This is a genomic window from Micromonospora sp. DT62, from assembly GCF_049847285.1.
Taxonomy (GTDB): domain Bacteria; phylum Actinomycetota; class Actinomycetes; order Mycobacteriales; family Micromonosporaceae; genus Micromonospora; species Micromonospora reichwaldensis.
The window spans coordinates 1-114,718 of record NZ_JBNCOB010000020.1 but is presented as its reverse complement, the minus strand read 5'-3'; the positions used below and the strand labels follow the sequence as shown (position 1 = coordinate 114,718).

The 114,718-nt window shown below is 74.0% G+C and carries 105 protein-coding genes and 1 riboswitch (1 of these 106 cut by a window edge); of the genes, 12 read left to right on the top strand and 93 right to left on the bottom strand.

Going from position 1 to position 114,718, the window contains the following annotated elements:
* Window positions 1–179: the 3' portion of an MmcQ/YjbR family DNA-binding protein gene (locus ACPXCB_RS23735; protein ID WP_425877726.1), read on the top strand. 178 nt of this gene lie to the left of the window's left edge; only the last 179 of its 357 coding nucleotides appear in the window; its start codon lies off the left edge, out of view; the stop codon is at window positions 177–179.
* Window positions 180–219: 40 nt separating this feature from the next.
* Here ACPXCB_RS23735 and argH read toward each other — a convergent pair whose 3' ends face one another.
* From argH to rpe, 25 genes are all read right to left on the bottom strand, one after another.
* Window positions 220–1,683: an argininosuccinate lyase gene (argH, locus tag ACPXCB_RS23730; RefSeq protein WP_425877745.1), complete on the bottom strand. Its 1,464-nt coding sequence runs from the start codon at window positions 1,681–1,683 to the stop codon at window positions 220–222.
* A 14-nt stretch (window positions 1,684–1,697) separates the two neighbouring features.
* Window positions 1,698–2,903 (bottom strand): argininosuccinate synthase, encoded by a 1,206-nt coding sequence (locus ACPXCB_RS23725; RefSeq protein ID WP_425877725.1) that lies wholly within the window; start codon window positions 2,901–2,903, stop codon window positions 1,698–1,700.
* Complete coding sequence (locus ACPXCB_RS23720; protein ID WP_425877724.1) at window positions 2,900–3,415, bottom strand: arginine repressor; 516 nt, start codon at window positions 3,413–3,415, stop codon at window positions 2,900–2,902. Before ACPXCB_RS23720 ends, ACPXCB_RS23725 begins: the two co-directional genes overlap by 4 nt.
* Window positions 3,412–4,389, bottom strand: coding sequence for an ornithine carbamoyltransferase (argF, locus tag ACPXCB_RS23715; protein ID WP_425877723.1), 978 nt, complete (start codon window positions 4,387–4,389; stop codon window positions 3,412–3,414). Before argF ends, ACPXCB_RS23720 begins: the two co-directional genes overlap by 4 nt.
* Window positions 4,386–5,870, bottom strand: a complete 1,485-nt coding sequence (locus tag ACPXCB_RS23710) for an acetylornithine transaminase (protein WP_425877722.1) — start codon at window positions 5,868–5,870, stop codon at window positions 4,386–4,388. Before ACPXCB_RS23710 ends, argF begins: the two co-directional genes overlap by 4 nt.
* A complete protein-coding gene (gene argB, locus ACPXCB_RS23705; RefSeq protein ID WP_425877721.1) occupies window positions 5,867–6,871 on the bottom strand; it encodes an acetylglutamate kinase in 1,005 nt (334 codons plus the stop codon). The genes ACPXCB_RS23710 and argB overlap by 4 nt, the downstream gene beginning before the upstream one ends.
* Complete coding sequence (gene argJ / locus ACPXCB_RS23700) at window positions 6,868–8,040, bottom strand: bifunctional glutamate N-acetyltransferase/amino-acid acetyltransferase ArgJ (protein WP_425877720.1); 1,173 nt, start codon at window positions 8,038–8,040, stop codon at window positions 6,868–6,870. The genes argB and argJ overlap by 4 nt, the downstream gene beginning before the upstream one ends.
* Window positions 8,041–8,095: 55 nt before the next feature.
* Complete coding sequence (argC, locus tag ACPXCB_RS23695) at window positions 8,096–9,097, bottom strand: N-acetyl-gamma-glutamyl-phosphate reductase (RefSeq protein ID WP_425877719.1); 1,002 nt, start codon at window positions 9,095–9,097, stop codon at window positions 8,096–8,098.
* A gap of 175 nt (window positions 9,098–9,272) precedes the next feature.
* Window positions 9,273–11,819 carry a phenylalanine--tRNA ligase subunit beta gene (gene pheT, locus ACPXCB_RS23690; RefSeq protein WP_425877718.1) on the bottom strand — a complete coding sequence of 849 codons (2,547 nt, stop codon included), beginning with the start codon at window positions 11,817–11,819 and terminating at the stop codon, window positions 9,273–9,275.
* Window positions 11,820–11,858: 39 nt separating this feature from the next.
* Entirely contained in the window at window positions 11,859–12,938 is a 1,080-nt protein-coding gene (gene pheS / locus ACPXCB_RS23685; protein ID WP_425877717.1) for a phenylalanine--tRNA ligase subunit alpha, read from the bottom strand.
* Window positions 12,939–13,148: 210 nt separating this feature from the next.
* Window positions 13,149–13,994 (bottom strand): TrmH family RNA methyltransferase, encoded by an 846-nt coding sequence (locus ACPXCB_RS23680; RefSeq protein WP_425877716.1) that lies wholly within the window; start codon window positions 13,992–13,994, stop codon window positions 13,149–13,151.
* A 34-nt stretch (window positions 13,995–14,028) separates the two neighbouring features.
* Window positions 14,029–14,421 carry a 50S ribosomal protein L20 gene (gene rplT / locus ACPXCB_RS23675; RefSeq protein ID WP_355431326.1) on the bottom strand — a complete coding sequence of 131 codons (393 nt, stop codon included), beginning with the start codon at window positions 14,419–14,421 and terminating at the stop codon, window positions 14,029–14,031.
* A 31-nt stretch (window positions 14,422–14,452) separates the two neighbouring features.
* Window positions 14,453–14,647, bottom strand: a complete 195-nt coding sequence (gene rpmI, locus ACPXCB_RS23670) for a 50S ribosomal protein L35 (RefSeq protein WP_007458415.1) — start codon at window positions 14,645–14,647, stop codon at window positions 14,453–14,455.
* Between the two features lie 19 nt (window positions 14,648–14,666).
* Window positions 14,667–15,290, bottom strand: coding sequence for a translation initiation factor IF-3 (gene infC, locus ACPXCB_RS23665; RefSeq protein ID WP_425877715.1), 624 nt, complete (start codon window positions 15,288–15,290; stop codon window positions 14,667–14,669).
* A 334-nt stretch (window positions 15,291–15,624) separates the two neighbouring features.
* Window positions 15,625–16,098: a PH domain-containing protein gene (locus tag ACPXCB_RS23660; protein WP_425877714.1), complete on the bottom strand. Its 474-nt coding sequence runs from the start codon at window positions 16,096–16,098 to the stop codon at window positions 15,625–15,627.
* The gene (locus tag ACPXCB_RS23655) at window positions 16,095–17,144 is read right to left on the bottom strand and encodes a DMT family transporter (RefSeq protein ID WP_425877744.1); all 1,050 of its coding nucleotides are present in this window, start codon (window positions 17,142–17,144) and stop codon (window positions 16,095–16,097) included. Before ACPXCB_RS23655 ends, ACPXCB_RS23660 begins: the two co-directional genes overlap by 4 nt.
* 5 nt (window positions 17,145–17,149) lie before the next feature.
* Window positions 17,150–17,995, bottom strand: a complete 846-nt coding sequence (gene hisG, locus ACPXCB_RS23650) for an ATP phosphoribosyltransferase (protein WP_425877713.1) — start codon at window positions 17,993–17,995, stop codon at window positions 17,150–17,152.
* A 45-nt stretch (window positions 17,996–18,040) separates the two neighbouring features.
* Window positions 18,041–18,304, bottom strand: coding sequence for a phosphoribosyl-ATP diphosphatase (locus tag ACPXCB_RS23645; RefSeq protein WP_088947482.1), 264 nt, complete (start codon window positions 18,302–18,304; stop codon window positions 18,041–18,043).
* 105 nt (window positions 18,305–18,409) lie between these two features.
* Entirely contained in the window at window positions 18,410–18,907 is a 498-nt protein-coding gene (ribH, locus tag ACPXCB_RS23640) for a 6,7-dimethyl-8-ribityllumazine synthase (RefSeq protein ID WP_425877712.1), read from the bottom strand.
* Between the two features lie 2 nt (window positions 18,908–18,909).
* Window positions 18,910–20,175, bottom strand: a complete 1,266-nt coding sequence (locus tag ACPXCB_RS23635; protein ID WP_425877711.1) for a bifunctional 3,4-dihydroxy-2-butanone-4-phosphate synthase/GTP cyclohydrolase II — start codon at window positions 20,173–20,175, stop codon at window positions 18,910–18,912.
* 67 nt (window positions 20,176–20,242) lie between these two features.
* A complete protein-coding gene (pnuC, locus tag ACPXCB_RS23630; RefSeq protein WP_425877710.1) occupies window positions 20,243–20,938 on the bottom strand; it encodes a nicotinamide riboside transporter PnuC in 696 nt (231 codons plus the stop codon).
* Window positions 20,938–21,624: a riboflavin synthase gene (locus ACPXCB_RS23625; RefSeq protein WP_425877709.1), complete on the bottom strand. Its 687-nt coding sequence runs from the start codon at window positions 21,622–21,624 to the stop codon at window positions 20,938–20,940. Before ACPXCB_RS23625 ends, pnuC begins: the two co-directional genes overlap by 1 nt.
* A 1-nt stretch (window position 21,625) precedes the next feature.
* Window positions 21,626–22,687, bottom strand: a complete 1,062-nt coding sequence (gene ribD / locus ACPXCB_RS23620; RefSeq protein WP_425877708.1) for a bifunctional diaminohydroxyphosphoribosylaminopyrimidine deaminase/5-amino-6-(5-phosphoribosylamino)uracil reductase RibD — start codon at window positions 22,685–22,687, stop codon at window positions 21,626–21,628.
* A 160-nt stretch (window positions 22,688–22,847) separates the two neighbouring features.
* A riboswitch (FMN riboswitch) is annotated at window positions 22,848–23,021 on the bottom strand.
* Window positions 23,022–23,102: 81 nt separating this feature from the next.
* Window positions 23,103–24,059: a GGDEF domain-containing response regulator gene (locus ACPXCB_RS23615; protein ID WP_121395205.1), complete on the bottom strand. Its 957-nt coding sequence runs from the start codon at window positions 24,057–24,059 to the stop codon at window positions 23,103–23,105.
* A 1-nt stretch (window position 24,060) separates the two neighbouring features.
* Entirely contained in the window at window positions 24,061–24,741 is a 681-nt protein-coding gene (rpe, locus tag ACPXCB_RS23610) for a ribulose-phosphate 3-epimerase (protein WP_393172188.1), read from the bottom strand.
* A gap of 250 nt (window positions 24,742–24,991) precedes the next feature.
* Between rpe and ACPXCB_RS23605 the strand changes: the two genes are divergently transcribed.
* Both ACPXCB_RS23605 and ACPXCB_RS23600 read left to right on the top strand, forming a co-directional pair.
* The gene (locus ACPXCB_RS23605) at window positions 24,992–25,879 is read left to right on the top strand and encodes a septum formation family protein (protein WP_425877707.1); all 888 of its coding nucleotides are present in this window, start codon (window positions 24,992–24,994) and stop codon (window positions 25,877–25,879) included.
* A gap of 110 nt (window positions 25,880–25,989) precedes the next feature.
* Window positions 25,990–26,880 (top strand): septum formation family protein, encoded by an 891-nt coding sequence (locus ACPXCB_RS23600; protein ID WP_425877706.1) that lies wholly within the window; start codon window positions 25,990–25,992, stop codon window positions 26,878–26,880.
* Between the two features lie 43 nt (window positions 26,881–26,923).
* Here ACPXCB_RS23600 and ACPXCB_RS23595 read toward each other — a convergent pair whose 3' ends face one another.
* The 19 genes from ACPXCB_RS23595 to pyrR form a co-directional block, all read right to left on the bottom strand.
* Window positions 26,924–28,666 carry a M28 family peptidase gene (locus tag ACPXCB_RS23595; RefSeq protein ID WP_425877705.1) on the bottom strand — a complete coding sequence of 581 codons (1,743 nt, stop codon included), beginning with the start codon at window positions 28,664–28,666 and terminating at the stop codon, window positions 26,924–26,926.
* Window positions 28,667–28,829: 163 nt separating this feature from the next.
* Window positions 28,830–30,464 (bottom strand): transcription antitermination factor NusB, encoded by a 1,635-nt coding sequence (locus ACPXCB_RS23590; RefSeq protein WP_425877704.1) that lies wholly within the window; start codon window positions 30,462–30,464, stop codon window positions 28,830–28,832.
* The gene (gene fmt / locus ACPXCB_RS23585; RefSeq protein ID WP_151454093.1) at window positions 30,461–31,387 is read right to left on the bottom strand and encodes a methionyl-tRNA formyltransferase; all 927 of its coding nucleotides are present in this window, start codon (window positions 31,385–31,387) and stop codon (window positions 30,461–30,463) included. Before fmt ends, ACPXCB_RS23590 begins: the two co-directional genes overlap by 4 nt.
* A gap of 4 nt (window positions 31,388–31,391) precedes the next feature.
* Window positions 31,392–31,952, bottom strand: a complete 561-nt coding sequence (gene def, locus ACPXCB_RS23580) for a peptide deformylase (RefSeq protein ID WP_121395221.1) — start codon at window positions 31,950–31,952, stop codon at window positions 31,392–31,394.
* Between the two features lie 146 nt (window positions 31,953–32,098).
* The gene (locus ACPXCB_RS23575; protein ID WP_425877703.1) at window positions 32,099–33,082 is read right to left on the bottom strand and encodes an AAA family ATPase; all 984 of its coding nucleotides are present in this window, start codon (window positions 33,080–33,082) and stop codon (window positions 32,099–32,101) included.
* 256 nt (window positions 33,083–33,338) lie between these two features.
* The gene (locus ACPXCB_RS23570) at window positions 33,339–35,387 is read right to left on the bottom strand and encodes a primosomal protein N' (protein WP_425877743.1); all 2,049 of its coding nucleotides are present in this window, start codon (window positions 35,385–35,387) and stop codon (window positions 33,339–33,341) included.
* The gene (metK, locus tag ACPXCB_RS23565) at window positions 35,384–36,577 is read right to left on the bottom strand and encodes a methionine adenosyltransferase (protein ID WP_425877702.1); all 1,194 of its coding nucleotides are present in this window, start codon (window positions 36,575–36,577) and stop codon (window positions 35,384–35,386) included. The genes ACPXCB_RS23570 and metK overlap by 4 nt, the downstream gene beginning before the upstream one ends.
* Window positions 36,578–36,665: 88 nt before the next feature.
* Window positions 36,666–37,874: a bifunctional phosphopantothenoylcysteine decarboxylase/phosphopantothenate--cysteine ligase CoaBC gene (coaBC, locus tag ACPXCB_RS23560; RefSeq protein ID WP_151457092.1), complete on the bottom strand. Its 1,209-nt coding sequence runs from the start codon at window positions 37,872–37,874 to the stop codon at window positions 36,666–36,668.
* A 14-nt stretch (window positions 37,875–37,888) separates the two neighbouring features.
* On the bottom strand, window positions 37,889–38,152 hold the full coding sequence (gene rpoZ / locus ACPXCB_RS23555) for a DNA-directed RNA polymerase subunit omega (RefSeq protein ID WP_007075826.1): 264 nt from the start codon (window positions 38,150–38,152) through the stop codon (window positions 37,889–37,891).
* Between the two features lie 46 nt (window positions 38,153–38,198).
* Entirely contained in the window at window positions 38,199–38,732 is a 534-nt protein-coding gene (locus tag ACPXCB_RS23550; RefSeq protein ID WP_425877701.1) for a guanylate kinase, read from the bottom strand.
* Between the two features lie 25 nt (window positions 38,733–38,757).
* Entirely contained in the window at window positions 38,758–39,075 is a 318-nt protein-coding gene (gene mihF, locus ACPXCB_RS23545; protein WP_007458370.1) for an integration host factor, actinobacterial type, read from the bottom strand.
* A 175-nt stretch (window positions 39,076–39,250) separates the two neighbouring features.
* On the bottom strand, window positions 39,251–40,090 hold the full coding sequence (gene pyrF / locus ACPXCB_RS23540; RefSeq protein ID WP_425877700.1) for an orotidine-5'-phosphate decarboxylase: 840 nt from the start codon (window positions 40,088–40,090) through the stop codon (window positions 39,251–39,253).
* 103 nt (window positions 40,091–40,193) lie between these two features.
* Complete coding sequence (locus ACPXCB_RS23535; protein ID WP_425877699.1) at window positions 40,194–41,468, bottom strand: adenosylmethionine--8-amino-7-oxononanoate transaminase; 1,275 nt, start codon at window positions 41,466–41,468, stop codon at window positions 40,194–40,196.
* Entirely contained in the window at window positions 41,465–42,484 is a 1,020-nt protein-coding gene (locus ACPXCB_RS23530; RefSeq protein WP_425877698.1) for a quinone-dependent dihydroorotate dehydrogenase, read from the bottom strand. Before ACPXCB_RS23530 ends, ACPXCB_RS23535 begins: the two co-directional genes overlap by 4 nt.
* A gap of 106 nt (window positions 42,485–42,590) precedes the next feature.
* Window positions 42,591–46,031 (bottom strand): carbamoyl-phosphate synthase large subunit, encoded by a 3,441-nt coding sequence (gene carB / locus ACPXCB_RS23525; protein ID WP_425877697.1) that lies wholly within the window; start codon window positions 46,029–46,031, stop codon window positions 42,591–42,593.
* Entirely contained in the window at window positions 46,024–47,187 is a 1,164-nt protein-coding gene (gene carA, locus ACPXCB_RS23520; protein ID WP_425877696.1) for a glutamine-hydrolyzing carbamoyl-phosphate synthase small subunit, read from the bottom strand. The genes carB and carA overlap by 8 nt, the downstream gene beginning before the upstream one ends.
* A complete protein-coding gene (locus tag ACPXCB_RS23515; RefSeq protein ID WP_425877695.1) occupies window positions 47,184–48,461 on the bottom strand; it encodes a dihydroorotase in 1,278 nt (425 codons plus the stop codon). Before ACPXCB_RS23515 ends, carA begins: the two co-directional genes overlap by 4 nt.
* Complete coding sequence (locus ACPXCB_RS23510) at window positions 48,458–49,384, bottom strand: aspartate carbamoyltransferase catalytic subunit (protein WP_425877694.1); 927 nt, start codon at window positions 49,382–49,384, stop codon at window positions 48,458–48,460. Before ACPXCB_RS23510 ends, ACPXCB_RS23515 begins: the two co-directional genes overlap by 4 nt.
* On the bottom strand, window positions 49,381–49,965 hold the full coding sequence (pyrR, locus tag ACPXCB_RS23505) for a bifunctional pyr operon transcriptional regulator/uracil phosphoribosyltransferase PyrR (protein ID WP_327027750.1): 585 nt from the start codon (window positions 49,963–49,965) through the stop codon (window positions 49,381–49,383). Before pyrR ends, ACPXCB_RS23510 begins: the two co-directional genes overlap by 4 nt.
* Window positions 49,966–50,248: 283 nt before the next feature.
* Here pyrR and ACPXCB_RS23500 point away from each other — a divergent pair, with 283 nt between their 5' ends.
* Window positions 50,249–50,737, top strand: coding sequence for a transcriptional regulator BldD (locus tag ACPXCB_RS23500; protein ID WP_013285505.1), 489 nt, complete (start codon window positions 50,249–50,251; stop codon window positions 50,735–50,737).
* A 121-nt stretch (window positions 50,738–50,858) separates the two neighbouring features.
* On the opposite strand, the gene nusB is transcribed toward ACPXCB_RS23500, so the two are convergent.
* The 7 genes from nusB to ACPXCB_RS23465 all read right to left on the bottom strand — a co-directional run bounded on the left by nusB (window position 50,859) and on the right by ACPXCB_RS23465 (window position 57,034).
* Window positions 50,859–51,269: a transcription antitermination factor NusB gene (gene nusB / locus ACPXCB_RS23495; protein WP_172896683.1), complete on the bottom strand. Its 411-nt coding sequence runs from the start codon at window positions 51,267–51,269 to the stop codon at window positions 50,859–50,861.
* Between the two features lie 23 nt (window positions 51,270–51,292).
* Window positions 51,293–51,850 carry an elongation factor P gene (efp, locus tag ACPXCB_RS23490; RefSeq protein WP_132240163.1) on the bottom strand — a complete coding sequence of 186 codons (558 nt, stop codon included), beginning with the start codon at window positions 51,848–51,850 and terminating at the stop codon, window positions 51,293–51,295.
* Window positions 51,851–52,648: 798 nt separating this feature from the next.
* Window positions 52,649–53,080, bottom strand: a complete 432-nt coding sequence (gene aroQ, locus ACPXCB_RS23485; protein ID WP_425877693.1) for a type II 3-dehydroquinate dehydratase — start codon at window positions 53,078–53,080, stop codon at window positions 52,649–52,651.
* Window positions 53,077–54,153: a 3-dehydroquinate synthase gene (gene aroB, locus ACPXCB_RS23480; protein WP_425877692.1), complete on the bottom strand. Its 1,077-nt coding sequence runs from the start codon at window positions 54,151–54,153 to the stop codon at window positions 53,077–53,079. The genes aroQ and aroB overlap by 4 nt, the downstream gene beginning before the upstream one ends.
* 115 nt (window positions 54,154–54,268) lie before the next feature.
* Window positions 54,269–54,772 carry a shikimate kinase gene (locus tag ACPXCB_RS23475; protein ID WP_425877742.1) on the bottom strand — a complete coding sequence of 168 codons (504 nt, stop codon included), beginning with the start codon at window positions 54,770–54,772 and terminating at the stop codon, window positions 54,269–54,271.
* 46 nt (window positions 54,773–54,818) lie between these two features.
* Entirely contained in the window at window positions 54,819–55,997 is a 1,179-nt protein-coding gene (aroC, locus tag ACPXCB_RS23470) for a chorismate synthase (protein ID WP_421458266.1), read from the bottom strand.
* A 137-nt stretch (window positions 55,998–56,134) separates the two neighbouring features.
* Entirely contained in the window at window positions 56,135–57,034 is a 900-nt protein-coding gene (locus tag ACPXCB_RS23465) for a hypothetical protein (protein ID WP_425877691.1), read from the bottom strand.
* 34 nt (window positions 57,035–57,068) lie between these two features.
* Here ACPXCB_RS23465 and ACPXCB_RS23460 point away from each other — a divergent pair, with 34 nt between their 5' ends.
* Complete coding sequence (locus ACPXCB_RS23460) at window positions 57,069–57,539, top strand: TetR family transcriptional regulator (protein ID WP_425877741.1); 471 nt, start codon at window positions 57,069–57,071, stop codon at window positions 57,537–57,539.
* Between the two features lie 8 nt (window positions 57,540–57,547).
* Here ACPXCB_RS23460 and ACPXCB_RS23455 read toward each other — a convergent pair whose 3' ends face one another.
* From ACPXCB_RS23455 to ACPXCB_RS23355, 21 genes are all read right to left on the bottom strand, one after another.
* A complete protein-coding gene (locus tag ACPXCB_RS23455; RefSeq protein ID WP_425877690.1) occupies window positions 57,548–58,468 on the bottom strand; it encodes a glycosyltransferase family 2 protein in 921 nt (306 codons plus the stop codon).
* Complete coding sequence (locus ACPXCB_RS23450; protein ID WP_425877740.1) at window positions 58,465–59,079, bottom strand: glycosyltransferase; 615 nt, start codon at window positions 59,077–59,079, stop codon at window positions 58,465–58,467. Before ACPXCB_RS23450 ends, ACPXCB_RS23455 begins: the two co-directional genes overlap by 4 nt.
* A 74-nt stretch (window positions 59,080–59,153) precedes the next feature.
* The gene (locus ACPXCB_RS23445; RefSeq protein WP_425877689.1) at window positions 59,154–59,636 is read right to left on the bottom strand and encodes a UDP-N-acetylglucosamine--LPS N-acetylglucosamine transferase; all 483 of its coding nucleotides are present in this window, start codon (window positions 59,634–59,636) and stop codon (window positions 59,154–59,156) included.
* A gap of 53 nt (window positions 59,637–59,689) precedes the next feature.
* Complete coding sequence (locus ACPXCB_RS23440) at window positions 59,690–59,815, bottom strand: hypothetical protein (RefSeq protein ID WP_425877688.1); 126 nt, start codon at window positions 59,813–59,815, stop codon at window positions 59,690–59,692.
* Window positions 59,816–59,861: 46 nt separating this feature from the next.
* A complete protein-coding gene (locus ACPXCB_RS23435; protein WP_425877687.1) occupies window positions 59,862–61,121 on the bottom strand; it encodes a hypothetical protein in 1,260 nt (419 codons plus the stop codon).
* Entirely contained in the window at window positions 61,118–62,020 is a 903-nt protein-coding gene (locus ACPXCB_RS23430) for a sulfotransferase domain-containing protein (RefSeq protein ID WP_358120811.1), read from the bottom strand. Before ACPXCB_RS23430 ends, ACPXCB_RS23435 begins: the two co-directional genes overlap by 4 nt.
* Window positions 62,021–62,027: 7 nt before the next feature.
* Window positions 62,028–63,653, bottom strand: a complete 1,626-nt coding sequence (locus tag ACPXCB_RS23425; protein ID WP_425877686.1) for a lipopolysaccharide biosynthesis protein — start codon at window positions 63,651–63,653, stop codon at window positions 62,028–62,030.
* Window positions 63,650–64,888: an O-antigen ligase family protein gene (locus ACPXCB_RS23420; RefSeq protein ID WP_425877739.1), complete on the bottom strand. Its 1,239-nt coding sequence runs from the start codon at window positions 64,886–64,888 to the stop codon at window positions 63,650–63,652. Before ACPXCB_RS23420 ends, ACPXCB_RS23425 begins: the two co-directional genes overlap by 4 nt.
* A gap of 117 nt (window positions 64,889–65,005) precedes the next feature.
* Window positions 65,006–66,628, bottom strand: a complete 1,623-nt coding sequence (locus tag ACPXCB_RS23415) for a lipopolysaccharide biosynthesis protein (RefSeq protein WP_425877685.1) — start codon at window positions 66,626–66,628, stop codon at window positions 65,006–65,008.
* Window positions 66,621–67,172: an acyltransferase gene (locus tag ACPXCB_RS23410; RefSeq protein ID WP_425877684.1), complete on the bottom strand. Its 552-nt coding sequence runs from the start codon at window positions 67,170–67,172 to the stop codon at window positions 66,621–66,623. The genes ACPXCB_RS23415 and ACPXCB_RS23410 overlap by 8 nt, the downstream gene beginning before the upstream one ends.
* A gap of 94 nt (window positions 67,173–67,266) precedes the next feature.
* Window positions 67,267–69,195: a hypothetical protein gene (locus ACPXCB_RS23405; protein WP_425877683.1), complete on the bottom strand. Its 1,929-nt coding sequence runs from the start codon at window positions 69,193–69,195 to the stop codon at window positions 67,267–67,269.
* Window positions 69,196–69,416: 221 nt separating this feature from the next.
* Window positions 69,417–71,117, bottom strand: coding sequence for a DUF7594 domain-containing protein (locus ACPXCB_RS23400; RefSeq protein ID WP_425877682.1), 1,701 nt, complete (start codon window positions 71,115–71,117; stop codon window positions 69,417–69,419).
* A 154-nt stretch (window positions 71,118–71,271) separates the two neighbouring features.
* Entirely contained in the window at window positions 71,272–72,099 is an 828-nt protein-coding gene (locus ACPXCB_RS23395) for a shikimate dehydrogenase (RefSeq protein WP_425877681.1), read from the bottom strand.
* Window positions 72,099–73,301, bottom strand: coding sequence for an endolytic transglycosylase MltG (gene mltG, locus ACPXCB_RS23390; RefSeq protein WP_425877680.1), 1,203 nt, complete (start codon window positions 73,299–73,301; stop codon window positions 72,099–72,101). Before mltG ends, ACPXCB_RS23395 begins: the two co-directional genes overlap by 1 nt.
* Window positions 73,298–73,759 carry a Holliday junction resolvase RuvX gene (gene ruvX, locus ACPXCB_RS23385; protein WP_425877679.1) on the bottom strand — a complete coding sequence of 154 codons (462 nt, stop codon included), beginning with the start codon at window positions 73,757–73,759 and terminating at the stop codon, window positions 73,298–73,300. The genes mltG and ruvX overlap by 4 nt, the downstream gene beginning before the upstream one ends.
* A 73-nt stretch (window positions 73,760–73,832) precedes the next feature.
* Window positions 73,833–76,511, bottom strand: a complete 2,679-nt coding sequence (alaS, locus tag ACPXCB_RS23380) for an alanine--tRNA ligase (RefSeq protein WP_151456028.1) — start codon at window positions 76,509–76,511, stop codon at window positions 73,833–73,835.
* A complete protein-coding gene (locus tag ACPXCB_RS23375; protein WP_132240143.1) occupies window positions 76,508–76,813 on the bottom strand; it encodes a hypothetical protein in 306 nt (101 codons plus the stop codon). The genes alaS and ACPXCB_RS23375 overlap by 4 nt, the downstream gene beginning before the upstream one ends.
* A gap of 27 nt (window positions 76,814–76,840) precedes the next feature.
* Window positions 76,841–77,302: a DUF948 domain-containing protein gene (locus ACPXCB_RS23370; protein ID WP_089000990.1), complete on the bottom strand. Its 462-nt coding sequence runs from the start codon at window positions 77,300–77,302 to the stop codon at window positions 76,841–76,843.
* Between the two features lie 149 nt (window positions 77,303–77,451).
* Window positions 77,452–78,075, bottom strand: a complete 624-nt coding sequence (locus tag ACPXCB_RS23365) for a hypothetical protein (RefSeq protein ID WP_425877738.1) — start codon at window positions 78,073–78,075, stop codon at window positions 77,452–77,454.
* A gap of 2,837 nt (window positions 78,076–80,912) precedes the next feature.
* Window positions 80,913–82,418 carry a replication-associated recombination protein A gene (locus tag ACPXCB_RS23360; protein ID WP_425877678.1) on the bottom strand — a complete coding sequence of 502 codons (1,506 nt, stop codon included), beginning with the start codon at window positions 82,416–82,418 and terminating at the stop codon, window positions 80,913–80,915.
* 76 nt (window positions 82,419–82,494) lie between these two features.
* A complete protein-coding gene (locus tag ACPXCB_RS23355; protein WP_089000992.1) occupies window positions 82,495–82,716 on the bottom strand; it encodes a hypothetical protein in 222 nt (73 codons plus the stop codon).
* Window positions 82,717–82,881: 165 nt separating this feature from the next.
* On the opposite strand from ACPXCB_RS23355, the gene ACPXCB_RS23350 reads away from it, so the two are divergent.
* Complete coding sequence (locus ACPXCB_RS23350; protein ID WP_425877677.1) at window positions 82,882–83,622, top strand: GNAT family N-acetyltransferase; 741 nt, start codon at window positions 82,882–82,884, stop codon at window positions 83,620–83,622.
* A 37-nt stretch (window positions 83,623–83,659) separates the two neighbouring features.
* On the opposite strand, the gene ACPXCB_RS23345 is transcribed toward ACPXCB_RS23350, so the two are convergent.
* From ACPXCB_RS23345 to ACPXCB_RS23325, 5 genes are all read right to left on the bottom strand, one after another.
* The gene (locus ACPXCB_RS23345) at window positions 83,660–85,015 is read right to left on the bottom strand and encodes an MFS transporter (RefSeq protein ID WP_425877676.1); all 1,356 of its coding nucleotides are present in this window, start codon (window positions 85,013–85,015) and stop codon (window positions 83,660–83,662) included.
* The gene (locus ACPXCB_RS23340; RefSeq protein ID WP_425877675.1) at window positions 85,012–85,590 is read right to left on the bottom strand and encodes an ArsR/SmtB family transcription factor; all 579 of its coding nucleotides are present in this window, start codon (window positions 85,588–85,590) and stop codon (window positions 85,012–85,014) included. Before ACPXCB_RS23340 ends, ACPXCB_RS23345 begins: the two co-directional genes overlap by 4 nt.
* An 84-nt stretch (window positions 85,591–85,674) precedes the next feature.
* Window positions 85,675–86,487: an SDR family oxidoreductase gene (locus ACPXCB_RS23335; RefSeq protein WP_425877674.1), complete on the bottom strand. Its 813-nt coding sequence runs from the start codon at window positions 86,485–86,487 to the stop codon at window positions 85,675–85,677.
* A gap of 104 nt (window positions 86,488–86,591) precedes the next feature.
* On the bottom strand, window positions 86,592–88,397 hold the full coding sequence (gene aspS, locus ACPXCB_RS23330) for an aspartate--tRNA ligase (protein ID WP_425877673.1): 1,806 nt from the start codon (window positions 88,395–88,397) through the stop codon (window positions 86,592–86,594).
* 146 nt (window positions 88,398–88,543) lie between these two features.
* The gene (locus tag ACPXCB_RS23325; protein WP_425877672.1) at window positions 88,544–89,419 is read right to left on the bottom strand and encodes a hypothetical protein; all 876 of its coding nucleotides are present in this window, start codon (window positions 89,417–89,419) and stop codon (window positions 88,544–88,546) included.
* Between the two features lie 139 nt (window positions 89,420–89,558).
* Here ACPXCB_RS23325 and ACPXCB_RS23320 point away from each other — a divergent pair, with 139 nt between their 5' ends.
* Entirely contained in the window at window positions 89,559–90,290 is a 732-nt protein-coding gene (locus ACPXCB_RS23320; RefSeq protein ID WP_425877671.1) for a hypothetical protein, read from the top strand.
* 7 nt (window positions 90,291–90,297) lie between these two features.
* Here ACPXCB_RS23320 and ACPXCB_RS23315 read toward each other — a convergent pair whose 3' ends face one another.
* From ACPXCB_RS23315 to ACPXCB_RS23305, 3 genes are all read right to left on the bottom strand, one after another.
* Entirely contained in the window at window positions 90,298–91,905 is a 1,608-nt protein-coding gene (locus tag ACPXCB_RS23315) for an MFS transporter (RefSeq protein WP_425877670.1), read from the bottom strand.
* A gap of 103 nt (window positions 91,906–92,008) precedes the next feature.
* Window positions 92,009–93,058 (bottom strand): S1 family peptidase, encoded by a 1,050-nt coding sequence (locus ACPXCB_RS23310; protein ID WP_425877669.1) that lies wholly within the window; start codon window positions 93,056–93,058, stop codon window positions 92,009–92,011.
* A 323-nt stretch (window positions 93,059–93,381) separates the two neighbouring features.
* The gene (locus ACPXCB_RS23305; RefSeq protein WP_425877668.1) at window positions 93,382–93,858 is read right to left on the bottom strand and encodes a winged helix-turn-helix transcriptional regulator; all 477 of its coding nucleotides are present in this window, start codon (window positions 93,856–93,858) and stop codon (window positions 93,382–93,384) included.
* A 56-nt stretch (window positions 93,859–93,914) separates the two neighbouring features.
* Here ACPXCB_RS23305 and ACPXCB_RS23300 point away from each other — a divergent pair, with 56 nt between their 5' ends.
* A complete protein-coding gene (locus ACPXCB_RS23300; RefSeq protein WP_425877667.1) occupies window positions 93,915–94,436 on the top strand; it encodes a PaaI family thioesterase in 522 nt (173 codons plus the stop codon).
* 90 nt (window positions 94,437–94,526) lie between these two features.
* Here ACPXCB_RS23300 and ACPXCB_RS23295 read toward each other — a convergent pair whose 3' ends face one another.
* The 3 genes from ACPXCB_RS23295 to ACPXCB_RS23285 all read right to left on the bottom strand — a co-directional run bounded on the left by ACPXCB_RS23295 (window position 94,527) and on the right by ACPXCB_RS23285 (window position 97,662).
* The gene (locus ACPXCB_RS23295; protein WP_425877666.1) at window positions 94,527–95,459 is read right to left on the bottom strand and encodes an acyl-ACP desaturase; all 933 of its coding nucleotides are present in this window, start codon (window positions 95,457–95,459) and stop codon (window positions 94,527–94,529) included.
* Between the two features lie 69 nt (window positions 95,460–95,528).
* On the bottom strand, window positions 95,529–96,857 hold the full coding sequence (gene hisS, locus ACPXCB_RS23290) for a histidine--tRNA ligase (protein ID WP_425877665.1): 1,329 nt from the start codon (window positions 96,855–96,857) through the stop codon (window positions 95,529–95,531).
* An 88-nt stretch (window positions 96,858–96,945) separates the two neighbouring features.
* Window positions 96,946–97,662 carry an MBL fold metallo-hydrolase gene (locus tag ACPXCB_RS23285; RefSeq protein WP_327027715.1) on the bottom strand — a complete coding sequence of 239 codons (717 nt, stop codon included), beginning with the start codon at window positions 97,660–97,662 and terminating at the stop codon, window positions 96,946–96,948.
* A 324-nt stretch (window positions 97,663–97,986) separates the two neighbouring features.
* On the opposite strand from ACPXCB_RS23285, the gene ACPXCB_RS23280 reads away from it, so the two are divergent.
* Window positions 97,987–98,874, top strand: coding sequence for a peptidylprolyl isomerase (locus ACPXCB_RS23280; protein ID WP_425877664.1), 888 nt, complete (start codon window positions 97,987–97,989; stop codon window positions 98,872–98,874).
* Between the two features lie 65 nt (window positions 98,875–98,939).
* Window positions 98,940–99,779, top strand: a complete 840-nt coding sequence (locus ACPXCB_RS23275) for a peptidylprolyl isomerase (protein ID WP_425877663.1) — start codon at window positions 98,940–98,942, stop codon at window positions 99,777–99,779.
* A gap of 128 nt (window positions 99,780–99,907) precedes the next feature.
* Here the strand turns inward: ACPXCB_RS23275 and ACPXCB_RS23270 are convergent, their stop codons facing one another.
* From ACPXCB_RS23270 to ruvC, 8 genes are all read right to left on the bottom strand, one after another.
* Window positions 99,908–102,421: a RelA/SpoT family protein gene (locus ACPXCB_RS23270; protein WP_425877662.1), complete on the bottom strand. Its 2,514-nt coding sequence runs from the start codon at window positions 102,419–102,421 to the stop codon at window positions 99,908–99,910.
* A gap of 170 nt (window positions 102,422–102,591) precedes the next feature.
* Entirely contained in the window at window positions 102,592–103,158 is a 567-nt protein-coding gene (locus ACPXCB_RS23265) for an adenine phosphoribosyltransferase (protein WP_357580789.1), read from the bottom strand.
* 101 nt (window positions 103,159–103,259) lie between these two features.
* Window positions 103,260–104,453, bottom strand: a complete 1,194-nt coding sequence (secF, locus tag ACPXCB_RS23260; protein WP_425877661.1) for a protein translocase subunit SecF — start codon at window positions 104,451–104,453, stop codon at window positions 103,260–103,262.
* 1 nt (window position 104,454) lies between these two features.
* Window positions 104,455–106,380 (bottom strand): protein translocase subunit SecD, encoded by a 1,926-nt coding sequence (gene secD, locus ACPXCB_RS23255; protein WP_425877660.1) that lies wholly within the window; start codon window positions 106,378–106,380, stop codon window positions 104,455–104,457.
* A gap of 259 nt (window positions 106,381–106,639) precedes the next feature.
* Complete coding sequence (gene yajC, locus ACPXCB_RS23250) at window positions 106,640–106,984, bottom strand: preprotein translocase subunit YajC (protein WP_425877659.1); 345 nt, start codon at window positions 106,982–106,984, stop codon at window positions 106,640–106,642.
* A gap of 138 nt (window positions 106,985–107,122) precedes the next feature.
* Window positions 107,123–108,193 (bottom strand): Holliday junction branch migration DNA helicase RuvB, encoded by a 1,071-nt coding sequence (gene ruvB / locus ACPXCB_RS23245; RefSeq protein WP_425877658.1) that lies wholly within the window; start codon window positions 108,191–108,193, stop codon window positions 107,123–107,125.
* Complete coding sequence (gene ruvA / locus ACPXCB_RS23240; protein ID WP_425877657.1) at window positions 108,190–108,792, bottom strand: Holliday junction branch migration protein RuvA; 603 nt, start codon at window positions 108,790–108,792, stop codon at window positions 108,190–108,192. Before ruvA ends, ruvB begins: the two co-directional genes overlap by 4 nt.
* Complete coding sequence (gene ruvC, locus ACPXCB_RS23235; RefSeq protein WP_425877656.1) at window positions 108,789–109,316, bottom strand: crossover junction endodeoxyribonuclease RuvC; 528 nt, start codon at window positions 109,314–109,316, stop codon at window positions 108,789–108,791. Before ruvC ends, ruvA begins: the two co-directional genes overlap by 4 nt.
* Window positions 109,317–109,527: 211 nt before the next feature.
* Between ruvC and ACPXCB_RS23230 the strand changes: the two genes are divergently transcribed.
* Window positions 109,528–110,310, top strand: coding sequence for a 3-hydroxybutyrate dehydrogenase (locus tag ACPXCB_RS23230; RefSeq protein ID WP_425877655.1), 783 nt, complete (start codon window positions 109,528–109,530; stop codon window positions 110,308–110,310).
* Window positions 110,311–110,324: 14 nt separating this feature from the next.
* Window positions 110,325–112,244, top strand: a complete 1,920-nt coding sequence (locus ACPXCB_RS23225) for a helix-turn-helix domain-containing protein (RefSeq protein WP_425877654.1) — start codon at window positions 110,325–110,327, stop codon at window positions 112,242–112,244.
* 39 nt (window positions 112,245–112,283) lie between these two features.
* On the opposite strand, the gene ACPXCB_RS23220 is transcribed toward ACPXCB_RS23225, so the two are convergent.
* Together ACPXCB_RS23220 and ACPXCB_RS23215 are read right to left on the bottom strand one after the other, a co-directional pair.
* Window positions 112,284–112,892: a TetR/AcrR family transcriptional regulator gene (locus tag ACPXCB_RS23220; RefSeq protein ID WP_425877653.1), complete on the bottom strand. Its 609-nt coding sequence runs from the start codon at window positions 112,890–112,892 to the stop codon at window positions 112,284–112,286.
* 11 nt (window positions 112,893–112,903) lie between these two features.
* Window positions 112,904–114,472, bottom strand: coding sequence for an MFS transporter (locus tag ACPXCB_RS23215; RefSeq protein ID WP_425877652.1), 1,569 nt, complete (start codon window positions 114,470–114,472; stop codon window positions 112,904–112,906).
* Window positions 114,473–114,718: the final 246 nt, after the last annotated feature.

Sequence of the window (114,718 nt, the reverse complement as noted above, 5' to 3'; positions counted from 1 at the left end):
ACGAGTGGCTGCACCGGCACCCGGGCGACGCGCGGCCGTCGCCGTACATCGGCCGCGCCGGCTGGAACACGCTGCGCCTGGCCGGCGGGATCGACGAGGAGGAGCTGATCGAGGCGGTCGACGCCTCGTACGACGCGGTGGTGGCGAAGCTGCCGAAGCGGGAGCGCCCGGCGGGCTGAACCCCGCGCGACGCCGGCGGCGCCGCGCGGGGTCGGCGACTCAGCGGGGTACGACCCGCTCGGCGGCCCACTCCCGCCAGGTGGCGAGCTTGTCGGCGGCGGTGGCGAGCTGGTCGGCGACCGGCCCGGGACCGGTCGAGCCGGGCGTGGTCCGGGCGGCGAGCGCCGAGCGGACCGAGAGCACGTCGCGCACCGACGGGTCGAGGTGCTCGCTGACCGCCGCGAGGTCGTCGTCGCTGACCTCGTCGAGGGCGCAGTCCCGGGCCACGCAGAGCGCCACCAGCCTCCCGGTGATCTCGTGCGCGTCGCGGAACGGCACGTTCCGGCGGACCAGCCAGTCGGCCACCTCGGTGGCGAGGGAGAAGCCCACCGGCGCGGCGGCGACGAGCCGGTCGGCGCGTACGGTCATCGTGGAGATCATCCCGGCGAGCGCCGGCAGCAGCAGCTCCAGGGTGTCGACCGCGTCGAAGGCCGGCTCCTTGTCCTCCTGCATGTCCCGGTCGTAGCTCATCGGCAGGCCCTTGAGCATGGTGAGCACGCTCATCAGCCCGCCGACGAGCCGGCCGGACTTGCCCCGGGCCAGCTCGGCGATGTCCGCGTTCTTCTTCTGCGGCATGATCGACGAACCGGTGGCGAACGCGTCGTCCAGCTCCACCCAGCCGAACTCCTGCGACGTCCAGAGCACCACCTCCTCGCCGAGGCGGGACAGGTGCACCCCGATCATCGCGGTGACGAAGAGGAACTCGGCGACGAAGTCCCGGTCGGCGACCGCGTCCATCGAGTTGGCGAAGGACGTGCGGAAGCCCAGCTCCTTGGAGACGGCCACCGGGTCCAGCGGCAGGCCGGAGCCCGCCAGCGCGCCCGCGCCGAGCGGACTGACCGCCGTGCGGTGGTCCCAGTCGCTCAGCCGCTCCAGGTCGCGCAGCAGCGGCTGCACGTGGGCCAGCAGCCAGTGCCCGAACGTGACCGGCTGGGCGTGCTGCAGGTGCGTCATGCCGGGTGCGGCGGTCTCCACGTGCCGCTCGGCCTGCTCGACCAGGGCCTCGGCCAGCTCGACCAGCCGGCCGGCCACGCCCCGGGCGTGGTCGCGCAGGTAGAGCCGTAGGTCGGTGGCGACCTGGTCGTTGCGGGACCGGCCGGCGCGCAGCTTGCCGCCGAGGCTGCCGAGCCGCTCCAGCAGGCCGCGTTCCAGGGCGGTGTGCACGTCCTCGTCGTCGACCGTAGGACGGAACTGCCCGGAGGCGCAGGCGGCCTCCAGGTCGTCCAGGGCGGCGAGGATGCGGCCCAGTTCCTCCGGGTCGAGCAGGCCGGCGCCCGCGAGCACCCGGGCGTGCGCCCGGGACGCCGCGATGTCGTACGGGGCCAGCCGCCAGTCGAACTGCACGCTCACCGACAGGCGGGCCAGGGCCTCGGCGGGGCCGCCGGCGAATCGGCCGCCCCACAGGCTCGTGCGGTTGGTGGCGGCGCTGTTCTCGGTCAGGCTCTTGTCGTCCACGGCGCCCATTCTGGTGGTCATGGTCAGCAACCGCCCAACCGGGCGTCCCGTGCGGCGGCCATCTCGCTGGGCAGGCCCCAGAGCCGCACGAAGCCCTTCGCCAGGGACTGGTCGAAGGTGTCGCCGGTGTCGTAGGTGGCCATGCCGAAGTCGTAGAGGCTGGCCTCGGAGCGGCGCCCGGTGACGGTGGCCCGGCCGCCGTGCAGGGTCAGCCGCACCTCGCCGGTGACGTGCCGCTGCGCGTCGTCGATGAACGCGTCCAGCGCGCGCTTCAGCGGCGAGAACCAGAGACCGTCGTAGACCAGCTCCCCCCAGCGCTGGTCGACGCCGCGCTTGAACCGGGCCAGGTCCCGCTCCACGGTCACCGCCTCCAGCTCCTGGTGGGCGGTGATCAGCGCTATCGCGCCCGGAGCCTCGTACACCTCGCGGCTCTTGATGCCGACGAGGCGGTCCTCGACCATGTCGAGCCGGCCGACGCCCTGGGCGCCCGCGCGCCGGTTGAGCTCCCGGATCGCCTGGTACGGGGTGACGGTCTCGCCATCGATCGCCACCGGGACGCCGGCGTCGAAGGTGATCACGACCTCGTCGGCGTCGCGCTCCTGCGCCGGGTCGCAGGTGTACGAGTAGAGGTCCTCGACGGGTGCGTTCCAGATGTCCTCCAGGAAGCCCGTCTCGACGGCGCGGCCCCACAGGTTCTGGTCGACGGAGTACGGGGACTTCGCCGACACGTCGATTGGCAGCCCCTTCTCCTCGGCGAAGGCGATCGCCTTGTCCCGCGTCCAGGCGAAGTCCCGGGCCGGTGCCACGATCTTGAGGTCGGGCGCGAGCGCGCCGAGGCCGACCTCGAAGCGGACCTGGTCGTTGCCCTTGCCGGTGCAGCCGTGCGACACGATGGTGCCGCCGTGCCTGCGGGCCGCGGCCACCAGGTGCTTGACGATCAGCGGCCGGGACAGCGCGGAGACCAACGGGTAGCGGTCCATGTAGAGCGCGTTCGCGCGGATGGCCGGCAGGCAGTACCCGGCGGCGAACTCGTCGCGCGCGTCGACCACCTCCGACTCCACGGCGCCGCAGTCCAGGGCGCGCTGCCGGATGGCGTCGAGGTCCTCGCCGCCCTGCCCGACGTCCACCGCCACGGCGATCACCTCGGCGCCGGTCTCCTCGGCCAGGTACGGGATGGCGACGGAGGTGTCGAGCCCTCCGGAGTAGGCGAGCACGACCCGCTCGGTCATGGTGTGGTCTTCCCTTCGACGTTCTCTTCGCGGCGGGCCCAGCCGGCGAGCTTGTCGCCGAGCGCGGCCCCGCCGACGGCCTCGCGGGCCACGACGAGGATGGTGTCGTCGCCGGCGATGGTGCCGACGACCTCGGGCAGGCCCGCCCGGTCCAACGCGCTGGCCAGGTAGTGGGCTGCGCCCGGCGGGGTGCGCAGTACGGCGATGTTGCCGCTGGCGTCGACCCCGTTGAGCAGCTCGCGCAGCAGCCGGACCAGCCGGGCCGGTGCCGCCTCGGCGTCGCGCAGCGGCCGGTGGCCGTCCTCGGGAATGAGGTAGACGGCCCGCCCGTCGCCGCCGCGCGCGGTGACCGTGCCCAACTCCTTGAGGTCCCGGGAGAGCGTGGCCTGGGTGACCTGGATGCCGTCGCCGGAGAGCAGGTCGGCCAGCTCGGTCTGCGAGTGGATCGCCTTGTCGCGGATCAGCTCGACGATGCGGGCGTGCCGGGCGGCACGGGTCAGCGGGGCGGTCATGGTGTCTCCCTGGTCGCGGTGACGCCCGGCGCCGCCGCGTCCGGGGCGGCGGGCGCGGCCCCGAGGAGGAACGTCAGCAGCGCCTTCTGGGCGTGCAGTCGATTCTCCGCCTGGTCGAACACGACGCTCTGCGGGCCGTCGAGCACCTCGTCGGTGATCTCCTCGCCCCGGTGCGCGGGCAGGCAGTGCAGCACGACGGCGTCGGACGCGGCGTGCCCGAGCAGCGCGGCGTTGACCTGGTACGGCAGGAACGGGGTGATCCGGTCCAGCCCGTCGTCCTCCTGCCCCATCGAGGTCCAGGTGTCCGTGGCGACCACGTCGGCGCGGGCCACCGCCGCCACCGCATCGGTCAGCGCCTGCACCGAACCCCCGGTGCCGGCGGCGATCTTCGCGGCCCGGGCGACCACCTCCGGGTCGGGGCCGAAGCCCGCCGGCCCGGCGACCCGGACGTGCATGCCGGCGGTCGCCCCGGCGAGCAGGTACGAGTGGGCGAGGTTGTTCGCCGCGTCGCCGACGTACGCCAGCGTCCGCCCGGCGGTGCCGCCACAGTGCTCGCGGACGGTGAGCAGGTCGGCCAGGAGCTGGCAGGGATGGAAGCCGTCGGTGAGCGCGTTGACCACCGGCACGCTGGCGCCGTCGGCCACCTCGGCGATCCGGTCGTCGCCGTGGGTACGCAGCACGATCGCCGCGACGTAGCGGGACAGCACCCGGCCGGCGTCGGCCAGGGTCTCGCCCCGCCCGAAGTGGGTGACCTGGGTGTCCACCACGAGGGGGTGCCCGCCCAGCTCGGCGATGCCGACGTCGAACGAGAACCGGGTCCGCAGGCTCTGCTTGTCGAACAGCACCGCCACCGACCGGGGCCCGGCCAGCGGCCGGTGACCGAACCGGTCGGCCTTCATCCGCGCCGCCAGATCGAGCACGGCCGACTGCTCGGCGGGGCTCAGGTCGTCGTCCCGCAGGAAGTGCCGGATCACGCCCCCGCCTCCGTCGTGCTCGGCATCGCCCCGGCGCCGCCGGTCGACGGCCTGGGCGGGGTGGGCGGGGTGGGCGCGGTGGGCAGCGTCAACGTGGCCGGCGCGGTGGGCGACGCCGACGCCGTGGACGCGGTGGGCGGCGTCGAGATCTTGGTAGGTTCCGGCCCCTGGAGGGGCTCTATCTCACCAAGATCTGGCGCGGAGCCGGCGACGCGGGCGGCGGCGGCGGCCGAGGATGCGCCGGCAGTCGCCGGGACGGAGGCGGCAACGGTCGCGACAGAGCCGGCGACGGCAGCGGCAGAGCCCGCGGCGGCCGGGGACGCCGCGTCGAGGGCGCCCGGGAGGGCGGCCAGGAAGGCGTCGGCCTGGGCGACGGTGAGGATCAGCGGCGGGGCGAGCCGCACCACACCGGGCTGCACCGGGTTGACCAGGAAGCCGGCCTCCCGCAGCGCCTCGGCGAGCACCTTCGCGACGGGCGCGGCGAGCACCACGCCGAGCAGCAGGCCCGCGCCGCGTACGCCGTCGACCAGCGGGTGGCCGAGCGCCTCGATCCCCCGGCGCAGCCGCTCGCCGACCCGCGTGACGTGGTCGAGCAGCCCCTCGCTGGCGATGGTCGACACCACCGCGAGGGCGGCGGCGCAGCTCACCGGGTTGCCGCCGAAGGTGGTGCCGTGCGAGCCGGGGGCCAGCAGCTCGGCGGCGCGGCCGAAGGCCAGGCAGGCGCCGATGGGCAGCCCGCCGCCGAGCCCCTTGGCCAGGGTCACCACGTCGGGCTCGATCCCCTCGGCCTGGTGCGCGAACCAGTGCCCGGTACGCCCGACACCGGTCTGCACCTCGTCGAGCACCAGCAGCGCGCCGTGCCGGGCGGTGATCCGGCGCGCGGCGGCCAGGTAGCCGGCCGGCGGAACCACCACGCCGTTCTCCCCCTGGATCGGCTCCAGGATCACCATCGCGGTGGCGTCGGTGACCGCCGCCTCCAGGGCCGCCACGTCGCCGTAGTCGACGTGGGTCACCTCGCCGGGCAGCGGGCGGAACGGGTCGGCCTTGGCCGGCTGGCCGGTGAGGGCGAGCGCGCCCATCGTCCGGCCGTGGAAGCCGCCCCGGGTGGCGACCACGTGCGAGCGGCCCGTCAGCCGGGAGAGCTTGAACGCCGCCTCGTTGGCCTCCGCGCCCGAGTTGGCGAAGAAGACCCGTCCCGGCCGCCCGGCCAGGGCCAGCAGCAGCTCGGCGAGGGCCACCGGCGGTTCGGCGACGTAGAGGTTCGAGACGTGCCCCAGGGTGGCGACCTGCTTCGACACGGCGGCCACCACGGCCGGGTGGGCGTGACCGAGGGCGTTGACCGCGATGCCGCCGACGAGGTCGACGTACTCCCGACCGGCGTCGTCGACCACGACGGCGCCGGAGCCGGCAACGAGGGCAAGCGGCGGCGTGCCGTAGTTGTCCATCATGGACTGCGCCCAGCGCTCGACGAGCGTGCTCATCCGGCGATCGTGCCTTCCTGGTTGGCAGCGGCGGGGCTGACAGGCCCGCCCCGCGCGCTGACGGTGTCCTCTTCGGTCGCGACGGCGGGGCTCACTCGCTCCGCTCCCGCACTCCTCGCGCTCACGACCATGGTTCCGAATCCTTCCGAGGTGAAGACCTCCAGCAGCGTGGAGTGGGCGACCCGGCCGTCCACGACGTGCGCGGCCGGCACGCCCTGCCGCACCGCCCGCAGGCACGCCTCCATCTTCGGGACCATGCCGCTGGACAGCGACGGCAGCAGCGCCGCCAGTTCGTCGACGGTGATCTCGCTGATCAGGCTGTCGGTGTCGGGCCAGTCGGCGTACAGGCCCGGCACGTCGGTGAGGACGACCAGCTTGCGGGCGTCGAGAGCGACGGCGAGCGCGGCGGCGGCGGTGTCGGCGTTCAGGTTGTGCAGCACCCCGTCGGCGTCGGGCGCCACGGTGGAGATCACCGGGATGCGGCCGGCCCCGATCAGGTCGGTGACCGCCGAGACGTCGACCGACTCGACGTCGCCGACCTGCCCGACGTCGACCGGTTCCCCGTCCACGTACGCGGGCCGCCGCACGGCGGTGAACAGCCCGGCGTCCTCGCCGGAGAGGCCCACCGCGAACGGGCCGTGGGCGTTGATCAGGCCGACGAGTTCCCGGCCGACCTGGCCGACCAGGACCATCCGGACCACGTCCATCGCCTCCGGGGTGGTGACCCGCAGACCGCCCCGGAACTCGCTGGCGATGCCCAGCCGGCCGAGCATGGCGGAGATCTGCGGACCGCCACCGTGCACCACGACGGGCCGGAGGCCGGCGTAGCGCAGGAAGACCATGTCGGCGGCGAAGGCCCGCTGGAGCTCGGGATCGACCATGGCGTTGCCGCCGTACTTGACCACGACGGTCGAGCCGGAGAAGCGGGCCAGCCAGGGCAGCGCCTCGATCAGCGTGGCCGCCTTGACCTGGGCGCGGGCGAGGTCGGTGGAGAGGCTCATGTCGAGTAGGCCGAGTTCTCGTGCACGTACGCGTGGGACAGGTCGTTGGTCCAGATCGTGGCCTCGGCGGCGCCGGCGTGCAGGTCGATCCGGATGGTGACGTCCCGGCCGGTCAGGTCGACCTTCGACCGGTCCTCGGCGGCGGCGCCGGAGCGGCACACCCAGACGCCGTTGACGGCGACGTCGACGCCGTCGGGCTCGAACGCGGCGGCGGTGGTGCCGACGGCGGCGAGGATCCGGCCCCAGTTCGGGTCGTTGCCGAACAGCGCGGTCTTGACCAGGTTGTTGCGGGCCACCGAGCGCCCCACCTCGACGGCGTCGTCCTCGCTGGCCGCGCCGACCACGTCGATGGCGATCTGCTTGGTGGCGCCCTCGGCGTCGGCAATGAGCTGCTGGGCCAGGTCGTGGGCGGCGGCGGTGACCGCCGCCGCCAGCTCGGCCGGGGTCGGCGCGATGCCGCTCGCGCCGCTGGCCAGCAGCAGCACCGTGTCGTTGGTCGACATGCAGCCGTCGGAGTCGATCCGGTCGAAGGTGACCCGGCACGCCTCCCGCAGAGCGGAGTCGAGGGCATCGGGCCCGGCCACCGCGTCCGTGGTCAGCACGCAGAGCATGGTGGCCATCGCCGGGGCGAGCATGCCGGCGCCCTTGGCCATGCCGCCGACCGTCCAGCCGCTGCCCCGGGCCACCGCGGTCTTGGGCCGGGTGTCCGTGGTCATGATGGCCTCGGCGGCCGCGGGGCCGCCGTCGCGCGCCAGCCGGCGGATCGCCGAACGTACGCCGGGAAGCAGCTTCTGCATCGGCAGCCGCTCGCCGATCAGGCCGGTCGAGCAGACCGCCACGTCGGCGGCGCCCAGCATCAGCCGGGGGCTGGACGCGGTGAGCGCGGCGGCGGTGTGCTCGGCCGTGGCGTGGGTGTCCTGGAAGCCGGCCGGGCCCGTGCAGGCGTTGGCGCCGCCGGAGTTGAGCACCACGGCGCGCGCGACGCCGCCGCGCACCACCTGCTGCGTCCAGAGCACCGGCGCGGCCTTGACCCGGTTGGCGGTGAACACGCCGGCGACACCGGCGTCCGGGCCGTCGTTGACGACCAGCGCGACGTCGCTCGCGCCGCTGGTCTTGAGTCCGGCGGCCACCCCGGCCGCCCGGAAGCCCCGCGGAGTGGTGACACTCACTGCACTGCTCCTTCGTTCGCGACTGCGGGGCTCCGCTGCGCTGCACTCCTCGCACTCACGGCGCGATCCCCCAAGTGGAGAGGCCCGTCGTCTCCGGCAGGCCGCACATCAGGTTGGCGTTCTGCACGGCCTGGCCGGCGGCGCCCTTGCCGAGGTTGTCGAGCGCGCTCAGCACGATCATCCGGCGGGAGTCGACGTCGACCGTGGCCTGCAGGTGGCAGGAGTTGGAGCCGAGGGTGGCGGCGGTGTGCGGCCAGGCCCCCTCCGGCAGGACGTGCACGAAGGGCGCGTCGGCGTACGCCTCGGCGAGCACCGCCCGCGGGTCGACGCCCCGGGCCGGCACCGCCGTCACGGTGGCGAGGATGCCCCGGGGCATCGGCGCGAGCACCGGGGTCAACGACAGGCCGGTCGCGCCGGTGGCCTGCTTGATCTCCGGGACGTGCTGGTGGGTGCCCACGCGGTAGGGCGACAGGTCGCCCATCACCTCGCTGCCGAGCAGGTGCGGCTTGGCCGCCCTGCCGGCGCCGGAGGTGCCGGAGGCGGCGACGACCACCACGTCGGCCGGGGAGGCGGCGCCGGCGGCGACCAGCGGGGCGAGGGCCAGGATGATCGCGGCGGCGTAGCAGCCGGTGTTGGCGACCCGGGTGGCGCCGGCGATCAGCTCCCGCTGGCCGGGCAGCTCGGGCAGGCCGTAGGTCCACGGCCCGGCGTGCGTGCCGCCGTAGTAGTTGGCCCAGGCGTAGGGATCGGCGAGGCGGTGGTCGGCACCCAGGTCGACGACGCGCACCTCGGGCGGCAGCTGGGCCGCCAGGGCCGCCGACTGGCCGTGCGGCAGGGCCAGGAAGACCAGGTCCGCGTCGGCCAGCGTCGCCGCGTCCGTCTCGCCGAGGACCAGGTCCAGGCCGGCGAGCTGCGGGTGTACGACGTCGAGCCGGTGCCCGGCCTGGCTGTGTGCGGTGGCGGCGACCAGATCGAACTCCGGATGCCCGGCGACCAGGCGGATCAGCTCGCCGCCGGCGTAGCCGCTCGCCCCGGCGACCGCGACTCGGATACCCATCCCCACCTCCGCATGACTATGCAGAGGAGGCTAGCAAGCGACGACACCTGTCTGCAAGTTCATGCAGTCGACTGCATGGGAATGAGGCAGGCCCCGATCACGCGCCCACCCACCTGTGGAGCCGGGGAACGACGAGGGCTCCTCCCGCGCCGGCGGAAGGAGCCCTCGTCGTCACTCAGGCGCCGCGCAGGGTGGCGCCGAAACGTTCCGCGGCGCGGGCGACCGCCGCGTCCCGGGCGGCCACCGCCTCCTCCACGGTCAGCGTCCGGTCCGGGGCCCGGAAGGTGAGCTTGTACGCCAGCGACCTGCGCCCCTCGCCGAGCTGCTCCGAGGCGTACACGTCGAACAGGCGCACCTGCTCCAGCAGCCCGCCGGCGCCCTCGACGAGGGCCTGCTGCACCTGCGCCGCGGGCACCGAGGCGTCCACCACCAGCGCCACGTCGATCAGCGCCGGGGGGAAGCCCGAGACGACCGGCCCGGACGCCACCGGGGCGGCCGGCAGCGCGTCCAGGTCCAGTTCCATGGCGCTGGTGCGCCGGGGCAGCTCCAGCGCCGCCACCACCGCCGGGTGCAGCTCGCCGGCGTGCCCGACCACCGTGCCGTCGACCAGCAGCTCGGCGCAGCGGCCGGGGTGCCAGGGGGCGTACTCGGCGGCCCGGACCTCGATCCGGTGCGCGGGGACGTCGGCGGCGGCCAGCACGTCCCGGCCGGCCTCCACGGCGTCCGCCCAGCCGGCCGGGCGGCCCGCGCCCCACCAGCCGGCCGGCTCGACGTCGCCGGTCAGCACGACGGCGACGTGCCGGGGCTGGTCGGGCACCACCGCGTCGGCGGCGGCGAACTCCTCGTCGGTGGGTCGCCGGTCCACGCCCATCGCCGGCGGGCGGCCGGCCTCGGGACGCGGGTGGAACACCGCGCCGATCTCGTAGAGGGCGAGGTCGCGCTGGCCCCGGCCGAGGTTGCGCTTCGCGATCCCGAGCAGCGGGCCGAGCAGCATGGTGCGCAGCAGCGGCTCCTCCTCCGACAGCGGGTTGGCCAGTCGCACCGCGCGCCGGCGCGGGTCGTCGGCCGGCAGGCCGAGCTGGTCGGCCAGCCCGGGGGCCACGAACGGGTGCGCGAGCACCTCCACGTACCCCCTCTCGGCGAGCGACCGGGCCACGGCCCGGCGGCGGCGCTGCTGCCAGGTCAGGCCGCGGCCGGGCGGCGCGGTCGGCAGCACGGACGGCACCTGGTCGTACCCGTCGAGGCGGACCACCTCCTCGACCAGGTCGGCCGGGTCGGTCAGGTCGGGTCGCCAGGTCGGCGGGGTGACGCTGAGCGCGCCCCCGGTGCCGGCGGCCACGCCGACCTCGCCCGGGTCCTCGGCCAGCCGGTCGGCGCCCCGGGCCACCGTGCAGCCGACCTGCTCCAGCAGGGCGGCCACCCGCGCGGGCGGGTAGCTCACGCCGATCCGCCGGCTCGGCAGGTCGGCCGGCAGGACGACCGGGGTACGCGGCCGGACGTGGTCGATGTCGAGGATCTCGTCACCGGCCGCGCCGCCCGCGTGCTCGGTGAGCAGCCGGACCGCCCGCGCGATGGCGACCAGCGGCAGGGCCGGGTCGACGCCCCGCTCCCACCGCTTGGCCGCCTCGCTGAACAGCTTGTGCCGGCGGGCGGTGCGCCCGACCATCACCGGGTCCCAGTGGGCGGCCTCGAAGAGCACGTTCGTCGTCCCGGCGACGACCTCGCTGGTCTCGCCACCCATCACGGCGGCCAGCGAGATCGGGCCAGAGTCGTCGCAGATCACCATGTCCTCGGGCGCGAGGGCGCGGGTGACCCCGTCCAGGGTGGTGAGCTTCTCCCCCGCCTCGGCGCGGCGGACCACCAGCGGCCCGGCGATCCGGTCGGCGTCGAAGGCGTGCATCGGCTGGCCCAGTTCGAGCATCACGTAGTTGGTGATGTCGACCGGCAGCGAGATGCTGCGGATGCCGGCGACGGTGAGCCGCCGCTGCATCCAGCCGGGGGTCGGCGCCGTCGGGTCGACGCCGCGCACGAGGCGGGCGGCGAACCGGTCGCAGCCGACCGTGTCGCGCACCTCGACCGGGTACGCCGGCTCGGCGGTGCCGCCGGGCGCGGGCGTCAGGCCCGGGTCGCGGAACGGCACGCCGAGAGCGTGCGACAGCTCCCGGGCCAGGCCGCGGACGCTCATCGCGTACCCCCGGTCGGGGGTGATCTCCAGGTCGACCACGACGTCGTCGAGGCCGACCACGGGCCGCGCGTCGTCGCCCGGCTTGGCCGGGGTGTCCTGAGGCAGCACGACGATGCCGTCGTGGTCGTCGCCCAGGCCCAGCTCCCGCGCGGAGCAGATCATGCCGTGGGAGTTGCGCCCGTACGTCTTGCGCGCGCCGATGGCGAAGCCGCCGGGCAGCACGCCGCCGGGCAGGATCACCACGACCCGGTCGCCGGGGGCGAAGTTGCGCGCCCCGCAGACGATCTCCTGCGGCTCGCCGGTGCCGTTGGCGTCGCCGACGTCGACCCGGCAGAACCGGATCGGCTTCTTGAAACCGGTCAGCTCCTCGATCTCCCGGACCTCACCCACCACCAGCGCACCGGTGACGGTCTCCCGCAGGTCCACCACGGACTCGACCTCGATGCCGAGGCCGACCAGGGCCTGCTCCAGGTCGCCGGCGGGCAGGTCGGCCGGGAGGTCGACGTACTCCCGCAGCCAACTGACAGAAACTCGCATGACTCAGACCACCGTCTCCATGACTCGTACCCGCATCGCCTACGCCCCGGTCCCGAACGCGCGGGTGAACCGCACGTCGCCCTCGGCCATGTCCCGCATGTCGCTGACCCCGTGCCGGAACATCACCGTCCGGTCGATGCCCATGCCGAACGCGAATCCGGAGTAGACCTCGGGGTCGATGCCGCAGGCGCGCAGCACCCGCGGGTTGACCATGCCGCAACCGCCCCACTCGACCCAGCGCGGGCCGTCGCGGTGCTCCGGGAACCAGACGTCGAACTCGGCCGACGGCTCGGTGAACGGGAAGTAGTGCGGCCGGAAGCGGGTCTTCGCGCCCTCGCCGAACATCGCCCGGGCGAAGTGGTCCAGGGTGCCGCGCAGGTGCGCCATGGTGATGCCCCGGTCCACCACGAGGCCCTCCACCTGGTGGAAGACCGGCGCGTGGGTGGCGTCCAGCTCGTCGGTGCGGTAGACCCGGCCGGGCACGATCACGTAGATCGGCGGCGTGCGGGTCAGCATGGTGCGCGCCTGCACCGGCGAGGTGTGCGTACGCAGGACGAGGCCGGAGCCCTCCGTGCCCTCGGGCGGCGCGACGTGGAAGGTGTCCATCAGGCCACGGGCGGGGTGGTCGGCGGGGATGTTCAGGGCGTCGAAGTTGGTCCACTCCAGCTCGACCTCGGGCCCCTCGGCCACCTCGTAGCCCATGCCGACGAACAGGTCGCTGACCTGCTCCATCAGGGTGCTGATCGGATGCCGGGCGCCCCGGGGCCGCCGGTCGTGGGGCAGCGTCACGTCGACGCGCTCCTCCACCAGCACCCGCTGCGCCTGCTCCCGGTCCAGGACCTCCTGGCGGGCCGCGTACGCGGCGTCGATGGTGCGGCGGGCCTCGTTGACCCGCTTGCCGGCGTCGGACTTGGCAGCCGGCGGCAGCGCGCCGATCTCGCGGCGGGCCAGCGACACCGGGGACCGGTCGCCGAGGTGCGCCGGGCGCAGCGCGGTCAGCGCGTCCGGGTCACCGGCCTCGGCGAACGCCTTCTCGGCGGCGGCGACAGCCTCGGCCAGGGCGGCCGGGTCGAGCAGGGCGACCTGCTTCGGGTCGTACGGATCGTTGCGGTAGCTCATGGCGTACGGGCACTCCCTCACGGCGGCGCCAGCCCTCACGGGCGGCGAAGCGAGTCTACGGACGCGCGGCTGTGCCGCAGCCCGCCGGTGGGAGTTGTGCGGGAAGCAGGTCAGGCCCGCCGCCCGCCGACACCGGCGGGCTGGCTAAACGAACGCCGTGGCGCGTTCATGGGCGGACGGTCTCCCCTGCGATCTGTCTCGACGGCCGGGTCACGACCGCCGCTGTGCTCTCGCCGAAGCGTACAGGCAGACGGCGGCGGCCGCAGCCAGGTTCAGGCTCTCGGCGCCCCCGTGCAGGGGCACCCGGACCCGGGCGTCGGCGGCGGCGGTGAGCGCCTCGGGCAGGCCGTGCGCCTCCGCGCCGAAGAGCCAGGCCGTGGGGGCGGCGAGCCGCCCGTCGTCGGCGAGGTCGTCGAGGTCGTCCTCGCCGTAGCCGGTGGTGGCGAGCACGGTGAGCCCGGCGGCGCGCAGCGCCGCGACGACGTCCACCGGGTCGGCCGCGCGGACCACGTCGACGTGGAAGAGGCTGCCGGCCGAGGCCCGCACGCACTTGCCGTTGTACGGGTCGACGGCCTCGCCGGCGAAGACCACCGCACCGGCGCCCGCGGCGTCGGCGGTGCGCAGCACGGTGCCGGCGTTGCCCGGGTCGCGGATCCCGGCGAGCACGGCCACCAGGCGGGGCCCGTCGGCCAGGGCCTGCTCCAGCGGCACGTCGAGGTGGCGGCAGACGGCGACGAGGCCCTGCGGGGCGACGGTCTCGGCCAGCGCGGCGAGCGCCTCGTCCGTCGCCTCGGAGACGGGCACGTCGGCACGGGCCGCGACGGCGGCCAGGTCGGCGTGCCGGTCCAGGGCGGCGGGCGTACCGAAGAGTTCGGTGACCACCCCGGGGCGGGCCAGGGCCTCGCGGACCGCCTGCGGCCCCTCGGCCAGGAAGCGGCCGGCGGCCTCGCGGTCCCGGCGGCGCTGCAACCGGCGGGCGGCGACGACCCTGGGGGTACGCGGGGTGAAGGGGCCGGAGACAGCGTCGAGGCGTCTCCCGCGCGATGGTGACTGCATGGGAGACGCCTCGATCTGCTGGTGCGGAGGGGGATCAGGCGGCCTGGGCCGCCGCGCCGCCGGTGCCCTCGGCCGCGACCGCGGCCCGGGCCAGCTCGACGATCGCCGCGAAAGAGGCGGCGTCGTTGACGGCCATGTCAGCCAGGATCTTGCGGTCGACCTCGATGCCAGCCAGGCGCAGGCCCTGGATCAGGCGGTTGTAGGTCATCCCGTTGGCACGGGCGCCGGCGTTGATCCGCTGGATCCACAGCTGCCGGAAGTCGCCCTTGCGGTCGCGACGGTCCCGGTAGGCGTACTGCATCGAGTGCAGCACCTGCTCCTTGGCCTTGCGGTACAGGCGCGAGCGCTGACCGCGGTAGCCGCTCGCGGACTCCAGCAGGGTACGACGCTTCTTCTGGGCGTTCACAGCCCGCTTGACGCGTGCCATCTCAACTCCTAATTACGTAAGGTGGCGCGCGTCAGCGGCCGAGCAGCTTCTTGATGCGCTTGACGTCGGCCTTGGCCAGCACCACGGTGCCGGTCAGCCGACGGGTCTGGGTGGAGGGCTTCTTCTCCAGGTTGTGCCGGAGGCCGGCCTGCTGGGCAACGATCTTGCCCTTGCCGGTCACCTTGACCCGCTTGCCCATTCCCGTGTGGCTCTTCATCTTCGGCATGTGGAACGTCTCTCCCCTGTTACTCGCCGCTGTTGTCGGCGACGGTGCCGGTGTCACCGGCCGCTTCGGGCTCGTCGACCGGGGCGCCCTCGGCGTCCCGCTCCCTCGGCCCGCCCCGGGTGGCCGTGGCGGCGACCGCGGCGGCCTTGGTGGCGCGGTGCGGCGCGAGCACCATGATCATGTTTCGACCGTCCTGCTTCGGAGCGGCCTCGACGTATCCCAGCTCCGAGATCTCCGACTCGAGCCGGCGCAGGAGCCGGTAACCCAGCTCCGGGCGGCTCTGCTCGCGACCGCGGAACATGATCGTCACCTTGACCTTGTCGCCCGCCTTGAGGAACCGCACCACGTGACCCTTCTTGGTCTCGTAGTCGTGCGGGTCGATCTTCGGGCGGAGCTTCATCTCCTTGATGACGGTCTGCTGCTGGTTACGCCGCGCTTCGCGCGCCTTCAGTGCGCTCTCGTACTTGAACTTGCCGAAGTCCATGAGCTTGCACACCGGCGGGCGCGCCATCGGCGCAACCTCGACCAGGTCCAGGTCGACGTCCGCGGCCAGCTGAAGGGCGCGCTCCAGCGGGACGATGCCCACCTGCTCACCCTCTGGGCCGACCAGTCGGACCTCACGTGCCCGGATCTGCTCGTTCACGCGTGGTTCGACGCTGATGGGGCCTCCTCGAGTCGGAATCTCTACGTGGCCGACCCTCGCGGCTCCCGGGTGGGAGCCGGCCCAGAAAGCAGAAGGCCCCGGCGCATGCCAGGGCCCGCTCGACCGGTCGGCACGATCACATGATCGCGCATCCGGTGCCGGGACGTGCCCGGAACCGGTGACCGGACCCGGCCACCGTGGTGGCGACTCGGGTGGGAGCAGGCGCTCCTCTTTCAAGGCTGCCCGCGTGGGCGCGATGCGCACACGAAGACAGCCTGGTCGACTTGGTAACACTACACCCTCGCCCGGACACCCACCCAACCGGGCACCCGGGTCAGCGGCCGGCGGCGCCCTCGGTGAGCCGGGCCTGGTGCGCCTGGTGCAGCCGGCGCAGGGCGCGGACCCCCTCGACGGCCCGCTCCTTGTCGGCGGCCTGGAGGGCGACCATCGGCAGCAGGTCGTCGTCGTGCAGTTCCAGGCTGGCCCAGGGCGCGCCCCGGTCGAAGCGGACCCCCCGGACGACCTCCCACGGCAGCTCGTACGAGCCGACGAGGTTGCGCACGCGCACCCCCGACGCGTTCGCGTCGACCCGGGGGCGGGTGAAGATCAGGACGGCGAGCGCACCGAGGACGCCGAGCCCGACCATCGCGATCTGGTCGCCCCGCTGGAAGCTGCCGTAGCCGTTGCCCGTCGCGCCGCTCAGCGAGGTGGCCAGCAGGCTGAACACCACGAACAGCGCGGCCGCGGAGGTCCAGCAGACCACTCGGATGCGGCGCGGGCGGAGGTGGACGGACTCGATTTCGCTCACCCCACCAGTCTGCCACCCGGTCCCGGCCGTTCCCGCGCCGCCACACGTTCCGCCCCCGGACCGGCGGCGGTCGGCGGCACGGCGTCGCGCGGACCCCGCCGGCCGGCCCCTCGGCCGGCGACCAGGGCGGCCGCCAGGGTGAGCAGCGCCCCGGCCAGCACCGGCAGCCGCAGGCCGGGGCCGCCCGGCAGCAGCGCGTCCAGCAGCAGGGCGCCGCCCAACTGGCCGGCGACCAGGGCGAGCCCGGTGCGCAGCACGCCGACCGCCGGGACGCCGGCCAGCAGGGCGGCCACGATGACGACGCCGAGCAGGCCGCCGGTGTAGAGGTACCAGTCGTCCGGCCAGGTCGGGCCCGGCCCGGTGAGGGCGCCGGCCAGCGCCGCGACCAGCAGCACGACGGGCGTGGCCGTGGCGAAGTTGACCACCATTCCGGCGGCGGCCGAGCTGGCGGCGGAGACCCGCGCGTTCAGCGCGGACTGGAGCGCGACACCGAGCCCGCCGGCCACGGCGAGCAGGACCAGGCCGAGGGCGAGGTCGCCGACGGGCTGGCCGAGCTGGGCCAGCGTCACGGCGATCACGCCGAGCAGCGCACCGGCCACCCGGGGCGGGGTGAGCGCCAGCCGCCCCACCGGCGCCAGCCCGGCCCGGTCGACGGCCAGCCCGCCGAGGCTGCCGCCGGCGACCTGGGCGATGGTGAAGAGCGCCACCCCGAGCACCGGCACGATGTACGCGCCGGCCAGCACGATGCCCGCGCCGCCGAGCCCGCCCAGGTACGTCCACCAGGGCAGCCGGGCCCGGCGCAGCGCGGCCAGGCCGGTGCGCGCCGAGGGCAGCGCCAGGACCCCGAGGCCGACCAGCAGCGCCCCGCCGAGGTTGTTGACCACCGCGCCCAGGGTCGCGTTGCCGGCCCGCTCGCCCAGCTCGGCGTTGGCCGCGCCCTGGGCCGCCGAGGCGACGCCGGCGAGGGTGACCAGGGTCAGCGCCACCCACGGCGGCGGGACGCGCGACACCGGGGACGGCGCCGGGGCAGCCGCCGCCGTGGGCATACGGCTCACAGCCGGCAGGCGTGGATGTTGGTGACCAGGATCGCGCGGGCCCCGAGCTCGTACAGCTCGTCCATGATCCGGTGCACGTCGTCGCGCAGCACCATGGCCTGCACCGCCACCCAGCCCTCGCGGTGCAGCGGGGAGACGGTCGGCGACTCGATGCCCGGGGTCAGCGAGCTGGCCCGGTCGAGCAGGCCGGCCGGCACGTCGTAGGCGAGCATCACGTAGCGGCGGGCGACCAGCACCCCGTGCAGCCGGCGCAGCAGCTGCGCGGCCTGCGGGTGGGCCTCGGCGTCGGCGCGGCGGACCAGCACCGCCGACGAGCGCAGCAGCGGCTCGCCGAAGACCACCAGGCCGGCCTGGCGCAGCGTGGCGCCCGTCTCCACCACGTCGGCGACCACGTCGGCGACGCCGAGCCGGACGGCGTTCTCCACCGCGCCGTCGAGACGGATCACCTCGGCCTTGAGCCCGAGCTCCGCGAGGTGCCGCTCCACGAGCCCCGGGTACGCGGTGGCGATCCGGTGCCCGCCCAGCTCCTGCACCGAGGCGATGTCGTCGGGGCGGGCGGCGAAGCGGAAGGTGGCCCGGCCGAAGGCGAGGTCGACGACCTCCTCGGCGGGGGCGCCGGAGTCGATCAGCAGGTCCCGGCCGGTGATGCCCAGGTCCAGGTCACCGGAGCCGACGTAGGTGGCGATGTCCTTCGGGCGCAGGTAGAAGAATTCGACGTCGTTGGCCTCGTCCCGGCAGACCAGGTCCTTCGGGTCGGTGCGCTGGCGGTAGCCCGCCTCGCGCAGCATCTGGGCGGCCGGCTCGGCCAGGGTGCCCTTGTTCGGAATGGCGACACGCAGCATGACGGAGTGCTCCTTCGATCGAAACTGATCAACGACGGGGCGCACTCACAGATGTCGGTAGACGTCCTTCAGGTCGAGGCCGCTGGCCAGCATCAGCACCTGGACCTGGTAGAGCAGCTGGGAGATCTCCTCGGCGGTGCGTTCCGGACCCTCGTGCTCGGCGGCCATCCACGACTCGGCCGCCTCCTCGACGACCTTCTTGCCGATGAAGTGCACGCCCTTCTCGAGCGCGGCGACCGTGCCCGAGCCGGGGGTGCCCGCGGCGGCCTTGGCCTGCAGCTCGGCGAACAACTCCTCGAACGTCTTCACGCCACGATTCTTCCAGCCGCCCCGGCGGCCCCGGTGCGCCGGGTCAGGCCCCGCTCACCGACCGGGAACGCCGCACGGCGGCGGCGCGGTCCCGGTCGGTCGGGGTCAGCCGCCGAAGCCGACCCGCTGGCCGTTGCTGGCGAGGACGCGGATGGCCAGGGCGGCGTCGAGGGCGGCGACGGTGGCCGACCAGCCCTTGTCCTCCGCCGAGCCGGGCAGCCCGGCCCGGTCCCGGGCCTGCGCGAGGGTGTCGACGGTGAGGACGCCGTGCGCGACCGGTTTGCCCTCGTCCAGCGCCACCCGGGTCAGCCCGTCGGTGACCGAGCGGCAGACGTAGTCGAAGTGGGCGGTGGCGCCACGGACCACCACGCCGAGCGCGACCACCACGTCGCAGCGCCGCGCGAGGGCCTGGGCCACCACGGGCAGCTCGACCGAGCCGGCCACCCGGGCGGTGACCGCCCGGGCTCCGCACGCCTCGGCGGCGGCGACCGCCCGGTCGAGCATGTGGTCGGTCAGCTCGCCGTGCCAGCGCGCCGCGACCACGCCGACGGTCATCCCGGCGGCGTCCACCGCCGTCACGCCCGGTTCACCGAAACCCGCCATGCCTACGCTCCGATCTCGTCGCCGAGGACCGGGCGGCCCATCGGGGCCTCGGTCACCTCGTCCAGCTCGTCCAGCAGGTGCCCCATCCGGTCCCGCTTGGTGCGCAGGTAGCGCACGTTCTCCGGGTGCGGGCGCACCGGCAGCCCCTCGCGGCCGGTGACGGTCAGTCCGTAGCCCTCCAGGCCGGCGCGCTTGGCCGGGTTGTTGGTGAGCAGCCGCATCGAGCGCACCCCGATGTCGTAGAGGATCTGCGCGCCGGTGCCGTAGTCGCGGGCGTCGGCCGGCAGGCCCAGGTCGAGGTTGGCGTCGACCGTGTCCCGACCCTGGTCCTGGAGCTGGTACGCCTGGAGCTTGTGCAGCAGCCCGATGCCGCGCCCCTCGTGGCCGCGTACGTAGAGCACCACGCCCCGCCCCTCCCGGGCGACCCGGTCCAGGGCGGCGTCGAGCTGCGGGCCGCAGTCGCAGCGCACCGAGCCGAACACGTCCCCGGTGAGGCACTCGGAGTGCACCCGCACCAGCACGTCGCGCCCGTCGCCGATCTCGCCCGTGACCAGGGCGACGTGCTCGGCCGAGTCGTGCTCGCTGCGGTAGCCCAGGGCCCGGAACACGCCGTGCCGGGTGGGCATCCGGGCGTCGGCGACCCGCTCGACCTGCTTCTCGGTCCGCCGCCGGTACGCGACCAGGTCGGCGATGGTGACCAGGGTCAGGGAGTGCTCGGCGCAGAACTTCTCCAGGTCCGGCACCCGCATCATGGTGCCGTCGTCGTTGACCAGCTCGCAGAGCACGCCGGCGGGGCGCAGCCCGGCCAGCCGGGTCAGGTCGACGGCGGCCTCGGTGTGGCCGGGCCGGCGCAGCACGCCGCCCTCGCGGGCCCGCAGCGGCACCACGTGCCCGGGGCGGGCCAGGTCGGCCGGGCCGGTGCCCGGGTCGGCCAGCAGCCGGATGGTGTGCGCCCGGTCGGCGGCGGAGATGCCGGTGCTGACGCCCTCCCGGGCGTCCACGGTCACCGTGTAGGCGGTGCCGCGCCGGTCCTGGTTGGTGTGGTGCTGCGGCGGCAGGTCCAGCCGGTCGCACTCGCTCTCGGTCAGCGGCGCGCAGATGTAGCCGGACGTGTGGCGCACCATGAAGGCCAGCAGCTCCTGCGTCGCCAGCTCGGCCGCGAAGATCAGGTCGCCCTCGTTCTCCCGGTCGGCGTCGTCGACCACGACGACGGGCCGCCCGGCGGCGATGTCCGCCACCGCCTGCTCGATGCTCGCGAAGGTACTCATGCCGACACCCCGCGCCGCCGCGTGCCACCCTGAGGCGCCACCGCACCAAGCCTGATGATTCGCTCGCTCATGCCACGGCCTCCGAGTAGGTCGACGGGATCGGGGCGGGCGCCGGGCGGGCGGCCCGCGAGGTGCGCCACCAGGCGACCAGGCCCCAGGCGCAGAAGGCGCCGTAGACGAGGTACATGGCGGCCGATGGGTAGAACCCGCCGCGCAGCAGCAGCGGCACGCCGACCGCGTCGACGGCGATCCAGATGAGCCAGAAGTCCACCCAGCCGCGGGCCATGCCGTAGGTGGCGAGCAGGCTGCCGGTGAGGATCCAGGCGTCCGGCAGCGGCCCCCAGGAGCCGAGTGCGGCGAGCAGCGGGTACGCCGCCGCGGTGCCGATCCCGGCCGCGAGCAGCAGGCCGAGCCGTTCCCGGCCGGTGGCCCAGCGGGGCGCCACCGCTGCCCCGTCGCCGACGCCGTGGCGGCGGTTGCGCGACCAGCGCCACCAGCCGTAGACGCTGACCGAGAAGAAGAAGACCTGCCGGCCCGCCTGCCCGTAGAGGTCGTGCGCCTGCGGGGTGGCGAAGACGCCGCCCAGGAAGACGGTGAACAGCAGCGCGTTGCCGATCATGCCGACCGGCCAGGCCCAGACCAGCCGGCGCAGGCCGAACACCGCCGACGCCAGCCCGAACCCGTTGCCGACGATCTCCCGGACCAGCACCGGTGACCCGGCGATGTCGACCTGGGCGTCGAGCAGCCACCCGAGCGGGCCCATCAGGCCGCCCCGCCCGGCGCCGCGGCGGCATCCGGCAGGCCGGTGACCGGCGGCCCGCCGGGCGGGCCGGCGTCCGGCAGCGCGGGACCGGCCAGCCGGGCGCCGAGCAGCCGCTCGACGTACTTGGCGAGCACGTCCACCTCGAGGCTGACCGGGTCGCCGACGCCCCGGGCGCCGAGGGTGGTCAGCTTCAGCGTGGTCGGGATCAGGCCGACCGCGAACCAGTCCGGGCCGACCTCGGCGACGGTCAGCGAGACGCCGTCGACCGTGATCGAGCCCTTCTCCACCACGTACCGGGCGAGGGCGGCGGGCAGCCGGAACCGGACCGTCTCCCACTGCGCGGCCGGCTCGCGGGCGACCACCTCGCCGACGCCGTCGACGTGCCCCTGCACGAGGTGCCCGCCGAGGCGGCTGCCCAGCGCGGCGGCCCGTTCCAGGTTGACCGGGTCGCCGGCCCGCAGCGCGCCCAGCGCGGAGCGGCGCAGCGTCTCCCCCATCACGTCCGCGGTGAAGGTCCCGTCGGAGACGTCGACCACGGTCAGGCAGACGCCGTTGACCGCGATCGAGTCGCCGTGCCGGGCGTCCGAGGTGACCAGTGGGCCGCGGACCGCGACCAGCGCCGAGTCACCCGCCGTCTCCGTGATCCGGACGACCTCACCCAACTCCTCGACGATGCCGGTGAACATGTCAGCCCTCCCTCTTCCGGGGCAGCGCGGTGATCCGCAGGTCGGGTCCGACCTGCGTAACGTCGATGTACTCCAGGTCGATGGCCTCGGCGATGGTGTTCACACCCGCGTCGACCAGGGCGGTCGGGCCGGCGCCGAGCAGCCGGGGCGCGACGTAGCCGACGATCTTGTCGACCAGGCCGGCGGCCAGGAAGGCGCCGGCCAGCTTCGGGCCGCCCTCCAGCAGCGCGGCGCGGATCCCCCGCCCGTGCAGCGCGGCGAGCAGCGCCGGCAGGTCGACCCGGCCGTCGGGCCCGGTGCCGACCTCCGCCGCGGTGGCGATCCACGTGCGCGCCGCGCCGTCGCGGACCCGGGCGTCGGCCGGCGTACGCCCCTCGGTGTCCACCACGACCCGCAGCGGCTGCCGGATGGCGAGCGTGCCGTCGCGCAGGTTGCGGGCCGTGAGCCGGGGGTCGTCGGCGAGGACCGTGCCGACTCCGGCGAGCACCGCGTCGACGGTGCCGCGCAGCGCGTGCACGTCCATCCGGGCGGCCTCGGAGGTGATCCACATGCTGGTGCCGTCGGCCGCCGCCGACCGGCCGTCGACCGTCGCGGCGAACTTCCAGATCACGTACGGCCAGCCCCGGCGCATCGAGGTGAGCCAGGCGACGTTGCCGGCCTCCGCCTCGCACTCGCGTACCCCCGTGTCGACCTGGATCCCGGCGGCGCGCAGCGTGGCGGCGCCCCCGGTGGCGAGCGGGTTGGGGTCGGGCACGGCGATGACGACCCGGGCGACGCCGGCGCGCACCAGCGCGGTGCTGCAGGGGCCGGTGCGGCCGGTGTGGTCGCACGGTTCCAGGGTGACCACGGCGGTGCCGCCACGGGCCCGCTCCCCCGCCTGGGCGAGCGCGACGATCTCGGCGTGCGGCCCGCCGGCGTAGGCGTGGAATCCCTCGCCGACGACCTGCCCGTCGGCGTCGAGCAGCACGCAGCCGACCACCGGGTTGGGGCTGGTCGTGCCGAGACCGCGCGCGGCGAGTTCCACCGCGCGACGCATCGCCTCGTCGACGGAGACGCCGGCCATGCCCTGCCCTCTCACTCGCCAGTCGACGCGCGGGCGGGCACGGGAGGCAACGGCATGGGGCCGCGAGCGTGCGGCGGCGGAGATCCGGGTACGGCAGGGCCGCCCCGGGGGGCGCGCACGGCACGCTGAACTCAGCGGCCGGGCAGGGCCCGTCCGTCCCGCGCGCTGTCTCCCATCCGGACTGTCTGGGGGCGGGGTTTCCCGCTCCCAACCGTCGGCCCCGGATTCTCACCAGGTCCACCGGGCGGCACGAGGCCGACCGGGTCGCGGGCTTACCACGGTCACACCGTGGATCACCGCCGGTTCGGAATTACACCGAGTCCCGCCAGCGCGTGGTGGGTACACGGGAAGTGTTGCACGCCGGACGGGGGGTCGCGCCACCCGGGCGTGGTACTTCACAGCAACAGCGCACGAATCAGGTAACCCCGCGCCGGCGGTCCACCGCCACGTACGAGCCGGGTTGGCTCTTGGCCACCGTCTTCATCTCCGACGCGACCGCGATCGCCTCCAGCGGGTCGGTGAACCGCTTGCCGGAGTCGGAGAGGGACACGCCGATCGACAGGGTGACCAGGGCGGCCCGCCGGATGTTGCCCCGGCGGTCCTTCAGCTCCACGTAGCCGCGCGCGGCGTCGACCGGGTCGTAGAGCGAGTCGGCGGCCTTCTCGAAGTCGGCGGAGACCCGGGAGGTCAGCGGCCGGACCTGCTCCGGGGCGCAGACGATGACGAAGTCGTCCCCGCCGACGTGCCCCAGGAAGGCCGGCGGCAGCCCGACCGAGACCACCGCCCGGTGCAGGCTGCGGGCCAGGGCCGAGATGAAGTCGTCGCCGCGGACGAAGCCGTACCGGTCGTTGACGCTCTTGAACCGGTCGATGTCGATGTAGCCGACGGCGTAGTCGACCCCGCTGCGGACGCGGTCGGAGATCTCCCGGCGGATCCGGCTGTTGCCGGGCAGCCCGGTCAGCGGCGAGACCTCGCGGAACTCCTTGTTGCGGCGCAGCGTGGAGCTGACCCGGGCGACGAGTTCGGCGGTGTCGAAGGGCTTGACCAGGTAGTCGTCGGCGCCAGCGCTGAGCCCGTGCACCTTGTCCACCGTCATGCCCTTGGCGGTCAGCATGATCACCGGCAGGGCGGAGGTCATCGGGTCGGCGCGCAGCCGCCGGGTCAGTTCCAACCCGTCGATGCGCGGCATCATCAGGTCGACCACCGCCAGGTCGGGTCGCTGGCGCTCGATCACCTCGAGCGCCTCCTGCCCGTCGCTGGCGTGGATCACCTCGAAGCCGTGCAGCCGGAGGTTGAACGCGACGAAACGCGCGATGTCCTCGTCGTCGTCGACGACGAGGATGACGTCCGGACGGTCGCCGGCCGGTTCCACGTCAGGCCCCGGGGGCGGCGTGTTCCGCGAGTGCCCGCAGCTTCCGGATGGCCTCGGCGGGGTCGTCGGCGCCGTAGACGGCGGTGCCGGCGACGAACGCGTCGGCCCCCGCCTCGGCCGCCTGGGCGATGGTGTCGGCGGCGATGCCGCCATCGACCTCGATGCGCAGTTCGAGGTGGCCGGCGTCGACGTGCCGGCGGGCCGCACGCACCTTGTCCAGCAGCTGCGGGATGAACCGCTGCCCGCCGAAGCCGGCCTTGATGGTCATGATCAGCAGCGTGTCGAAGCTCGGCAGCAGCTCCAGGTACGGCTCGATCGGGGTGTCCCGGTCGATCGCCAGCCCGGCCTTGGCCCCCGCCGAGCGCAGGTCCTTGGCCAGGGCCACCGGGTCGTCGCACGCCTCGGCGTGGAAGGTGACGTTGTACGCCCCGGCGTCGGCGTAGCCGGGCGCCCAGCGGCGCGGGTCCTCGATCATCAGGTGCACGTCGAAGGGCAGCTCGGTGGCGGCCCGCAGGCTCTGCACCACGGGCAGCCCGATGGTCAGGTTGGGCACGAAGTGGTTGTCCATGACATCCACGTGCAGCCAGTCCGCGGCGTTCTCGACGGCGCGGACCTCCTCGGCGAGGCGGGCGAAATCGGCGGCGAGGATGCTGGGCGCGATGATCGACGGCGGTACGGTCACCGGGCCAGTGTACGAACGTGGCCGACGGCCGCCCGCAGCGCGCCACCAACGGGACACCCGGTGACCCGGCGGTGACCAGTGGTGCAGAATTGGTCCTCCCGGCTCGGCGAAACCGGACGAAGGGCCATCCGTGACTGGCCGGACGACGGAAACGCGGCGAGACTCCATCAGGGACGGTGACGTGAGCCGCCCGCACGCCCGCGCGGTGCCCGGCGGCGGTCGACGCGTCAGCTCCCGGAAAGGGCGGACGATGCGACGGTGGCTCGCGGCGCTGGCGCTGGCCGGCGCGCTGACGGTCCTGCTGTCCGGCTGCGTACGACCGGGCGGCTCCGACGGCGACCTCACCGACGACTGGCCGGCGCTGCGGGCACCGCAGCTGTTCGTGCCGGCCACCGACGCCTGCCTGCCCCGGATCACCGCCGTCGTGCAGGCCCGCACCTACGAGGCGGTGGACTGCTCCCGCAACCACCTGGCCGAGACCGTGCACGTGGGCAGGTTCGCCGGGCCGGCCGCCGACGGCGGCCGGCCCGAACCGGGATCCGCGACCCTGCGGCCCGCCCGCACCGAGTGCGACCAGCGCGCCCGCGAGGTGCTCGGCGGCGACTGGCACGCCGCCCGCGTCACCCTCACCATCGCGCTGCCCTCCGCCCCCGCGTGGCGCGCGGGGGCCCGCTGGTTCCGCTGCGACCTGAGCGAGACCGGCAGCATCGACAACACCCGGCCGGTGAACCGCACGGGCAGCCTGCGGGGCGCGATGATCGGCGACTCCCCGCTGCTGCACCGCTGCTTCGACCCCAAGCTGATCGGCGACAACCTGAACTACATGGCCCCGGTGCTGTGCACCGAGCCGCACCGCGCCGAGTTCGTCGGCGTCTACCTGGAGCGGGACATGACCTGGGCCGAGTTCGGCCGGTCCCACCGGCAGGCGCACACGCGCTGCATGGCGCTCATCGCCGCCTTCGCCGAGGTGCCGGTCAACAGCGACCTGCCGTACCGGGCGGGCTCGATCTTCTATCCCCCGTCGCAGCGGGAGTGGCAGGAGGGCGACCGGGGCGTGCGGTGTTTCCTGTGGAGCGACGACCGGAAGCTGACCCGATCCATGCGGGGCGCCGGCCCGCAAGGGTTGCCCGCGAGCTGAGCGGGGGTGCCGTATGCTGCCGCACCGTGGCGTGTCCGGTCGCCTCCGCGCCGTCGGGACCGCCGCGCTGGCCGCCGCCGCGTGCGGCCCACGAACGGCGGGAGGTCGGGATGCGACGGTGGTGGACGGCGGCCACGGTGGGCGCGGTGGCGGCCCTGGCGCTCGCCGGTTGCGGCACCCCGGCCGGCACCGACCGTGACCTGACCGACGACTGGCCGGCGCCCGCCGCGCCGCAGGCGTTCGTGCCCGCCGCCGGGGTCTGCCACGTCGGCATGCAGGACGTCGGCTACCTCACCGCCTACCACCCCGTCGACTGCGCGGTGTCGCACCGCACGGAGACCGTGCACGTCGGCACGCTGACCGGGGCGGGAGCCGAGCGGGTCACGCCCCCGCCGGCCGGCTCGGCCGGCATGCGCGCCGCCCGCGCCGAGTGCGACGCGAAGGTCAACGAGGTGGTCGGCGGCGACTGGCGCTCGGGCCGGCTCGGGCTGAGCGTGGTGCTGCCGTCGCCGCAGGCGTGGGGCGGCGGCGCCCGCTGGTTCCGCTGCGACCTGAGCGAGCAGACCAGCCTCGACGAGGCCGCCGCGAAGGCCCGCACGGGCAGCCTGAAGGGCGCGCTGACCGGCGCCGCCCCGCTCGCCCACCGCTGCTTCAACCCGAAGACGCGGGCCGACGAGGTGCGGGAGATGGTGCCGGTCGCCTGCACCAGCAAGCATCGCGCCGAGTTCGTCGGGGTGTGGCAGGCCCCCGACACCAGCTACGACGACTTCGGCCGGGACACCCGGAAGGTGCACCGGGCGTGCCGGACGCTGATCGCGAAGTACGCGAGGGTGCCGGACAACGGCGACCTGCAGTACCGGGCCGGCTCGATCTACTACCACCCGTTCGAGCGCGAGTGGCGCAACGGCAACCGGGGCGTGCAGTGCTTCCTGTGGGTCAGCGACCGCAACCTCACCCGGTCGGTGAAGGGCGCCGGCACGAAGGGCCTACCGGTCACCTGAGCGGGACGGTCAGCGTGGCCGACCGCCCCGACCCTGTGGTGTGTCAGCTGGCCTGGAGCGTCACGTCGTCGACGACGAAGCTGGTCTGCAACGAGGCGTCCTCCGTGCCGGTGAACTTCAGCGTCACCGTCTGGCCCGCGTACGCGGCCACGTTGAACGACCGCTGCGTGTAGCCCGCCGCCGCGTTCAGGTTCGAGTACGTCGCCAGCGTCGTCGAGCCCACCTGCACCACCAACCGGTCGTACGCGGTGCTCGTCGTCGTCTCCGCCGTGTCGACGTGCAGCCAGAACGACAGCGTGTAGCTCGCACAGCCCGCCGGGATCGTCACCGACTGCGACAGCGTCTCGGTCCGCGTCGAGCCGTAGCCCAGCAGCCACGCCTTGTACGAGCCCGTCCGCGCCGGCTGACGGGTGTCGTTGGTGATGACGCCGGACGAGGCCGTCCACGGCGACGAGCCGCTCTCGAACCCGCCGTTGCCGATGAGCTGCCCGCCGGAGCACCCGCCGCTGCCGCCGACGGTCAGCGTGTAGCTGGCCGAGCGCGAGACGCCCCCGGAGCCCGCGCCGGTGACCGTGACGGTGTAGGTGCCCAGCGTCGCCGAGGCCGACGCGCTGAGCGTCAGGGTCGCGGAGCCGCCGGAGGTGACCGACGACGGGCTGAACGAGGCGGTGACGCCCGCCGGCAGGCCGGTCGCCGACAGGCTGACCGTCTGCGCCGTGCCGGCGGTGGTGGCCGTGGAGACCGTCGCCGTGGTCGACGCGCCCCGCTGCACCGAGCCCGACGTCGGGCTCACCGCGACGGAGAAGTCGTTGGTCGCCGAGCCCACGGCGAGCTGCCAGATGGCGTACGCGATCCCGTCGGCGCCGCGGTTGAGCACCGTGGCGCTGACGTTCGAGGTGGTGTCGCAGGACCGGTGGTAGCACGGGTCGTACGCCGAGCCGGACGTGCCGCCCCACTTGGCGGCCTGCGCCGAGGTCTTCCGGGCGCTGGCGCCCGCGGCGTACCCGGAGGTCTGGATGCCGGCCTGCGCGAACGGGTAGTCGTCGGAGCGTCCCTGGCCCTCGACGTTCTCCTCGGGCTGGATGTTCAGCGAGTCCCAGTACGCCTTCAGCGGCGCGGCGGTGGCGGAGGTGATCCGGTTGATGAAGTAGCCGCCGTTGGTGGAGCCGATCATGTCGAAGTTGTAGTAGCCCTTGATGTAGCCCCGCTGGGTGGCGCTCAGCGAGCGGACGTAGAAGTCGGAGCCGTTGAGGCCCTGCTCCTCGTCGGTCCACCAGGCGAACCGGACCCGCTTGGTCATCGTCGGGTTCTGCCGGGCCAGCACCAGCGCGTTCTCCAGCAGCGCGGACGAGCCGGTGGCGTTGTCGTTGATGCCCGGGCCGGCGGAGACGCCGTCGAGGTGCGAGCCGAACATGACGACCTGGTCGGCGGGGCCGCCCGGCCACTCGGCGATCAGGTTGTTCGACCGGTAGGTGCAGTCGGTGCAGACCTGCTCGGTGACCGTGTAACCGGCGGCCTGGAGCTTCGCCTTGACGTACGCGACGGAGGCCGTGTAGCCGGCGCTGCCGGCGCGCCGGTTGCCGCCGTTCTGGGTGGCGATGGTCTGGAACTGCGTGAGGTGGGCCTGGACGTTGGCCACCGCGATGTCCGGTGCGGCCAGTGCCTGCGCGGCGGGCGCGAGCACGCCGGCGGACGGGGCCGCCGCCGCCGGCGCGACGGCCGGTGCGACCGCGGCGGCGGCGAAGACGGCGAGTGCGGCCCCGACGGTCAGGACTCTTCGTTTCATGGACACTCCTCGATAGGTGACGACATGATGCCACCTTGGAGCGCGTTTTGGGGAGACAGTGGAGGGACGGCGAGCGCGGCCGCCGGCGCGCGGTGCGCACGACGGCCCCGGGCGTCGCCGGCCCGCCCCGGGCGGGCGGACCGGTTTGTCCCGTGCGCCCCGCTCAGGTGCGGCGCAGCATCGCGAGGAACATCGCGTCGGTGCCGTGCCGGTGCGGCCAGAGTTGCACCGTCGGCCCGTCGCCGAGGCCCGGCATGCCCGCCGGCAGCAGCGGCCGGGCGTCGACGAAGTCGACCGGCACCCCCGAGCGGCGGGCCGCCTCGGTCACCGTCACGTGCGTCTCCACGGTGTGCGGGGAGCACGTCACGTAGGCGACCAGCCCGCCCGGCCGTGTCGCGCGCAGCGCCGCGGCCAGCAGCTCACGCTGCAACCGGGTCAGCGGCGGCAGGTCCGAGGGCTGGCGCCGCCAGCGCGACTCCGGGCGACGGCGCAGCGAACCCAGCCCCGTGCAGGGCGCGTCGACGAGCACCCGGTCGAAGTGCGCCTCCGGCAGCTTCGGGTCCGCGCCGACGGTGCGGCCGTCAATGTTCAGCACGCTCACGGGCAGGCCCCGGGTGGCCTGCTCGACCAGCCGGGCCCGGTGCTCCGAGACCTCGACCGCGGTCAGCCGCGCGTCCCGCTGGGCCGCGAGGGCGCCGAGCAGGCCGGACTTGCCACCCGGTCCGGCGCACAGGTCCAGCCAGCGCCCGTCCGGGCCGTCGAGCGGGGCCACCGCCAGGGCGTTGGCCACCAGCTGGGAGCCCTCGTCCTGCACGTGGGCACGCCCCTGCGCGAGCGTCGGCAGGTCGCCGGGCGCCCCACCGGAGAGATAGACCGCGTACGGGGAGAAGGCCCCCGGCGCGCCGCCGGCCTCGTCGGCCAGCTCCGCCGGATCGGCCAGCCCGGGCCGGGCGCACAGGTGGACCGGCGGGCGCTCGTTGTCCTCGATGAGCAGCCGGGTGGTCTCGCCCAGGTCGCCGCCGAGGGCCTCGGCGAAGGCCCGCACGATCCACTGCGGATGGCTGTACGCCAGGGCCAGGTGCCCGATCGGGTCGGTCTCCGCCGACGGGGCCAGCTTGGCCACCCAGGCGTCGGCGTCGCGGCCGGCCACCTCGCGCAGCACCGCGTTGGCGAAGCCCGTCGCGCCGGCACCCACCGACTTGACCAGGTCGACGGTCGAGGAGACGGCGGCGTGCGCCGGCACCCGCGTGTGCAGGAGCTGGTACGCCCCGAGCCGCAGCGCGTCGCGCACCGGCGGGTCGATGCGCTGCACGTCCCGCCCGGCGGCGTCGCCGAGGATCGCGTCGAGGGTGCCGAGGTGGCGCAGCGTGCCGTAGGTCAGCTCGGTGGCGAAGGCGGCGTCCCGGCCGAACAGCCCCGCGTCGCGCAGGAGCAACGGGAGCACCAGGTTGGCGTACGCGTCGTCCCGGTGCACCGCCGCGACCGCCTCGTAGGCCACCTGGCGGGGCAGGTCCACCGTCGGGCGGGCCGGGGGACGCCGGCCGCCGTCGCGGCGGTCACCGCCGGCCCGGGCACCCCACTGGCCGCCCCGCGCCGGCCGCTCGCCGCGCTGGCCGCCCGAGGGACGCTGCTCGCGCCCGCCGAACCGCTCGCCGCCGAACCGTTGACCGTCGGAGCGCTCACCGCTGGAACGCTCACCGCCGAACCGCTCACCGCTGGAACGCTCACCGTCGGGGCGTTCGCCGCGCCGTTCGTCGGAGAAGCGGTCGCCCGAGGGCCGTTCCGAAGTGCCCGTCACGCGACTTCCTCCCCTGCGGCGACCCGGACGCCCCGCGCCCAGTCGGTCGCCGGCATCGCCCGCTTGCCCGCCGCCCGGACCTCGCCGAGCCGCACCGGGGTGGTGGCCGTGCCGGCCAGCACCCGGGACTTCTCCACCAACAGCTCGCCCGGCTTCAACTCCGGACCGTCGGGCACCGGGGTGACCGGGCCCAGCTTGACGCGCTCGCCCCGGAACGTCGTCCACGGGCCGGGCGCCGGCGTGCAGGCCCGGATCCGCCGGTCCACCGCGAAGGCGGGATCGGACCAGCGCACCCGGGCGTCCTCCACGGTCAGCTTCGGCGCCAGCGACACCCCGTCGGCGGGCTGCGGCTCGGCCCGGGCCGTGCCGTCGTCGATCGCGTCGAGGACGGCCACCAGCAGGCCGGCGCCGGAGTGGGCCAACCGCTCCAGCAGGTCGCCGGACGTGTCGGCCGGACGGATCTCGTCGGTCAGCGTGCCGTAGACCGGCCCGGTGTCCAGCCCCTCTTCCAGCTGGAACACGCTCGCCCCGGTCAGCTCGTCGCCGTGCAGCACGGCGTGCTGCACGGGCGCGGCCCCGCGCCAGGCGGGCAGCAGCGAGAAGTGCAGGTTGATCCAGCCGTGGCGGGGGATCTCCAGGGCGGCCGGCGGCACCAGCGCGCCGTACGCGACCACGGGGACGCAGTCGGGGGCCAGCTCGCGCAGCCGGTCCTGGAACTCCGGCTCACGCGGCCGGGCCGGGGTGAGCACCTCGATCCCGTGCTCGTCGGCCCACGCCCCCACCGGGGAGCGGGCCAGCCCGCGACCGCGCCCGGCGGGGGCGTCCGGCCGGGTGACCACGGCGACGAGCTCGTGCCGGGAGGCGGCCACGGCCGCCAGGGCGGGTACGGCGACGGCCGGCGTGCCGGCGAAGATCACGCGCACCGGCTCACCGCCCCAGGCCGAAGGGGCTGCCCGAGGCGTGCGGGTTGAGCTTGACCGTCGGCGGGGTGGCCGGGTCGTACCACTCCGCCTGGCGGATCGCCTTCATCGCCTCCTTGCGCCCGGCCGGGTCCAGCCGGTCCACGAAGAGCACCCCGTCGAGGTGGTCGGTCTCGTGCTGCACGCAGCGGGCCATCAGACCGGTGCCGACGATCTGCATCGGGTCGCCGTAGCCGTTGAAGCCCTTGGCGATCACGTTCTGCCGGCGCTTGGTGTCGAAGTAGAGGCCGGGAATGGACAGGCAGCCCTCCGGGCCGTCCTGCTCCTCGGCGTCGGGAAACTCCAGCACCGGGTTGACCAGGTGGCCGACCACGTCGTCGACGTCGAAGGTGAACACCCGCAGGCCCACACCGAGCTGCGGCGCGGCGAGGCCGGCGCCGTTCTGCTCACGCATCGTGTCGGTCAGGTCGGCGACGAGCTTGCGCAGCTCGACGTCGAAGTCGACCACCGGATCGGCCGGCGTGCGCAGCACCGGATCCCCGAACAGACGGATGGGCTGGACGGTCACTCGGCATGGCTCCTTCGGCGGGCGGACTGGTGCCGTACCAGTCTACGGAGTGCCGTCGGCCGCCCTGGCCGGCGTACCGCGAAGCGGCGCGGCCCGTCACGTGTCGATGGTCACCGGGAAACGCTCATGGCCGCGCAGGAGGCGGCTCAGACGCCGGTGCCCGGCTCCCCGGCCAGGACCGCGTCGCCGCCGAGCAGGGCGTGCTCGGGCAACGGCAGCTCGATGGAGTGGGCGGCCTCCCAGTCGTGGATCAGGCCGGGCCGGGCCTGGGCGGCGAAGTAGTCCACCGCGCTCATCCCGCCGACCACCGGCTCGTCCACCTCGGCGACGAGCTGGGCGGGCACCAGGCGGAAGCCGTTCTGGAGGGCGGCGCTGAGGCGGCGGTGCCCGTCGACGACGAAGAAGTACTCGCCGGTGTAGCCGATCCGCAGGGGCTCCAGCGCCTCGTCGCCGGCGGCGGCCACCTCGCCGACGAACTCCGAGTCCCACAGGTCGCGCAGGTGGGCGATGTCCTCGGTCGGGTAGACGCGGGCCGGGTCGAGCAGCAGCAGCGGCGGCGCGTCGCGCAGCACGTCCGCGGACAGCCGGCCCTCGTACGCGTCGATGATGTGCTCGATGACCTCGGAGGCCGAGGCGCGGGTGGTGTCGCAGATCAGGTCGTAGTTGCGCAGCCGGGCCTTGTCCACCCCGTAGCGGACGATGAACCGGCCCCGCTCGCTCTCGCTGCGCTCGCGCAGCTTGGCCTTGGCCTCCTCCATGGAGGCGTAGCTCTCGGCCGGGCCGGAGGGGCGGGCGAGCACCCGTCGGGCCGCCTCGCCCGGCTCGGTGATCATGTGCACCTTGAGCGCGTCCGTGAAGAAGTGCCAGGCCAGCCGGGAGTCCATGACGAGCCGCTCGCCCGAGGCCGCGATGTTCCGCTGGAGCTGGTCGACGTAGCCGTCGACGGCCTGGTCCAGCTCCGCGTGCAGGTTGAGCTGGAGCGCGGTCATCTGCCGCTCCTGCGCCATCTGGCGGTAGAGGTCACCAACGCTGACCCGGCGCAGGCCGAGCCGCTCGGCGATCACCACGGAGACGGTGCTCTTGCCGCTGCCGAGGTCACCATTGAAGACGATCGACTGACGAACGGTCACGACTGGTCCACCCCTGATCACCGGCTGTTTGGAATCATCGGCACCGCGCCGAACCGACGCGCTCCCGCCATCGTCGCGCGATCCTGCGACGACCCCGGCTCGGCGCGGGTGGCGCCGCGCCGCGACCTGGAGCCGTCGTACGCCCGGGCATGACGGGCGATGCTATCACCCGCGTGTCGACACACCGCCGGACACGGCGTGCGACGACGGGCCAGGTCGGGCGGTGGGAGCGGTGCCGGAACGGCCGGGCCGTCGGTCAGAAGAGGGCCAGCGGGTCGACCTGGAGGCGGACCGGCTCGGCGGCCTTGCGGGCGGTGCGCACCCCCGCCGCCGAGTGCAGCGCGCCGGCCAGCGCGCCGGCCCGGGCCCGGGGGACCCGGACCAGCATCCGCTCGCGCTCCCCGTCGGCCGGCACCGGCCCGAGCAGCTCGGCCTCCGCCGGCAGCCGGGCCTCGGCCAGCAGATCGGCCACGGCGGCCGGCAGTCCGGTCACGCTGGCCATCCGCACCGCCGGCGGGAAGCCCAGCTCCCGCCGTTCGGCCAGCTCCCGGGCGGCGAACCAGCCGGCGTCCCAGCGCAGCAGCGCCTGTACGGGGGCGAGGGCCCCGTCGGCGACCACCACCACCCGGCCGCCGTCGGCGGCGGGACGGGCCAGCGCGGCGGCCGCCAGCCAGCGGCGCAGCGCCTCCTCCCCCGCCCGCAGGTCGGCCCGCGTGAGCAGGGCCCAGGAGTCGAGCAGCAGCACCGCCCCGAAGCCGCCGTCGGCGACCGGCTCGGCGCCGGGGGTGGCGACGACCAGGCCGGCGCCGCCCGGGACCGTGGCCAGCACCTCCTCCCGCCCGGAGGTGCGCACCGGCACGCCGGGGAAGGCCCGGCCCAGTTCCTCGGCGGTGCGCCGGGCGCCGGTGACGGAGGCACGCAGCCGCCGCCCGCCGCACTCCGGGCAGGCGTACGCGGCGGCGACCCGCCCGCACCAGCGGCAGGCCGGGGTGCCCTCGGCGGAGGGCAGCGCGAGCGGGCCGGCGCAGTGCGGGCACCGGGCCGGGGTGCGGCACTCGGCGCAGGCCACCGACGGCAGGTAGCCGCGGCGGGGCACCTGGACCAGCACCGGCAGGTCCGCCCGGAGCGAGTCCCGGGCGGTCGTCCAGGCCAGGCTGGGCAGCCGGGCGGTGGCCGCCCCGGGGTCCCGGGCCAGCTGCGGGTCGTCGCCGGTCGGCGCGATCGCCGGCATCCGGGCCCGGAGGGTCGCCCGGTCGGCCACCACCTCGCGGGCCCATCCGGTCTCCACCAGCAGCTGCGCCTCGGCGGTGCGGGTGTAGCCGCCCACCAGCGCTGCGGCGTCGCCGAGCTGGGCGCGGGTGAGCAGCACCTCCCGGGCGTGCGGATAGGGCGCCCGGGGCTCGGCGTGCAGGTCGTCGCCGTCGTCCCAGATCGCCACCAGCCCGAGCCGGGCGACCGGGGCGAACATCGCGGCCCTGGTGCCGACCACCACCGCCACGTCGCCGCGCCGGGCGGCGAGGAACGCCCGGTAGCGCCGGGCGGGACCGAGCGCGGCGGAGAGGCAGACGTGCCGCCCCGGGCCCAGGGCGGTGTGCAGGGCGGCGTCGAGACGGTCCAGGTCGCGGTTGTCGGCGACGACCACCACCGCGCCCCGGCCGCCGGCCACGGTGGCGGCGACGGCCTCGGCGTACCGGGCGGGCCAGTCCTCCCCCGGCAGCGCCGACCAGACGGCCCGGGCGGCCCGGCCCTCGGCGAGCGCCCGGAGCAGGGCCGGCCCGGCCGGGTAGTCCCGCCAGGCGTCGGGACCCGGCCCGGCCGGCGCGACGGGGTTCTCGTCGGAGGCGGCGGGGCCCTCTTCGGGGGCGGCGGGGCCCGCGTCTGGGACGGCGGGGTTCTCTTCGGGGGCGGCGGCGCGGGCGCGGACGTCCTTCTCCACCCGGGCGTGCCGGGGCGGGACGGCGAGGCGGAGCACGTCGGCGAGGTTGCCGGCGTAGCGGTCCGCGACCGCCCGGGCCAGCCGGGCGACCTCCGGCGCGAGCACCGGCTCGGGCGAGACGACCTTCTCCAGGTACGCCAGCCGGCCGGTGTGCCCCGAGTCGTCGGCCCGTTCCAGCAGCCAGCCGTCGACGAGCTGCCCCGCGAAGCGGACCTTCACGCGTACGCCGGGGACGGCGTCGGCGTCCAGCTCGGCCGGGACGAGGTAGTCGAACGGGCGGTCCAGGTGGGCCAGGGGGACGTCGACGCAGACACGAGCGACCGGCGACCCGTCCGCGGGTCGCCGGTCGCTGCGCCTGGTGCCGGTCAGGCTCCCGCGGCCGACTTGAGGTCGGCGGCCCGGTCGGTGCTCTCCCAGGTCAGGTCCGGCAGCTCCCGGCCGAAGTGGCCGTAGGCGGCGGTCTGCTGGTAGATCGGGCGGAGCAGGTTCAGGTCCCGGATGATGGCGGCCGGGCGCAGGTCGAAGACCTCGGAGACGGCCTTCTCGATCGAGGCGACCGGCACGGTCTCGGTGCCGAACGTCTCGACGAAGAGGCTGACCGGGTGGGCCTTGCCGATCGCGTACGCGACCTGGACCTCGCACCGCTCGGCCAGGCCGGCGGCGACCACGTTCTTGGCCACCCAGCGCGTCGCGTACGCCGCCGAGCGGTCCACCTTCGACGGGTCCTTGCCGGAGAACGCGCCGCCGCCGTGCCGGGCGTAGCCGCCGTAGGTGTCAACGATGATCTTGCGGCCGGTCAGGCCGGCGTCGCCCATCGGCCCGCCGATCTCGAACCGGCCGGTCGGGTTGACCAGCAGCCGGTAGCCCTCGGTGTCGAGGCCGAGGCTCTCCAGCTCCGGGGCGATGACGTGCTCGCGCACGTCGGGGGTGAGCAGCGATTCCAGCGAGATGTCCGCGGCGTGCTGGCTGGAGACGACCACCGTGTTGAGCCGGACGGGGCGCAGCCCCTCGTACTCGATCGTGACCTGGGTCTTGCCGTCGGGGCGCAGGTACGGGACCGTGCCGTCCTTGCGGACCTGGGAGAGCCGCCGGGCCAGCCGGTGCGCCAGGGCGATCGGCAGCGGCATCAGCTCCGGCGTCTCGGAGCACGCGAAGCCGAACATCATGCCCTGGTCGCCGGCGCCCTGGGCGTCCAGCGCGCTCTCCGACGCCCCGGTACGCAGCTCGAAGGCGTTGTCGACGCCCTGCGCGATGTCCTCGGACTGGGCGCCGATGGAGACGCTGACGCCGCACGAGGCGCCGTCGAAGCCCTTCTTCGACGAGTCGTAGCCGATGTCGAGGATGGTCCGGCGGACGATGGTCGGGATGTCGGCGTACGCCTTGGTGGTCACCTCGCCCGCGATGTGCACCTGACCAGTGGTGATCAGGGTCTCCACGGCGACGCGGCTGCGTGGGTCCTCGGCGAGCAGGGCGTCGAGGATGCCGTCGCTGATCTGGTCGGCGATCTTGTCCGGGTGGCCTTCCGTGACCGATTCGGAAGTGAAGAGGCGGCGTGTCACGGCACTCCTAAATTGTGGAAGTCGTTCCGCGGCAGTGTAATCATCCGCGTCAGAGCCTGGCCTCTTCGGTCGTGCCCGTTTCCAGCCGTCAGGAACGGCCGGGCAACCGGGCCACCACGAGATCCCAGACGCCGTCGGCGAGGTCCTCCTTGGACCGCTCGGGCATCCGGCTGACCGAACCGTCCGCGCCGATGACCGTCGCCGCGTTGGTCTCGGCGCCGAAGACCTTGTCGGGCCCGACCTCGTTGATCACGACGAGGTCCGCCCGCTTACGGGCGAGCTTGGCCCGGCCGTTGGCCTCGGCGTCGCCCGTCTCCGCGGCGAACACCACCAGCACCTGCTCCGGGCGACGGCGCCGGCCCAGCTCGGCCGCGATGTCCGGGTTGGTGACGAGCTCGATGGTGGGCGCGCTGCCGTCGTCCGACTTCTTGATTTTGCCAGGCGCGTAGGTCGCCGGACGGAAATCGGCCGGAGCCGCCGCCATCACCACCGCATCGGCGTCGGCCGCCGCCGCGAGCGTGGCGTCGCGCAGCTCGCCCGTGGTGCCGACGCGGACCAGGTCGACGCCGGCGGGGTCGGGCAGCGAGACGTTGGCCGAGATCAGGGTGACCCGGGCGCCCCGGGCCACCGCGCAGCGGGCGAAGGCGTAGCCCTGCTTGCCCGAGGAACGGTTGCCCAGGAAGCGGACCGGGTCGAGGGGCTCGCGGGTGCCGCCTGCGGTCACCACCACGTGCCGCCCGGCAAGGTCGGCGGGGGCCCCGACGCCCCGCGCGAGGGCCCGGCGGGCGACCGCGAAGATCTCCGCCGGGTCGGGCAGCCGGCCCTTGCCGGTGTCGGCGCCGGTGAGCCGGCCGACGGCGGGCTCGACGACGCGCACGCCCCGGGAGCGCAGCGTCGCGACGTTGGCGACGGTGGCCGGGTGCTCCCACATCTCGGTGTGCATGGCCGGGGCCAGCACGACCGGGCAGCGGGCGGTCAGCAGCGTGTTGGTGAGCAGGTCGTCGGCGAGGCCGTGGGCGGCCTTGGCCAGCAGGTCGGCGGTGGCTGGCGCGACCACCACCAGGTCGGCCTGCTGACCGAGCCGGACGTGCGGCACCTCGTGCACGTCCGACCAGACGTCGTCGGCGACGGGCTGGCCGGAGAGCGCCGCCCAGGTCGGGGCCCCGACGAAGCGCAACGCCGACGCGGTCGGCACGACCCGGACCTGGTGGCCCGACTCGGTGAAGAGTCGCAGCAGCTCGCACGCCTTGTAGGCGGCGATGCCACCGCCGACCCCGAGGACGATCCGGGGGGACATCGACGCAGGGCGGATTACGGCTGGTCGGTCGGCTCGGCGGTGAGCAGGCCCGCGTTGATCTCGCGCATGGCGATGGAGAGGGGCTTCTCCTGCGGCGTGGTCTCGACCAGCGGGCCGACGTATTCCAGCAGCCCCTCACCGAGCTGGCTGTAGTAGGCGTTGACCTGGCGCGCGCGCTTGGCGGCGAAGATCACCAGCGCGTACTTCGAGGTCGTCTTCTCGAGGAGCTCGTCGATCGGCGGGTTGGTGATGCCTTCGGGGTTTGCGATGGATCCCACGAATTAACCTCTGCGTCTATCGCACCGCGCTTGGCGGTGCTGGCGCTCAACCGCGCATGTGCGGTGGCGCCGGAGCCAGGAAAGAAGAACCGGACAAGCCTACCAGCTCGTCGACGACCCGCCCGGTGAGGTCGTGCGCGAGGGTGTGTTCGAAGGCGGCCGGTGTGGCCTGCGGGGGGAGGTTCCCCGGCGGGTGCAGCAGCACCAGCCGGGCGTCGGGCAGCACCGCCCGGACCAGCAGCGCGCCGGCCAGGTCGAGGCCGATCAGCACCGGCTGCCCTTCGGCGAGCCGGGCGCGCAACGGTTCGAGGGGGGTGCCGCGCCGGTACGGCCCGGCCCGGCTCCATTCCAGCAGTTCCCCGGCGGCGACCATCCGATCGAACTCGGCGGGGGTCAGGAAGAGCCGGTCGACGCCGTCCAGCTCGCCCTCCCGGCGGGATCGCGTGGTGGCCGGCACCGGAATCCACACGGACGGAGAACGCGCCCGGACGCGCTCGACGACACTCTCCGTGCCGGAGCCCGAAGGCCCCGTCAGGACAGTGAGCCGAGCCGCCGGGCGCGCCTCGTCATCCGTGCTCACTGCTTGTTTCTACACGCAGCCAGCCTCAGTTGGCGGCGAACTCTCCAAGCAGTGCCTTGCGCTGCTGCTCGCCGAGGCCACGCAGGCGACGGCTGTCGGCGATCTTGAGCTTCTCCATGATCTGGGTGGCCCGGATCTTGCCGATACCCGGCATCGCCTGCAGCACGGCGGAGACCTTGAGCTTGCCGACGACGTCGTCGGACTCGGCACGCTCGAGGACGGCTCCGAGGGTGGTCTTGCCCTGCTTGAGCTGCTCCTTCAGCTCAGCACGGGCCTTGCGGATCTCCGCGGCCTTCTCCAGCGCGGCAGCGCGCTGTTCGGGGGTCAGTGACGGGAGCGGCACCAGTTCTCCTCAGGTCCCTATCGCGACGGGCGGGACGCACCGCCGCATCTGTGAAACGTGGTGTCGCTGTGAACCAAGGGGTCCGTGGTTCCCAGCGCGGGGAAAACTAGCGGTCGACGGCGCATTCGGCAACGTGGACGCGCGATGATCTTCACAAAGGTGACCGAGCCATCAGTCAGTCACCAGCGGCGAGGGCGGCCCGGCAACCGGTCAGGGCGCGGTCGGCGGCGGCCCGCAGCGCGTCCGGATCCGGGCCCGCGCCCAGCACCTCGCGGGAGTACGAGGGCAGCACCGCGGGCAGGGCGGAGCCGAAGACGACGCGCAGATCGGCCGCCGTGGCACCCTGCGCGCCGAGGCCCGGAGCGAGCAGCGGACCGTTCACGGCGGACAGGTCGTGACCGGTGTCACCGATGGTCGCGCCGACCACCAGCCCGACGCTGCCGAGCGGCTGCGCACCCGCGTTGAGCTGGGAAATCTCGTCGATGACCGTCTGCGCGACGGTACGCCCGTCGGCGGTGCGCGCGCGCTGCACGGCGGCGCCCTCGGGGTTGGAGGTGAGCGCCAGCACGAAGACTCCGCCCCCGTGCTCGGCGGCCAGTTCGAACATCGGCGCGAGCGCGCCGACACCGAGGTACGGACTCGCGGTCACCGCGTCCACATGGACCGGGCTGGATGGATCGAGGTACGCCGAGGCGTACGCGGCGACGGTCGAGCCGATGTCGCCGCGCTTGACGTCCAGCAGAACGAGCGAGCCGGCATCGCGTAACTGTCGGATAGTTGACTCAAGAATCGCGACACCTTTCGAGCCGAACCGCTCGAAAAAGGCCGACTGCGGCTTGATCACCGCGACCCGGTCACCGAGGGCCTCCGTGACCGTCCGGGCGAACCGGTCAAGCCCCCGGATGTCGTCGTCGAGCCCCCAGCGGGCCAGCAGCCCCGGGTGCGGGTCGATGCCGACGCAGAGCGGACCCCGCTCGCTGACGGCCCGGTGCAGGCGGGCGCCGAAGCTCTCCATCCGGTTCTCTCCCTCTCCTCGGCACCCGGGGCGTCCGCCACCGGGGCACGCTCCTGTCGCGGGCGGCGCGCCCGCGTACTCCCGCCGGACCGTGACCGGCGGCTCAGCCGGCCCGCACCGCGGCGGCGACCCCGGCGGCGATCCGGGCCAGGTCGGCGTCGTCGGTGACGTACGGCGGCATGGTGTAGACTAGGTCGCGGAACGGCCGCAGCCAGACCCCCTCGGCGACCGCCGCGGCGGTGGCGGCGGGCAGGTCCACCTCGTGGTCCAGCTGGACCACGCCGATCGCGCCGAGCACCCGCACGTCGGCCACCCCCGGCGCGCCGCGCAACGGCTCCAGGCCGGCCCGCAGGCCCGCCTGGACCCTCGCCACCCGCCCCGCCCAGTCGCCGGCCCGCAGCAGGCCGAGGGAGGCGTTGGCGACCGCACACGCCAGCGGGTTGCCCATGAACGTCGGGCCGTGCGCCAGCACCCCGGCGGCGGAGATGCCCCGGGCGACCTCCGCCGTGCAGAGGGTGGCGGCCAGCGTCAGGTACCCGCCGGTGAGCGCCTTGCCCACGCACATCACGTCGGGCACCACCCCGGCGTGCTCGGCGGCGAACATCGCGCCCGTGCGGCCGAAGCCGGTGGCGATCTCGTCGAAGATCAGCAGCACGCCGTGCGCCCGGGTCACCTCGCGCAGCACCCGCAGGTAGTGCGGGTGGTGGAAGCGCATCCCCCCGGCGCCCTGGACCACCGGCTCCACGACGACCGCGGCCAGCTCGTGGGCGTGCCGCTCGACCGCCTCGACCAGGGCCGCCTCGTAGGCCGGCTCGGGCGGGGTGTCGAAGCCGCCGGGCGGCACGGGGGCGAAGACCTGCCGGGGCAGCACGTCGCCCCAGAGGTGGTGCATGCCGCCCTCGGGGTCGCAGACGCTCATCGGGTGGAACGTGTCGCCGTGGTAGCCGCCCCGCCAGGTGCCCAGCCGGCGGCGCTCCGGCCGGCCGGCGGCCCGCTGGTACTGCAGGCACATCTTGATCGCGACCTCGACGCCGACCGAGCCGGAGTCGGCCAGGAAGACGTGCTCCAGCCCGTCCGGGGCCAGCTCGACCAGGGTGGCCGCCAGGCGGACGGCGGGCTCGTGGGTGAGCCCGCCGAACATCACGTGGCTCATCCGGCCGAGCTGGTCGGTCACGGCCGCGTCGAGCACCGGGTGCCGGTAGCCGTGGATCGCCGCCCACCACGACGACATCCCGTCGACCAGCTCCCGGCCGTCGGCCAGCCGCAGCCGTACGCCCGCCGCGCCCTCCACCACGTAGGGCGCGCTCGCCGGCGGCAGGGCCGCGTACGGGTGCCACACGTGCGCCCGGTCGGCGGCCAGGACCTCCTCGGGGGTCACCCGCCCGTCCCCGTGGCGCGGGCGGCGGCGCGGACCAGGGCCGGACCGCGATAGATGAAGCCGGTGTAGAGCTGCACCAGGGCGGCGCCGGCGTCGAACATCCGGGCCGCCGCGTCCGGGTCCACGATGCCCCCGACGCCGATCACCGGCAGCCGCCCGCCGGCCTCCCGGTGCACGAAGGCGACCACCTCGCGGGCGCGGTCGGCGAGCGGGCGACCCGACAGGCCGCCGGTCTCCGCGCCGCGCGCCCGGTCGGCCGGGGCGAGTCCGTCGCGGGCCAGGGTGGTGTTCGTGGCGATCACCCCGGCGGCGCCCCGGGCCAGGCAGACCTCCAGCAGTTCGGCGATCGCCGGCTCGGTGAGGTCCGGGGCGATCTTCACCAGCACCGGCTTCTCCCCCACCAGCGCGGCCAGGATGGCGTCCAGGTGCGCCCGGTCCTGCAGCGTGCGCAGCCCCGGGGTGTTCGGCGAGGAGACGTTGACCGCGAAGTAGTCGCCGTGCCCACGCAGCGCCCGGTAGGACGCCTGGTAGTCCGCCACCGCCTCGTCCAGCGGGGTCACCTTCGACTTGCCCAGCGAGATGCCCAGCGGCACGCCGATCGGGCGCGGCAGCGCCGCGAGTCGGGCCGCGAGGGCCTCGGCGCCGGCGTTGTTGAAGCCCATCCGGTTCACCACGGCCTCGCTGCCGGGCAGCCGGAACAGCCGGGGCCGGGGATTACCCGGCTGTGGGTGCGCGGTGACCGTGCCGACCTCGACGAAGCCGAAACCGAGCGCCGGCCAGGCCGGCAGGGCCGCGCCGTCCTTGTCCATCCCGGCGGCGAGCCCGACCGGATTGGGAAACTCGACGCCGAACACCGTGCGCGGCGCCCGCACGGCATACCGGGCCCGCAACACCCCCAGCGCCGCCGGCCGGCGGGACAACCCCGCCAGCCGCCGCAACGTCCACTCGTGCGCCGCCTCGGCGTCCCCGCCACCGATCCGGAACAACCCCGGCCGAACGACCCGTTCGAACATCACGACCGACCACCCCCGTTGATCATGAAGTTATCGCCGCGACACGCCGTGCCGGCCGACAACAACTTCATGATCAACGCGCACGGGTGGGGGCGGTGGGGGTGGGGGGTCATTCGGCGGACCGGAGGGCGGCGTGCAGCTCCTGGAGCGGGCGGACCTGCATGTCGCCCCGGATCCGCGCCTCGATGCCCATCACCGCCGCCGCCGCGCCCGGCACCGTGGTGATGCACGGGATGTCCGCCGTGACGGCGGCGCTGCGGATCTCGTAGCCGTCCGAACGGGCGCTCGCGCCCGAGCCCTGCGGAGTGTTGATCACCAGCGCCACGTCGCCGCCGAGGATCAGCGACACCGCGTCCTCGCCCCCGCCGGACTCGTAGTGCTTACGGATCTGCTCGCAGGCGATGCCATGCCGGCGCAGCACCTCCGCCGTGCCGGTGGTGGCGACGATCTCGAACCCCAGGTCGGCCAGGCGCTTGATCGGGAAGATCATGCCGCGCTTGTCCCGGTTCGCGACCGAGACGAAGATCTTCCCGGCGGTCGGCAGCGAGCCGTACGCGGCCGACTGCGACTTGGCGAAGGCGTGCCCGAAGGCGGTGTCGATGCCCATCACCTCGCCCGTGGACTTCATCTCCGGGCCGAGCAGCGAGTCCACGCCCTTGCCGGTGGGGGTGCGGAACCGCTTGAACGGCAGCACCGCCTCCTTGACCGCGATCGGGGCGCCGGCCGGCATCGAACCGCCGTCCCCGGTCGCCGGGAGCAGCCCCTCGGCGCGCAGCTCGGCGATGGTGGCGCCCAGCGCGATCCGGGCCGCCGCCTTCGCCAGCGGCACCGCCGTCGCCTTGGAGACGAAGGGCACTGTCCGGGACGCGCGGGGGTTCGCCTCCAGCACGTAGAGCACGTCGTCCTTCAGCGCGTACTGCACGTTGAGCAGGCCCCGCACGCCGACGCCCCGGGCGATCGCCTCGGTGTAGCGGCGCACCTGGGCCACGTGCGAGCCCGCCAGGGTGATCGGCGGCAGCGCGCAGGACGAGTCGCCGGAGTGGATGCCGGCCTCCTCGATGTGCTCCATCACCCCACCGAGGTAGACCTCCCCGTCGGCGTCGCAGAGCGCGTCCACGTCGATCTCGATGGCGTCGTCGAGGAAGCGGTCGACCAGCACCGGGTGGTCCGGCGAGATCTCGGTGGCCCGCCCGATGTAGTCACGCAGCGTGGCGTCGTCGTAGACGATCTCCATGCCCCGCCCGCCCAGCACGTACGACGGGCGGACCAGCACCGGGTAGCCGATCTCGTCGGCGATCGCCTTCGCCTCGTCGTACGAGGTGGCCATGCCGTGCGCCGGCGCGCGCAGCCCGGCCCGGGCCAGCACCGCCCCGAACGCGCCCCGCTCCTCGGCCAGGTGGATCGACTCCGGCGAGGTGCCGACGACCGGCACGCCCGCGTCCTTCAGCCGCTGGGCCAGGCCCAGCGGGGTCTGCCCGCCGAGCTGGACGATCACCCCGACCACGCCCGGCCCGCCGGCCGCCCTGCCGGAGGAGTCCTCGGCGTGCCAGACCTCCAGCACGTCCTCGAAGGTGAGCGGCTCGAAGTAGAGCCGGTCGGCGGTGTCGTAGTCGGTGGAGACGGTCTCCGGGTTGCAGTTGACCATAACGGTCTCGAAACCGGCACCCGCGGCGCCGGAGGCGGAACCCGCGCCTGCGGCGGCCGGGACGGCAGTGCCGACCGGCGCGCTCCGCAACGCCTGCACCGCGTGCACGCACGAGTAGTCGAACTCGATGCCCTGGCCGATCCGGTTCGGCCCGGAACCCAGGATGATCACCTTCGGCCGGGCCGACGGCACGACCTCCGTCTCCTGGTCGTACGTCGAGTAGTGGTAGGGCGTGGTCGCCTCGAACTCGGCGGCGCAGGTGTCCACCGTCTTGTAGACCGGGCGGACGTCGAGGCGGTGCCGCAGCGTCCGTACGCCGTCCTCGGCGGCCAGCTCCGGACGCAGCGCGGCCAGCTGCCGGTCCGACAGGCCGGCCCGCTTGGCCCGGCGCAGCAGCTCGGCGTCGAGCACCGGGGCGTCCACGATCTCCGCGCGCAGCTCGACGAGGGCGGCGATCTGGTCCAGGAACCAGGGGTCGATCCCGCCGGACGCGGCGGTGACCTCGGCGATCGACGCGCCGAGGCGCAGCGCCCGCTCGACAGTGTAGAGCCGGCCGTCGTGCGGCATCCGCAGCGCGTCGAGGGTGTTCTCCTTCGTCGCGCCGGCCGGGCCGGCGCCCGTCGCGGCAGCGACGTCCTCATCCGGCACGGTCCAGAATCCGGCTGCTTTAGTCTCCAGCGACCGCATGGCCTTGTTCAGCGCCTCGCTGAAGTTGCGGCCCAGGCTCATCGCCTCGCCGACGGACTTCATGGTGGTGGTCAGCTCCGGGTCGGCGCCCGGGAACTTCTCGAACGCGAACCGGGGGATCTTCACCACCACGTAGTCCAGGGTCGGCTCGAACGCCGCCGGGGTCTTCAGGGTGATGTCGTTGGGGATCTCGTCGAGGGTGTAGCCGATGGCCAGCTTCGCGGCGATCTTCGCGATCGGGAAGCCGGTGGCCTTCGACGCCAGCGCCGACGACCGGGACACCCGGGGGTTCATCTCGATCACCACGATCCGGCCGTCGGCCGGGTTGACGGCGAACTGGATGTTGCAGCCGCCGGTGTCCACCCCGACCTCGCGCAGCACCGCGATGCCCAGGTCGCGCAGCTGCTGGTACTCGCGGTCGGTGAGCGTCATGGCCGGGGCCACGGTGACGCTGTCGCCGGTGTGCACGCCCATCGGGTCGACGTTCTCGATCGAGCAGACCACCACGACGTTGTCGTTCCGGTCGCGCATCAGTTCGAGCTCGTACTCCTTCCAGCCGAGCACGCTCTCCTCGATGAGCACCTCGTGCACCGGGCTGGCGGCCAGCCCGTCGCCGGCGATGCGGGCCAGGTCCTCCGGGGTGTGCGCCATGCCGGAGCCGAGGCCGCCCATGGTGAACGACGGCCGGATCACCACCGGCAGGCCCAGCTCGGCGACCGTCGCCTCGACCTCCGCCATCGAGTGGCAGACCCGGGAGCGGGGCACCAGGCCCGCCGGGTCGTCGACACCCAGGCGTACGCCGGCCTTGGCGACGATGTCCTTGAACAGCTGCCGGTCCTCGCCGCGGTTGATCGCCTCGATGTTGGCGCCGATCAGCTCCACGCCGTACTTGTCGAGCACGCCGGCCTCGTGCAGGGCGACCGCGGTGTTCAGCGCGGTCTGCCCGCCCAGGGTGGGCAGGATCGCGTCGGGGCGCTCCTTGGCGATCACCAGCTCGACGAACTCCGGGGTGATCGGCTCGACGTACGTGGCGTCGGCGAACTCGGGGTCCGTCATGATCGTCGCCGGGTTCGAGTTGACCAGGCTGACCCGGATCCCCTCGCTGCGCAGCACCCGGCAGGCCTGGGTGCCGGAGTAGTCGAACTCGCAGGCCTGTCCGATCACGATCGGCCCGGAGCCGATCACCAGGATGTGCTTGAGATCGGTCCGCTTAGGCATGTGTGCGCCCCTCGCTCTGGGTCCGGCCCTCGATGAGCTCGGCGAAGCGGTCGAAGAGGTAGTCCGCGTCGTGCGGGCCGGCCGCCGCCTCCGGGTGGTACTGGACGGTGAAGGCGGGCACGTCCTTCGCCCGCAGCCCCTCGACCACGTTGTCATTGAGGCAGACGTGTGACACCTCGACGCCACCGAACTCGGTCTCGATCACCGCATCGGGTACGACCGCGCCCTGGCGCGCGCCGGGGACCTCGACCGCGAAGCCGTGGTTGTGGCTGGTCACCTCGACCTTGCCGGTGACCCGGTCGAGCACCGGCTGGTTGATGCCCCGGTGGCCGTAGCCGAGCTTGTAGGTGCCGAAGCCCAGCGCCCGGCCCAGGATCTGGCTGCCGAAGCAGATGCCGAACAGCGGCACCCGCCGGCGCAGCACCTCCCGCGCCAGGGCCACCGGCGCGTCGGCGGTGGCCGGGTCGCCCGGGCCGGGCGAGAAGAAGACCGCGTCCGCGCCGGTGGCGAGCAGGTCGTCGATGGAGGAGCCGGCGGGGAGCACGTGCGTGGTGACCCCGCGGGCGGCGAGCCGGCGCGGCACGTTGCGCTTGATGCCCAGGTCCAGCGCGGCGACCGTGAACCGGTGCTCGCCCTCGGCTTGGACCACGTACGGCTTCTCGGTGGTGACCTCGGCGGACAGGTCCGCGCCGACCATCTCCGGGGCCTGCCGCACGCGGGCCAGCAGCGCCCGCGGGTCGGTCTCGACGCTGGAGATGCCGACCCGCATCGCGCCGCGCTCGCGCAGGTGCCGGGTCAGCGCCCGGGTGTCCACGCCGCTGACGCCGACGACGCCCTCGGCGGCCAGCCGCTCCTCCAGCCCGCCGGTGGCCCGCCAGTTCGAGCCGATCCGGGCCGGGTCGCGGACCACGTAGCCGGCGACCCAGATGCGGCCCGACTCGTCGTCCTCGCCGTTGACGCCGGTGTTGCCGATGTGCGGGGCGGTCTGCACCACCACCTGACGGTGGTAGGACGGGTCGGTCAACGTCTCCTGGTAGCCGGTCATGCCGGTGTTGAAGACCGCCTCGCCGAAGGTCTCCCCGACGCTGCCGTACGCCTCACCGTGGAACGTGCGCCCGTCCTCCAACACGAGGATCGCGGGCCTCCGCTTCGTCATAGAACAGCCTTTCCGTCCAGGACCGTCGGCTCGCCGCGCAGGAAGGTCGCCACGATGCGACCCGGCAGCGTCATGCGGGCGTACGGGGTGTTGCGGCTACGGCTGGCCAGCTCCGCCGGCTCGATGGTGCGGCGGGCGGCCGGGTCGACCAGGGTCAAATTCGCCGGCACGCCGGGCGCCGGGTCGAGGCCGTGCCCCTCCAGCCCGGCGATCCGGGCCGGGGTGCGCGACATCCGCTCGGCGATCAGGTCCCACTGCGGGCCGAGCACGTCGAGGGCGATCGACAGCGCCGTCTCCAGCCCGAGCATGCCCGGCCGGGCGTACGCCCACTCGCACTCCTTGTCCTCCACCGCGTGCGGGGCGTGGTCGGTGGCGACGATGTCGATCACGCCCTCGACCAGGGCCGCCCGCAGCGCGGCGACGTCGGCCTCGGTGCGCAGCGGCGGGTTGACCTTGTAGACCGGGTCGTAGGTCTCGGCCCGGGAGTCGGTGAGCAGCAGGTGGTGCGGGGTGACCTCGGCGGTGACCCGGACGCCCCGGGCCTTGGCCTGGCGCAGCACCTCCACGCTGCCGGCGGTGGAGACGTGGCACACGTGCAGGCGGCTGCCGACGTGCTCGGTGAGCAGCACGTCCCGGGCGATGATCGCCTCCTCGGCGACCGCCGGCCAGCCGGTCAGGCCGAGCCGGGTCGAGACCTCGCCCTCGTGCATCTGCGCGCCCTCGGTGAGCCGGGGCTCCTCGGCGTGCTGGGCGATGATCCCGTCGAACGCCTTCACGTACTCCAGCGCCCGGCGCATCAGCCGCGGGTCGGCGACGCAGTGCCCGTCGTCGGAGAAGATCCGTACCTGGGCCGCCGAGTCGGCCATCGCGCCCAGCTCGGCGAGGTGCTCGCCGGCCAGGCCGACGGTGACCGCCCCGATCGGCTGCACGTCCACCAGCCCGGCCTCCCGGCCGAGCCGCCAGACCTGCTCGACGACGCCGGCGGTGTCGGCCACCGGCGAGGTGTTGGCCATCGCGCAGACCGCGGTGTAGCCACCGAGCGCCGCCGCCCGGGACCCGGACTCGACGGTCTCGGCGTCCTCCCGGCCGGGCTCGCGCAGGTGGGTGTGCAGGTCGACGAGGCCGGGCAGGGCGACCAGCCCGGTGCCGTCGACGACGGTCGCCTCCGGCGCGTCCAGCCCGGCGCCGACGGCCGCGACGACGCCGTCGCGGATGAGCACGTCGGTCGGCGCGGCGCCGACGACGCTGACGTTGGAGATCAGGTACGAGCTCACCGGTTGTTCCCCCCGAGCAGCAGGTAGAGGACGGCCATCCGCACGGAGACCCCGTTGGCGACCTGTTCGACGATGGTGGAGCGGGGCGAGTCGGCGACCTCGGGCGTGATCTCCATCCCCCGGTTCATCGGGCCGGGGTGCATGACGATCGCGTGCTCGGGCAGCCGGCGCATCCGCGGGCCGTCCAGGCCGTAGCGGCGGGCGTACTCGCGGGCGGACGGGAAGTAGGAGGCGTTCATCCGCTCGCGCTGCACCCGCAGCATCATCACCACGTCCGACTGCGGCAGCACCGCGTCGAGGTCGTAGGAGACGTCGGTGCCGGGCGCGAGCGCGTGCGCGATGTGGACGGGGATCAGCGTCGGCGGCCCGACCAGGGTCACCTTGGCACCGAGCGTGGACAGCAGCAGAACGTTGGAGCGGGCCACCCGGCTGTGCAGGACGTCCCCGACCACCGCGACCGACAGGCCGGCCAGCCGCCCCAGCCGGGAGCGCATCGTGTACGCGTCGAGCAGCGCCTGGGTCGGGTGCTCGTGGGTGCCGTCGCCGGCGTTGACCACCGACCCGTCGACCCAGTCGGCGAGCCGGTGCGGGGCGCCGGAGGCGGGGTGCCGGACGACCACGGCGTCGGCCCCCATCGCCTGGAGGGTCAGCGCGGTGTCCTTCAGGCTCTCACCCTTGGTCACGCTGGAGCCCTTGGCCGAAAAGTTGATCACGTCGGCGCTGAGCCGCTTCGCCGCCGCCTCGAAGGAGATCCGGGTCCGGGTGGAGTCCTCGTAGAAGAGGTTCACCACGGTGCGCCCGCGCAGCGCGGGGAGCTTCTTGACCTCCCGGCCGGCGACCGTGGCCATCTCGGCGGCCGTGTCCAGGATCTCGGTGGCGGTGGCGGCGTCCAGGTCCGCGCCGGAGAGCAGGTGCCTGATCATGAGGGGGTCCCCCCGTACAACCTGACCTCGTCGGTGCCGTCGGTCTCCGCGAGGGTGACCTTCACGCTCTCCGCCAGGGACGTCGGGATGTTCTTGCCGACGTAGTCGGCGCGGATCGGCAGCTCGCGGTGGCCGCGGTCGACCAGGACGGCGAGCTGGACGGACGCCGGCCGCCCGACGTCGTTGAGCGCGTCGAGCGCGGCCCGCACCGTGCGGCCGGAGAAGAGCACGTCGTCGACGAGGACGACCCGCTTGCCGTCGATGCCGCCGGGCGGCACCTGGGTCGGCCCGACCGCGCGGGTGGCGTGCCGGCGCAGGTCGTCGCGGTAGAGGGTGATGTCGAGCACGCCGACCGGGACGGTCACGTCCTCGAAGGTGCTGATCCGGGCGGCGAGCCGCTTCGCGAGCGGGGCGCCCCGGGTGGGGATGCCCAGCAGCACCGTGTTCGCGGCGCCCTGGGTCTTCTCCAGGATCTGGTGGGCGATGCGGTCGACCACGCGCTGGACGTCGGCGCTGGCGAGGATCACCTTCACCGAGGGTTGTCGCGGCGGCGACGACTGGGCAGCAGGTGGGTAGGCCACGGCGGACCTCCTTCCCCGCCTCACGGGACGGGTCGTTAAAGGACGTCGGATGCCGGTACCGGGACGCGAGCGGCCCGGACCGGGGCTTCCCGCCACGTTACCAGTGGTCACCGCACCGACCGCCGCCGGCCACTGACCCCCTGGTCAGCCCGGCGAAATGGGGACAACTCCCCCGGTGATCCCAACGGTAAGGTCACGACCACTTGACCAGTTGTACCAATCCCCGTACCGTCACGCTCCGTAGCGACCCTGGGAGAACCCCGAGCAGCACTGGGAGTGTTTAATGCCCTCTGAATACGCCAAGTCTCTGGGCGCCCGCCTGCGCTCCATCCGTCAGCAGCAGGGCCTGTCCCTGCAGGGCGTGGAGGAGAAGTCGAACGGGCGGTGGAAGGCGGTGGTGGTCGGCTCCTACGAGCGCGGTGACCGCGCTGTCACGGTGTCGCGCCTGGCCGAGCTTGCCGACTTCTACCGCGTTCCCGTCTCGGAGCTGCTGCCCGACGGCAGCGGGGTTCGCCACGAGCCCACCAGCAAGATCGTCCTCGACCTGGAGCGCCTGTACGACGAGGCCTCCGAGGACCTCGCCTACGTCGCCCGGTACGCGCGTGCCATCCAGCAGCAGCGCGGTGACTACAACGGCCGCGTGCTCTCCATCCGCGCCGACGACCTGCGCGCGCTCGCGATCGTGTACGACGCCTCGCCGTCCGGCCTGATCGAGCGGCTCACCGAGCACGGCGTGCTGGTCGCCGACCCGCGGGCGTTCTTCGCCAGCTGACCAGGAACGCGAGAGGGGCCCGTGCCGGACGGCACGGGCCCCTCTCGTTCGTCGTTCGTGTCGCGTCCCGCCTGTTGAGCACGCCCGCTGTGACGCACGTCCGGGTGTGACGTGCGCCACGTCAGCGGGTGGCGTACTCGGCGATGCGGCCGAGGATGCCGTTGAGGAAGCGCGGCGAGTCGTCGGTCGACATCTGCCGGGCCAGTTCGACGGCCTCGCTGATGGCCACCGCGTCGTCGATCTCGTCGACGTAGAGCAACTCGTAGACCGCGATCCGGGCGAGGTTGCGGTCGACCGCCGGCATCCGGTCCAGCGTCCACCCCTCGGCGTAGCTGGCGATCACCTCGTCGATCCGGTCGAGGTGGGCGGCGACGCCCTCCACGAGGCTCACCGCGTAGCCCAGGTGCTCGGGTCGGGGCTTCTCGATCCGCTCGATGTAGCCGGCGAGCACCTCGACCGGCGGACGGTCCCGCAGGTCGGCCTCGAAGAGCACGTCCAGCGCCCGCTTACGCGCCTTGCGGCGCGCAGGCATCTGCTGCTTGGGGCCCTCGGCCATCAGGCGCGGCCGAGGTAACGGCCGTCGCGGGTGTCGACCTTGATCTTCTCGCCGGTGGTGATGAAGAGCGGCACCTGGACCGTCGCGTCGGTCTCGACGGTGGCCGGCTTGTTGCCGCCGGTCGACCGGTCGCCCTGCAGGCCCGGCTCGGTGTAGGTGACCTCCAGCACGACGCTGGTCGGAAGCTCGATGTAGAGCGGGACACCCTCGTGGGTGGCCACGGTCGCCTCAGCCTCGGGCAGCAGGTAGTTCGCCGCGTCGCCGACGGTGGCACCCGGCACGTTGATCTGGTCGAACGTCTCCAGATCCATGAAGACGTAGTCCTCGCCGTCGGCGTAGAGGTACTGCATGGTGCGCTTGTCCACGGTCGCGGTCTCGACCTTGGTGCCCGCGTTGAAGGTCTTGTCGACCACCTTGCCGGACAGCACGTTCTTCAGCGTGGTACGCACGAACGCACCACCCTTACCGGGCTTGACGTGCTGGAACTCAACGACGGCCCAGAGCTCTCCGTCGAGGTTGAGTACCAGGCCGTTCTTCAGGTCGTTGGTGGTGGCCATTTCCTGCCTTGATCATCAATTGGCGGACAGACCTGGCAAGTCTACTAGTTGCGCCGAACGCCGCTGTCCGCCGCTTCCCGCCGCCCTCCCCGCCGCCCTCCCACCTCCCTTCCGCCGGCTTCTCCCCGCACTTCCGCCGACTTCCCGCCGACTTTCCGCCGCCCGCTCGCGACGCTTTCCGCCGTGCCCCACCGTTCTCCGCCGCCGCTGCCGCAGTTGCCCCGCCGGTCCCGCCACTGGTTGCCCGCCGACCGGCCGAGCCGCTGTCGCCTCCGCGGCCGACCCCGCCACGCCGCCCCGCCAGCCGAGCCGCCGTCGCCTCGCAGCCGCCCAGCCGCCGTCGCTTGCAGCCGCCCAGCCGCCGTCGCTCCGCCGGCCGGCTGAGCCGCCGGCCCAGCCACCTCGCGGGGTTGCCGGGCGAGAACGCACGCCGGCACTCACACTGCGTAAGCCGCCACGCTCCCCGGCAGAAGCCCTCCACGCTCCCTTTGCTTTGCACCCATGGAGGCACCAGTTACGCATGGTCACTTTCTCGCCTCTGACCACGATTCGCCGTCGACAAGAAATCCCAGCTCAGGCCCGTGGTGCGAATTCGGATGCAGAGCAAAGCGTCGGAGGGGCAGGGAGCACGAGCCGCAGAGGCGGTAACCGGCAGTAACGAAGGGAGGTGTCACTCAGCGTCACGACGGCTGGAGCGCAGAGCGCGTCACCGGCACTAATCTCGCCGCTCCCGCACGCGACGGGGCGGGACGGGAAGGACGGGAAGGACGGGAAGGACGTTAAGTGCAACCGGGGGGGTCAGCGGATCAGGGTGGCCAGGTGGTGCAGGGCCAGGCGGTAGCCGTCGACGCCGAGGCCGCAGATCACCCCGGTCGCCACCGCCGACACCACGGAGTGGTGCCGGAACTCCTCGCGGGCGTGGATGTTGGAGATGTGCACCTCGACCAGCGGCCCGCGCAGCATGGCGCAGGCGTCCCGGACCGCGTACGAGTAGTGCGACCAGGCGGCGGGGTTGAGCACCACGGCGGCGCCCTCGTCGGCGGCGGCGTGCAGCCAGCCCAGCAGCTCGTGCTCGGCGTCGGTCTGCCGGACCGCCACGTCCAGGCCGAGCTCCCGCCCGGTCGACTCGCAGAGCGCCACCAGGTCCGCGTAGCTGGTCGCCCCGTAGACGTCCGGCTGCCGGGTGCCGAGCCGGCCGAGGTTCGGCCCGTTCAGCACGTGGACCTTCATGCGGCCACCTCCCGGTAGGCCGCCTCCAGCAGCTCGTCGTCCGGGCCCTCCAGGATCGCCGGCCGGGCCAGCCCGTCCAGCACGACGAAACGCAGTTGGCTGCCCCGGGCCTTCTTGTCCACCCGCATCGTGGCGAGCAGTCCGGGCCAGGCCTGGGCGGGATAGCTGGTGGGCAGGCCGAGCGCCGCCATGGCCGTCCGGTGCCGCTCGGCGGTGGGGGCGTCCAGCCGCCCGGCCAGCCGGGCCAGCTCACCGGCGTAGACGACGCCGACCGACACCGCGTGGCCGTGCCGCCAGCGGTAGCCCTCCGCCTTCTCGATGGCGTGGGCCAGGGTGTGGCCGTAGTTGAGCACCTCCCGCACGCCCGACTCGCGCAGGTCGCCCGAGACCACGTCGGACTTCACCCGGATCGCCCGCTCGATCAGCTCGCGGGTCACCGGGCCGGTCGGGTCGGTGGCCGCCGCCCGGTCCCGCTCCACCAGGTCGAGGATCACCGGGTCGGCGATGAAGCCGCACTTGACCACCTCGGCCAGACCGGCGGCGAGGTCGGCCTGTGGGAGGGTGTCCAGCGTCGCCAGGTCGGCGAGGACGCCGACCGGCGGGTGGAACGCCCCGACCAGGTTCTTGCCGGCGGCGGTGTTGATCCCGGTCTTGCCGCCCACCGCCGCGTCGACCATGCCCAGCAGCGAGGTCGCCACCGGAACCCAGCGCACCCCCCGCAGCCAGCAGGCCGCGACGAAGCCGGCCAGGTCGGTCACCGCGCCGCCACCGACACCCACCACCGCGTCGGTACGGGTGAAACCCGCCTCGCCCAGCCGGTCCCAGCAGGTCGCCGCGACGTCGATGCGCTTGCCCGCCTCGGCGTCCGGCACCTCGATCAGCAGCGGCTCGATGCCAGCGGCGCCCAGCCTGTCGCCGATCGCGTCGGCCAGTTCCCTGAGCGGGTGCGCGTGCAGCACCGCCACCCGGGTCGCGTCCGGCAGCAGCCCGGGCAGCGCGTCGAGCAGGTCGCGTCCCACCAGCACGTCGTACGGGCGCTCGCCGCCGACCGGGATCCGGGTCACCTCGTCCATCGCCGGCAGCCTAGTCCAGCCGCCCGATCCGAGGTGGGAACTGTCCACTTCGTGGCCACCCGTTCGCGCCGTCCCGCCGTCCCGCGCCCGCCCAGCGCTCGAAGAGCCGGGTGGCTCAGCGCTTGAGGAGCGCGACGATCTCGGCGGCGATCTCCGCCGGGGAGCGCCCGTCGGTGACGACCGTCGCCGTGGCCACCTCGGCGTAGAGGGGACGGCGCTGGTCCAGCAGGTACTTCAGGGTCGCTCGGGGGTTGATCGCCAGCAGTGGGCGGCCCCCGCCGAGCCCGACCCGCTTCACCGCATCGGACAGCTCGACGGAGAGGTGGACCACGGGGTGCCCGACCAGGGCCGCGCGGTTCTCCTCGGCGAGGATCGCGCCGCCGCCGAGGGCGAGCACGCCCTCGCACGAGGCCAGCGCCGCCGCCACCGCCGCCCGTTCGAGGGTACGGAAGTGGTCCTCCCCCTCGTCGATGAAGATCTCGGAGATCGGCTTGCCGGCCAGCCGCACGATGTCCAGGTCGGTGTCGCGGAACTCCACGCCGAGCAGCTCGGCAAGCGCCAGCCCGACGGTGGTCTTGCCCGAGCCGGGCGCCCCCACCAGCACGCAGACCGGCGCCATCAGCGGCACCGCCGAACCGCCGCGCGCCCCGCCCGCCGAACCGCGCTCACCGGATCACCAGGGCGTCGAGGTAGCCGGCCAGGTTGCGGCGGATCTCGGCGACCGAGTCGCCGCCGAACTTCTCGGTGGCGGCCTCCGCCAGCACCAGCGCCACCATCGCCTCGGCGACGACGGCGGCGGCGGGCACGGCGCAGACGTCCGAGCGCTGGTTGATCGCGGTGGCGGGCTCGCCGGTGGTGACGTCGACCGTCGCGAGGGCCCGGTTCAGTGACGAGATCGGCTTCATCGCGGCCTTCACGCGCAGCGGCTCGCCGGTGGTGATGCCGCCCTCCAGCCCGCCGGCCCGGTCGGTGACCCGACGTACGCCGGTGGCGGTGGGGATGATCTCGTCGTGCGCCTCGGAGCCTCGGGAGCGCGCCTGCTGCCAGCCGTCGCCGATCTCCACGCCCTTGATGGCCTGGATCGACATCAGGGCGGTCGCGAGCCGGGCGTCGAGCTTGCGGTCCCACTGCACGTGGCTGCCCAGGCCCGGCGGCACCCCGTACGCCAGCACCTCGACCACGCCACCCAGGGTGTCGGCGGCCTTCTTCGCGGCGTCGACCTCGGCGACCATCCGGGCGCTGGCCTCCGGGTCGAGGCAGCGCAGCGGGTCCGCGTCGATGCGGTCGGCGTCGGCGGGCGTGGGGCGCAGCCCCGGCTTGGCGGCAACCGGGCCCAGCTCCACCACGTGCGAGACGATCTCGATGCCGAGGGCCTGCCGGAGCAGCGCCTTGGCGACCGTGCCGACGGCGACCCGGGCGGCGGTCTCCCGCGCGCTGGCCCGCTCCAGGATCGGCCGGGCGTCGGTGTGGCCGTACTTCTGCATGCCGGCCAGGTCGGCGTGCCCCGGGCGGGGGCGGGTCAGCGGCGCGTTGCGGGCCTGGCTGGCCAGTTCCTCCGCGTCGACCGGGTCGGCGGCCATCACGGTGCGCCACTTGGGCCACTCGGAGTTGCCGACGCGGATCGCGACGGGGCTGCCGAGGGTCGCCCCGTGCCGCAGCCCGCCGATGACCTCGACCTCGTCCTGCTCGAACGACATCCGCGCGCCCCGGCCGTAGCCGAGCCGGCGCCGGGCCAGCTCACCGGCGATGTCCCCGGTGGTCACCTCGACGCCGGCGGGCACGCCCTCGAGCATCGCGACGAGGGCGGGACCGTGCGATTCCCCTGCAGTCAACCAGCGCAACACAGCGGTCAGTCTGTCACGCCCGGTGGCCGCCGCCGTGCGGTGCCCGCCGTGTCCCGCCCTGCGGACGCGGCACGGCCCGCCGCGACCGCCGGGCTGACTCGTACCGGCCTCAGCCGTTGCCCTCTGTTCCGGGCCGGTCACCTCCGATAGCGCTGTGCCACTGCCGCGAAGGCGGCCTTGGGTTCCCATTCCATGTCGGGGTAGGTCTGCCCACGGCGTCCTTCGAGGAGCTTGACGATGCCCAGGCTGGCCCGGTCCAGGTCGTCCCTGGGGTCGCCGTCCGGGCGGTGCGGGTAGCCGGGCAGGGCGAACAGGAACACGAACGCGCTGTCCACGCCCTCGGTCTCGAAGATCTCCAGGAGCTCACTCAGATAGGTGGCCTGGCCGGCCTCGTCACGCTCGTGTACGCCGTTGAGCCGTACCGGGGCCCTGGTCTCCGGGTCGTGCTCGACCACTTCCAGCACCCGCCCACCACGGTCTCCCGCGCCGCAGTAGGCCGCGGTGCCGAATCCGGTGATGGCGAGCGGCTTCGGGCCCTGGGCCAGGGTGCGCACCGCGTCCCGGAACCGGTCGGCGACCTCGGCGGAGCGGATCAGCTCGAACGTCACGATGTCGAAGGGAGTCCAGTCGACCTGCTCGAACTGGATGGACGCGTAGGTCAGCCTGCCCTGGAAGCGCTCGCGGACCGTGGCCGCGGCGTCGCGGAGGAACGCGTTGATCTGCACGCCGAGTTCGCGGATGGCTTCGGCCCGCCGTTCGGGTCGGCTCATCAGCTGCGCGACCCGATCCTCGGGGCTCTCGCCGGGCAGGAACCCGCGGTTCATCACGCTCAGCTCGACCCCGGCGACGAACACGACCGCGGCCCCCTGCTGCCGGAGCCGTTCCGCCCGCTCGGCGCAGTCGCGGAAGAGCGTGAGGATCTGCTCCGGATCCAGCTCCAGCGGATAGGGCGAGAACCAGACCTCCAGGCCGAGTTCGGCGGCGGCGCCGGCGGCCAGCTCCAGCGTCGCCGAGGCGGCCGGGGTCTCGCCGCGCACCTACAACAACTACTTCGCCAGCCGCGAGCAGGCGATCGTCTCCGCCGTCACCGCGGACCGGGAGGCGCGCATCGCGGCGGCGGTCACGGCCCGGCCCGCAGGAGCGCGCCTGGCCGACGCCGTCACCGAGGCAGTGGTCGAGCAGTACGCGAACACCGGCGAGCACGAACGCCAGGTGCTGCTGTTGATCACCACCCGGACCGCGCTGCGCGACGCGTTCCTCGACACCACCACCGGCATCGAGCCCCCGCTCACGGCAGCGATCGCCGAACGCCTGGGTGACGCCGGAGCGCACACGGCCCGCGTCCTCGCGGCAAGCGTGGCCGCGGCGGTGCGCATCGCACTGGAGGGCTGGCTCCAGCCGGCCGGGAACGCGGGCGCCGCCGGGAGCCTCGGCGCCGGAGGACTGGTCGTGCCCTCCGGCTCGCTGCCCGACCAGCTCCGCGCGGCGCTGGCCCCGCTCGCGCCCGCGTTCGACGCCGCCGAGCGACGCATCCGGCCCTGAACGCGCGCTCAGATGCCCCGGCCGCGTTTGTGCAGGGTACGCAGCACCGCGTCGGCGCGGACCATCCGCCCGGCCACGGCGAGGGCCAGGTACGCCCTCGGCTCGCGCGGGTTGCGCCGGATGGTGTGCCGGGCCCAGCGCATCGCGCCCCGCCGGTCGCCGGACGCGGCACGGGCGAAGGCGATCTGCCCGGTGACCCGCGCCTCGCCGGCCGGCTGGGTGCCGAACTCGGGGTAGCGCTCCAGCAGCCACTGCAACGCCTCGGAGATGGTGTCCCAGCGCTGCGCGAAGTAGGACCGCTTGTGCCAGCGCACCAGCACGTACGGCGTGCGCAGGTTGACCAGCGGCGCGCTGCGGGCGGCCCGGAGCAGGAACTCGTAGTCCTCCGCGTAGCTGCCCGGGATCTCCTCGTCGACGAGCCCGAACCCGTCGCGCAGCGCGGCGGCGCGGATCAGGAAGGTCGACGGGTGCAGCTCCGTCATCCGGTCCCGCAGCAGGTCGGCCAGGGTGACCGAGTCCTTCGACAGCACCCGGTCGACGGTGTGCCCGTCGTAGCTGACCCGGATGCCGCAGCTGACGAACTCCGCGTCGGGGTGGGCGGCCAGCGCCTCGACCTGGGCCCGCAGCTTGCCGGGTAGCCACTCGTCGTCGTCGTCGCAGAACGCGACGAGCTCGCCGGTGGCGGCCAGGACGCCCGAGTTGCGGGCCCCGGCCAGGCCGGGGGCGCGCTCGTTGCGGATCACCCGGACCAGCCGGTCCGGGCGGGACAGCTCGGCCAGCGAGGCGTCCGGCTCGGACTGGTCGTAGACCACCACCACCTCGATCGGGCCGGGGTGGTCCTGGTCGAGGATGGCGCGCACGGCGGCCCGGAGCAGCTCCGGGCGGTCCCGGGTGGGCACCACCGCGCTCACGCTCGGGTGTTCGGTCATCGCCGCTCTCCGTTCCGGCCCGGCCGTGCCCACGGCCGCCACCTCGTCCGCTGCCGTCGTCCGGTCGACGCGGCCACCAGGTCCTCCACGATCCGTCCCACCTGCTCGACCGCCGCGCGGCGTGCCCGGGACGCGTCCGGGTCGGCCGCGACGGCGAACCGCGACGGGTCGGCCAGGCCCGCGGTGAGCGCCTCGAACAGCGCCTCCCGGGTCTCGGCCAGCGCCACCATGCCGGCCGCGCCCAGGCGACGGGCGAACAACTGCTGGTGGTCGTCGACGTGTTCGCCCCGGGTCGGGTCCCGTGGGACGACGATCGGCAGGTGCCCGTGCCGGCGGGCCTCCAGGATGGTGGCGGGGCCGCCGTGGCAGACCACGAGGTCGGCCTCGGCCATCGCCGTCTGCAACTCGTCGTGACCGAGGAAGGGCGTCGCCCCGGGCACCCCGGGGGCCCGGGTGTGTCCGTGCTGGACGGTCAGCCCGACGTCCTCGGCGACGGCGGGATGCCACTCCTCCAGCCAGCCGACCAGGCGGTCGAACGGATGCTTGTCGGTGCCGACGGCGACCAGCAGCCGGGCCTGCGCGAGGCCGCCGGAGTCGCGCGGCCGGGGCACCCGGGTGGCGGGCGCAGGCCGGGGACGGCCGGGGGCGACGCGGTGCGCGGGGGCGGTGCCGGTGCTCTCGGCGCTCACAGCAGGGTCCCCACGACGGTGGCCTCCGGGTACTGGCGGCGCTGCTCGTCCCACTGCACGAGCATCGCGGAGAGGAACGGTCGGCAGAGCCGGGCGGTCAGGGTCGGGGTGTCGATGCGGTCGTACACCTCGATGTAGACGGTCGGCACGCGCCGGAGCCGGGCCAGCACCACGAACGGGACGGCCACCCCGGCGCCGGTGGTCACCACCGCGGCGACCCGGCGCGACCGCAGCACCCGCCAGGCGAGAACGGCGTTGCGCAGCAGGTTCGGCACGTTGCGGGTGGTCGGGTGGTGCGCCGGGACGAGTTCCTCGCCGGCCAGCAGCGAGAGCGCCTCGGGTGTGTCGAAGGTGACCCAGCACCGCCGCCAGCGTTCGTACCACGGGCGCAGGGCGAGCAGTTGGGCCAGGTGGCCGCCGCTGGAGCCCACCAGGAGCAGGACTCCGGGCTCGCCGGCATCCTCGGTCGTCTTTTCCACGCGACTCCCCACAAGTTCGCTTGGATGTTCGGTGGTCGCCACGCGACAGCAGATCACACGTCCCCGGCTGGTGAAATAGGGCGACCGGGCGACAGATCGATCTCCGCGGGTGGCGGATCGGGTGCGCCGCGGCGACCATCAATATCGACGGTCGTCACGACCTGGAGTTTCTTGGTCACTATCCGGAGTCGACGGTGGACCGCAGGCTCCGGCGATTTCGGTGGATCAGCCGCTATGTCGTTTCTCGATGACGTCCAGCAGGGCGGGATGCAGCGCCGCGTTCCAGCCCGCGCCCGCGTCGGCGAGACGCCAGGTGCGCAGCCACATTTCCAGCAGGTAGGCGTCGGCCACCAGTCGCCGGGCCGCCGGCCCGAGCCCGAGTTCGGTGCCGTACCGGTCGAGGTGGGCGTCGACGGCCCGCGCCGCCGCCGCGGCCGGCTCGCCCCGCAGCACCAGGGCCCGCTGGAACGCGTCGTGCGCCAGGTCGAAGCCGAGCGGCACGTCCGGCCCGCTGTGCTCCCAGTCCCAGGCGACGAGGCGGCCGGCGTGCACCCCGAGGTTCCAGGGCACCCAGTCGCCGTGCCAGTGCCCGAACTCGACGGTCGTGTCGCCGTGCCGGTCGGTCAGGGCGGCGACGGCGGCGACCGCCCGGGCCCCGTCCGGCGTGCCGGCGGCGGCGCGTCCGGCCTCGGCGGCGAGCCGGGCCAGGAACGCCGACCCGGCCACGGGGCGCGGTGGCGCCGGCGGGCGGCCCCGGCGGGCCACGGCCAGCAGCGCCGCGATCCGCGGCGGTTCGCCGGCCGACACGCCCCGCACGTCCGGTGGCAGCGGCTCGACCAGCGCGACGACCTGCCCGGCGGCCGTCGTCTCGGCCAGCAGCCGGGGCGCCGCCGGATGGTCGGGCACGCCGGTCACCGCCGGCAGCTCCCGCAGGGCCGCCGCCTCGGCGGTCACCAGCGCCCGGGTCGCCCCGTTCCAGCCGATCTTCGCGTAGCCGAGGGCCCGGCCGTCCGGGGCGAACAGTTGCAGGGTGGGCTTGTGGTTCGGGTCCGGCGGGCGGACCCCGCAGGCCGCGTACACCGCCGGTTGCCCGAGCGCGGCGCCCAGCCGCCCGGCCAGCAGCGCCTCGTCGGCCGCGACCCGCTCGGGCAGCGACACCGTCAGCCGGGGAAACGGGGCCAGATCGACCGCGCCGACCCGCGCCAGCGTGCCGAGCCCGGCCCGCACGGCCCGCACCTTCGGCGGACGCAGCGCGTTGTACGCCAGCAGCGAGGCGGCCGTGGCCCGGGGCGCGCCGAGCGGCAGCAGGAAGCGGGCCCGGGCGAGCGACGGGACGACGGCGTACCGGGCGACGGCGCGGTGCCCGGGCGGCGGCGGGGCGCCCACGGTCAGGGCGATCCGCTCGTCGCCGAACACCGCCCGGGTGACCCAGCCCAGCCCGTCGGTGCGCGAGCGGGGGTCGGCGGCGGTGGCCCGCGCCGTCACGGGGCCTGGTCCGGCCAGTCGAGCTCCAGCCCCAACCGCTGCCGCAACGCGTCGTTGTACGGGCGGTAGTACTCGGTCAGCTCGGCGCGCACCGCCGGCTCCAGCGGCGACGAGCGGCGGTCGTTGTAGACCTTGAAGTCGGGCAGGTCGTGCGGGGGCAGGCCGAGGAAGTCCAGCGTCCGGCGGTAGGTCGACCGGGCGTCGCGGTAGAGGTCCTCGCTGGGCAGGAAGAGGATCTGCTCCCGGTCGAAGCGCTCCAGCCACGGCTCCAGGTGCTCCAGGTAGCGGCCCCGGGCCCGGTAGGTGTACCAGTCGTACGGCTCGCTGAAGTACTCCGGCTCGGCGATCAGCCGCTCCCGCTCCCCCGCCGTGCGCTCCTGCTCGGCCGCCAGGGCGGCGGCGAAGTCGAGCGGCTCGATGCCGTGCGTGCGCCGCTCCTTCCAGTGCGAGTACGCCCGCTCCACCGGGTCGCGCAGCAGCACGATCAGCCGCACCGACGGCATCAGCGCCGCGACCCGCTGCGCCGCGAGGGGGTGGAACATGTACAGCGGCGCCGCCTCGCCGACGCGTACCGGCCCGCCGTGCCGCTTCTCCAGCGCCTCCCGGTGGCGCTGGGTGGGGAAGTGCGAGCGGTACCAGGCCTCGCCGCGGCGCCAGTGCTCCTCGAAGTAGTGCGAGGACTTGGTGTTCCAGGCCGGGAAGAGCCGGGGCACCAGCGGGTGCTGGATCAGGTAGTTCCACAGCGAGGTGGTGCCGCCCCGCTTGGTGCCGATGATGAGGAAGTCCGGCAGCGGTCGCCGGTCGCTGGTCCGTACCCCGTAGTCGACGAGCGACTCCCGCACCCGCTCCGTCACCTGGGTCGGTACGAGCTGCTTCACCCGGTCTCGGATGGACGGCACGACGACCTCACCTGCCCTTCGATTCCTCCGGGGCGCGCCCGGTGGCGGCCGGGGCCGCCTCCTGCCGCCCACGAACCTGCACCATGGTCACCCGGATGCGGTGCCGCACCCGGGGCAACGTCAACAAGCCGACGCAGCCGGCGGCCAGCACGCCCAGGGCCACGGCCAGGCCGCCGATCCCCCGGCCGCCGGCCAGCACCCCGACCGTCGCCGCGGCCCCCACCCCGGCGACGGTGGCCGCCCCGGCCCGCAGCATCGCCGCGTCGACCAGCGGCTGGCCGACCACGGCCCGGGCACAGCCGACCGCCGTGAGGTTCTCGGTGGCGATGCCGAGCGCCCAGGCCAGCGCCGCCCCGGTCGCGCCGTGCGCCGGGATCAGCCACAGGCCGAGGGAGACCGTGACCAGCAGCCCGGCCAGCGTGGCGGCCAGGTGCAGCCCGCTGCGCCCGCCCATCAGCAGCAGGCTCTGCACGTTGCCGACCCCGGTGTTGACCAGCATGGCCAGCGCGAGCACGGTCATCGCGGGGGCGCCGGCGGTGAACTCGGGCCCGAAGAGCTGGAGGAAGGCCAGCCCGAAGACGGCGAGCAGCAGGTAGACCGGCCAGGACAGCACCAGCCCCCACGTGGTCAACTGCCGGTGCACGGCCGCCGCCGCGGCCCTGTCCCCGCGCCCGAGCAGCCGGGACAGCTGTGGTGACACCGCCACCCGCAGCCCCTGCATGGCCAGTTGGCCGGCGAGGATGTAGCGCCCGACGGCGCCGAACACGCCGGCCTCGGCCGGCCCGGCGAGCACCGACGTGAGCAGCACGCCCACCCACATGTTGCCGGCGTCGATGGCGGCCGACGCGGCCCTGGGCAGCGCGAAGCGCCAGAACGCCGACCAGTCGTCCGGCGCGGGCCGCAGCGCCGCGCCCCGGCCGACGCCGAGCGGGCCGGCCACCAGCGTCAGGCAGGCCAGCAGGGCGAGCGCCGCCGGCACCAGCCAGCCGGTCATGCCGGCGAGCAGGCCACCGCCGGCCAGGGCCGCCGCGCCGACCAGCACGGGCCGGGCCACCGGCAGCAGGAAGAACTGCACCCCGACGTACGCCCGGATCGGGCGCACGCAGCGCAGCGCCGCGAGCAGCAGCGTCATCGCCACCACCACGGGCACCGCGGCGAAGCTGGCCGTCAGCAGGGCCGCGCCGTCGACGCCGGAGCCGCCGAGCAGGCGCGGGGCGAGCGCGTCGGCGGCGAGCACCCCGCCGACGCCGACGGCGACCGCGACCAGCAGCGGCGGGACCAGCGCCACCGGGAGCACCCGGGCGGCGTCGCCCCGCGCACCGAGGCGCCGGCGGGGCAGCGCCCACATCAGCCCGGTCTCCGCGCCGAGGGTGCACACGGCGGTGGCGACGGTGACCACACCGATCGCGGCGAAGAACGCCCCGGAGCCGACCGTGCCGTAGCCGCGGGTGATGACCACCGCGAGCAGGAAGCCGAAGAGGCCGCTGGTGGCCGCGCCGACCAGCCCGGCCACGCCGCTGCGGACGCTGCGACGGGTCTCCGTGTCGTCGCCGGCCGGCGCTCCGCCCGGGCCCGACGCGGCGGGTACGGAGGCCGGTTGGGGGCCGGACGGCGGGCGGGTGGCGGCGGTCATGCGGGCACCGCTCTCGGGCGCGGGGTGCGGGGGCGGTGCAGCCGGGCCGCCGTCTCCCGCTCGGTGAGCGCCATCGCGAAGGCGACCGCGAAGAAGGCGACCGCGAGGTTCTGGTTGGCCATGCCGTAGAAGGGGATCTGCACCAGGCAGACCACCGGCACCACGGCCAGCCACTGCCCGGCGGCGGACGTGGCCCGGGCGCAGATCAGCGCGGCGACCACGAACCACGCGAGGAAGCACAGCAGTGCGGGGACGCCGTGGCTGAACAGCACCATCCACAACTGCCCCTGGGTGCCGATCGGCGCCTCGGCGCTGACGGTGTCGACGTTCACCGGCGCGCCGTAGCCGAGCCAGGGCGACTCCCGTACCCGCCGGATCACCTCAACGTAGAGGGAGAGCCGGTCGGTGTTGGTGTCGCTGGACTCGACCCGGTTGCCGATCAGCTGGGTGACCGGGATGAACAGGGTGACGAGGCCACCGGTGACCACCACCCCGACGATCGACGCGGCCACCCGGACGTTGCCGCGCAGGGCGGCCCGGAGGCCGAGCACCGCCAGCCCGGCGCCGAGGCTGAGGAACATCGCCCGGTTGAGCGTGAGGAAGGCCGGCGCCAACGACAGCGGCAGCGACGCCAGCAGCGCCCAGCGCAGCATGCCGCGCCGGCGCAGCATGGTGAAGGCCACCACGCAGGGCAGCGTCATCGCGTACGCGCTGCCGTAGTTGTTGGTGTACGCGAACGGCGCGGCCGGCCGGTAGATCGGGTTCAACGACCGGGCGCTGTACTCCGCGGTGGTGAGGTGGACCATGTCCTGAATGAACGGGGTGTTGGCCACCCCGCCCGGAAGCAGCACCTCCACCGGGGTGGTCAGCGCGAAGCGGGGCGCCAGCACGCCCAGCCAGCCCAGCGCGACCAGCCCGAACCAGAAGGCGCAGAGCGGAACGAGGACGGCGACCTGGTCGGGGCGTTCCCGGGCGACCGCGTAGACGTAGACGCCCACCACGAGCGCGGTGAGGTAGAAGGCGAGCCGCAGGGCGAACGTCAGCACCGAGGCCGGCGTCTGCAACTGGGTGGCGCTGACCACCACGACGGCCAGGAACAGCAGCCAGATCCCGGCGGCCGGGGGCAGCGGCACCCGGCCCCGGATGAACAACAGCGCGAACAGCAGCGCCCCGAGCAGGGGCCACCCGAGGTAGAACGCGCCGGCCAGCCACCACACGGGCACCAGGCCGAACATCAACGCCAGCGGCCAGAGCGGCAACCGCGGCGGGGGCGGCGGCTGCGGCAGCGGCGCGACGGCACCCGGGCCGCTGCCCGGCTCGGTCGTCGCCGGCGCGCGGGTGACCGGCACGGATCAGCCCCGGCCGCAGCGCGTCAACACGAAGCCGAGCGGGGTGACCCCGGCGGCGCGCAGCCGCTCCACGAGGCGGCGCAGGTCGCCCTGCCGGGTCCGGTCCTGTTCGACCACCACGACCGCCGTGCCCTGCCGGGCGACGGCCACCCCGCGCTCGTCGGACTCCGCCGGCGGGGCGTTGAACAGCACCAGGCTGTGGTCGGCGCCCTGCCGCCAGATGCCGAACCGGACGCTGCCCGCGCCCACGGTCACCGGGTCGGTGCTCGGCGCCTTGCCGTTCTCGCCGGCCGCCGTCGAGGTGACCCGGGGCAGGGTCAGCGTGGCGTCCGGGTCGGTGGACGGGCGGGCGCCGATCGGGTGCGGCGACGGGCGACGGGCCGCGGCCGGCTCCGCCGTGTCGCCGCTCTTGCCGTCCGTCGTCGAGCCGGCCGGCCGGGGCTTCGGGACGAGTGGGCGGGACGGGTCCGCCGCGGCGGGCAGCCGCTCCCGGTCGGCGAGCACGGTGCTGCGCAGCCGGTCGGCGCGCCCGCTGTCGTCGGCGACGAAGACCTCCCGGCCGACGGCCGCCAGCGCCACCGCCAGCCCGGCGGTGATGGCGGTGGGGTCCTCCTCGCGGGCGGTCAGCAGCGACACCCGGGCGGGCTGGCGCACCCGCTCGGCGATGGCCATGGCCACGTACCGGATGTCGGCGTCGACCGCCTCCTTGCCGCCGCGCCACCGGCGGCTGCGGACCGTGCCGAGCAGCGGGAGCCCGGTGGCGTCCCGGCCGTCGTCGACCGACCGGATCCGCCGGTCCATCGACTCCCAGGCGTACGCGAGCACCACGCCGAGCAGCGTCCCGCCGAGCAGGCCGGCGAGCAGGTAGAGCGGGCGGTTGCCGGCGGAGGAGGCCAGGGCCCGCTCGGCGGTCTGGGTGACCCAGCCGGGGTTGACGTCGACGGCGGCGATCTCGGTCCGCGCGGAGTTGAGCTGGGTGAGCTGGTTGTTGATGCCGGTCAGCTCGGTCACCGCGGCGTCGACGGCGCCCTCCCGGGCGTTGTTGACCCGCTTCTGGAGGGCGGCCTGCTGCGCGGCGACCTTGGCGATGCTCTCGTCGTACGAGCGCAGCATCTCCTCGCGCTGCTTCTCGTACATCGTGCGGCGCACGTCGAGGTAGGCCTGGGCGGCGAGGTTGACGCCCTCGACCGCCTGTTCCGCGGTGGGTGCCTGGTAGACGAAGCGCAGGATCTGCCCGCCGGTGGGCACCTCGACCTCGAGGGCGTCGCGCACCTCGCGCGGGTCCAGGTCGCCCGCGTCGGCCAGCCGCTGCACCACGTCGGTGCCCGTGGCGATGCCGCTCTCCACGTTCATGTTCACCGCCCGGTCGGCGGCGGCGCCGCTGGGCGTGAACGCGTCGGTGACGACGGGACGCACCGCCACGACCGCGCTGGCGGACACGGCAGCCGGTACGAGCACCACGTAGCCGATCGCGGCGAGCAGGCCGATCGCGGCGACGGCCCCGACGAGCCGGATCCGGTGCAGCGGGACGCGCAGCAGGTCGGTCAGCGTGACGGTGCGGCCCGGTGTGCCGCCACCGCTGGCGGGGACGTCCGTGGCCCAGGTACCGGGGGAAGCGTCAGTCATTGAACTTCTTCACCGTCTGTTGTGGATTTCCAGCGACCACGACCCGCGGCGGCACGTCCGTACGGACCACCGTGGCGGCGCCCACGACACTGTCCCGGCCGATCCGCACGCCCTTCATCACCAGGGCGTGCGCCCCGATCCACACGTTGTCCTCGATCGTGATCGGGGCGCGGGTGGCCGGGACGGGCGGGTCGTGCCGCTGGTCGGGGGGCAGGTTGTGGAAGTCGTTGTCCAGCAGCTCGCAGTCCGAGAGCAGGCACCGGTCGCCGATGGTGACCGACGTCCAGGTGCCGATCCAGGTGGCGTTCAACAGGCAGTCGGCGCCGACCCGCACCTCGCCGGGACCGGCGAAGCGGACCAGCTTGTTGATCCGGGTGCGGTCACCGATGCTCACCCGTACGCCCCGGCGCAGCCGGATCCGGCCGCGGATCTCCACGCCCCGACCCAGCGTCAGCCGGGGATAGCGCAGCGTGTACCAGCCGCGCTTGACCGCGAAGACGACCCGCACCGCGAGTCCTCTGCGGTTGCCACCCGCGCCGACCAACGCCCCTCCCCACGTGGTGCGGGCCGGCGACGGCTGATCCGTCGCCGGCCCAACGTGAACAATCTACCGATGTTCCGTTACGAACAGTCGACCGTCACTGCACGGAGAAGAAGGTCGACGGCGTTGACCACGTCACGCCGGCGGTCGCCGGGACCACCGTCGCCGTCGTTCCGTCGACCGCCGGGGCGGCCGTCGGGTCGAACGGCACGCTGCGCAGCGTTCCGTCGGTGGCACCGTACACGACCCGGCCGGCGACCCAGGCCATGCCCCGCACGGCCGACCAGGTGACTCCGGTGGTGGGCAGCGTGAACTCGGTGGCGCCGAGGTAGTTGCCGTCGATCTCGAAGTAGCGGTAGTAGAGGCCGCTGGCGCCCGAGCGGGTGTAGTAGAGGCGCCCGTCGAGGTAGAACGCGCCGGTCATCAGCGCCGGGTTGAACCAGTCGTTGTAGCCGGACGCCTCCCACGGCGCGCCGATCGCGCCGCCGTTGAACAGCGAGATGTCGATCCGGCTGCCCGTGGGGGTGCCGGCGACGGTGTGCGACCAGTAGATCCGGTCGTCCACCCGCCAGGTCGCGCCGGCCGCCGTGTAGTTGGGCTGGCTGACCGTGGTCGGGGTGCCCAGGCTGGTCCCGTCGAACGGCACCTTGGCCAGCTCGCCCGCGCCGGTGCCGACGTAGAGGTTGCCGGTGGTCGCGGTCGGCGCGTTCTTCGGGGTGATGGTGCGCCCGCCGGTCAGCGGGAACATCCCGAGCCGGCCGTGGTACTCGTTGCCCATGCCGTCGGAGTTGTGGCCGAAGTAGAGGCCGTCGCTGCCGCGCCAGAGCACCGGCACGGAGGAGCCCCAGTTGCTGGTGCCGGCCGGCATCGACGCGCTGCCGCTGCGGCGGGGGTTCCAGTTGACCGGCATGCCGGTGGCCGGGGTGACCGCGGCGATGCCGAGCCGGTCGATCGCGCCCTTGCCGGCGGTGTCGCTGGCGTTCGGGTTGTTCAGCCAGCGGAAGTGCCCGCCGAGGTAGATGACGTTGTCGGCGACCTCGACGGAGGTGATGGTGTCGTTGCCGGTGTAGTCGACCCAGGTGCCGAGCTGCCCGGTGCCCCGGGCGGCGGTCTCGAAGCGCACCAGCGCGTCGCAGTACGCGGCCGGCCAACCCGAGCCGCCGTTGGTGCCGACGACGAACCAGCTGCCGTCGCCGCCGAACTTGACGTCCTGCACGTAGTGCACGAAGGTCGCCGGCGCCGCGCACGGCGGCACGAACTTCTCCGTGCTCCAGTCCAGCACCGCCGGGGTGCCGGTGAGATCGACAAGCGCCATCTGGTTGCGCGGCAGGTCGTTGACGAGCGTGAAGTTGCCGCCGACGGCCAGGGTGCCGCCGTCCGGGGCGACGTCGATCGTCCACACGTACGAGGTGGTGCCGTGGCGCCCGACGGTCGCGTCGACGTTGAAGGTCGGGTCGATCGCGCCGGTCGTGGCGTTGAGCCGGCCGAGCCCGGCGTGCGCGGTGCCGTTGAGCCAGTTGAACGCCCCGGCCACGTAGAGCCAGTTGCCGTGCAGCGCCAGGTCGCGGACGGTGCCGCCGTCGGAGCGGCCGACCCAGCTGTCGACGATCGCGCCCGTGGCGGGGTTGAGCGCCACCAGGTTCTTGCGGGAGACGCCGTTGACGTTCTTGAAGGTGCCGCCGACGATCAGCGTGCCGCCGGGCCCGGCGACCAGCGTGTTGACCGCGCCGTCCAGCACCGGCAGGAAGCTGGTCGAGATCGTGCCGGTGGCCCGGTCGTACGCGAAGAGGTAACGCTGGGTGGTCCACGCCGCGCTGGCGGTCTGCCGGATCTGGGTGAAGCTGCCGCCGACGAACACCGTGGAGCCGACCTGCGCGAAGGCGCGGGTCTCGCCGTCCCTGGCGTGCGGTGTGGCGTCGGCCGGATTGGCCGAGACCAGGGTCGCCGGTTCGGGCGCCGGCACCAGGGCGGCGGAGGTCCCGGTGGGGACGGCCAGCACGGCGGCGGCGGTCACGAGTGCGACCACCCCCGCCCGGGTGCGGAGTCCGGCGGATCGCCGAGAGAGCGGGATGTCGGGCACGCTACGCCTCCATGTCGGGAGAGAACCCGCGTAGCGTGCCTGGTCGACCCAGGCCGGCGATATCCGCCGATTGGGCGGTCACTGCATCGGCAACATGACACCGCACACAGGAAGTCGGATGTCCGACTCGCCCGTATCACTCTGGGTCGAAGTGTGAACGCGCGGTGTCAGCGGGCGCCCCCGGTGGGCTGCCGCAGATAGCTGTCGCGGCCGGCGCGGGCGAATCCCGCGACCGACGCGGCGTCGTGGTTCATGGTCATGTCACAGGTGTCCGACCGGCGGGTCATCCCCGGGGAGTTGAAGTAGATGGCCGCCTTGATCTTCGGGTGCGCCTTCAGCGCCGCCGGGAACTCCTCGAACCAGCGCCGCTTCGCGTCCGGGTCGGCCGCGTCGAAGTTGGTGCCGAACTCGGCGAGCATCCGCGGCTTGCCGGCCCCGAGAAGGTTCTCGTCCAGCCAGCGGTAGAAGCCACCGATGGTGGTGGCCGGGCTCTTCCAGACCTTGCTGCCGTTGCAGACGTGGAAGTTGTACGGGTCGTAGCCCACCCAGTCGACGTACCGGTCACCGGGATAGAGACCGGCGTAGCGGTCGTAGTGGCCCGACCAGCCCATCATCGTCCACACCCACACCGCGTTGTCGGCGCCCGCCTTGGCGAACCGGTCGTGCACGTGCCGCCAGGCGCGGACGAAGTCGGCGTCGCTGCCCTTGGCCGGCTCGTCCTCCGGCTCGTGGTCGAAGCCCATGAACACCGGCACGCCGGTGTCGCGGATCCGGCCGGCGACCGCGTCGATGGTGGCGTCGTACCGGCCACTGTAGACGTCCTGCCAGGTCAGCACGGTGCCAGAGGAGAAGATCCGCGACTCCCAGGCGAAGAACATCAGCCGACCCTCGCGCATCTGCTGCCGCTGGTAGGCGTCGGGGAAGGCGCCGTTGCTGCCGGCGTTGGAGAAGTCGTGGTAGCGGTGCACGAGGTCGAACTTGCGCCCGACCTGCGCCTCCACCTCGGCGACCGCGGCGCCGTGGTCCCAGCCGTCACCGGCGTTCGACGGGGAGTACATCCCCCACCAGGCGCCGCAGGAGGGCACCAGCCTGCTCGACACCGCGCCGCACCGGTCCGTACCGGCCGACGGGCTCGCCGACGGGCTCGGGGTGGCGCGGGTGGGGCTCGCGCTGGGCGTCGGCCGCGGCGCGGGGCTCGGCGCGACCGTCCGGCTCGGCGACGGCGCGGCGCTGGTCACCACCGGCGTGGGCCGGGTGCTGACGTCGTAGCGGATCTCCAGGCGCGGGCGCAGGTCGGGGTTGCGGTTCTCCGTCGACGCCCAGTAGATCCTGGTCTCCAGCGCCGTCTGCGCGAGCGAGACCGTCCAGGTGCCGTTGCCCTTCACCAGGGCCGAGACGTCCCACTCGTTGAAGCCCTTCGCCACGCTGGAGACGGTGTCGAGGACCGCCCCCGGCAGCGCCGGCGTCGGCCGCGCCGCGCGGGCGTCCACCGCGGAGGCGTGCGCGGTCACGGTCGCCGGGAACTCCTGCCACGCGTGCATCCGCAGGGTGGCCCGCACGTTGACCGCCGTCGCCGGCAGGGTGGTCACGGCGAACTGGACGACGGCCTCCCGGCCGCCCCGGGGGTTGCCGTCGCAGCGGACCGCGCAGGTCGCCAGCGTCGTCTTCGCCCCGTTGTCGCCGTCCTGCGGCACCATGGTCGCCGTGGTGTCGGCGGTCGCCGGGATCGACAGGTCGTCGGCGGCCAGCAGCGGCATCGTGGTGGCCACGATGCCGGCCACCACGGTGGCGCCGGCCACGCCGAGGACGACGGCCTTGCGCCGAGGGCCGGGGTGCCGGGTGAGGCGGTGCAGTCCGTGCCTGCTCAAGGAGCACTCCCTGTATGTCGGACGGTGACGGTCAGCAGCGTAACCACGGCCACGGCGTGACGTGGGGACGACAGCCGGACCTAAGCGCGTCTTAACCGTCGCCTAAGGATGCCCTGGACGACCACAGGGGACACTCCCGCCCCCGCGCCGGCGGTCAGGCGGCGCGGGCGGCGGCCAGCGCGGCGGCCATCGCCGCCCGGGGCGCGGCAACGCCCGTGAAGTGCTCGAACTGGCCCACCGCCTGGGCCAGGAGCAGGTCGAGGCCGGAGACGATCCGACAGCCCGCCGCCTCGGCCGACGCGGCCAGCGGCGTCGGCCACGGGTCGTAGAGCGCGTCGAAGAGCACCGTGCCGGGCCGCCAGTCCGCCGCGACGGCCAGCGGGTCGGCGACTCCCTTCGGCACGGTCGAGATCACCACGTCGGCGCCGAGGTGGGTCGCCGCGTCGTCGTCCCAGGCCGCCGCGCGCATCGGCACGTCGACGGCGCGGGCCACCGGGCGCAGCTCCTCGACCGCCGCCGGGCGGCGGGCCACCACGGTCACCGCGCGGGCGCCGAGCCGCCCCGCCGCGGCCACCGCCGCGCGTGCGGTGCCGCCCGCGCCCAGCACCGTCACCGTCGCGCCCGGGCGTACCCCGGCGTCGGTGAGCACCTCGACCATGCCGACCACGTCGGTGTTGTCGGCGTACCAGGAGCCGTCCGGGCGGCGTACCAGCGTGTTGGCGGCGCCGACGGCGGCGGCGACCGGCGAGACCTCGGCCGCCACCGCGAGCGCCGCCTCCTTGCCCGGCATGGTCACCGACAGCCCGGCCCACTCCGGGCCCAGGCCGGCGACCACGTCCGCCAGCTCCGCCGCCGCGCACTCGATCCGGGTGTACGACCACCCGGTCAACCCCGCCGCCGCGTAGCCGGCGTTGTGGATCACCGGGGAGAGGGAGTGCGCGATCGGCGTGCCGAGCACCCCCGCCCGCCGTGCGGCCGTCATCAGATGATCCCGGCCTCCTTGGCCTTGGCCTCGTTCTTCTTGTGTTCCTCGTAGGTCTCGGCGAACTCGGAGTGGCCCTCCTTGTCGATCGCCACGAAGAAGAGCCACTTGCCGGGCGGCGGGTCCATCGCGCCCTCCATGGCCTGCTTGCCCGGGTTGTTGATCGGGGTGGGCACGAGACCGCGCAGCTTGCGGTTGTACGGGTTCTTCGGGTCGTCCAGTTCTGCCGCGGTCATGTCCCCGGACCGCTTCGTCGGCTTCCCGATCGACTCCAGGTAGTAGTTGACCGTGACGTCCATCTCCAGGCAGTTGCAGTCGAACTCGCCGAACACCCGGTTGTACGCCACCCGGGCGACCTTGCCCAGGTCGTCCTTGTTGCCCGCCTCGGCCTGCGCCAGGGAGGCGACGATCAGCGCCTCGTACGGGCTGATCTTGCGCTCCTTCTGCACCCGGTCGGCGAACTCCATCTCACCGGCCACGCTGAGGAAGTTCTCCACCATCAGCTCGATGATGGTCTCGGCGGTCGCCTTCGGCGGGATCTCGTAGGTGTCCGGGTAGAGGAAGCCCTCGATCGACGGCTTGACCTTCTTGTTGTCGGTGCGCTTGAACCACCAGTCCGGCACGCCCCGCGCGAGCGGGTCCTTCGCCGCCGCCTCGAAGTCCTTCACCGGGATCTTGGTCTTCTCGGAGAGCAGCTTGTAAACGTTCTTCGCCGTCCGGCCCTCCGGGATGGTGACCCCGTTGACGATCCGGTTCTTCGGGTCGAGCATCGCCGTGACGGCGTTCTCGCCGCTCATCTGCTTGCGCAGCTTGTACGTGCCCGGCTGGATGTTCTTGCTGCGGGCGTTGCCCTCGGCGGCCTCGATGAACGCCTTGGCGCTCTTCACCACACCAGCCGTGACCAGCGCGTTCGCCATGTCGGCGATCAGCGCGCCCTGCTTGATCTCGACCGTCACCTCGCCGGTGCCCGCGCCGTCGTAGTCGGGGGTCACGAAGTAGCTCTGCACCCGGTCGAAGCCGTAGAAGGCACCACCGCCGATCGTGCCCAGCAGGACGAAGGCGAGCAGCAGGGCCAGGACCGTCTTGCCCCGGCCGCCACCGCCGCCGGAGCCACCCTTGCGCTTGCGCACCGCGCCGCGCCGGTGCTTGCCCTTCTCCCCCCGGTCCTGCTCGTCGAACCCGAGGTCAAGATCGTCCATCATCGCGTCCGCCTCCGCTGCGCGTCCAGCCAGCTCTGCAGAATCTCCACCGCGGCAGCCTGGTCGACCACCGCTCGTTGCCGTTTCCCTCGGACCCCACGCTCGGCAAGCCTACGAGACGCCACGACCGTGGACATCCTCTCGTCGGTGAGCGCCACCGGAACGGGCGCTATTACATCGGCCAGTCGGTCAGCGTACGCCTTCACGTGTACGGCGGCGGGACCGTGCTTGCCGGCGAGATTGACCGGAAGGCCGACGACGATCTCCACCGCCTCGTGCTCGGCCACCAGCGCGGCGAGCGCGGCGATGTCGGCCGGCACCGCGTCCGGGGCGGCGGTGAGGTCGCGGGCGAGGGTCACCAGCGGGGTGGCCAGCACGCCGTGCGGGTCCGAGCGGGAGACCCCCACCCGGACCTGCCCGACGTCCACCCCGAGCCGGACACCCCAGGACAACTCACTCACGGTCGGTGACTCCCCCTGAAACGGCGAACCAGGGCGGACCACGCGGGTCCGCCCTGGCCGCTGCGAGCACGTATCACGCGTCGGCGATCGCCTTCTCGACCGTGCGGAGCAGGTTCGGCGCCTCGGCCGCCGGCAGGCCGCCGCCCTGGGCGAGATCGGGGCTGCCGCCGCCGCGACCGGAGAAGGCCGCCTTGACCAGGTCCGACGCGGCGAGGCCCCGGCTGCGCGCCGCCGGATTCACCGCGACGACCAGCGACGCCTTGCCGTTGGCCCGGGCCGCCACCGCGACGACCGCCGGCCGCGCCGGATCGATCTTGCCCCGGACCTCCTGGGCGAGGGTACGCACGTCGTTGCCGGCCGCGCCCTCCGGCGCCTCGGTGCCCACGTACGCGACCCCGCCCACGTCCTTGGCCTGCGCCGCGAGCGCCGCCGCGCCGCCGAGCACCAGCTGGGCCCGCAGCTTCTCCAGCTCCTTCTCGGCGTCGCGCAGCTGCGTCACGGTCTGCTCGACCCGGTCGGCGACCTGGTCGTTGGGCACCCGGTACAGCTCGGCGAGGCGGGAGACCAGCAGGTGCTCCCGGGCCAGGAAGTTGAAGGCGTCCATGCCGACCAGGGCCTCGACGCGGCGCACCCCGGAGCCGATCGACGACTCGTTGAGGATCTTCACCAGGCCGAGCTGGCCGGAACGGGAGACGTGGGTGCCGCCGCACAGCTCGCGGGCGTAGTCGCCGACCTCGACGACCCGCACCTCCTCGCCGTACTTCTCGCCGAAGAGCGCCATCGCGCCGATGCGCCGCGCCTCCTCCAGCGAGGTGATGAAGGCGTGCACCTCCAGGTCGGCCAGGAGCACCTCGTTGACCTGCTGTTCGACGTCGCGCAGCACGCTCGGCGCCACCCCTGTCGGGGTGTTGAAGTCGAAGCGCAGCCGCCCCGGGGCGTTCAGCGAACCGGCCTGGGTGGCGGACTCGCCGAGGAAGTTGCGCATCGTCTGGTGCACCAGGTGCGTCGCCGTGTGCGACCGGGAGATCGCCCGCCGGCGGGTGGTGTCGATCTCGGCGTAGCCGGTCTCCCCCGCCCGCACCTCGCCCCGCAGCACCCGGGCGCGGTGCACGATCAGGCCGGGCACCGGCTGCTGCACGTCGAGCACCTCGACCTGGCCGCCACCCACGGTGATCATGCCGAGGTCGGGCTGCTGCCCGCCGCCCTCGGCGTAGAACGGGGTGGCGTCGAGCACCAGCTCGATCGTGTCGCCCTCGACCGCCGCCTGCCGGGGGCCGTCGACGCCGAGCACCGCCCGCACCGTCGACTCCCGGGACACCTCGCCGTAGCCGGTGAACCGCACCGGCCCGCCCGAGTCGAGCACCGACCGGTACGCCGACAGGTCGGTGTGCCCGGTCTTGCGCGCCTGGGCGTCGGCCTTGGCGCGCGCCCGCTGGTCGGCCATCAGCCGGCGGAAGCCCTCCGCGTCGACCGCCAGGCCCTGCTCGGCCGCGATCTCCAGCGTCAGGTCGATCGGGAAGCCGTACGTGTCGTGCAGCTGGAACGCCTTCTCACCCGACAGCGCCGGCTTGCCGGCCGTGCGGGTCTCCGCGATGGCCGTGTCCAGGATCGTGGTGCCGGCCCGCAGGGTGGACAGGAAGGCGTCCTCCTCCGCGTACGCGTAGTCGGCGATCCGGTCGAAGTCGGCGGCCAGCTCCGGGTACGACGGGGCCATGCAGTCCCGGGCCACCGGCAGCAGCTCGGGCAGCGCCCGCTCCTGCCAGCCCAGCAGCCGCACCGACCGGATCGCCCGGCGCATGATGCGGCGCAGCACGTAGCCGCGCCCCTCGTTGCTCGGGGTGACCCCGTCGCCGATCAGCATCAGCGCCGTGCGCACGTGGTCGGCGATCACCCGCAGCCGCACGTCGTCCGGGTGCGACTCGCTGGCGACGTGGCCGGAGTGGGCGCCGTAGCGCTTGCCGGTCAGCTCGGCGGCCCGGTCGAGGATCGGCCGGACCTCGTCGATCTCGTAGAGGTTGTCGACGCCCTGGAGGATGGAGGCCATCCGCTCCAGGCCCATGCCGGTGTCGATGTTCTTCGCCGGCAGGTCACCGAGGATCGGGTAGTCCTCCTTGCCGGTGCCCGGGCCGCGCTCGAACTGCATGAAGACGAGGTTCCAGAACTCCATGTAGCGGTCCTCGTCGACCGCCGGGCCGCCCTCGCGGCCGTACTCCGGGCCACGGTCGTAGAACAGCTCGGAGCACGGGCCGCACGGGCCGGGGATGCCCATCGACCAGAAGTTGTCCGCCTTGCCCCGGCGCACGATCCGCTCGGTCGGCACCCCCACCGAGCGCCAGATCTCGAACGCCTCGTCGTCGTCGAGGTAGACCGTCGGCCAGATCCGCTCCGGGTCCAGGCCGAACCCGCCCTGCTCCTGGGACTTGGTGACCAGGTCCCAGGCGAGCGGGATCGCCCCGTCCTTGAAGTAGTCACCGAAGGAGAAGTTGCCGTTCATCTGGAAGAACGTGCCGTGCCGGCTGGTCTTGCCGACCTCGTCGATGTCGGGCGTACGGATGCACTTCTGCACGCTGACCGCCCGCCGGTACGGCGGGGTCTGCTGCCCCAGGAAGTAGGGCACGAACTGCACCATGCCGGCGTTGACGAACAGCAGGTTCGGGTCGCTGATGGCGGGCAGCGGAGCGGACGGCACCACGGTGTGGCCGTTCGCCTCGAAGTGGGCGAGGTACCGCCGCTTGATCTCCGCCGTCTTCATCGCTGGTGTTCCTCCGGAAAGATCTCTCGGTCGCCGATGCGCGGGTCCTCCCGCAGCTCGGCGAACTGGTCGTCGAACGCCTCGCCCTGGGCGAACGCCTCGTGGATCTCCTGCTCGCGCTCGGCCATCGCGATCCGGACGTCCTCCACGAAGCTACGCAGCGACTCCGCCAGCCCGCCAGCGGATTCGGTCACCGTGCTGGCGATGCCGGCCGGGGTGTACGCCTGTGCGGTGCGGGTGGCCTTGCGCACCACCACCACGCCGACGGCCAGCCCGATGCCGAGCCAGAACAACCGCCTCATCTCCGAGCTCCTCCTGGTCGTGCCGGATCAGCGGTTGCCGCGCTTGGCGGCCCGCCGCTGCTGCTTGATGGTGTCGCGCACCTCACGCTCGGTCTCCGCGTGCCGCCGGGCGGAGGCGGCCTTGCGTACGCCGTAGCCGAAGGCGGCCACCTTGACCAACGGGTTGGCGGCGGCGGCGGAGACGACGGTCGCCAGGTTCGCGACGTTGGCGGTGACGTTCTGCGCGTGACTGGTCATGGTGTCGACCTTGGCGAGCTGGAGGTTGACCCCGTCCAGGGAGGTCTGCACCTGCTCCAGGGCGGTGTTGACGTTCTTCACCGTGGTGTTCACGTCACCCAACAGCGGCGCGGTCCGGTCGTTCAGGTCGTTGATCATCCGGGTGGTGGCGTCCACGGTGTGCCGCAGCCGCAGGATGGGCAGCGTCAGGATCAGCACCAGCATCGCGAACGCGATCGCCGCGATCAGCGCCGCGACCTCGAAAAAGCCCACGCCTGTCCTCCTCAAGCAGAGTTCCGGGAACCCGACGCCCCCGGAACGTGCGACCGTCCTGCCCACACCGCCGCCCGGCACCCGCGAGGGGCCGGCGGGGGCTGGCGGTCCGCCAGCCCCAGACCCTACCGTCCGTGATGGAAACCGGCTCAGGACGGTGAGGGTGTCGGCGTCGCGAGCGGATCCTCGCTGATCGTCGGGAAGGGATCCTCGCCGGTGAGTGACGGGTCGGTGGTGGGCTGGGGCCGGGTCCGCTCGTCGTCGATCGCGTTGCGGACCTTCACCGACACCAACGAGCCGGAGCACTGCTCCGCAGCGGTCGCCGGTTCGGGCGACGGCACGACCGCCGGTTCCCCGTCCACCGGCGGCGGCACGCAGGCGGGCTCGCGTACCCACAGGTCGAGGGTCAGCTCGTCCCGGCGCCAGCACGTGTAGCTCCCCTTCGCGGGTTGCTCGGGGCAGCGGCTCACCTTCCACGGCTGCCAGCCGTCGTCGGCCAGCGCCCGCTCGTAGACCTGTGCCGTCTCCGCCGGCGGCCGCTCGGAGGTGGCCGTGCGTTCGCGGAGCCGGCAGTCGAGCAGGCACCAGCGGCTGCCACTGACGTCGTCGACGGTCTGCACCGCCGCCCAGCCCGGCACGTCCAGCTCGTCGAGGGTGTCGAAGACCGGATCGCGGCTGAGCGTACGGATGCCGAAGTAGAGCGGGACCGCGCCGAGCAGCACCACGCTGACCAGGGCGAGGACGCCCATCCGCAGCCGCCGCCGCTCACGCATCCGGCGGCGCAGCTCGGACCGCGCGCCGCGCAGCCCGCCGGGGCCGGCAACGTCGTCGTCCGGCGACTCCGGCTCCGCGGGCCGGCGCAGCGCCGGTCCGTCCGCCGGCTCGACGGGTGGTACGACAGCCGCGGCGGCCCGCGCCACCACCGGCTCGCCCGCGGCCCCCGGCGGGGGCACCGGCGCAACGCCGGACGGCTCGGGCCGCCCCGGCTCGCGGTGTGGCGGGATCGCCCGCCCGGCGGCGCGGTCCTCGGGCCCGGGGCGGGGTGCCGGGGCGGCTGCCCGGGCGACGCCGGACGGAGCGACGGGGCCAGGTCGCGGGCCCGCGCCGGACGTCGGCGCGGGCCGGTCCCGCCCGACGGCGGGCGGCCGGGCGGCACCGGAACCCGCACCGGGCCGGGCCGGTCCCGGCGCAGTGGCGGCCGGGCCGGACGAGGTCTGTTCGGCTCCCCCCGGTACGGCCGGGTGCGTCCCCGGCCCGGCGGGGCCGGACGGGCCGGGCCCGGGGCGGCGCGGGCCGGGCGGCGCGCTCAGGTTCGCGGCGGCCGGGGACGGCCCGGCGACGGACGCCGCGCCGGCGGCCCCGGAGGGCGGTGCGACGGGCCGCGCGGCACCCGCCGGACCGACGTCGGGCCGGGCGGCGCCCCGGACGGGACCTGCCAGGCCGGGATCCGGACGCGCGGCACCCCGCGCCGGACCCGCCAGGCCAGGATCGGGACGCGCGGCACCCAGGGCAGGACCCACCAGTCCAGGGTCGGGACGCGCGGCACCCCGCGCGGGACCCGCCGGGCCGGCGTCGGGACGCGCGGCGCCCCGCGCAGATCCGGCCGGGGGCGGGTCGGGGTGGGTCCGGCCAGCCGGGGTCGGGGCGCCGGGCGGCGGCGGTGCACCGGCAGGCGTGGGGCGGGCAGCGCCCCGGGCCGGCGGCCCGGGGTGCGGGGTGTCGGCGGGCCGGGGCGGCTCGGCGGCGGGCCGGACCCGGCCCGCCGGCCGGCCGGGTTCGGTGGCGTCGGTGGGTCGCGGCGGCTGCGCGCCGGGCCGCGCCCGGCCTGCCGGGACGTTGCCGGCCTCGGCGCCGCGCGGCTCCGGCCCGGGCGGCACCGGCGACGGACCGCCCGCAGCGGGCGGCACCGACCGCTTGACCGTCGGCAGGGCGGGGTCGGTGTGATGTGCCCGGCCGGCCTGCCGCAGCCAGTCGGCGGGGCGCTCCGGTCGGCCGGCCCGGGCATCACCGGGCTGACGGCGCCGCCCCGCTTCCCCGTCGGCCGGGCGCGGCGGGCTCTCCGTCTCGTCCGAAGCCGCGGGGCCGCCGGGGGGCGGGACCACCCCGGCGTCCGCACGGCGCGCGGGGGGCTGACCGCCGCCCGTGGCGCGTCCGGCCCGGCCGGAGGTCTCGTCGTCGCCGGCCGCACGCCGGCCCCGACCCGCGACCTCGACGTCGTCGGGTACGGCGCGTCGGCCGCGCGGGGCGGACGCGTGCGGCGGCTGCCCCCCGACGCCGGGAGGCGCGGCGGGCGTACCGGGCACGGGCGGGGCGTTGCCGGAGCGCGGTACCGGCGGGGCGTCGCCGGAGCCGGGTACCGGCGGGGCATTGCCGGAGCGCGGTACCGGCGGAGCACTGCCCGTGTGGGGTGCCGGCGGGACACTGCCCGGGCGGGGTGCCGGCGGCGCGTCCTCCTCGGCGGCGCGGCGTCGGCCGGCCGGCGCACCGGGGCGTCGGCCCCGGTCGGTGCCGTCGCCGTCGGGCATTGGCGGGGCGGCCGTGGGCACGGGTCCGGTGCCGTCCGTCGGGACGGGAACGCCGGCGTCGACCGGGCCCCGCCGCATCCGGCCGGACCGGGGGTCACGTCCGTCGGCGGGGGCGCCGCGCAGCTCGCCGGTCGGCGGACCGGCGGGCGGCTGGGGGGTGCCGGGGGCCGGGACCCCGACCCGGGCGGCGCCCACGGCACCGCCGGGCGGCCCGGCGGCAGCCGGTGGCGGCGTACCGCCCGGCACCGCCGCCCGGCCATCGGGGCGCCGACCCGCCGGATGCGGCGCGTCCGGGTGCGGAGGCACCGGCGCACCGGGACGCGGTCCGGTCGGCGTGCCGGCGTGAGCGCCGGGGGGCGTGCCGGGCGGCGGCCCGACCTGCGGTCCGGCGGCCGGACCGGGCTGCGGCCCGGTCCGCGGCTCGGCCTGCGGAGCCGCCGGGAAGCCGGCCTGCGGATGGGCCGGGAAGCCGCCCTGCGGATGCGGTGCGGAAGCCCGCTGCGGGCCGGGCGGCGGGGTCGCCTGCGGGCCCGTCGCGGTGCCGGTCGGTGCGCCCGCCGGCGGAATCGCCTGCGGACCCGTGGGGGTACCCGGAACGGGGCGTGGCCGCCGGTCCGGGCCGTCCGGGCCCGGTTGCGGACGACCGGCCGCCGGGGGGCGGCGGACGGGCTGGTGCGGGGGGACGACCTCGGGGGCGGCTGGGCCGGCCGGCCGGGGTGGTTCCGGCGCACCGGGCCAGGGGCCATCCACCGGGCGGGAGCGCGGCGGCTCGGCCTCGGCGCGGCGCACCGGGGGTGCGGCGGCCGGACCGGGGCCACGGTGAGGCGGCGGCCCGGCGGGGCCGGGAGCCGTCGGGTCACCCGGACGGGGGCCGGGAGGCGAGGCGGGTTCCAACCCGCCCGGCCCCAGCTCGGTGCGCTGCTGCTTGGCCGAGCGCAGGTCGTCGATCCAGCCGAACTCCTCGCCGCTGATCGGCTCCTCGGGCTCGGCCTCGGCCTTGCCCCGTCCCCAGCGGCGCCCCTTGGCGCGGGAGTCGCGCCGCTCTTCGGGGCCGTCCTCCGGTCGCTCCGAACCACGCGATTTCACTACTGACCCTCCCCGGCGGTGTCACTGCCGCCCTCTCGCGCCGCGTCGGCGCCGCCCGTGTCCGTCTGTCGGCGGCCGTTGTCCGCCGAGCCGCTCCCGACCCCCGCCGCCGAGGGCGCGGCCGGCGCGGGCAGCCCCCGGACGATCCGGCGCAGCAGCGGCAGCCGGGTGGCGACCGAGCGCTCGGCGCCGTGCTGGCTGGGCCGGTAGTAGTCGGTGCCGGCGAGGTCGTCGGGGGCGTACTGCTGGGTGACCACGCCGCGCTGGTCGTCGTGCGGGTAGCGGTAACCGGTCCCGTGCCCCAGCCCCTTGGCGCCCGAGTAGTGCGCGTCGCGCAGCCCGCGCGGCACCGCCCCGCCCCGGCCGGCCCGCACGTCGGCGATGGCCGCACCGATCGCGGTGGTCGCCGAGTTGGACTTCGGCGCGGTGGCCAGGTGGATCACCGCCTGGGCGAGGTTGAGCTGCACCTCGGGCAGCCCGACGTACTCCACGGCGTGGGCGGTGGCGGTGGCCACGCTCAGCGCGGACGGGTCGGCCATGCCGACGTCCTCGCTGGCGAAGATGACCAGGCGACGGGCGATGAACCGCGCGTCCTCCCCGGCGACCAGCATCCGGGCCAGCCAGTGCAGCGCGGCGTCCACGTCGGAGCCGCGCATGCTCTTGATGAAGGCGCTGGTCACGTCGTAATGGGCGTCGCCGGCCCGGTCGTAGCGCACGGCCGCCACGTCGACCGCCTGCTCCGCGGTGGCGAGGTCGATCCGCCCCGCGCCGAGGGCCGTGGCGGAGCCCGCCGCCGCCTCCAGCGCCGTCAGCGCCTTGCGTACGTCGCCGGCCGCGAGGCGTACAAGATGGTCCTCGGCCTCGGTCTCGAGGGTGAGCGCGCCGCCGAGGCCGCGCTCGTCGGCGACCGCGCGGCGCAGCAGGTCGCGCACCGCCGCGTCGCCCAGCGGCTGGAGGGTGAGCAGCACGCACCGCGACAGCAGGGGCGAGATGACCGAGAAGTACGGGTTCTCGGTGGTCGCCGCGAGCAGCGTGACCGTGCGGTCCTCGACGGCGGCGAGCAGCGAATCCTGCTGGGTCTTGCTGAACCGGTGCACCTCGTCGATGAAGAGCACCGTCTGCGGGCCGCCGGAGCGGCGCTGGCGGCGGGCGGTCTCGATCACCGCGCGCACGTCCTTGACCCCGGCGGTGAGGGCCGACATGGCGACGAACCGGCGGTCCGTGGCCCGCGCCACCAGGTGCGCGATGGTCGTCTTGCCGCTGCCGGGCGGGCCCCAGAGGATGACCGACATCGGCGCCGTGGCCGAGACGAGCTGGCGCAGCGGGGCGCCGGGCGCGAGCAGGTGATCCTGACCGACCAGCTCGTCGATGCTGCGCGGGCGCATCCGGACGGGCAGCGGCGAGTCCTCCCCCACCGCGGTGAACCCGTCCACACCGACGGAACCCGCGGGCGTGGGGGGCGCTCCGGCGGGTTCACCGAGGGAGAAGAGGGCGTCGGACTCCATCAGGGGAACAGTACAAGGCCCGGCCGACGGCGCCGGAAGCGCGCCGTCGAGCCGGGCCCGTGATGATCGGTTACGGTCAGCCGCGGCCGGGACGCCGGCCCCGGTACCAGCGGCCGCCACCGCCGCCGCCACCGCCGCGCGGTCCCCGGCCGACCCCGGCCAGGTACAGGGAGAGCAGCAGCAGGCCGATCAGTACGAGGGTGTTCCAGTTGAAGAGGTCCGGGGCACCGAAGTTGGTGTCCAGCAGGTCGATGAGCAGGGCGAAGCCGAAAACGACCGCCGCGAGAATGGCGAGCATGACGTTCCTCCGGTGGGGGTTCCCAGTGGGTCGGCGCGGGATGTACCCAATCGGTCCGCTCGCCAATCTCCACCGTGGAGCAGCCCGGTCTGCGGCCAGCTTCGGCGGCGGCCGGCGACCGGGGTTCGCCGGCAGGAGGCCGGAGCCGGTCCTAGGCTTGCTGACATGATCATCGCCGACCAGGTCCTGGAGGGGCGGGACGCCATCCTGGCGGCCGCCGGTCACCACCCGTACGTCCGGCACGCGCTCGCCCGCGACGAGGTGCCGCGCGGCTGGCGGCGCGACGACGCGGTGGGCTGGCTGCTGCCGGCGGAGCAGGGCCCACGCGGCGGCGCGATCGGCGCCCCCGGGCCGGCGGTCGAGGTCTTCGCCGACCTGGTCGCGCGGGGCGCGCTGCGGCCGGGCCAGTGGCTGCACCTGCCGCGGCTCGACCCGGCGGCGCTGCCCGGCCGGCTGGCGGTGGCCCGGCACGACGAGTGGGACTTCCTCTGGAGCGCCGCCGCGCCGCCGCGCCAGCCCGACGAGGAGCAGGTGGTCCGGCTCACCGGGGTCGACCATCCCGCGCTGACCGCCCTGATCGACGAGGCGTTCCCGAGCACCACCTCGCGACCGGGCGACCCGAGGATCGTCGACTGGTACGGCATCCGCGACGGCGACCGGATCGTCGCCTGCGGCGCCGACCGCAGCAGGGGCGACGTCGGCTTCCTCGCCGGACTGGCCGTCGCCCACGGCCGGCGGGGGCGGGGGCTGGGCGCGGCGTTGACCGCCGCCATGACCCGGGCCCTGCTCGCCCGCCACGACACCGTGGCGCTCGGCGTCTACAGCGTCAACGTCGGGGCGATCCGGCTCTACCGGCGGCTCGGCTTCACCGGCGCCCTGGCCCGCAGCTCGGTGCACCTGACCTGACCGTGCGGACCTGCCCCCGGCGGGACGGCAGGGGGCGTCAGGTGCCTCGCACCCCGGCGGACGTGGGCGTCACCCCGTCGTCCGACCGCGGGTCCGCCGGTCCGCCCCGCGGGCCGTCGACCGGCCCGTCGCCGCCGGACGAGGCGCCCGACGCCGGGACGCGGCGGCCGGCCCGCCACGCCGGCAGGTAGAGCGGGGCGGCGAGCGCCAGTACGACGGCGCCGACCAGCATCGCGGCGCTGACGCTGGCGGCGTCGGCGAGCATGGTGAGCCCGACGGCACCGAGGGCGAAGCCGGGCTGGGCCATCATCGAGTTCAGCGAGATCACGCTGGTCCGGTACGGGCCGTCGACCTGCCGGTGCAGCAGCCCCATGTGCAGGGGGTTGGACGCGCCGTGCACCGTGTAGCAGGCCAGGTAGGCGACCAGCACCCCGACCGGGCCGGCCAGCAGCCCCATCCCGACGATCGTCGCGCCCTGCACGATCCGCAGCAGGGCGGCGCTCGGCGCGGCGCCCAGCCAGCGCAGCAGCAGCGGGGTGAGCGCCGCGCCGGCTGCCCCGGCGAGCCAGGCCGCCGAACTGGCCGGCCCCAGCAGCGACGCCGCCCGGTCCGGGTCGCCGACCACCTCGGCCAGCCGGACCGGCAGCAGCGACTCGAAGGTGACCATCCCGAAGCCCCAGAACAGCTCCACGCAGACCAGGGCCAGCAGCACCCGGGAGCGACGCAGCAGCCCGAACGCCTGCCCGACCATCCGGGGCGCCTCGGCGACCGACGCCCGCAGCGCGCCCACGCCCCTACCCGGGCCGACCTCGGCCAGCAGCACCAGCAGGGCGACCAGGGCCACCGCCTGGAGCGCTATCGCGACCAGCACCGGCACGGTCAGCGCGCTGACCGACCCGACCGGCCCCAGCGCGACCAGGCCGCCGCCGAGCAGGGCGCCCGCGCCCATGGCGACGCCGACGACCGTGCCGGCGTGGCCCAGGCCCGGCTCGTAGCGGGCGTCGGGGTCGGCGGCGAGGGTGGCGTCGACGTACCAGGCTTCCATCGGGCCGCTGTCGAGCGCCCGGAAGACGCCCTGCAACGCCCAGACCACGAAGAAGAGCGCGAACGAGTCGGCCACGGCGAAGAGCCCCAGCGAGACGAGGTTGACCAGCCAGGCCACGACCAGCACCGGGCGGCGCCCGAGGGCGTCGGCGAGGCCGCCGGTGGGCAACTCCAGGGCCAGCACGACCAGACCCTGGGCGACGGTGACCAGCCCGATCTGGGACAGCGTCAGGCCGCGTTCCTGCATGAGCAGGATCATCACCGGGACCATCAGGCCGGTGGGCAGCCAGCGCAGGCCGTGCAGCACCAGGTAGCGGCGCCGGACCTGGCGTACGGAGAGGGCGCTCACCGCTTGCCCCTCACCCGGGGGAACGCGGCCAGGAAGACGAGCACCGACTCCGCCTCCGGCTCGTCGGGCACCTGTTCGTCACGGTAGCGCTCGAGCAGCCGCCACATCTCGTTGTTGAGGGCCCGCAGCCGCGCCGGACCGAGCGTCAGCAGCACGTCGCTCATGCCGGCGGCGTCGCGCCACTGCCGGGAGTAGCCGTGCTCGGCGGCCATCCAGCGCTCGGCCTGCTCGGCCAGCAGCCGCACCTGGTCGCCCTGGATCCACTGCACCGCCGCCCGGGCGTCCGGGTCGTCGTCGAATTCGGTCGGCTCGAAGTTGCTGATGTCGTGGGCCGCCCGCCACCACCGCTGCCGGCCGGTGCCCCGGTCGAGGTCCTCCGTCACCAGCCCCACCTCGGCGAGCTGACGCAGGTGATAGCTGGTCGCCCCCGTGTTGGTGTCCAGCTTCTCGGCCAGCGTGGTCGCGGTCGCGGGCCCGTCCACGCGCAGCGTGCCGAGCAGCCGCATCCGCAGCGGATGGGCCAGGACGCGGACCTGGCGGTGGTCGAGGTGGACGGCGCGCGGTGCGTTCTCCATGAACGCACAATATCTCTGCACACTTTCTATGCACAATAGTTGTGCATAGAAAGTGTGCGTCTACGGCACGGGCTTCCGGGCGGGTCAGCGGGAGAGCAGTTCGCGCACCCCACGCAGGCGGGTGCCGAGCAGCCCGGCGGCGCGGGTGGAGTCGAGGCGCACCTCCGCGGGGCGGAGCACGCCGGCGGCGGCGCCGGAGGTGGTCTTCATGCCGGCCGGGTCGATGCCGGCGTGCGCGGCGACCAGCAGGCCCAGTTCCGCGCGGCTGACCGCGTCCGGGCCGGCCACGTTGAGCGGGCCGGCGTAGTCGGTACGGAGAAGCTCCAGCACGGCGGCGGCCAGGTCGGTGACGTCGATCGGACAGCGCACTTCGTCGGTGAAGAGGCTCGCCCGGCCGGCCAGCGCGTCGTGGCAGAGCTGGATCTGCTTGCTCCCCTCCCCGACGATGAGCGAGGTACGCACCAGCGCCGCGCCCGGGTCGAGGACACGCACGGCGGTCTCGGCCGCGGCCTTGGCCGCCCCGTACGGGAAGATCGGGCTGGGCGGCTCGTCGTCGGCGTACGGCTCCGGGCGGCCGGCGTGCACCGCGTCGCTGGACACGTACACGAGCCGCGCCCCCGCCTCGACGGCGGCGTACGCGACGTGGGCGGCCCCGTCGGCGGTCACCGCCCAGTCGCCGTACCGGTAGGGGGTGCCGACCACGGCTTCGGGGCGGACCCGGGCGACCAACTCGCGCACGGCGGCCCGGTCCGTCACGTCGAGCCGGCGCGTCTCGACGCCCGGCACCTCGACCCGACCCGAGTGGTACGTCCCCACCACCGTCCACCCGGCACCTACCGCCTGCCGGCACACCTGGGCGCCCAGAAACCCACTGGCCCCCACCACGAGCAGCCTCATCCCGCCCCACCTCCAGAGTTGATCATGAAGTTGTTGTCGCGACACGCCGGGGAGCAACGCAACAACTTCATGATCAACCCCAAGGAGGTCGGCGGTGGGAGGGGTCAGGTGGGGTCGGATACCGGGGCGGCCGGGCCGGCCGTGCCGGTGTGCGGGGCGGCCTGCGGCTTCGGCTTGGCGTCGATGCCGGCCTCGGTGCGCTGCTGGCCGGTGATCGGCGTGGGCGCGCCGGTCAGCGGGTCGAAGCCGCCCCGGGTCTTCGGGAAGGCGATGACCTCGCGGATCGAGTCCGCCCCGGCGAGCAGCATGCAGACCCGGTCCCAGCCGAACGCGATGCCGCCGTGCGGCGGGGCGCCGTACTTGAACGCCTCCAGCAGGAAGCCGAACTTGTCCTGCGCCTCCTCGGGGGTGATGCCGAGCAGCTCGAAGACCCGCTTCTGCACGTCGCCCCGGTGGATACGGATCGAGCCGCCACCGATCTCGTTGCCGTTGCAGACGATGTCGTACGCGTACGCCAGCGCCCGGTCCGGCGCCTCCTCGAACCGGTCGACCCACTCCGAGTTGGGCGAGGTGAACGGGTGGTGCACCGCCGTCCAGCCGCCCTCGTCCGTCTTCTCGAACATCGGCGCGTCGACCACCCAGCAGAACGCCCAGGCGCTCTCGTCGACCAGGCCGGCCCGCTTGGCGATCTCGATCCGGGCCGCGCCGAGCAGCTCCTGCGCCTCGCGGGTGTTCGTGCTGGCGGCGAAGAAGACCGCGTCGCCCGGCTTCGCGCCGACCGCGTCGGCGAGCCCGCCCAGGTGCTCGGCGGAGAGGTTCTTCGCCACCGGCCCGCGCGCCTCGCCGGTCTCGGCGTCGAGCACCACGTACGCGAGACCGCGCGCGCCGCGCGCCTTGGCCCAGTCCTGCCAGCCGTCGAGTTCCTTGCGGCTCTGCGCCGCGCCACCGGGCATGACGACCGCGCCGACATAGCCGCCCGCGTCGATCGCGCCGGCGAAGACCCGGAACTCGGTGCCGCGCAGGTAGTCGGTCAGCTCGGTCAGCTCGACGCCGTAGCGCAGGTCGGGCTTGTCGGAGCCGTAGCGGGCCATCGCGTCGTGCCAGGTGATGCGCGGGATCGGCCGGGAGATCTCGTGGCCGGCCAGGTCCTTCCAGAGCGCCGAGACGATCGCCTCGCCGAGGTCGATGACGTCGTCCTCGGTGACGAAGGACATCTCGATGTCGAGCTGGGTGAACTCCGGCTGCCGGTCGGCGCGGAAGTCCTCGTCGCGGTAGCAGCGGGCGATCTGGTAGTACCGCTCCATGCCGCCGACCATCAGCAGCTGCTTGAACAGCTGCGGCGACTGCGGCAGCGCGTACCAGCTGCCGGGCTGCAGGCGCACCGGCACCAGGAAGTCGCGGGCGCCCTCCGGGGTGGAGCGGGTCAGCGTCGGCGTCTCGATCTCCAGGAAGTCCCGCTCGTGCAGCACCGTGCGGGCAAGCTGGTTGGCGCGTGAGCGCAGCCGCATCGCCTTCGCCGGACCGCTGCGGCGCAGGTCGAGATAGCGGTAGCGCAGCCGGATGTCGTCACCGGCCTCGACCTGGTCGTCCACGGGCAGGGGCAGCGGCGCCGCCTCGGAGAGCACCTCCAGCTCGGCCGCCGTCACCTCGATCTCGCCGGTCGGCAGCTCCGGGTTCTCGTTGCCCTCGGGGCGGCGGGTCACCTCGCCGGTCACGCGGACGCAGAACTCGTTGCGCAGCGCGTGCGCGTCCTCCTCGCGGAACACCACCTGGACCACGCCGGACCCGTCGCGCAGGTCGACGAAGATCACGCCGCCGTGGTCGCGCCGGCGGGCCACCCACCCGGCGAGCGTCACCGTGGTGCCGGCGTCCGTCGCGCGCAGGCTGCCGGCGTCATGGGTACGGATCACGACTCGCGTCTCCTCATCTGCGGTACAGCGTTACCCCTGGCATTCTGTCAGCCGCCCCGGGCGTGGGTCCGTGCCACCCGTCGACGCACTCGTGCTCTGCTCAGCGTCGACGGATGGCTCGACGACGGCATCGCCGCGCCGGAGCCTCAGTCCTGCGGAATGTCCCAGGCGGTCGCCTTGATGACCACCGCCCGGTCGTTGCTGATCGAGACGACCTCGACCAGCACCATCCGCCACTCGTCGCGGCTCTCCCGGGCCTTGGCGAAGTTGGTGCTGATGCAGAGGAAGCCGTTCTTGCGCAGTGGCACCCTCGCGTCGTTCGCGATGGGCGCGGCGCGGATCGCGTCCGCGCACTCCTGTGGTCTCATACCGGCGCGCGCCACCTCGCTGCCGGCCACCCCGGTGCGCAACTGCACGTTCGGCGCTGCTGACTGGCAGTCCGGATCCATCGCGAACTCCGCGCCGTTGGAACCGACGTTGGCGCGCGGCTCGTCGAGGTCAACGCGCATCTCGGTGAAGCAGTCCGCCGGGTTGAGGGTGAGGCTCTGCGCCTCGTACTTCGGCTTGTAGACGGTCCGTTCGTCGAGTTCGGGGGGCTGCCCCGGCGAGCGTGGCGGCTCCCCCGGTCCGCCTCCGCCGTCCGGCGTGCCCGCCGGCCCGGTCGCCGACGGCAGGGACGACGACTCGGAGCCGGCGGGTGTCGCGGTGGGCGCCACGAGCGGCGAACGGGCCGAGGCGATGTCCCGCGCCGTGCGTGCCTGGTCGAGCGCCCGCCAGGAGACGACGGCGGAACCGAACGACGCCAGCAGGGCCAGTACCGCGATGCCGAGCACCACCGCGCCGAACCGGTTGCCCCGGGCACCCCCCGGTGGCGGCGCGGACGGGGCGCGCGTCGCGCTCGGCGGCCACGGCTGCGGGACCCCGGTGCCGCCGAGGGGCGGCGAGGGGGGCGTCGTGCCGGGCTGATGCGGCGTCGCCGGAGGATTCGCGGACGGCTCCTGCGGGGGGTCGGGCTGCTTCACTCCTACCACCTCCTGCAATGGCAGAGGTCGATTCGTCATCGCCGGGGCCGCCAGTGCTCACCGGCTGAGCCCGCACGCTATCAGGAATGCGTGACACCCCGGGCGGAGTAATCTTCGACAGCGCGAAGGTGACAATACTTTGACAGACATCTGCGTTGGACCGAACGGCCACGGCCACGGCGAAGGGATGCTGCGAGACATGGGAGACTCGGGCCAGAGCCGGGCGGCGAACCCCTTCGTGCGGGTGACGTTGATATTCACCGTGCTGGGTGTGCTGTTCACCGCGCTCACCCTCGCGCGGGACGTCTCCGGATGGGACCTCGGGTGGGGAAAGGCAGACCCCTCCACCACACCGACACGTGCTCCGGAGGGTGGCCCGGTCAACCCACCCGCCTCCGGGCCGGCCACGGTTGCGCCGGCCGGATCGCCGAGCGCGGTCCGACTGGACACACTGCCGGTCGAGGCCGGTGCGGCCAATCTCGCGAAACTTCCACGGCAACTGGCCGGCCGCCCGGAATACGATAGGCCGATCGTCATCAATTGCCCGAGAAACACCGGATCGGACAAGCAGCGGGAGGTCGCGTTCCGGTTGCAGCGACGCTTTCTCGACCTGACCGCTACCGTCCGGCCGTATTTCCCGTCACCGGACGACCGAGAGGGCGCGGTCCTCGTCTACGCGCAGGTGGCGATCCGCGAGAAGGACGCCACCGTCACCCGGGTCGTACGGGGGCAGCAGTTCGACGCACGGATGACCGCCCCCCGCGACCTCGTCGCGGACGTCGAGGGGGCCGACGAACTCGTCCTGCGGATCCAGTGCGAGTTCCCGGACGGTGCGGTCGTGTTCACCGGCGCGAGCGTCACCGCCGGCTGACGCCGGGTCAGTCCCGGGAATCGGCCGGCAGGAGGTGGTTCACCACGATCTTCCCGACGGTCAGCGCCCGGGCCCGCTCCTCGATCCCCCGGTCGGCGCCGGTGAGCCGGCCGCCGTGCTGGCGCAGGTGCTCCTCCCACGACGGCACCTGGTAGACCTCGACGAAGCCGTCCTCCCGTTCGCCCGGGCGGAACAGGCCCCAGCGCATCGCCCCCGTACGCCTGCGCGACCGCCCCACCAGCCGCATCGCCGCGACGAACTCCGCCTGCCGCTCCGGCGGCACCGTGTAGGAGACGGTCACCAGCACCGGCCCGCCGCGTGGGTCCGCGGGCAGCGTCAGGTGCGGCTCCGGCCACCAGACGGCCGGGTCCCGGTCAAGGCCCCGGGTCTCGCGCAGCGGCCAGAGCGGTACGGTCACCGCGCCGACCGCCATCGTCCCGGCCGCCGCGGCGAGCGCCACCACGAGGCTGGTCAGCTCGCCGAGGGCACCCCAGACGACCGCGCCGAGCGCCTGCCCGCCAGCGAAGACCATCTGGTAGACGGAGAGGCCGCGGGCGCGTACCCAGCCGGGCAGGAAGAGCTGCATGGCGGCGTTGACGCTGGACAGCACGGTCATCCAGGCCATGCCGGCGGGCACCAGGGCCAGGGCGACCGGCACCGGGCCCGGCGCCAGGGCGAGCACCACCAGGACGGCGGCGTAGACCAGGCCGGCCAGCAGCAGGAGCCGGTTGGTGGTGAGCGCCAGCCGGATCCGGGGCAGGACGAGGGCGCCCGCCACCGCACCGATGCCGAGCGCGGCGAGCAGCACGCCGTACCCGCCCGCGCCCAGGTGCAGGCGGCGGCTCGCGACCAGGGGCAGCAGGGCCCACAGGCCGCTGCCCGGCACCACGAACAGCGCGGCGCGCAGCAGGATCCGGCGGACCACCGGCGAGTGCCGCACGTACCGGCCGCCAGCGCGCAACGCGGCGGTGAACCGCTCCGGCAGGTCGTCGCCGCCAGCCCGTTCCGGCCGCCAGCGCAGCAGCGCCAGCGCGAAGACGGTGAACGACACCGCGTTGACGGCGAAGACGGTGGCGACGCCGGCCCGGGCGACCAGCACCCCGGCCACCGCCGGGCCGACCGCGCGGGCCAGGTTCACGCTGATCGACCCGAGCGCCGAGGCCGAGACGAGCTGGGAGCGGGGCACCAGCTCGGGGATGACCGCCTGCCAGGCCGGCAGGGTCAGCGCCTGCCCGACGCCGAGGGCGAACGTCAGGGTGAGCAGCAGCGCCGGCGGCATCCGGTCGGCGGCGGTGAGACCGGTCAGCAGTACGCCGACGGTGGCCAGGAAGAACTGCACCCCGATCAGCAGCCGGCGGCGGTCGAGGGTGTCCGCCAGCGCGCCGGCAGGCAGGGCGAGCAGCAGCACGGGCAGCATGCTGGCGGTCTGCACCAGCGCCACCAGGGTCGAGGCGTTGGCCTCCTCGACGAGCAGCCACTGAGCGCCGACGGTCTGCATCCAGGTGCCCACGTTGCTGGCCAGGACCGCCAGCCAGAGGCTGCGGAACGCGGCGAGCCGCAGCGGGGCCCAGGCCGACGTGACGGCGTCGGCGGGCGGGGTCGGGGAGGCGCTCACTGACCGGAACGTACCCCGGCCCGCCCGCTTGGGTCCGGCGAACCGTTGCGGGCACGCGGACGGGCCGCCGGGATCACCCGACGGCCCGTTGCGGTGCGGTCGATCAGAAGATGCTGACGCCGTAGCGGCTCAGCGCCTCGCCGACCGGCTGGAAGTAGGTCGTGCCGCCGGTGCGGCAGTTGCCGCTACCACCGGAGGTCAGGCCCAGCGCGGTGGAGCCGCTGAACAGCGAGCCGCCGCTGTCGCCCGGCTCGGCGCAGACGTTGGTGCGGATCAGGCCGGAGACCGAGCCCTCGGCGTAGTTCACCGTGGCGTTGAGCGCGGAGACCGAGCCGCTGCGCAGGCCGGTGGTGCTGCCGGAACGCTGCACCGACTGGCCGACGTAGGCGTTGCCGGCGGCGGTGATGTCCCGGAAGCTGCCGTTGTAGAGGGAGACGTTGCCGGCGGCGTTGGCGGAGTTGTTGTGCCGCACGATGCCGTAGTCGTTGCCGGGGAAGCTGGTGCCGGTGCGGCTGCCCAGCAGGCTGGTCTGGGCGGAGTTGCTGTACCAGCTGGCCGAGATGTTGGTGCAGTGCCCGGCGGTCAGGAAGTAGTAGGTGCTGCCGCTGCGGACGTTGAAGCCGAGCGAGCAGCGACCGCCGCCACCGGCGTAGATGGCCTGGCCGCCGGAGATCCGGGTGCCGAGCACGCCGGCCTCGGCCTCGATCCGGATCGCGCCGTTCATCCGCTCGGCGGCGGCCTTGACGCGCTCCAGCTTGGCGCCGGTGACGGTGCTGTCGACGGAGACGACGACCTGGTTCGTGGCCGGGTCGGTCCACCACGCGGTGCCGGGGATCTTGGCGGAGCGGTCCAGCTCCGAGGTGGCCCGGGCCAGCTCGCTGGCGCCGCGCTTGACGATCTTCGGGGTGGCGCCGGCGGCACTGACCTGCCGGGCGGCGAGCGCGTCGGTCACGGTGACGACCATCTTGCCGTTGGCGTCGGCGTACGTTCCGGCGGACCGGTCGCCGAGGCGCTCGGCCAGGCCGGCGGCGGCGTCGGGCGAAGCGAACGAGGGTGCGGCCTGGGCGGGCGCGCCGATCAGCGAGCCGGCGACCATGGCGCCGGCCGCGGCGACGACGGCGGCACGACGGAGCGAGGACCTCGTGGGTCGCATACAACAACCTCCAGAAGGGGGTGACAGACCCGCGCCGGGGCGACACGAGCCGGGAGCAGCCCTGCCGATCTGGGGGTACCGGCCGAGCACACTGAAGTATTCACATACTTGAGTTCGTATGCAAGACCCGGCTTTGTCCTTTTCGCCCCGGCTGCCGCGGCCATCGACCCGAAACATCATGGACACAGGCGTACGTCTATGCGCTTCGCCCACCGTCCCACCATCCGGTACGCGCGGCCTGGCGGCCCCCATTACGTCACCATGCTGTTCGGCGTCGACGGCACGCGTCGCGGCCCTGGGCCGATCCGCCCGCCGACGGACGGTCAGCCGGCGCGGCGGCGTGCTCCGGGCCCCGGGCGCGGCACCACGTCGCGCGGCCGGGCGACCTCGTGCCCGCGTTCGCAGCGCAGCTCGACGCGGACCTCCGCGCCGCAGTCGCGGTGCGCGACCGTCAGCGGCGAACCCTCCGGGTCAGCCAGGTAGCGATCCCCCCAGCCGAGGACGGCAACCAGCACCGGCCACAGGTCGAGCCCCATCCCGGTCAGCCGGTACTCGTGGCGCTCCCGGCTGCCGGGCTCCCGATAGGGCTCGCGCCGCAGGACGCCGCGTTCCACCAGCATCGCCAGCCGGTTGGCCAGCACCTGCCGGGGCACGCCGGTGCGCACCCGCATGTCGTCGAAGCGGCGGACACCGCTGAAGACCTCGCGCAGGACCACGAGGGTCCACCGCTCACCGAGGATCTCCATCGCGCGGGCGATGGTGCAGTTCTCCACCGACCAGTCCAGTGCCGCGGGTCTCATGCGCTCCAGGCTAGGTCTGATTGACAGACTCAGCAACGCGCTGCCAGGCTGGGTCCATGACGCAGACGCAGGATCCGGCGCGCAGCCGTACCTTCTCGTGGTCCGACCCGGGCATCAACGCCGCGCACGTCGGCCGGCGCGGCGGCCTGGAACTGCTCCGCGCGATGATCGCCGGCGAGCTGGCGGCGCCGCCCATCATGCACCTGGTCGACATGTCCCGGATGGAGGCCGACGAGGGGTGGGTGGCCGTCGAACTCGTCCCGCAGGAGTTCCACTACAACCCGCTGGGCACCGTGCACGGCGGGGTCATCTCCACCCTGCTGGACACCGCCGCGGCGTGCGCGGTGCACACCACCCTGCCGGCCGGGGTCGGCTACACCTCGCTGGACCTGAACGTGAAGTTCCTGCGTCCGGTCACCGTCGCGAGCGGCACGCTGCGCTGCGAGGGCACCGTCCTGCAGGGCGGTCGCCGCACGGCCCTGGCGGAGGCGAAGCTGCTCGACGCGAAGTCGCGCCTGGTCGCCCACGCCACCTCCACCTGCCTCCTCTTCCCCCTGGACCCCCCGCCCACCGAGTAGTCGATCATGCAGTTGTGGTGCCGGGACACTGGCGGTTCGCGGCTTCCATCCCCCGCCACAACTGCATGATCGACGAGGCGAGGGCGCGGGTCAGCGGGAGGCCAGGCGGGCGGCGCGGGCGTCGCGCTTCTCCTCGAAGCGGGAGGCGGCACGGTCCAGGTCGTCGAGGTGGGTGGCGATCTCGTCGCGGGCGGCCTCGCCGTCGGCGTCGAGCCCCGTCACGTTGAAGACGTCCCACTGGCGCAGCACCGGCGCCACCACCTCGTCGCGGTGCTGGCGCAGGTCGTAGATGCCGGCGAGGGCGATCGCCACGGACTTGCGGGCGAAGCCGTCGATGCCGTTGCCGGGCATCTGGAAGTCGGCCACCACGTCGGCGACCGCCCGCATCGCCTGGCTCGGCGCCAGCTCGAAGGCGGCGGCCAGCAGGTTGCGGTAGAAGACCATGTGCAGGTTCTCGTCGGCCGCGACCCGGGCCAGCAGCGCCTCGCAGGCCGGGTCGCCGGTGACCCGACCGGTGTTGCGGTGCGAGATCCGGGTGGCCAGTTCCTGGAACGAGACGTACGCCAGGGAGTGCAGCACCTCGTCGTCGTGGACGTTGGCGTAGCCGGCGGACATGTGCGTCATGCGGGCCCGCTCCAGCGCCACCGGGTCCACCGCCCGGGTGACGGTGAGGTAGTCGCGGATGGCGGTGCCGTGCCGGCCCTCCTCGGCGGTCCACCGGTGCACCCACGTGCCCCAGGCGCCGTCACGGCCGAACAGGGTGGCGATCTCGTGGTGGTACGAGGGCAGGTTGTCCTCGGTCAGCAGGTTGACGATCAGCGCGGTACGGGCCACGTCGGGGATCGTCGAGTCGCTCTCCGCCCACGCCTCGCCGCCCAGCGGCCCGTCGAAGGTGCGCCCCTCGCTCCACGGCACGTACTCGTGCGGGAACCACTCCTTGGCGACGGCCAGGTGCCGGTCGAGGTTCCTCTCGACGACGGGTGCCAGTTCGAGGAGCAGGGCGGTCTGGCTGAGTGCGGTCACGACGATCTCCCTACGGTGGCGTAACTTACGCCACCGTAGGTCCGATCGGGCGTACGCGCCAGTAATGTCTCAGCTGACCAGGGGCCTGAGGTCCGCCCGGGGCGGCGTCCACTCCCCCGCCGCGGCGGCGGTCTGCTCGCCGGAACGGATGTCCTTCACCTCGTCGGCCGCGCCGTCCACGCCGGGGAACCAGACGTACGGGATGCCCCGCCGCTCGGCGTAGCGGATCTGCTTGCCGAACTTCGCCGCGCTCGGCGACACCTCGGTCGGTACGCCCCGCGAGCGCAGCGCCTCGGCCACCCGGTTGCTGGCGCCGCGCTGCTCCTCGCCGGTCACCGCGACCAGGACGCAGGTCGGCACGTCCCGCGACACCGACAGCGCCCCGGCGCCGAAGAGCAGCCCGAGCAGCCGGGTCACGCCGATCGAGATGCCGACCCCCGGGAAGCGGGTGGCGCCGGCGCTGGCCAGGTTGTCGTACCGGCCGCCGGAGCAGATCGAGCCGAACCGCTCGTAGCCGATCAGCTGGGTCTCGTAGACCGTGCCCGTGTAGTAGTCCAGGCCCCGGGCGATGCGCAGGTCGGCCACGCAGAGCCCCGGCGAGTGCGCGGCGGCCGTCTCCACCACCCGGACCAGCTCCTCGACCCCCTCGTCGAGCATCGGGTCGCTGACGCCCAGCGCGCGGACGGCGTCGGCGAAGGAGGCGTCCGGGGCGGAGATCTCCGCCAGCGACAGGACCGCCTTGGCCTGCGCCTCGCTCGCCCCGGCCGTCTGCGCCAGCAACTCGGCCACCCTCGCCGGGCCGATCTTGTCGAGCTTGTCCACCGCCCGCAGGGCCGACTCCGGGTCGGTCAGCCCGATGCCCCGGTAGAAGCCCTCGCAGATCTTGCGGTTGTTGACCTGGATGCGCACCGGCGGGATCGGCAGCGAGCGCAGCGCGTCGCCGATCACCAGCGGCATCTCCGCCTCGTGGTGCGGGGCGAGAGTGTCGCGGTCGACGATGTCGATGTCGGCCTGGAGGAACTCGCGGTAGCGCCCCTCCTGCGGCCGCTCGCCCCGCCACACCTTCTGGATCTGGTAGCGGCGGAACGGGAACTGCAGCTTGCCGGCGTTCTCCAGCACGTAGCGGGCGAACGGCACGGTCAGGTCGAAGTGCAGGCCGAGCGCGTCGTCGCCGGTCGGGCCGTCCGCGTCGGCCTGGAGCCGCCGGATCAGGTAGACCTCCTTGGAGGTTTCCCCCTTGCGCAACAGCTGGTCCAGCGGCTCCACCGCGCGGGTCTCCAGCGGGGCGAAGCCGTACAGCTCGAAGGTGTCGCGGATCTTGTCGAGAACGTACTGCTCGATCATCCGCTGCGCGGGCGTCCACTCCGGGAAGCCGGAGATGGGCGTGGGCTTGCTCATGATGGCTCCGTTCACAGTCCCGCGTGCCAGCGCGGGCAAAGGCTCGGTGCGGCCGTCGCCGGCCGCGTGACAAAGCTCGTGCGGCCGGTCAGAGGCCGCGGGCGGGGGCCGCCGGTCGCGCGCCGCCACCCGCCACCTCGACGAGGTACGGGTTGGTCGCGCGCTCGCGGCCGATGGTGGTCGCGGGGCCGTGGCCGGGCAGCACGACGGTGTCGTCGGCCAGCGGGAGGATCTTGTCCCGGAGGCTGGTGACCATCCTCGTCATGCTGCCGCCCGGCAGGTCGGTGCGGCCGATGGAGCCGGCGAACAGGACGTCGCCCGAGAGGCAGAGCTGCTCCGCCTCCCACGACGAGCCGGCGGCCGGCAGTCGGAAGAGCACCGACCCGCCGGTATGGCCCGGGGCGTGGTCGACGGTGATCTCCAACCCGGCGAGGGCGAGCGTGGCGCCGTCGGTCAGCTCGGCGACGTCCTCCGGCTCGGTGTACGGCAGCCGCCCGCCGAAGAGCGAGCGGAGCTCCGCCGACAGCCCCTTGGCCGGGTCGGCGAGCATCTCCCGGTCGCCGGGGTGCACGTACGCGGTGATGCCGCGCGCGCCGCAGACCGGCGCCACCGAGAACGTGTGGTCGAGGTGGCCGTGGGTGAGCAGGACGGCGGCCGGGTGCAGCCGATGCTCGGCCAGCAGGGCGTCGAGCCGGTCGAGCACCCCGATGCCGGGGTCGACCACCACGCACTGCTCCCCCGGCGCGGCGGCGACCACGTAGCAGTTGGTGCCGAAGGCGTCCGCGGGAAAGCCGGCCACGAGCACGTCCGCTCCCCTTCCGTCGAGTCCGTTGCCTGTCAGCAGCCTAACGGGCGGGGCGAGGAGGTTCTGCGCGTGCGTCCCGGGGCGTCCCGCGTGGCGCCGATCGTGCCCGTCCCGGCCACCGCGTGCGGCGACGATCGCGTGCGTCCCGTGGGCTCCGCCGGGCGCAGTGACGCGTCCCGATAAACCCGGCCCGGACCTCGTACACCACTTTCCCAGCCGGTAGCCGTACACTCTGGCGGGCGTGTGGCGTGGCGCACCCGCCGCCGAACGGGCGCAGGACGCCCGACCACCGGTGACGACCAGGGTAGAGGAAGGGGAGCACGGGTGGCTTCCAGCAGGGACCGGCAGCGCAAACTGGCGCGCGCCAAGCTCGACCGGCAACTCGCCCGCCGGGCCTCGGCCGTCAAACGTCGTCGGCAGATCCAGGCCGGCGTCGGCGTCGCCGTCGTCCTCGCGCTGATCGTGGCCGGCTCGGCGTGGGCGCTCGGCGCCTTCGACGACGAGCCGAAGGAGAACACGGCCGCCGAGGACGTCTGCCTGTGGACGCCGCAGGACGCCACCGCGAACACCAACCTCAAGGACGTCGGCACCCCGGCCACCGAGGGACTGCCCACCGACGGCGTACGTCCGATGACGGTCACCACCAACCAGGGTGCGCCGATCACCGTCGAGCTGGACCTGGCCGGCGCCCCGTGCGCGGCGGCGAGCATCGCCCACCTGTCCAGCCGGTCGTTCTACGACAACACCAAGTGCCACGAGATCACCGCCGAGGGCGCGGTGCGCTGCGGCGACCCGAGCGGCACCGGGCTCGGCGGGCCCACCTACTCGTTCTACGACGAGAACGTGCCCACCAAGCCGTCACCGTCGGCCAGCCCCGCCGCCGGCCAGCCCGCGACGTACCCGAAGGGCACGGTCGCGATGATCGCCAACCCGCCGGGCGCCAACGGCAGCCAGTTCCTGCTGTTCTTCAAGGACTTCACCACGGCCGACCCGAAGTATCCGATCATCGGCCGGGTCACCGGTGGGATCGACGTGGTGGCGAAGATCGGTGCCAAGCCGACCGTGGACAATGGGACGGGGGCCAAGGTCAAGCCCAAGGACGACGACGTGGTCGTGCAGAGCCTGACCGTCGGTGAGCCCGTGGCGCAGGGGAACTCGGCGCCGGTGCCGTCCGCTTCGGGCGCTCCGGCGGCCAGCCCGAGCGCCGGCTGACCCGGCCGCCCCACCAATCTCAGCGGCACCGACCGCGCCACCCGACAGCCCAGGAGGATCCAGGCGTGACGTCCACCAGAGAGCGGCAGCGCGCGGCGGCGCGCGCCCGGCTCGAGAAGGAGATGGCCGAGCGCGCGGCCAGGGCCCGCAAGCGCCGGCAGACCCAGGCGATCGTGGGGGCCGCCTCGGTCCTGGTCCTCGTCGTGGCCGGCACGGTCTGGCTCGTCACCACCCTCGGCGGAGACGACGACAAGACCGACACCGCCGGCCCGGGTGCCGGCAACGTGCAGTGCGCCTGGACCGAGATCCCCACCGACCAGCGGTCCCCGCAGATCAAGGACGTCGGGGTGCCGCCCGTGCAGCAGTCGGCCACGGGCACCCAGACGATGACGATCGACACCAACCTGGGCCCGATCACCGCCACGATCGACCGGTCGGCGGTGCCCTGCACCGCGGGCAGCTTCACCCACCTGGCGGAGAAGAACTTCTTCGACAACAGCAAGTGCCACCGGCTGGTGACCGAGGGCATCAAGGTGCTCCAGTGCGGTGACCCCGGCGCGACGGGCAAGGGCTGGCGCCAGACCGACGGCACCGGCGGCCCGAGCTACCGGCTCGCCGAGGAGAACCTGCCCACCGACAAGCGGCCCCCGTACCCGGAGGGCGTGATCGCGATGGCCAACTCGGGCCAGCCGGGCAGCACGGGCAGCCAGTTCTTCATCGTCTACGGCGACTCGCCGCTGGACCCGAACTACACCGTCCTGGGCACCATCACCGGCGGCATGGACCTCGTGAAGCAGGTCGCGGCGGCGGGCGACGACAAGGCGTTCGCGAAGCAGGCCGGTGGCGGCCACCCGAAGAAGGAAGTCACCATCAACAAGCTCACCATGAGCGCCCCCCAGGGCTGACACACCCCAGCCGTACGACGAGCGCCCGCCGGCCCCGCCGGCGGGCGCTCGTCCGTTCCACCCGCACACCAGCGCCCCGGCTCGGTCGGTGCCGGGCCGGGGCGCTGGTGTGCGAGGGGTTGGCGGGGTCAGGCGCCGGAGGTGACGCGGTAGGCGTCGAAGACGCCGTCCACCTTGCGGACCGCCGCCAGCAGGTGGCCCAGGTGCTTCGGGTCCGCCATCTCGAAGCTGAACCGGCTCACCGCCACCCGGTCGCGCGTGGTGGTGACTGTGGCGGAGAGGATGTTCACCCGCTCCTCGGAGAGCACCCGGGTCACGTCGGCGAGCAGCTTGTGCCGGTCCAGCGCCTCAACCTGGATGGCGACCAGGAACGTCGACGCCGAGGTGAGCTTCCAGCTCACCTCGACCACCCGCTCGGCCTGCGCCCGCAGGTCCTCGGCGTTGGCGCAGTCGTCGCGGTGCACGCTCACCCCGCCGGAGCGGGTGACGAAGCCGAAGACCGAGTCCGGCGGCACCGGCGTGCAGCAGCGCGCCAGCTTGATCCACACGTCGCTGACCCCACGCACCACCACGCCCGGGTCGGCGCTGCTCTGCCGGCTGCGGGGCGGACGGGTGGCGACGGCGGTCTCGGCGATGTCCTCCGCCGCGCCCTCCTCGCCGCCGTACGCGGCCATCAGCTTCTGCACCACCGACTGGGCGGAGACCTGGCTGTCGCCGACGGCGGCGTAGAGGGAGGCCACGTCGGCCAGGTGCAGGTCCCGGGCGATCGCCATCAGCGCGTCGGAGGTGAGCATCCGCTGCAACGGCATGCCCTGCTTGCGCATCGCCTTGACGATCGCGTCCTTGCCGGCCTCGATCGCCTCCTCACGCCGCTCCTTGTTGAAGTACTGCCGGATCTTCGTCCGCGCCCGCGGGCTCTTGACGAAGCCCAGCCAGTCCTGCGTCGGGCCGGCCGTGTCGGACTTCGAGGTGAAGATCTCGATCACGTCGCCGTTGGACAGCGTCGACTCGAGGGGCACCAGCTTGCCGTTGACCCGCGCCCCGATGCACTTGTGGCCCACCTCGGTGTGCACCGCGTACGCGAAGTCCACCGGCGTGGAGCCGGTCGGCAGCGGGATGACGTCACCCTTCGGGGTGAAGACGTACACCTCCTGGCTGGACAGGTCGAAGCGCAGCGCGTCGAGGAACTCGCTCGGGTCGGCCGCCTCCCGCTGCCAGTCCAGCAGTTGACGCAGCCAGGTCATCTCGTCGATGTGCGCGGGCGGGCCGACGATCTGGGTGCCCTTGTGCTCCTTGTACTTCCAGTGCGCGGCGATGCCGAACTCGGCGGTGCGGTGCATCGCGTACGTGCGGATCTGCATCTCCACCGGCTTGCCGGTGGGCCCGATGACCGTCGTGTGCAGCGACTGGTACATGTTGAACTTGGGCATCGCGATGTAGTCCTTGAACCGGCCCGGCACCGGCTGCCAGTTGGCGTGGATCACGCCCAGCGCCGCGTAGCAGTCCCGCACCGTGTCGACCAGGATCCGCACCCCGACCAGGTCGTAGATGTCGTTGAAGTCGCGACCCCGCACGATCATCTTCTGGTAGATCGAGTAGAGGTGCTTCGGCCGCCCCGTGGTCTCCGCCTTGATCTTGGCGGCCTTCAGGTCGGTCTGCACCTTCTGCGTCACCTGGCGCAGCAGCGCCTCCCGCTGCGGCTGGTGCTCCCCGATGAGGCGGTTGATCTCCTCGTAGCGCTTCGGGAAGAGCGTGCCGAAGGCCAGGTCCTCCAGCTCCCACTTGATCGTGTTCATACCCAGCCGGTGGGCCAGCGGGGCCAGGATCTCCAGCGTCTCCTTCGCCTTCTGCTCCTGCTTCGGGCGGGGCAGGAAGGTGAGGGTACGCATGTTGTGCAGCCGGTCGGCCAGCTTGATCACCAGCACCCGCGGGTCCTTGGCCATCGCGACGACCATCTTGCGGATCGTCTCGGCCTTGGCCGCGTCGCCCAGCTTGACCTTGTCGAGCTTGGTCACCCCGTCGACCAGCAGCGCCACCTCGCCGCCGAAGTCGGCCCGCATCTGGTCGAGGGTGTATTCCGTGTCCTCGATCGTGTCGTGCAGGAGCGCGGCGACCAGGGTGGTGGTGTCCATGCCCAGGTTGGCCAGGATCGTGGCGACCGCGAGCGGGTGGGTGATGTAGGGGTCGCCCGACTTGCGGTACTGCCCGGAGTGCCAGCGGGCCGCCGTGTCGAAGGCGCGCTGGAGCAGCCGCGCGTCCGCCTTGGGGTGGGCGTCCCGGTGGGTCGAGATCAGCGGCTCCAGCACCTCGCTGACCTGCGAGGACTGCCAGGGCGCGTTGAACCGCGCCAACCGCGCCCGGACCCTGCGGCCGGTGGGCGCGGTGGAGAGCGCAAAACCGGCGCTCGGCATGTGGTCGCCGACGACCTCGGCGGGGAACGGAAGCAGGACCCCCTCGGGCGCCGCGCCCGCGCCGTCGGCCGTGGCCGCCGGCGTGTCGGGGCGTACGGGCTCGGCCGGGACGGTCACGCCGGGGCCCGCCTCCGGGGCCTGCGCGTCACCGTTGGTTGCGGTCGCCGCGCCGTCCGCGTCGCCTGTCGGGTACACCGTGCCCTCCACCGGAGGGGCGACATCGTGGGACACCGGCCTCCTCACCGCTCGCCGGGAAGTCACCGACCGTGCGCCGGCCGGCCTGGTCTCGCGCCGCCCGGACGGGTTCCGCCCGGTCAGCAAAGGGCAATGCTACCCGCACGCACGGTGCCCCGCCGCTCCGCCGGACGGTCCGCACCGGGTCCGCCCGACGGTCGGCGGGGTCAAACGGTCAACAGGGCATGCACCGGGCGCGGGGCCAGCCGCTCCCGGCCGCCGAGGAAAGCGAGCTCCAGCAGGACGGTGAAGCCGGCCACGGTCCCGCCGGCCCGCTCCACCAGGTCCAGCGTCGCCTCGGCGGTGCCGCCGGTGGCCAGCACGTCGTCGACCACCAGCACCCGGTGCCCGGCCGTGAAGGCGTCCTCGTGCACCTCCAGCGTGGCCTCGCCGTACTCCAGTGCGTAGGAGGCCGAGTAGGCCGGACGGGGCAGCTTGCCGGCCTTGCGCACCGGCACCACGCCGACCCCGGTCGCGTACGCGATGGCGGCAGCGACCACGAACCCGCGCGCCTCGATGCCGACGACAGCGTCGAACGACTCCCGCCCGTGGTACGCGACGATCCCGTCGATCACCTGACGGAACGTGTCGCCGTCGGCGAACAGCGGCATCAGGTCCTTGAACATGACGCCGGGCTTCGGGAAGTCGGGCACGTCGAGCACCCGGCTGGCGACCAGCGCGGCGGTGGCCGGGCCGCTGTCTCCCCGCACCCCGGTGCTGTGGGTCTCCGTCACGGCAGTTCCGCTCCCCTTCACGACGACGGCGTCCTGCATGCTGCTCGCACAGCATGAAGGACGCCGTCGGATCGGTTCCTACCGGGTCTGCCCGGCCCGGCTCAGCGCCGCTTGCCGCCACCCGGCCGGTTGCCACCGCCGCCGGCGGGTCGGCCGCTCCGGGCGCCGGTCGGGCGCTTCCCGGCCGGTCGGGCGCCCACCCGCGGTGCCGCGCCGGCCAGCGCGGCCGACTCCGGGTCGACCGGCTCGTCGTCGGACTCGTCGGTACGCGGGGCGGTGCCCTTGCCGGTGACCTCGCCCCGGGCGATCGCACCCCGGCGGGACAGTACCCGCTTGTTGTGCGCCTGGATGCGCGGGTCGTAGTTCTTGAGCAGCACCAGCAGCGGCGTGGCCAGCAGGATCGAGGTCAGGAACGCCATCGCCATACCGACGAAGAGCACGAGGCCGAGGTCCTTCAGGGTGCCCGCGCCGAGCAGGCCGGCACCGATGAAGAGCAGACCGCCGACCGGCAGCAGCGCGACCACCGAGGTGTTCAGCGACCGCATGAGGCTCTGGTTGATCGCCAGGTTGGCGGCCTCGCCGTACGTCTGGTTGTTGTTGGCGGTGATGCCGCGGGTGTTCTCCTGCACCTTGTCGAAGACCACCACCACGTCGTAGAGCGCGAAGCCCAGGATCGTGAGGAAGCCGATGACCGTCGACGGGGTGACCTCGAAGCCGACCAGCGAGTAGATGCCGGCGGTGAGGACCAGGTTCATGATCAGCGAGGCGACGGCCGCGACCGCCATCCGCCACTCGAAGCGCAGGATCAGGTAGACCATCACCACCGCGATGAAGATGACCAGACCGAGCAGCGCCCGGGAGGTGACCTGGCTGCCCCACGCCTCGCTGACCTGGTTGCCGCTGATGGTGGCGGCGTCGATGCCGAACTCCCGGGCGATCTCGTCCTTGACGGCGTTGGCCTGCTCGGCGTCGAGCTGGGTGGTGCGCACCTCGTAGAAGTCGCCGCCGGTGCCGCCGACCTTCTGCGTGGTGACGACGTGGGCGCCGTCGCCGGCCGTGCCGAGGGCCTCTTCCACCTTCAACTCGGTCTGCTCCAGCGTGCCGACGCTGGCCGGGATCTGGAACGAGTTGCCGCCGGCGAACTCGATGCCGAGGCTGAAGCCGCGCAGCCCGAAGCTGAGCGCCGACAGCAGGACCAGCGCGAGCGCGACGCCGAACCAGACCTTGCGCCGGCCGATGACGTCGAGGCCGGCCTCACCGCGGTAGAGGCGGCTCGCGAGACCACTCTTTGCCATCTCAGGCCTCCTTCACGCGCGGGTTGCGGGGCTTGGCCGGCTCGGTCGTCCGGGGCGGGAGTGCCCGGCCGAGGCCGCTGACCCGCGGGGACAGGAACGCGGAGGTGCGGGCGAACATCGTCATGATCGGGTGCCGGAAAAGGAAGACCACGACGAGGTCCAGCACCGTGGCCAGGCCGAGGGCGAAGGCGAAGCCCTTCACCGTGCCGACCGAGACCACGTAGAGCACCACCGCCGACATCAGCGTGATCGCGTTGGCCGAGATGATCGTGCGGCGGGCCCGGATCCAGGCACGCGGCACCGCGCTGCGCGGGCTGCGCCCGTCGCGGATCTCGTCCTTGAGCCGCTCGAAGTAGATGACGAACGAGTCCGCCGCCACACCTAGTGACACGATCATGCCGGCGATGCCGGCGAGGGTGAGGGTGAAGCCGATCTGCCGGCCGAGCACCACCAGCGCGCCGAAGACCAGCAGCGCCGAGAGGATCAGGCTCAGGAAGATGACGGAGCCGAGCAGGCGGTAGTAGAAGAACGAGTAGATGATGACCAGCGCCATGCCGATGCCCGCCGCGAGCAGACCCGCCCGCAGGTGGCTGGCACCCAGGGTGGCGGTGACGTTCTGCTGCTCCTGCGCCTCGAAGGTCACCGGCAGCGCGCCGTAGCGGAGCTGACCGGCCAGGGCGCTGGCGTCCTTCTGGTTGAAGTTGCCGGTGATCTGCGAGTTGCCCGTCAGCACGCCCTGGATCTCGGGCGAGGAGACGATCTCGTTGTCGAGCACGACGGCGACGCGGCACTTGCCGTCCTGGCCGAGGGCGGTGGCGTCACATGCCTGGCCCGTGTTGTTGAACGCCTCGCGGGTCAGGTTGGTCCACTTGTCCTGGCCGGCGTTGGTGAAGTCGAGGCTGACCACCCACTGGCTGGTCTGGTCCAGCACCGCGCTGGCGCCCTCGACGTCGGTGCCCAGCACCTTCGCCTGGTCGAGCAGGTACTTCGCGGCGCCGTCCTCGCAGGCCACCGCCTGCTGGTCCGCGGCGGAGATCGACGCCGGCGGGCGCTTGTCGAGCTGGGCGCAGCTGATCTGCGGCACGTTGAACTGCACCGCCGCCGGCAGCACCGCGACCTCGCGCGGGTCGAGAGCCGCGAACGGCTTGAGCTTCTCCGCCAGCGACGGGTCGGCTGCCAGGTCGGCCGGGGCCTGCAGGCCGGTCGCGGCGGCCCAGGCGGCGGCGCCGACCTTCTGCTCGACGGCCTTGCGCTGCTCCTCGATGCTCTGCGGCACGGGCTCGCCGCTGGCGCTCGGCGCCGGGGTCGCGGCCGAGGGGGTGGCGCTCGGCGCGGCCGACGCGCTGGCGCTCGGGGCCGGGGCCATGCCGCCCTGACCGCCGCTGGGCGACGCGGTCGCCTTCGGCGCGGCGCTGCCCGACGGGGCGGCGCTGCCCGAGGGCTTCGCGCTGCCCGACGGGGCCGGGGCCGCGCTGCCGGACGGGGCCGGGGTGGCGGCGGGCGGCGGTGCGGTGGCCGCGCCGCTGCCGTCGGCGGCCTTGAGCACCTTGCGGAAGCGCAGCTCGGCGGCGCTGCCCACCTCGGTCAGGTCGCGGTTCTCACCGGGCAGGGAGATCACGATGTTGCGGTTGCCCTCGGTGACCACCTCGGCCTCGGCGACGCCGAAGGCGTTGACGCGGCTCTCGATGATCTGGCGGGCCTCTTCGAGGTTCTCCGCCGTGGGGGGCCGGCCGTCGACGCTGTTGGTCGCCTCCAGCGTCAGCCGGGTGCCGCCGACGAGGTCCAGGCCGAGCTTGGGCTCGAGCCGGTCCTTCAACCCGCCGCTGGCACCGCCCGCGAAGAACACCAAAAGATAGAGGACGACGAAGATGAGCCCGAGCACGGCCAGTTGCCGTCCGGGCCGCATCTGTCCCTGAGGTGGTGCCACGGCTGTCCTGTCTCCCTGTACGGTCGCGCCGCTGGTGCGGCGGGTGTCGGCCGGTCCGGCCGGCGGGTCCGACGGGCCGGCGTCGGAGGCCGGCATCCGGCTCCGGGGCTCGGCGCGGGGGCGCCGGGCGGAACGGGACGAGCCGGCTTCCGGCGTCGGGCCCAACTATCCAGTTTTCACGTCGACTCCGCTGCCCCGTCGGGGAAAGTCGTCACCGGAGCCCGGCGACCACCACCCCCGCGTGGGGCGGGAGCGACCGTCATTCCTTGACGACGTCCGCGTCCTCGGCGACCGGCTCGTCGGCCGGGCGCTCGGCCTGGCTGACCACCCGGGCGATGGCCGGACGGGCGTAGCGGGTCTGCACACCGGGCGCGACCTCGAGCAGGACGGTGTCGTCGTCCACGCCGGTGACCGTGCCGTAGAGGCCACCGATGGTGACCACCTCGTCGCCGGGCGCGAGGGCGGACTGCATGGACTGCGCCTCACGGCGGCGCTTCTGCTGGGGGCGGATCATCATGAAGTACATGACGCCGAAGAGCAGAGCGATCATGAGGATCGGCGTCAGGCTGCCGGCACCCCCGCCGCCCTCTGCTGCGTAAAGCACGGTGAAAGACCTTCCCATTGGCCCCCGACCCGGCGCGGGCGCGCCGGAGCGGAAGCGGATTCTCACGTCCTGTACAGACCGGCGCGAGTCTAATCCCTGCACCTGGGAACGCCGAATGCGGCACAGATCACGTTCACATCACGGCTGATCGGCATCCGTCGAGAACAGATCGGGCACCGCAGGAGCATTCGTGCCAAATGTACCATTCGGGGGCGTACGGCCCAGGTGCCGCCAGGCGGCCTCGGTGGCGACCCGGCCGCGCGGCGTACGGGCCAGCAGGCCGGCCCGGACCAGGAACGGCTCGCAGACCTCCTCCACCGTGTCCGGCTGCTCACCCACCGCCACGGCCAGCGTGGACAGGCCGACCGGCCCGCCCCGGAACGAGTCGACAAGCGCGGTCAGCACCGCCCGGTCCAGCCGGTCCAGGCCCAGCGCGTCGACGTCGTACACCTTGAGGGCGGCCCGGGCGGTCTCCAGGGTGACCACGCCGTCGGCCCGGACCTCGGCGAAGTCGCGGACCCGGCGCAGCAGGCGGTTGGCGATCCGGGGGGTGCCCCGGGAGCGGCCGGCGACCTCGGCGGCGCCGTCGTCGGTGATCGGCACGCCGAGGATCCGGGCCGAGCGGCGCAGCAGCACCTCCAGGTCGGCCGGCGAGTAGAAGTCGAGGTGCGCGACGAAGCCGAACCGGTCGCGCATCGGCCCGGTGAGCAGGCCGGAGCGGGTGGTCGCGCCGACCAGGGTGAACGGCTCGACGTCCAGCGGGATCGCCGTCGCGCCCGGACCCTTGCCGACGATCACGTCGACCCGGAAGTCCTCCATCGCGCTGTAGAGCAACTCCTCGGCCGGCTTGGCGATCCGGTGGATCTCGTCGATGAAGAGCACGTCGCCCTCGGCGAGGCTGGTCAGGATCGCCGCCAGGTCGCCCGAGCGCTCGATCGCCGGGCCGCTGGTCACCCGGATGCCCGAGCCCAGCTCGGCGGCGACGATGTTGGCCAGGGTCGTCTTACCAAGGCCAGGGGGCCCTGAGAGGAGGATGTGATCGGGCGGGGAGCCGCGCCGCATCGCGCCCTGCAGCAGCAGGTCGAGCTGGTCGCGGACCCGGTGCTGGGCGATGAACTCCTCCAGCCGCTTCGGCCGGACCGTGGCCTCCGCGTCGAGGTCGGCGTCGTGCACGTAGGCGGAGACCAGCCCGCCGTCGGGCCCCGTCACCGGGTGCGGCCCAGCAGCCGGATGGCCTGCTTGAGCAGGACCGGCACCGGCGGCACGGCACCGTCGATGGTCTCCGCCACCGCGGCCACCGCCTGGTCGGCCTGCCCGGCCGTCCAGCCGAGCCCGACCAGCGCCTGCCGGACCTGCTCGGGCCAGGCGCCGCCGGTGACCCCGGCCGCGCCGTCGGCACCGACCGGCACCGGGCCGATGCGGTCGCGCAACTCCAGGACCAGGCGCTCCGCGCCCTTCTTGCCGATGCCGGGCACCCGGGTCAGCGCGGCGGTGTCGGCGTTGGCGATCGCCTTGCGCACCGCGTCGGGGGTGTGCACGGCGAGCACGGCCTGGGCCAGCCGGGGGCCGACACCGCTGGCGGTCTGGAGCAGCTCGAACAGCTGCTTGGCGTCGTCGTCGGCGAAGCCGTAGAGGGTGAGCGAGTCCTCCCGGACGACCAGGCTGGTGGCCAGCCGGGCGGGCTGGCCGACCCGCAGGTCGGCGAGGGTGCCCGGGGCGCACTGCACCGCCAGGCCCACCCCGCCGACCTCCACCACGGCGTGGTCCGGACCGGTCGCGGTCACCACCCCGCGCACGCTGGCGATCATCTGGCTCCTCCTCGTCGTACCCGGTCGGCCGCGGCGGCCAGCTTGGAACGCGTCCCGCCACGCCACACGTGACAGATGGCCAGGGCCAGGGCGTCGGCGGCGTCGGCCGGCCTCGGCGGCTCGGCCAGCCGCAGCAGCCGGGTGACCATGGCGGTCATCTGCGCCTTGTCGGCCTGGCCGGAACCGGTCACGGCCGCCTTCACCTCGCTGGGCGTGTAGGTCTGCACGGGCAGCCCGGCGCGGGCGCCGGCGAGCACGGCGATCCCACTGGCCTGGGCGGTGCCCATCACGGTGCGGACGTTGTGCTGGCTGAAGACCCGCTCGACGGCGACGCTGTCGGGCCGGTGCTCGGCGACCAGGTCGGCGAGCGAACGGTCCAGGTGCAGCAGGCGCAGCGCCAGGTCGTCGTCCGGATCGGTGTGGACGACGTAGTAGGCGATCAGCGTGCAGGGGCGCCCCGGCACACCCTCGACCACGCCGACCCCGCACCGGGTCAGCCCCGGGTCGACGCCCAGCACCCGCACGCCGCCTCCTCCCCCAGCCGCCAGCGAGATACCAACCGCCAGCAGTACGTGTGTTCGACACCCTACCGAGCCGGGCGACACCCCGCCGCCGGGGACACGCCGGGTGCGCCGACACGCCGCGCGGGGCGCGCGGTGGCCACACATGCCGGGCGGTGAGTATGTGTCGCCGGCCCATGTGCGCCCGGACACACAGCTCGTAACTTCATGCGCCATGACGGCAGAACCCGTGGCGGTGCCCCACGTCGTACACGTCGACCTCGCTGGTCGTACCGCCCTGGTGACCGGGGGCGGCAGCGGCATCGGCCGCGCCTGCGCCCTGCGGCTCGGGGCCGCCGGCGCGAAGGTCCTGGTGGTGGACCGCAACATCGAGGCGGCCAAGGCGGTGGCGACGGAGGCCGGCGGGCGGGCCGAGGGCGTGGACCTGGCCGATCCGGACGCGGTGGACCGGCTCGACGCCGACGTGGACATCGTGGTGAACAACGCGGGCCTGCAGCACGTGGCGCCGGTGCAGGAGTTCTCCCCCGAACGCTTCGCCCACCTGCACCGGGTGATGGTGGAGGCGCCGTTCCTGATCATCCGCCGGGCGCTGCCGCACATGTACGCCAAGGGCTGGGGGCGGATCGTGAACATCTCCTCGGTGCACGGGCTGCGCGCCTCGCCGTACAAGTCCGCGTACGTCTCCGCCAAGCACGCGCTGGAGGGGCTGTCGAAGGTGGTCGCCCTGGAGGGCGCCCCGCACGGCGTGACCGCCAACTGCATCAACCCGGCGTACGTGCGGACGGCGCTGGTGGAGAGCCAGATCGCCGACCAGGCCGCCAGCCACGGCATCCCCGAGAGCGAGGTGGTCGAGAAGATCATGTTGGCGCGGGCGGCGATCAAGCGGCTGATCGAGCCGGAGGAGGTGTCCGAACTCGTGGCGTACCTCTGCTCGCCGCCGGCGGCGTTCATCACGGGCGCGTCCATCGCGCTCGACGGGGGCTGGACGGCGAACTAGTGGCAAGCCGCACAATGTCGGTCATGTCGTCACCGGTGGAGTTCCTGGAGCTGCTCGCCCGCGAGGCCGTCGCGGTGGAGTTCGAGGGGCCGCTCGTCGCCGCGCGCGCCGCCGGGCTGCCGCCCGCGCGGCTCGCCGAGCTGGAGCAGGCCAAGACGGTGGCGCTGCGGGTCCGCGCGCTGCTGGAACGCCGCCGCCGCCGGGAGGTCGAGCTCTCCGGGCTGTACGACACGGTCAGCGACCTGGCCGGGCTGCGCGACCTCGACGACGTGCTGCGCGCGATCGTGCACCGGGCGCGCAACCTGCTCGGCGCGGACGTGGCCTACATGACCCTCGACGACGAGGAACGCGGCGACACGTACATGCGGGTCACCGACGGTTCGGTCTCCGCCCGCTTCCAGCAGCTGCGGCTGCCGATGGGCGCGGGCCTCGGCGGCCTGGTGGCCCAGTCCGGCGCCCCGTACGTCACCGCGAACTACCCGGAGGACGACCGCTTCCACCACACCGGCGAGATCGACGCCGGCGTGGGCGAGGAGGGCCTGGTGGCCATCCTCGGGGTGCCGCTGCGGCTCGGCTCGACCTCGATCGGGGTGCTCTACGCGGCCAACCGCTCGGCCCGGCCGTTCGTCCGCGAGGAGGTGGCGCTCCTGGTCTCCCTCGCCGCGCACGCGGCGGTGGCGATCGACACCGCGCGGCTGCTCGCGGAGACGCAGGCGGCGCTGGAGGAGCTGTCGGCGGCCAACACCACCATCCGGGCGCACAGCAGCTCCGTGGAGCGGGCGGCGGCGGCGCACGACCGGATGACCGCGCTGGTGCTGCGCGGGGGCGGCGTGGAGGACGTCGCCGCCGCGGTCACCGACGTGCTCGGCGGGGCGCTGCTGGCGCTCGACGCGGAGGGCCGGCTGCTGGCCCGGGTCGGCGAGATCGAGGAGCCGGACCGGGCGGACATGGTGGAGGCGGTTGCCGCGTCGCGTACGGAGGGCCGCAGCGTGCGCCGGGGCCGGCTCTGGTACGCCGCCGTGGTGGCCGGGGCGGAGAACATGGGCGCGCTGGTGCTGCGTCCCGACGACGAACTGGTCGACGCCGACCAGCGGATCCTGGAGCGGGCGTCGCTGGTGACGGCGCTGCTGCTGCTGTTCCGGCGTACCGTCGCGGAGGCGGAGGGGCGGGTCCGGGGCGAGCTGCTCGACGACCTGATCGCCCGGCCGCTGCGGGACACGGACGCGCTGCGCAGCCGGGCCCGCCGGCTCGGGGTGGACCTGGACGCCCCGCACGTGCTCGTGGCGGTCGGCGACGACGCCATCGCCGCCACCGGCTCGGCCCGGCAGCGGGTGCTCTCCTGGGCCACCACGTACGCCTCGACCCGGGGCGGGCTGGCGGCCGCCCGCGACGGGCGGGTGGTGCTGATGCTGCCCGGGCAGGACGCGGGCGGCAGCGCCCGGGCGGTGGCCCGGGACCTGTCCCGGGTGACCGGCCGGCCGGTGACCGCCGGGTCGAGCGGCCCGTCGGCGGGGCCGGCGTCGCTGGCCGCGACGTTCGCCGAGGCGGAGCGGTGCCTGACCGCCCTGGGTGCGTTGGGCCGCTCGGGGCAGGGGGCGAGCACGGCCGAGCTGGGCTTCGTCGGGCTGCTGCTGGGCGCGGTCGGCGACGGGGGCGACAAGGACGTCAACCGGTTCCTGACCGCCACCGTCGGGCCGGTCGTCGACTACGACGCCCGGCGGGGCACCGCGCTGGTGCGGACCCTGGAGGCGTACTTCGGGGTGGGCGGCAGCCTGGCCCGGGCCGCCGAGCTGCTGCACGTGCACGTCAACACGGTCACCCAGCGGCTGGAACGGGTCGGGCAGCTGCTCGGCGCGGACTGGCAGAAGCCGGAGCGGGCGCTGGAGGTGCAGCTGGCCCTGCGCCTGCACCGCCTGCGTACGCCCGCCGCCTGACCGCCGCCCGCACCAGGGCCGGGGCGCGCGTAGGTCTGTTCAGCGGGCGCGGATGCCGTCCAGGACGCCGTCGACGATGCGCTGCGGCAGGGTGGCCTCGTCGAGGTCGGGGTGCCAGCGCATGACGCGCTGCACCAGCATCGGGCCGGTCAGCATCGCCATGACCACCTCGACGTCGAGATCCGCGCGCAGCTCGCCGGAGCGCATCCCGCGCCGCAGCACCTCGCGCATCATCTCCCGCCGCGGCTCGATGATGTTCTGGTAGAGCTGGTACTGCTCGGGGCTGCGGTTGACCTCCGGCACCAGGCAGGGCATGATCCGCGCCGCCCGCGGGTCGATGTGGTTACCGACCGCGCCGACCAGCAGGATCAGGTCGTCGCGGACCGAGTGGCCGGCGGGCTCGGGCGGAGTGCCCTTGAGCGTACGCAGGGCGTCGCGCAGCAGCGCGTCCTTGCCCGGCCAGCGGCGGTAGATGGTGGCCTTGCCGACGCCGGCGCGGGCGGCGATCGCCTCGATCGAGATCGCCTCGATCGTGCTGCCGTCGGCGAGCAGGTCGAGGGCGGCATCGACGATCGCCTCGTCCGCGCGGACGCTCCTCGGCCGCCCGGGCGGCCGAGGAGCGTCGGCGGTGGAAGTCATGTCGGACATTGTTCCCGAAGCTAGGCGGTCCCGGCCAACTCGGGTTCCCCCACCGGCGCCGGCCTCCCCGCCGCCTCGGCGGAGCGGCCGGGCATCCAGCGCAGCACCACGAGGATGCCGAGCGCGGCGATCGCGGCGGCGATACCCGCCGCCCAGTGCATCGCGGCCAGGAAGGCGTCGTCGGCGACCGCGATCAGCTGCGGCGCCGCCGGCCCGAGCTGACCCGCCGCGGCGTACGCGCCGGAGATGGACTCGCCGGCCGCCTCGCGCGCCCCGGCGGGCAGGTCCCGCAGCGCGGGGTCGACGTCGGCACGGTAGACCGCGGAGAGCACCGACCCGAGCACGGCCACGCCGAGCGCGCCGGCCACCTGCCGGACCGTGTTGCTGACCGCCGAGCCGACGCCGGCCTTCTCCCGGGGCAGCGCGGACATGATGGACTCCGTGGCCGGCGGCATGATGTTGGCCATCCCGGTGCCCTGGAGGAAGAAGACGACCAGCACCACCCAGATCGGGGTGGTCGCGTCGACGAACGCGAACGCACCGAGCGCGACCACGGTCAGCGTCAGCCCGACCGCCGCGACGGCCCTGCCGCCGTACCGGCGGACCATCGCCGCGCTGGCCGGGGCGAAGATGAGCTGGGCCGCCGCGAAGGGCAGGAAGAGCAGGCCGGTCTCCAGTGGGCTGTAGCCGCGCACCAGTTGCAGGTAGAACGAGGTGAAGAACATGACGCCCATCGCGGCGAAGAAGATCAGCCCGACGATGGCCACGGGCGCGGCGAAGCGCGGCACCCGAAACAGCCGCACGTCCAGCGACGGGTGGTCGCTGCGCCGCTCGTACGCGACGAACCAGGCCAGCACCGCCAGGCCGCCGAGGATCGCGACCCAGACCAGCGGGCGGCCGAAGCCGTGCTCGCCGCCGTCGATGATGCCGTAGGTCAACGCGACGAGCCCCACCACCGACAGCAGCACGCCGGCGACGTCGACGCGGCCCGGATCCGGATCCCGCGACTCCGGCACGAGCAGCGCCACCAGCACCACGCCGAGCACCACCACCGGCACGTTGATCAGGAAGACCGAGCCCCACCAGTAGTGCTCCAGCAGCGCACCGCCGAGGATCGGGCCGATGGCCACGGCCAGGCCGACCGCGCCGGCCCAGACGCCGATCGCCCGGCCCCGCTCGCGGGGGTCGAAGACGTTGGAGATGATCGAGAGCGTGACCGGCATGATGGCCGCGCCACCCACACCCATCAGCGCGCGGGCCGCGACGAGTTGCGCGGGGCTCTGCGCGTACGCCGACAGCAGCGACGCCAGCCCGAAGAGCACCAGGCCGATCAGCAGGAAGCGCTTACGCCCGACGCGGTCACCGAGCACGCCGAAGGTGAACAGCAGGCCGGCGAAGACCAGCGTGTAGGAGTTGATGGACCACTCCAGCTCGCCCTGACTCGCGCCGAGGCCGTGCACCGGGTCGGCGAGGGTCCGCAGCGCGACGTTGAGGATCGTGTTGTCCAGGACGACCACGAGCAGGCTGATCACCAGCACCCCGAGGATCGCCCACCTCCTCGGGTGTCCCGTGTGCTCGTGCGGTGGCATCTTCGCGTTCTCCCCCCGACCCCATTTCGATACGGGCCAGACTCGTAATTCGGCGGTGTCAGCGTAGGCGGGTGATTATCGATACGGAACCGGTTCGTATCTTATGTGGCGGCGGTCACTCCTGTCCTCTTCCCGGGTGCTGCTCCGGCTGCTCGGGGTGGTTGGGGCCTTAGGGCCTGTGTCGAAGTCGGTTACAGCCACTCGTTGATCGCGGCGATGTGCACGGTGGCTTCGTAGCGGACGGCG

Bases quoted from the DNA above. Each gene is read 5' to 3' on its own strand.
- argH (WP_425877745.1), bottom strand. From the start codon at position 1,683: ATGGGCGCCGTGGACGACAAGAGCCTGACCGAGAACAGCGCCGCCACC.
- ACPXCB_RS23725 (WP_425877725.1), bottom strand. From the start codon at position 2,903: ATGACCGAGCGGGTCGTGCTCGCCTACTCCGGAGGGCTCGACACCTCC.
- ACPXCB_RS23720 (WP_425877724.1), bottom strand. From the start codon at position 3,415: ATGACCGCCCCGCTGACCCGTGCCGCCCGGCACGCCCGCATCGTCGAG.
- ACPXCB_RS23710 (WP_425877722.1), bottom strand. From the start codon at position 5,870: ATGAGCACGCTCGTCGAGCGCTGGGCGCAGTCCATGATGGACAACTAC.
- argB (WP_425877721.1), bottom strand. From the start codon at position 6,871: ATGAGCCTCTCCACCGACCTCGCCCGCGCCCAGGTCAAGGCGGCCACG.
- argC (WP_425877719.1), bottom strand. From the start codon at position 9,097: ATGGGTATCCGAGTCGCGGTCGCCGGGGCGAGCGGCTACGCCGGCGGC.
- pheT (WP_425877718.1), bottom strand. From the start codon at position 11,819: ATGCGAGTTTCTGTCAGTTGGCTGCGGGAGTACGTCGACCTCCCGGCC.
- pheS (WP_425877717.1), bottom strand. From the start codon at position 12,938: ATGAGCTACCGCAACGATCCGTACGACCCGAAGCAGGTCGCCCTGCTC.
- ACPXCB_RS23680 (WP_425877716.1), bottom strand. From the start codon at position 13,994: ATGCAGTCACCATCGCGCGGGAGACGCCTCGACGCTGTCTCCGGCCCC.
- rplT (WP_355431326.1), bottom strand. From the start codon at position 14,421: ATGGCACGCGTCAAGCGGGCTGTGAACGCCCAGAAGAAGCGTCGTACC.
- rpmI (WP_007458415.1), bottom strand. From the start codon at position 14,647: ATGCCGAAGATGAAGAGCCACACGGGAATGGGCAAGCGGGTCAAGGTG.
- ACPXCB_RS23655 (WP_425877744.1), bottom strand. From the start codon at position 17,144: ATGCCCACGGCGGCGGCTGCCCCGGCGCCGTCCCCGGTGTCGCGCGTC.
- hisG (WP_425877713.1), bottom strand. From the start codon at position 17,995: ATGCTGCGTGTCGCCATTCCGAACAAGGGCACCCTGGCCGAGCCGGCC.
- ribH (WP_425877712.1), bottom strand. From the start codon at position 18,907: ATGGCGGGTTTCGGTGAACCGGGCGTGACGGCGGTGGACGCCGCCGGG.
- ACPXCB_RS23635 (WP_425877711.1), bottom strand. From the start codon at position 20,175: ATGAGTACCTTCGCGAGCATCGAGCAGGCGGTGGCGGACATCGCCGCC.
- pnuC (WP_425877710.1), bottom strand. From the start codon at position 20,938: ATGGGCCCGCTCGGGTGGCTGCTCGACGCCCAGGTCGACATCGCCGGG.
- ACPXCB_RS23625 (WP_425877709.1), bottom strand. From the start codon at position 21,624: ATGTTCACCGGCATCGTCGAGGAGTTGGGTGAGGTCGTCCGGATCACG.
- ribD (WP_425877708.1), bottom strand. From the start codon at position 22,687: ATGGCCGGCGTCTCCGTCGACGAGGCGATGCGTCGCGCGGTGGAACTC.
- ACPXCB_RS23605 (WP_425877707.1), top strand. From the start codon at position 24,992: ATGCGACGGTGGCTCGCGGCGCTGGCGCTGGCCGGCGCGCTGACGGTC.
- ACPXCB_RS23600 (WP_425877706.1), top strand. From the start codon at position 25,990: ATGCGACGGTGGTGGACGGCGGCCACGGTGGGCGCGGTGGCGGCCCTG.
- ACPXCB_RS23595 (WP_425877705.1), bottom strand. From the start codon at position 28,666: ATGAAACGAAGAGTCCTGACCGTCGGGGCCGCACTCGCCGTCTTCGCC.
- coaBC (WP_151457092.1), bottom strand. From the start codon at position 37,874: ATGTCCCCCCGGATCGTCCTCGGGGTCGGCGGTGGCATCGCCGCCTAC.
- pyrF (WP_425877700.1), bottom strand. From the start codon at position 40,090: ATGGAGAGCTTCGGCGCCCGCCTGCACCGGGCCGTCAGCGAGCGGGGT.
- carB (WP_425877697.1), bottom strand. From the start codon at position 46,031: ATGCCTAAGCGGACCGATCTCAAGCACATCCTGGTGATCGGCTCCGGG.
- carA (WP_425877696.1), bottom strand. From the start codon at position 47,187: ATGACGAAGCGGAGGCCCGCGATCCTCGTGTTGGAGGACGGGCGCACG.
- ACPXCB_RS23510 (WP_425877694.1), bottom strand. From the start codon at position 49,384: ATGATCAGGCACCTGCTCTCCGGCGCGGACCTGGACGCCGCCACCGCC.
- ACPXCB_RS23500 (WP_013285505.1), top strand. From the start codon at position 50,249: ATGCCCTCTGAATACGCCAAGTCTCTGGGCGCCCGCCTGCGCTCCATC.
- nusB (WP_172896683.1), bottom strand. From the start codon at position 51,269: ATGCCTGCGCGCCGCAAGGCGCGTAAGCGGGCGCTGGACGTGCTCTTC.
- efp (WP_132240163.1), bottom strand. From the start codon at position 51,850: ATGGCCACCACCAACGACCTGAAGAACGGCCTGGTACTCAACCTCGAC.
- aroQ (WP_425877693.1), bottom strand. From the start codon at position 53,080: ATGAAGGTCCACGTGCTGAACGGGCCGAACCTCGGCCGGCTCGGCACC.
- aroB (WP_425877692.1), bottom strand. From the start codon at position 54,153: ATGGACGAGGTGACCCGGATCCCGGTCGGCGGCGAGCGCCCGTACGAC.
- ACPXCB_RS23475 (WP_425877742.1), bottom strand. From the start codon at position 54,772: ATGGCGCCGGTCTGCGTGCTGGTGGGGGCGCCCGGCTCGGGCAAGACC.
- ACPXCB_RS23455 (WP_425877690.1), bottom strand. From the start codon at position 58,468: ATGACCGAACACCCGAGCGTGAGCGCGGTGGTGCCCACCCGGGACCGC.
- ACPXCB_RS23425 (WP_425877686.1), bottom strand. From the start codon at position 63,653: ATGACCGCCGCCACCCGCCCGCCGTCCGGCCCCCAACCGGCCTCCGTA.
- ACPXCB_RS23420 (WP_425877739.1), bottom strand. From the start codon at position 64,888: ATGTTCGGCCTGGTGCCCGTGTGGTGGCTGGCCGGCGCGTTCTACCTC.
- ACPXCB_RS23415 (WP_425877685.1), bottom strand. From the start codon at position 66,628: ATGACTGACGCTTCCCCCGGTACCTGGGCCACGGACGTCCCCGCCAGC.
- ACPXCB_RS23395 (WP_425877681.1), bottom strand. From the start codon at position 72,099: ATGACGGCCGCACGGCGGGCGGGGGTGCTCGGCACGCCGATCGCGCAC.
- mltG (WP_425877680.1), bottom strand. From the start codon at position 73,301: ATGATGGACGATCTTGACCTCGGGTTCGACGAGCAGGACCGGGGGGAG.
- alaS (WP_151456028.1), bottom strand. From the start codon at position 76,511: ATGAAGACGGCGGAGATCAAGCGGCGGTACCTCGCCCACTTCGAGGCG.
- ACPXCB_RS23375 (WP_132240143.1), bottom strand. From the start codon at position 76,813: ATGAGGCGGTTGTTCTGGCTCGGCATCGGGCTGGCCGTCGGCGTGGTG.
- ACPXCB_RS23365 (WP_425877738.1), bottom strand. From the start codon at position 78,075: ATGCGTGAGCGGCGGCGGCTGCGGATGGGCGTCCTCGCCCTGGTCAGC.
- ACPXCB_RS23360 (WP_425877678.1), bottom strand. From the start codon at position 82,418: ATGGAGTCCGACGCCCTCTTCTCCCTCGGTGAACCCGCCGGAGCGCCC.
- ACPXCB_RS23355 (WP_089000992.1), bottom strand. From the start codon at position 82,716: ATGCTCGCCATTCTCGCGGCGGTCGTTTTCGGCTTCGCCCTGCTCATC.
- ACPXCB_RS23350 (WP_425877677.1), top strand. From the start codon at position 82,882: ATGATCATCGCCGACCAGGTCCTGGAGGGGCGGGACGCCATCCTGGCG.
- ACPXCB_RS23340 (WP_425877675.1), bottom strand. From the start codon at position 85,590: ATGGAGAACGCACCGCGCGCCGTCCACCTCGACCACCGCCAGGTCCGC.
- ACPXCB_RS23335 (WP_425877674.1), bottom strand. From the start codon at position 86,487: ATGAGGCTGCTCGTGGTGGGGGCCAGTGGGTTTCTGGGCGCCCAGGTG.
- ACPXCB_RS23310 (WP_425877669.1), bottom strand. From the start codon at position 93,058: ATGCGACCCACGAGGTCCTCGCTCCGTCGTGCCGCCGTCGTCGCCGCG.
- ACPXCB_RS23305 (WP_425877668.1), bottom strand. From the start codon at position 93,858: ATGAGACCCGCGGCACTGGACTGGTCGGTGGAGAACTGCACCATCGCC.
- ACPXCB_RS23300 (WP_425877667.1), top strand. From the start codon at position 93,915: ATGACGCAGACGCAGGATCCGGCGCGCAGCCGTACCTTCTCGTGGTCC.
- hisS (WP_425877665.1), bottom strand. From the start codon at position 96,857: ATGAGCAAGCCCACGCCCATCTCCGGCTTCCCGGAGTGGACGCCCGCG.
- secF (WP_425877661.1), bottom strand. From the start codon at position 104,453: ATGGCAAAGAGTGGTCTCGCGAGCCGCCTCTACCGCGGTGAGGCCGGC.
- ruvA (WP_425877657.1), bottom strand. From the start codon at position 108,792: ATGATCGCCAGCGTGCGCGGGGTGGTGACCGCGACCGGTCCGGACCAC.
- ACPXCB_RS23230 (WP_425877655.1), top strand. From the start codon at position 109,528: ATGACGGCAGAACCCGTGGCGGTGCCCCACGTCGTACACGTCGACCTC.
- ACPXCB_RS23225 (WP_425877654.1), top strand. From the start codon at position 110,325: ATGTCGGTCATGTCGTCACCGGTGGAGTTCCTGGAGCTGCTCGCCCGC.
- ACPXCB_RS23220 (WP_425877653.1), bottom strand. From the start codon at position 112,892: ATGTCCGACATGACTTCCACCGCCGACGCTCCTCGGCCGCCCGGGCGG.
- ACPXCB_RS23215 (WP_425877652.1), bottom strand. From the start codon at position 114,472: ATGCCACCGCACGAGCACACGGGACACCCGAGGAGGTGGGCGATCCTC.